The sequence below is a fragment of the Lactobacillus sp. M0390 genome (assembly GCF_016102085.1).
GTDB classification, from domain to species: domain Bacteria; phylum Bacillota; class Bacilli; order Lactobacillales; family Lactobacillaceae; genus Lactobacillus; species Lactobacillus apis.
Window position 1 is genome coordinate 519,045 of sequence record NZ_JACFPH010000001.1, and the last position, 115,343, is coordinate 634,387.

A 115,343-nucleotide genomic window follows, 5' to 3' on the forward strand; every position below is an offset into this window, starting at 1 on the left:
TTACCGACATTTGGTACAGCATACGGATTTTTAGTAGAAACACTTGCAGACTTATTCTTTGGTAGAACTAAGGCTTTGATTTGATCAAAAGCATGTTCATCGTCAGTGTCCATAATTGAAGCTTTAATTGTTTTTTCTTTAACTAAGCGATGGACAAGAGCCCTGGTATCAATATTCGAAATTGCAGGAATATTCTTTTCCTTTAAAAAAGAATCAAGATCTTGAAAATTTTCACTATCAGAAATATTTTTAGCCACATCGTTGACAATAATGCCTTTTACTGTGGGATTAATACTCTCATAGTCAATGGCATTAATTCCGTTACTACCAATCATAGGGGTAGTAAAAACCAGAATCTTACCAGCATTGGTCGGATCTGTTAACGCTTCTTGATATCCAAAGTTGCTCGTTTGAATTGCTAATTCACCAGTTGAAATAATTGAGGCGCCAAAGCCTTCTCCAGCAAATGAACTACCATCTTCAAGAATTAAAAATCGCTTCATTTAATCACTTAGTTTCTCTTAGTTCGGTTAGTTTCTGAGTAAAAATTTTTGGAGGATCAACTTTGAATTCTAGCCACTGATTTGTTTTAGGATGATTAAAGCCTAAGACTGCAGCATGTAAAAATTGACCATGCCCTTTTAAGGTATGATGCGGTCCATACAACGGATCGCCTGCTACTGGGTGCCCAATATACGCTAAATGAACCCTAATTTGGTGTGTCCTTCCAGTTTCAAGTTGACATTGAATCAAACTATAATTTTGAAATTGTTCTAAAACCGTAAAATGAGTAACAGCATTTTTACCAGTTTCAGTTACAGCCATTTTCTTTCGATTAAAATGATCTCTACCAATTGGAGCATCAACTAAGCCTGAATTTTCACCAAAATTACCATGAACAATTGCAAGATATAAACGTTTATTTGTTTTGTGCGCTAATTGTTCTTCTAAACACTCACGTGCCTGAGCATTTTTAGCAATCATTAATAAGCCTGAAGTATCCTTATCAATTCGATGAACTATCCCAGGTCTAAAACCTTCAGGACTAGCTGCTAAATCTTTGGTATGGAACAACAATGCATTGACTAATGTATGATCGGGATGTCCCGCTGAAGGATGAACGACCATGCCTTGCGGCTTATTAACCACTATAACGTCTTCATCTTCATAAACAATGTCCAATGGGATATTTTCCGGATCAATTGATAATGGTTTCAGTGCAGGAACATTGACAACGATATGATCGCCTTGTTGAACTTTATACGAAACTTTTTCGTTAACGCCGTTTACAAGAATATGGTTGTCTTTAACAAGTTCCTTGATTCGTGTGCGTGATAATGTGCTTATTTTTTCAGCAATAAACTTATCTAAACGTTCATTTTCGTTTGCAACTTCTAATTCATATCTTTCAGGCATTAGTTTTTATCACTTTCATCAAAAAAGAGTAGGTAAATAAATACCAGAACAATACCAACAGTAATTGCAGAATCCGCAAGATTAAAAATATTAAAGTGAATGAAATCGACTTGAATCATGTCTATAACATATTTCAAATGAATACGGTCAATCAAGTTGCCAATAATACCACCTAAAACCAAAGCAATACCAAACTTAAATAATTTGCTATGAACATTGGCTTTAAATAGATAGTAAAGGCATACGAAAATCGCAATGGCACTGATAATGTAAAAGAGCCACATTTGACCGGTCAGAATATTCCAAGCTGCTCCACTATTTTGAAGATAATTAAAAGATAGAATGCCAGGAATAATCTGATGGACTTCACCGACTTCATAATTAGTGGCGATAAAATGCTTAAGAACTTGATCGCCGCTAACGACAACCGCAGTAATAATAAGGTATAAAAAACTCATACTTTAAACTTAGAATAACCCGCTAATTTTACCGTTATTGTCAACGTCAATATCAAGTGCTGCTGGATGTTTTGGTAATCCTGGCATATCTAAAACATGTCCAGTAGTAATCACGATAAAACCTGCACCATTCTTCAAACTTGCACCTTTGACATGCAAAGTGAAATCAGTCGGAGCGCCCAACAATTTTTGATTATCAGTAAACGAATATTGTGTTTTAGCAATGATAACGGGTAATTTGTCCTTCCCCATTTTTTCTAATTCGTGAATATCACGTTCAGCTTTTTCGGTGTATTCAACGTTACTTGCGTGGTAGATCTTTTGTGCTACTTTTTCAATCTTAGTTTTCACTGGATCATCATCGTTGTATGTTGATTGCAGGTTGGCTTGGTTTGAGTTTGCTAAGTCAATAACTGCTTGAGCTGCTTCTACACCGCCTTTAGAGCCTTCTTCATGATAGTCAACTACTATTGCATCGATTCCTTGTTCTTTAACAAGGTCTTGCAACAATTCAAGCTCTTTTTCTGTATCCGTAGCGAATCGATTAATCAAAACAATTACAGGTACATTGTAGTTTCGCATGTTGTTCATATGACGTTCTAGATTTTTAAAGCCTTCGCGTAAAGCATCAAGATTTTCTTTGTCTAGATTGTCTGTTGAACCTTCTGCTTGATATTTTAGAGCACGAACAGTTGCGACAACAACGCTAGCGTCTGGCATCTTTTCTAAGTGCTTTGAAACAAAGTCCATAAACTTTTGTCCGCCCAAATCACTACCAAAGCCTGCTTCAGTTAATGTGTAATCACTTAAGTGCAGAGCCAAGTTTGTTGCCATCACGGTATTAGCTCCATGAGCAATGTTGGCAAAAGGACCACCATGAACAAGTGCAGGTGTGTGCTCGATTGTTTGAACTAAGTTAGGCTTAAGAGCATTAGATAGCAGTGCAGCAATTGCGCCTTCGAAATGAAGATCTTTTACGTAAACTGGCTGATCATCTTTAGTGTAACCAACTAGCATTAAACCGATACGTTTCTTCAAGTCGTTGATGTCAGTTGCTAAACACAAAATGGCCATTAATTCATTTGCAACCGTGATTGCAAAACTTGATTTATGTTCAACACCGTTAAATTTTGAACCTTGGCCAATTGTAATATTACGCAAGCTACGATCGTTTACGTCAATTCCACGCTTAAGCAAAATACGATCCGGATCAAGGTTTAGTTCATTTCCTTGATAAATATAGTTGTCAACTAGGGAAGCTAAAGTATCAATTGCAGACGTCAAGGCATGCATATCACCAGTAAAGTGAAGGTTAATGTCTTCCATTGGAATGACTTGAGCTTGGCCACCACCAGTAGCTCCACCCTTTAAACCAAAAACTGGTCCCATTGAGGGTTCACGTAAGGCAATTACAGTTTTCTTGTGTAATTGATTATTGATAGCATCACCTAAGCCGATTGTCATAGTTGACTTACCTTCGCCAGCAGGTGTTGGTGAAATAGATGTCACTAGGACCAATTTACCTAAATGATCATTTGCCATTGTTTTATTGATAGCTTTCCAATTGATTTTGGCTTTATCATTGCCATATGGTTCAATATCGTTTTCATTTAAGCCGATTTTTGCAGCGATTTCTTTGATAGGTAATGCTTGAGCATCTTGAGCAATTTGAATGTCTGATTTCATTGCGCATGCCCCTTTCTATATATAAAAATTTAATTGTTAATGTTTAAAATGCTTTCAGTCTTTTCATATTAGAATTTAGGTCCCACCTTTTTAATAACTTAATACTAATTATAACAAATTTTGCTTAATATTATTCGCTTATTGGTAACGATAGTAAAACTTAATATTCCTGTTAATTAAACTTACTAATTCCTAACAGATAGTATGTTTGCAAAGTAGAAATCTTAATTTCATAGACATTGAAGAACTGCCAAGTGTAGCGTAACTTTGGGGCAACCTGACAGTTGATTTTCTTTTTAAATGGAAGTTTTAAAATCATTTTAGTCCAATATGAAGCTAAGTAAGTATAGATTACTAGTAGTAAAAAGATAATTCCAAAACAAATTGCAGGCCAATTTACTGCTTTTGTGCTTTCATAAGCTAGCGTTAAGGTTGTGAAAAGAACAATTAGCAGCCAGCTATAGTAAATAATGCCGACTCTTCCTAAAATAATAAAATGGTGTTTTTTCATTAATATCTCTCTTAATAATCTATTTGCACCTGTAAATTACTATGATCAGTAGTATCATACAGCGTCTTTAAATACTTGGAAAAACGTGGTCGCTGGGTAACCAAAAGCTTAAATTCTGATGACGAATAAAGTTTGGCCAAGTCACTTTGGCTAATGTGGTTATGCCCTGTAAAGTAGTTATAATTCATTTCAATGAATAAGTGATCCACTTTTTGAAGTAGCGCGGAATTGTTTGTGGTGTCATCCTTTTGACTAGAATTATTCGTTAAATTATGAAGTTGAATTTCCTTTAAATAATGATGAAAATTCATTAAAGTAGGATTTTTTTGTTCTTCAGTAGTTAAATATGGTGTCATATTAAAAATACGCCGTTCATATTGAAGGGAATCTGGTGTGATTTTGACAACACCGTAAGCTTGGTCATAAGAGCAGAAGCTTGAAGTTACAATTTCAGTAGTTGGCGTTGGAAATTGTGGATCAACGATGTTTTGAGCATGAATATGACCAGAAAAAGCCGCTTTAACATCATATTCCTTACATAATTGCCGAATAAACGGAGCATTATTTAAAACAAAGCCTTGATTTACTGCAGGATTATGAGCGTACAGATTATGATGCATAAATAAAACAGGTTTTAAATGATGAACTTTTGCAAAATCTAACTGCTTTCCCAACCAGACTAATTGTTCTTCGTTAATTTGACCAGCTGTAGATGGTGCACCGATTGCCTCATGTTGACCATAGATATTAGAATCTAACATGAAAAACAAATAGTCAGGATTAAACTGGACACAATAAGCTAGAGAATGATGATCTCTTTTTAATGCACATTCATAAGAACTATTAAAAACTTTGCGCCAGTTTACAGGACTAATTTGTTCAGTGTACAGTTGTTGATCTTTTTTAAATTCTCGCGCCCAGCCATCATAAATATCATGGTTTCCGGGTACAACTAGGAGCTTGGTGTCAGTTAAGGAGCTAAATATCTCTTGAAACTTTTGTGCAGAAATTAGTTCACCGTTGAAAGTAACATCACCAGTAACAATAATTGCTGCTGGCTTTTTTTCGTTTGCCATCTTACAAAAAGCACGTAAGGCAATTTCCTGGTAATCTAAGTCCTTACCTTGACTTGTTTTCTGGATGTTTCTAAAAGCTTCCCCACCATCATGCAAAGAATCTGCGATTAAGTGAGTGTCGGTTATAATCCAAAATTCATCATTTAATCTGTCAGTAATCATTTTTTCTTAGCCCAATATTGATAAAAGTCAACACGTAAATTTCCGTTGAATAACTTACGTTTCTTTGTAGCAGTTTTTCCGAAAAATTGTTCAAACTCTGGATCACCCACTAAATAGTATTGGCTAAAGTCATCGTACTTAGAAAGTGCTTCTCCCATTTGAACATAAAGCTCTTCGGCAGTCTTTTTCTCTTTAAGACGCTTACCGTATGGCGGATTAGCAATAATTACACCATTTTCTAAATCAGTTGCAAAATCTTTAACAGCTACTTGCTTGAAATAAATATCCTGTAAAACCCCTGCATTATTAGCGTTCAATTTGGCGATTTCTAAAATTGATTGGTCTATATCACAAGCCCAAATTGGTTGGTCAAGGGTTTTAACCTCTGACCTTGCTTGTTCTAAAAAATCATCATGTAAATCAGGATCAAACCAATCAAAATCATCAAAAGCAAATTTTCGCCAAGTTCCAGGAGCAATGTTTCGGCCAATTAAGGCTGCTTCAATTGCTAAGGTACCAGATCCAGTCATTGGATCAATCAAGGGATGCGTTCCATCATAAGGAGTTAACTTAATTAAAGAAGCTGCAAAATTTTCTTTTAAAGGAGCTCCACCGTGCTCAATACGATAGCCGCGCTTGAATAAACTTGCGCCAGTGGTATCAAGAGAAATTCGAGCAAGATCTTTATAGATATGAATGTCCAAAGGATATTCACTACCTGTTTCAGGTAAAAAGCCACGGCGATGGTACTGATCAGACATTTTATTAACAATCGCTTTTTTTACAATTGATTGGATACCTGGCTCCGAATGTAGTTTAGAACGAACTGAACGACCTTGAACAGGGAACTTTGCATCAACAGGCAGTAATTCTGCCCAGTCAATGTCATAAACTTGATTGTAAATAGTATCAAAATCAGTTGCTTTGAACTCTTTAAGTAAAATTTTAACCCGATCAGCAGTTCTTAGCCATAAGTTAGTTTTAACTATGTCAGATTGGTCACCTTCAAAAAAGACACGACCATTTTCAGTACGTGTTTCATAGCCAAGTGATTGTAATTCTTTTGCTACTACGCTTTCAAAGCCAGCACCCATTGTTGTATATAGTTGATATTTTTTCATTTATTAACTCTTTCGTTTAAAAAAAGCGCTGAGCCCTTTGAAAAGCTCAGCGCTGCCATGCAAATTTCTATAAGCCACGTTCTGTTCCAGTAATTTTGGCATAATTACCTTCAGCAGCCATCTATCTTTGCTAAAAAGCAATCCAACCATTTAGTTCATTTCCTTTTGGTTGAGACGCCCCCACCAAATTTGGGTTGCACACTCGCAGGGTTTACCTCGTTCCACCAAGAGTGTTTCCACTCAAGCTTCGTCACTGTGGCACTTTTCAGAATATTCATGCATATTATTACTAACTTAGCATTTTTTTCGCCGTAATTGTTTAAAATCCTTTAGCTTATTGGGCTAAATACGATCACTACAAGCATCGCAGCTTGTGTGTGCGTGGACTTTCCTCAGCCTGACTTAAAAAGTCAAACCGCGACTGCTCAAAATTTGCACTATTAAAAATTATAACAGAGCTTACTCTTTTTGTAACCCATAAACTCGTTGCTCAAGGTTGTAAACTTTACGTTCTAGGGCTGAAATTCGTTGAATTATTGCCATATTTGTTGAATTCTCTGTTTGTGAATCGTCGCTAAGTGAATTAAACGCATCACTGCTTTGACTTGGGTTATATGTTTTAACCGTATCATCAGAATGAATTGGCGTAATTCGTCTTGTTTTCTGCAAATCAGCGGGAGTCTCCTTTGGCTGATTATTCATTAATTCACCTTGCAGTTTACCAATCTGACCGTACAAGTCTTCAATGATTTGTTCAAATGTGTCGTAATCAGCAATCACTTGATCCAAAAAAGCATCGACTTCATCCGGATCAATTCCCTTAACTTTTGTTCTAAATTGTTTTTTTAAAATATCCTGAGTGGATAGTTTGATATCATTTAAATCTGCCATGAATAAAAGCTCCTTTAATATTCCTCTTTTATTCTAGCAAAAAGCCCTCTTTCTTAAAACTAAAAAGCTAAGCTTAGAAAAAGTTTTATATTTAGTTGATAAAATTGCTTTCATCATGGTCCGATTGATATTCTTCCGCAAAATCTTGCAAATCATAAAAGTCAATTAATTCTAAAGGATAATCGTTTTCTTCCTGAAAGTTTTTAATTGCGGTATAATCGAACTTAGGTTTGCCTGGGGTTTCAGGATCGTAAATCATCATCGCTCCATCAGTATGCAATAACATGAAATTTTGATAGTTTCGCAACTGAACTGGGCTTTGATATGGCTTATTAGAAGTAGCTGCAAAAAAGTCAACTTGACTCTTAAGAGTTAAAAATTTGTTTTGGTTTGCCTCATTCCAACGATTAGCAAATTCTTCATATGGAATAATGATTGAAACATGCAACGGGTATTTTTCTCTTAAGCTAATTGCGACTTCGCAAGCCCACTGCTCGATTCCTAGATTAGCCCCAGTAATTAGCCAGTCAAGCTGATCGTTTTCTAGCAAATCGATTAACCGCTTTTCTATTAGTAATTTAATTAACTTGATTTTAGGGTCCTTATCACCGAAAGTATTTAACTCATAATTTCGGTACCCAGTGATCCAAAGACGTTGCATAGTGAAAGAGATGGCTCCTTATTCAAAAAGTTTACCTTTATTGCTATAATGCTAGCAGGAGTGAGATTGATGGTCAAATATCCGAGTGGCAGCTCTGCCGCTTTTCGTAAATCCAGCGATAAACCTAAAAAAAGAAAAAAGTATGTCCATAAAGATGATATTAGCTTTTCTGATCGCGGGATGACTCTTGAACAAATGATTAATGAATCAAACAAATATTACCTAACAAAAGAAATTGCGGTTGTTCATAAAAAGCCAACCCCAATTCAAATTGTTAAGGTAGATTATCCTAAACGTTCAAGAGCTGTAATAAAAGAAGCTTATTTTCGCCAAGAATCCACAACGGACTATAATGGTGTATATAAGGGTTATTACCTCGACTTTGAGGCTAAAGAAACCAAAAATAAAACGAACTTTCCCTTAAAGAACTTTCACGAACACCAAATTATTCATTTGGAGCAATGTTTAAAGCAGCAAGGGATTTGTTTTACGATTATAGGTTTCACTGCACTTAATAGATACTTTGTTACCCCTGCAAGTGCGATTATTAAAGCTTGGTGGGAAAAGGACAAAAGTTCAGTAACCATAGAAGAAGTTGAAGAATGGTCAATTGAAATTACTAGTGGCTTTCAACCCACTTTACCCTATTTAGAGGCAGTTGATCAATTCATCGCAGATAGGAAATTAAATAATGGCAAACAGAAATTATAATTCAGATAATGGACGCGAATCACGAGAAAGTTACCGTAAAAGTCTGCCAAAACCATTGTGGCGACGAATAATCAGCTGGCTATTTTTGGCTATTTTTCTAGTACTGCTTTCAGGAGTTGGACTTTTTGCATATTATGCCAAGGATGCTCCCAACATAAGTAGAGCTCAACTACAAAGCGGTGGTTCAACTGCTCTTTACAATACTGATGGCAAGTTTCTACTTTCATTGGGTTCTGAGAAAAGAATTTACGCTAAAGATAATTCAGACATGCAGTTGTTAAAGGATGCAATTGTATCTGTTGAGGACAAACGTTTTTATAAAGATAAACTTGGCATTGATCCAATCAGAATTGTTGGCTCAATGTTAACAAATGCCAAAAGCCAAAGTGTTTCAGCGGGTGGTTCAACGATTACGCAACAGTTAGTTAAGCTAACCGTCTTTTCAACTGACCCTTCACAAAGAACGCTTCGCCGTAAAGCGCAAGAAGCATGGCTTGCAATGCGGGTGCAACGAGAATATTCACATGATGAAATTCTCGAGTTTTATATCAATAAGGTATATATGAATTACGGCAATTATGGAATTGGTACTGCAGCAAACTTTTATTATGGTAAGAAAATTGGTGAACTAGACTTGGCTCAAACAGCATTACTTGCTGGAATGCCTAATCGACCAACAGTTTATAATCCATATGTCTACCCTAAATATGCTAAGTATCGTCGAGATCTTGTGCTAAAAGCAATGCTCGATAACAAAAAGATTACCAACGAACAATATCAAACGGCGAAAAATGAAAGCATTACTAAGGGAATAAAGCCACATCGTCAACGTGCGCAATCTGATTTACGTAAAATAGATGACCCTTACATTAAAGAAACTATCCAAGAAGTAAAAGATAAAGGCTTTGACCCTTACCGTGACAACCTAAAGATTACAATTAATATTGATCAAAAAGCCCAAAACAAACTATATGAGTTAGCTAACAGCAATCAGGTGCCTTTCACAAATGACAAAATGCAGATTGGTGCATCTGTTGTAGATCCAAGTAACGGTCATGTGGTAGCTATAATTGGTGGTCGTCACTTACCTTCCACGGTTCAATTAGGACTTGATCGTGCTGTTCAAACAAGTCGATCCACTGGATCTTCAATTAAGCCAGTTCTTGATTATGGTCCTGCAATTGAATATTTAAACTGGTCAACGGCCAAAATGTTAGATGATAGTAAATACTATTACCCTAACACTGATATTCAACTCTATGACTGGGATAACAAGTATGATGGATTAATGACAATGCGTCATGCTCTAGAACAATCGCGAAACGTTCCAGCCGTTAAAACTTTGAAACAAGTTGGCGTTAAGCGAGCTTCCAAGTTTGCTGGTCAAATGGATATCCATGTTCCTAAAAACTCAGGTCTCTCTGTAGCAATTGGAGCCGATGCTTCAAGTTTGCAAATGGCTGGTGCCTATGGTGCTTTTGCAGCAAACGGAATCTATCATAAGCCACAATTTGTTTCAAAGATTGAGACTCCTGATGGCTTGACTAGAAATTATGACTCTGAAGGTATTAGAGTGATGAGCAAGTCCACAGCTTATATGATTACAGATATGCTTAAAGGCGTTATTAAGCGTGGGTCAGGAACTAATGCTCAGATTAAAGATTTATATCAAGCAGGAAAAACCGGATCAGTCAAGTATTCCAATGAGGAACTTGCTCGCTACCCTAGTTACGGTTCTACGCCAAAAGACTCTTGGTTTGTGGGCTATACGCAAAGCTACTCTATCGGGGTATGGACTGGTTACGATAATCTTAAAGATGGTACTATTTCAGGAATTGGCCAACAATCTGCACAACTCTTCTATAAGAACATGATGACTTATATGATGAGAAACAAGCAAAATGTTGATTGGCAAAAACCGAATTCGGTAATTAGAGCCAAAATTGCCAAAAACTCTAATCCGCCAATGGTGTCCTCTACTGGTGAATGGCAACTATTTGTTCGTGGGCATGCTCCTGCTGGAATTGTTGATGACACTAGCGACGATAAAGACGATGATTCAAGTTCAACCAATTATAATGAACAAAAGCGTGCAGTCGTACCAAGAAAGAAATCTTCTGATAATCATTCGGATGATAACAAAAATAATACAGGACATGATCGCGATCAGGGCAATGCAAATAATAATTCTGGTAAGCCTGATAAGGACAAAAACAAAGAAAAGCCAAATCAAAATAATAATTCTGATACAACTGAAAACAATCAAGGTAATGATTCTGACTCACAAAATCAACCTCCTGAAGAGCATGAACATCATTAAGTAATAGAGAAAAAAACGTCAACTCAATCTATGAGCTGACGTTTTTTATTGCATTGGGCAATTTACTAATTAGTAGTAAATCCCTACTCTTTATTCACATGACTTAACAAAGAGCCTTTTTATTTTGTCTTCAAATATGTGTACGGATCATCTTTATCACGTGCGGTCATCGAATAGCGACCAAACAGAATCATTGCATGATGAGTGTGAATCCATTCATCTTTGGGCAAAATCTCTTCTAACCTCTTTTCAATTTCCAAAGGTTTGGCATTTTGTGGAACGATATGGAATCTTTTTGAGATGCGAGATACGTGCGTATCTACTGCAATAGCGGGGACGCCAAAGCCATCAGCTAGAACAACATTAGCGGTTTTCTCTCCTACTCCAGGCAAAGAAACCAAATCTTTTTTGTTTTCAGGAATCTGGCTATGATATTTATCAACCAAAATTTCAGCAGTTTCTTTTAAATGCTTAGCCTTGGAATGAAAAAGACCAATTTTTGATATATGATTTTCAATGTCTTTAATTGAAGCTTTTGCTAATGCATCTGGATCTGGGTAATCTTCAATGAATTTTGGCATTACTCGATTTACCATTTTGTCGGTTGTCTGTGCACTCATTAAAACAGCACACAATAAATGAAATTTATTGTCCCAAACCAACTCACTTTTAGCATCGGGATACATTTGATTAATAGTTCGCAATACTTTACGAGCTTCCTCTGTACTCAATAATTTTTCTTTAGGCATTTCTTTATCGATTCCTTTGTAAAAACTTCTGAACTTCGCTTGTTGTCTTTAAGTTATGTCTTTGCCAATTAAGTAGAACCCGATCAACATACTTAAGGCTATATGCTTGCGATAAAACTGCTTCTCGCAAGGCAAGTTTTATTATTTCTGGATCATAGTGGTCAACGTTTAACCAAGCAGAAATTTCTTCACGTTCAATTGGACTTAAGTAACGACCAAACTCAATCTCAAATTGTCTCATTAATTGGTTCAAAGGACTATTGTCAATTTCGGAAGTAGTGTTTGTAGTTTCTTCCCCAGACTTCGGTGTTGCGACATTTTTTTCTAGCAAATTATCTAATTTTGAATAAAGCCGATCAAGATTATAATAGTTGCCAATGCGTCCTTTTTCATCTGTCACTTGATCTATCGTTAAATCGTTTTTATCTATTAACTGTTGAATGATACTAGCAATTTCTGTCGCTGAAAAATTAGTATTGGCTGCCATCTGTTCATTCGATGGAAACTTGTTTCCTTTTTGTGCAAATAACTCTAATTGGATAATTAAAATCAGTTCAGAATTAGTAATTTTAAGTTGAGGATAATACGCAAGTAATCCGTTTGAGAGTACGGTAAATCCTAAAAAGCGGTAGTCATTATATTGCATGACAATTTCTCCCTTTTAAAAAAGTTGAACTAAAGTAACTTAGTCCAACTTTTTAACTTATTTAATTAATCAAATTTAAGGTTCAACTCTGTTAATCATTCTTGGGAACGGAATTGCTTCACGTACGTGATCTAGCTTACAAATCCAAGCAATTACACGTTCAAAGCCCATTCCAAAGCCAGAGTGTGGCACGCTACCATACTTACGTAAGTCAAGGTACCAGCTGTAATTATCTTCGTTCAAACCGGCTTCCTTAATTTGCTCTCTTAAGGTGTCATAATCGCTTTCACGCTCAGAGCCACCCATAATTTCGCCATATCCTTCTGGGGCTAAAACATCTGCACAAAGATATTCTTTTGGATTTTCAGGGTTCTTCTTCATGTAGAATGGTTTAATTGAAGTAGGATAGTTGACAATAAAGAATGGACGATCAAATTTTCCGGAAATGAAAGCTTCATCTGGAGCACCAAAATCATCGCCCCATTTAAAGTCACGACCGTCTTCTTGAAGCATTTTTACAGCATCATCGTATGATAAACGGGTGTAGTTTCCTTCAGCAGCTGGTTCCAATTTCTTTGGATCACGACCAAGTAAACTTAATTCATATTGGCAATTATCTAGTACTTGCTTAACAACGTATGAAAGAAAACGTTCTTGAATATCAAGTGATTCATCTTGATGCATCCAAGCCATTTCCGGCTCCATCATCCAGAATTCAGTTAGGTGACGACGAGTCTTAGATGCTTCAGCTCTAAAGGTTGGTCCGAAAGTAAAGATTTTACCGAAAGCCTCGGCACCTACTTCACCATATAATTGTCCAGATTGAGAAAGATAAGCATCTCCACCGAAATACTCAGTATGGAATAATTCAGTAGTGCCTTCTGGTGCAGAATGCATAAAAATTGGGGCATCAAATTTTACAAAGCCTTCGTTTTCAAAAAAGTCGACTGTGGCTTTAAAAATCATGTTTCTAATACGCATAATTGCGAATGGCCTTCTACTGCGTAGCCATAAATGGCGATGATCGAGTAAAAAGTCAATTCCGTGTTCCTTGTTGCCAATTGGATAGCCTTCGCTATTAGTAACAACTTTTAAATCAGAAATTTGAATTTCATAACCAAAGTGTGAGCGTTCATCTTGATGAACAGTACCGGTAATGTAGAAGCTAGCTTCTTGGTGTAAAGACTTAGCAGCTTCGAAAACTTCATCAGAAACATCATTTTTTCTGATTACACCTTGAAAGAATGCAGTACCATCACGTAACTGCAAGAAAACAATTTTTCCGCTTGAGCGCTTATCTGTTAGCCAAACATGCATTTGAACTTCTTCATCTACATGTTTAGAACAATCAGCAATTGAAATTAATTTTGTCATAAATTCTTGTTCCACTTTCCTTATCAAATCAATTTAATCATACCAAAGATTTTGCTATTTAGCGACTTAACCTAGCAAATTTCCATTTTTAAATTCATATAATTGGTATTGATAGTGATCAGACGAATCTTTTGCTGTCACTTCCCAAACTGCTCGATTATTGTACCAACCTAGATTAACTTTGGTAATTTTGTTATTAGGATTTTGAGCCTGATAGCTACTTCGAACTTTTGCTTCACCAACACCCTTTTTAGCTGAGAGTAAGTAGCCTTTTTTCGAACCAGGCAGGTAAATAAAATAGTATTGTTGGCGATTTTTACTTGAACCTTTTAACGAATAACTGTTAACTCCCCGATCTAAGTGATAATTTTTTTCAATTTTAGTAATTGGGGACTTAGCTAATGCAATTTGATTTAATTGCTTTGTTTCGTTTCGTTCAGGGTTACTTGCTTTATAAAAAATGAGAACTGAAGCGGCATAGAGGAATATAATTATTCCAATAAGCCATGCTACAAATTTAATCGTTTGTCTTGTGTCGTCTTCTATCATAGTTATCTAACTTATTCCGTAATTCTTTTAAACTAATTTTGTTTGTTTTAACAGGGATAGCATTTAAAAATACTTTACCATAATCTTTTGTCCAAAGGCGTGAATCTAAAATTAAAAATTGACCACGATCGTTTTCACCACGGATTAGCCTTCCCATCCCTTGCTTAAAACGAATGATTGCACGCGGAATTGTATCTGTCTTAAAAATATCAATTCCTTGTTTCTGCAATTGTTGCTGGCGTAATTTTACTTCAGGCAAGTCTGGAGATTCAAAAGGTAATTTTGCTGCAATTACGAGGTCGATATTACAATCATGGAAATCGATTCCTTCCCAAAAACTGTCAGCTCCTAAAATAATTGCCTTTTGAGCAATTGCAAAGCGTTTAGTAATGCGGTTGTTAGAGCCTGAAACTCCTTGAGCCAAAATTTCAAAATCACGCAGAGCTGGAGAATTCGAAATTATACTGTAGACATCTTTGATTTTATTCAAATTGGTCATCAGCACAAGCACGTGATTTTTATGGTTTAAATCATGTTCTAGTATTTCTGCCAGTGATTGATCAAATTGGTTAGTGGCGACATCAGGTAGATCACTAACGGCAAGTACTTGCAAATGACTTTCCAATTTGAAGGTGCTTTTACCAACATATTCTTGGGGATGCATATCTGTTAAGGCAAGTTGTTTAACAAGATAATCAAAGTTGCCTTCACTTGTTAAGGTAGCACTGACAAAAGAAAGATGATCAAAACGATCGTAGATTTGTTTTAGTTCATCTGAAGCGTCAAGCATTAACCAACTTAAATTTGCACTTAGTGGATCAGCTGGATTAGTAAAAGTAACAATAAAGCCTTCTTGACTCATACTGGTATCTGTTTGTAATAAATCAGATAGCTGGTAGCTTTTGGTAATGTAAAAATCAAGGTGATCAATTTGCTCTGTGATTTCACTTAATATAGCGTCTCGATCAGTGCCTGAAGTGTCTGTTTCATTATAAAGCTTAAACAAAATCTCGTTTGTTTGCTGGCGGACTTCTTCAAGTTTCTTTTGCAGTTTGGCTAAAGTAGCTAAAAACTTGCTGTCTTCGCCGAATAAGTCGCTTGCTTGAAAACTCAATAATAAATTACCATTCGGCAACATGTTTTTGCTAATTGCCCGGCTACGTTTTTGATAAAGTTCTTGCTGCAACTGGTTGATGATATTGATTAGTTTAAGGATTGCCGGGTCTAATTTTGCCAGTAAGAAATTAAACTGCACATCATCACCATACTGGTTTAGAACACTATCATCTGCATAAAAGAGCAAATTGCGTAAATGTGTCAAAGTGCCCCAAAAAGATTCAAATTGGAACGAATCATTACGTGAAGTAATAACGTTATCAACAAAGCGATGTGCTTCGTCAATTACTAAGTAAGGATTTTGTCCCCAAATTGAATCATTGTAGTGATTAGCCAAATATGCGTGATTAGTAACAAGAATGTCTGCTTCTTCTTGTCTTTGGCGTGCTAAATTCCAAAAGTCAACGTCCGCAAAACTACTTCCAACACGTGCGTCACCAGGATGTGATATTTTAACAAATAACGGTGCCTTATAATTGGTTAATTGCAGTTCATCTAGGTCACCAGTCTTAGTTTCTGTTAACCAAACCAAAATCCGCATCTGCAAGACTAAAGTCATTTTATTAGGCGTGCCCTGATAAAGGGTTTGATAAAACCCATCAAGATCCAAATAATGACTACTTGATTTAACAACTTCTGCCGCTAAATCAAGTTTAGTTACATTTAGTAGCTGTGGCACTTCCTGACTAATAATTTGATCTTGTAGTACTTTGGTTGGTGTAGCAATTACTAATTTGCGATTAGTGTAGAGCCGGTATGAATATGCAAACAAGTAAGAGAAAGTTTTCCCTGTCCCATTTGGAGCTTCTACCAATAAAGCCCGTTGATCGGGACTTTCAAGAAAAAGATTAATTCGGTTAATCAAGTCAACTTGCGGCTGGCGATAATTAATTTTGTTTTTAAATAAACTATACTTCGCCTTATTATTAGTTGGAAAAACAGCTTCGGCGCCACCGTTTTTAACCGTTGAATGTACTTCCTGTTTTTGCAAAACGACGTTACGCACTTGCATCTGACTTTTATCTAGTGGTCGCTTTTGCTTGCGAGCTTCATCTGCGATTGTCGAGAAAACCCATGACGTATCACGAATTAAACCGTGAGCTAGTGAGCTCAGCGTATTTAAAGTTGCTTGCGGTAGCGATTCAAGCTTTTTGATGATTTTGATTAGTAAAACTGCGGTTCCATATGCGTCAGAATCTGCCTTATGCGGATTAAGATGCTTTATTTGAAGCTGATTGGTCAAATCTGTTAGTTTATAGGACGGTAATGTGGGGAAAGCGATTTTAGCTAATTCAACCGTGTCAATTGCTCGGTTAGTTAGAGCTTCATAACCATGTTGCACAAGTTCATAATTCAAAAAAGGTAAATCAAAATTGACATTGTGTGCTACGAACACAGTGTCCTTCAGAATCTTGATGATTTTTGGTGCGTAATAAGAAAAGTCCTTTTGGTTGGCAACATCACTATCATGAATGTGGGTCAAATTTTGAACCGTTAAAGGAATTTCGCGATGAGGGTTAATCATAAAAGAATAGGTCTTGACGACTTCCATGTTTTTAATAATCGCGCAACCGAATTGAATTATATGGTTATCGTCTTCGCGCTGGGTACCTGTTGTTTCGAGATCAACGACTGCAAAGGTATCCTTAGCAAAAGCAGTCATCAGTTCACCTTCATTTCAATTAATTTATTTCTACTATTTTTTCTGCGTCAAGTAAGATTAGGTACTTATGTTTAACTGGCTTTTCAGCAAATGAGTTAAGTGCTCGCTCGTATAAACGCAGTTGACCAGTATACTTTTGCTTAATATTAGCAATTGCTAAATCTAAATTATGCTGATCAATGTGGTCAGTTTTATAATCAAATAATATTATGCCATCATCTTCAACGAAATAACCATCAATTGTACCATGAATTAATATTTTAGCATTTGGATCACTAAAATCGTTAAACAAGGTACTAGCAGAAAGCAAGCTGGAAAATTCAACCTCTCGCTTAAGTTGAGCAGGATTTTGCCAGAACGGTTTAGCAAAATCACTGTGAACGAACCAATTGATTTGTTGCTGATTAATGCTAGGGACAATTTCTGGATTTAACTTATCTTGTTTAATTAAATCTTTTATTTCAAGTTCAAGTTGTTCCGGCTCACCTTTTTGATTGTAATCGTAGTACTGGAGAAGCAAGTGTGTCGCAGTCCCAATCTCTGCTCCAGTAAATTTAGTTTCAAACAAAAAGTCAGGTTTAGTTTCAATTGGCTGAAGATAACGATTGGTTGAAGCCAATAAGTGTGCATTTTCTAACTCAGTTTCCAATGGATCATTGAATGCTTTCTTTATTTCAGAAACAGATTGATAAGCTGTAGTCGAACTGGCATCTCTGAAAGGATAGTCGTAGTCGTACAGCTTAGGAGCTATTCGTGTTAATAAAGCATAATCTTTGTCAGAGGCCACTTCTTCTGTTTTAGCTATTTCAGAAGAAATTTTTTCATTTTCATAATGGACTAACAAAAATGGTGTCTCTTCATCTAATGAATTCGTGATATCACTAATCTTGATTTCAGGATATTTGTCAAAATTAATTGCTGGGCCAATAAAACTCATTGAGCTAGTAGCGCTTAATTTACTACTTAAAGGCAATTTCTGTTGACCATTAAGCTGATTTTGCCACTTTTGGCGCGTTTTTTCGTAATTTTTGACTTCTGTAATAAGAATCAGTTTTTGGCGTGCACGTGTCATCCCTACATAAAGAATACGTGCCTCTTCTTCTAATAATTGCTGCTTTTGAGCAATATTATCATAAGATTTGAGCAGTGTATCGGCGCGATAATGTTCTTGCCTGATTGTTAGACCCAAATTATTTGCATTGATAATATAATTACCGCTTAAATCGCGCATTTGGTAGCGGTGCTGTAAACCAATATAAAAAACAATTGGGAATTCAAGTCCTTTAGAACCATGGACAGTCATTAGTCTGACAGAGTCCCCCGCTTCTTTAGTAACTAGAGGTTGTGCTAAGTCTTTTTGACTGCGCCTCATTCGCTCAATAAAGTTAATAAACTGATATAGTCCTTTAAAGCCAGCACTTTCATATGAACTGGCACGCTCATAAAGTGCTTCAAGGTTGACACGTCTTTGCTTTCCGTTTGGCAAAGCAGTCATTATTTCAAGTAAATTAGTTCGTTCGTAAATGCTCCAAATTAACTCAGAAATACGATGATTAGCTGCAAAGTGACGTAACTCTTCTAATTGATTTAAAAAAAACTTTGTTTTTTGACTCAGCTCATCATTGACCGCAACATAAGAAGTTAAGGCATCATAAAAACCGGTATTTTTACTATGTACTCTGATTTTGGCTAAATCAGTTTCAGTGAAATTAAATAGTGGCGACCGCAATACTGCAACTAGCGGAATATCCTGATCTGGGTTATCAATGATACGCAAGTAGTTTAGCACAATTGTTAATTCAAGCGTTTGAAAGTAATTTTTCGCATCCGTTACCAGTAACGGAATGTCATTTTTGGCAAACTCCTGCATAATTGCTAAATTGTCGCTACGACTTCTAGTTAAAATCGCAATATCGCTGTACTTAAAGTTCCGCTTTTCCTTTGTCTGAGTATCGTAAACTTGCAAATTCTCGTTTTTAAACTGCTTAATTCGGTTAATCACCATTGCAATTTCAGCTGAATCGATTTCGTCTTCATCTTCGGTATTAGTTGAACCATCTTGGCCATCTTTTTCGCTATATATTAGTTCACTGGCCTGGGGCAGTTTTTCAGGATAGTAATTAGCACCTAAAACTAACTGCCCTTCTTTTTGGTAGTCAATCCCACCAAAGTCAGTAGTCAAAACATGATCAAATACCTGGTTAACGAGTTTAATTACCGGCTTTGTTGAACGGAAATTTGCAGATAATAGAATCCGTTCATCCTGCTTGTTCTCATCTTTAGCTGCCTCTTGATACTTATGGAGGAAAAGCGAAGGCTCAGCTTGACGGAAACCGTAGATTGATTGCTTAACATCCCCCACCATAAATAAATTATTTTGTCCGTCCTTTTTAATCAACTGCAGTATTCGTTCTTGCAAGGAATTAATATCCTGATATTCATCAACCAAGATTTCTTTGAACTTAGTTTGATAAAACGACCGCGCCATTTGCGAATTTGAAGTATCTTGACTCAGTATTTGATAAGCAAATTGCTCCATATCACTGTAGTCAACCAGATTTTCTGCACGCTTCAATTGGTCAAATCGCTCAATTAAGGCCAGCTCTGCTTTAACAATTGCAGTCATAATTTGATGCCCTTTGTTTAGTAAAGCGATTTGTTCTTTTTCATCAGTAGCATAAAAGGAGGTAAAAGACGTAAATACTTGCTCAGAAGCATCTTTTTTAAGTTCAACGCATTCCTCATAAAAATCAAGTAAATCTTCATCCCATTTGCTCGATTTACGAAAACTAGTAAAGAGGCAACTTCTTAGTAGCTCTCTTTGTTTATCATAATTTTCATCTCTTTCAATACTAGCCAGATAATTTTGCAAGCACTTATCAAAGAGTTGGAAGCTGTCTTTAACCTTTGCTAATTCTTTGGTTTCCATGGCAGCTGTTGCCAGCAACTGCTCAAGTTTTTCCTTTAAATCAGAAAAAGTGGTCAAAAGATAAGGCTTAATGTTCTTTTGCCATAGCTTTGAATGAGTGACATCGTCACCAATTTCATATTGAGTTGGTAAACTTTTTAACCAGTCACGGTAATCAGGCTTAGCCATTGCATAATTATATAAGTCTAATAACAAGTCACGTGCAGACTCAGCACTACGGTCGCCGGCAAAATTTTCGTAAAAAGCAATAAAAGCTTGATCATCGTTTTCTAAAAATTCACTTTCAATTTCTTGCAGTGCTCGCTCACGCATTAATGCTGCTTGAGTCTCATCCGTTAAAACACTAAAACTAGGATCAAGGTCAATGATATAGTAAAAACGATGAATAACATCTAGACAGAAAGCATCAATCGTTGAAATATTAGCAGCGTCAATTAAGTTAAGCTGCTCTCGTAAGTCAATTTTAAGTTTTTCATGCTTATTTAGTCTCTGCTCAAGGGCACTTTTAATTTTTGCTTTCATTTCTTGGGCAGCGGCTTTAGTAAAGGTCACGACTAATAACTCATTTACACCCGTTCCAGTGAGAATTTCCTGCATAAGTCTCTCTACTAAAACAGTTGTCTTTCCGCTCCCAGCAGAAGCAGAAACCAGAATATCAAGGTCACGATCGTCTATTGCTTGCTGTTGTTCATTCGTATAATCTGGCATCACTTATTCCTCCTTTCTCAGTTTCTCCTTAATTTTGGTCATTAATTCTGTTTTACTCAAATTATCAATTTGATGGTATTTATTTTCTTTTAGCATTGCATCAAAGAAGAAGATATCCCGATAGTCAGAGTATGTCAAAGCAGTGACTTGCTGTCCATATTTATAGGGATTGAGCTGAACCTTACCAGAGAGAATTTGACTAGATGCATCTTTGATTAATTCTTCATCATATTTTAGAAGAAGTTCAATTTCTTCATCATTAAACGCGTTGCCACGAAAACTCAACGAACCATCTTTCTTACTATTGACCCCAGCATAGATTTCCGAAGTAGTACCACCATTACTTAGTGCAGGATCGGCGTCTAAGATAACGGCCTGATCATAGTTAATAAGACCGTTATACTTGAGCTTCGTTTTTCCATCTAAATTAGCTTGCTTAAGTTGTAAGTTATTGCCGTATAGATCTTTACCATTTAAACGTTCAGTTTGTCTGGTAATGGTTTGGTAAAATGCTCCGAGTAATGACATCGGCTCTTTACCAGTAAAAAACTGCTGATTTCGCATTAGTACATCCATATACGAGACCATTTGCAGTGAAATTCCCTGATAAAACAGTCCTAAATTAAACTTTTTGGCGGAAGACTTATAGTCGATAACTTGGGAAATGTACTCGTTTTGATCACTAACCTTTGCCAAATCGACCCGGTCCATTTTTCCTCGTAAATTGACATAATGCTTCCCATCTAGATTTGGCACTAATAAGTCTAGTCCAGGTACTTTTTCACCAAAGCCAAAGCTAAGTTCAGAGTACTTTGCTCTTAATGGAGTCTTTTTAACCGCGCGATGCCAATTAACAGCCACATTAGTAGTGGTTTGATCGAGACACTTAAAGAGGAACACATTAAATGGATCATTACGAAGTTGTTTATATTTTGCTTCGCTCTTCATTTTTTCACGAGCAACTTCAAGCAATTGATTCAGCTTCAGATCATCAATTTCGGCCAAATCAAGCTTTTCCTTATTCAGCTCTTTCACTAAACGATCAAAAGTTTCATGGAAATAATTTCCGGCTTGGATCACATCAAATTCATTATCAAATCGTTTGCGTAAACGAAGGCCATAATTTAAAAAGTATTCATAAGAATTTTCATAAAAAGTTTCGAGTTGCGAAACTGAAGAGTTTAGGTTTTCTCCGTATAATTGCTGAGCAAGCTCTGCACCGATATCTTGTGGGTGATTGTCAAACTGACTTGCGTCAAGCACCATTTTAGTCTTTTTAGGGATGCGCTCTTTAGTCAGTTCAAATAAGTGCTCAATATTAACTTCTGGATGTGCCTGCTTAAGATAAGTTAAATACCCAAGACTAGCTTGCGGATTGGTTAAAAAAGACAAGAGATCATTTAGCTTTTCTGGAAGATTATGTTGAGCAAATTCAACTCTTTCCTTTTCTTCAGCCTCTTTTTTATTAGCTGCTTCTTGCACGCTGGTATCGACACCTGCGACACGTTTAAGTCGTTCATAATAAATAGAAGGTTGAACCGACTCGTTCTCTGCGTTTACTACAGAGTATGAAACATAGGTCATATCACTACCAAGCGCCAGTAGCAGACCAAATTGATAATTTTGGTCAAGGTTACTGGTTTGTTGCTGGTCTTCAATATAAGAATCTTCTTTAAATGCACCACTGTTAGTTAAAGTTTGTAAATTTTCAGAGCTCAAAAAGCCTGGTACATTTTGAATCTTAGGCAAACCTGTATTGGTGGCGCCCATGATAAAGACCTGCTTGTAGCCACTGAGTTGAACAATTCCCGTTTCAGAAATGTTGACAGCATCTAGTGTAGAAGGAATCTGGGCAAATGTTGCTTCTTTAAAGCCATTGATTAGTACATTGAAGAAACTGTCAAGCTCAAACTCATCAGGATTGATTAATAGATAGTCATGAAGCAGTGTAATTAACAAATCCCAAACTTGTTCAGATTGCCTTGCTTGTTGAAGGTCACCGTCTTCTTGGGCATCTTGGCGCCACTTTTCTAGCACTTCTTGCACGTGATTGTTAACTAAAAAGTTGAAGAAAATGGTAATTGCCTTTCGCGTGTCTGTTTCTTCTGCTAGTTTTTTTAACAAAGAAGTAATCTTTTTAACAAAAAAGTCCTTTAGTTTTTCAATTTTGGCAACTTCATCTGGAATTTTGTCCAATCGAATGACTTCAGCAGCAATATAATCTGTAAAATCGCGTTTCCACAAGTTATGATTAATGCCGTGGGCTAAAACAAAATTTTCGAGCTCATCGACGTCATGAATGTATGAAGTCTCATCCTTATACCAATCCGGAATAATTAAGTGTGTCTTCATAATCGCAAGCATATTTTGTGTTTGGAGTGGCCTAGTTAACAGCTGAGCGATATTTTCAATTAAAACAACTAAGGGATGATACTTCATTTCCTGTTGTAAATCATTAAAAAATGGAATGTCATTTTGCCGTAAAATTGGCGAAAGATAGGTTTCGTATTCGTGCAGATTTGGCGCAAGCACTAAAAAATCGCGGTAGCGGTAATTATTAAGCGCCACCTGCTGGTAAATAGTTCGAGCAACAAAATATGCTTCAGCATACCGATTGTCGGCACGAATTAGCTGGATATTATTTAATTTTCCTACTTCAGGGACGGCACCAGTCCAAAATGAGTTAAGTAGCTCTCGGTTAGTTGGCGCTGCCGAGGGTTTAGTAGTTTCAACCTGATAATTTAGTTCGTTTACTTCGATATATTTAACCAATTGGTTAATCGTTCTTTGAATGACATAGTCATAATCGCCAGCTTCTGCTTTAGCGTCAAGCTCACCAGTTTTTGTTTTAAAAGCCAGAGTTACACTATTTGCATGCTTCATCAATAATTTAACAGTCAAACATTCCTGCAAGGAAAAGTGTGAAAAATCGCTAAAGTAAAAGTCAGTCTTACTTAAATCAATCCCACTGGCCAGAAACTCATTTAACTGTAACTGAATTTCGTTAGAAGTAGAAAACTTATCTTTAATGGTGGCAATGAAAGCTTCATAAAGAATTTTTAAATCAGCCACTTTATTTTTAGTTTCAATGTCTAACTTATCTTGATCGAAATCATCTAAGTCTAAATTACCCTCTCTAACTTGCAAAATAGTGCTATAAAGCTGTTTAACCAAGCCAGGACTAACATTGACATTTTTGAAGAGGTGGAGCTGATCACGTTTTTGTTCAATGATTTTAGCTAAAATCATTGCTGCCGCAGTGTTGTCAAGCTGGGTAGGCATTACCTGCTTTGAATCCTTTAGAAAAAACCAAGCAAGTCGTGAAAAAGATAACACTTGCAAGTTCTTAACTGATTGCTCAGTATTGCCTTGACTAATAGCAAGCCTATTTATTGCTCTGATTTCTGTGGTAAACTTAATGTGATTGGGAACAATGACAAAAGTTTGTTGCTTTGGAAATTTTTGATAATTTTCAACTGCTGCTTGTAAAACTTTTTCCTGCATTGGATCGGTTTGACGACCGACTAGAATTTTGATCATTTGTTCTCTTCTCCTTTGCTACATATTTTAGCATAGGAGCTAAATTTTTTTCACAAACATTAAGGATCTTAAATAAAATGAAATCGAGTTATTTAGCGCACGGAAAAGTGATTTTGATTGGTGAACATTCAGTGGTTTATGGCTATAATGCCCTAGCCTTGCCAATCATGTCTTTACACATTAAAGCAACCGTAGAACCGGGCCCACAAATGTGGATGGATACTGCATCATATCATGGGCCTTTTTTTATGGCGCCAGATGAATACGACGGTTTGAAGTATGTCGTTAAAACAATGCTCACAAAAGCTAATAGTAACGAAAATTTAAGGATAACTTATACAGGAGAAATTCCAATTGAGCGCGGGCTGGGCTCTAGTGCAACAGTTGCCCTTGCAACAACCAAGGCAATGAACGACTACTTTAATTTGAACTTGTCAAATGATGAAATAATTGAGGTTACTAATCATGCTGAAACAATTAACCATGGCAAAGCGTCGGGTTTAGATGCTGCGACCGTAAATTCTGATTACCTTGTCTTTTTTAATAAAAAGTCAGGTCCCAGTATTTTACGCGCCAAGCTAAATGCCACCCTCTTGATTATGGATACAGGGGAATTAGGTAGTACAAAAAAAGCTGTTGCTCAAGTTCAACAGCAAGTCCAGTCATCTCCTGTAGCTAGTGAAAAGATTAAGCAGTTGGGTCAATTGGCCGATGATACAAAACAAGCTTGGGTTAATCAAGACCGCGTTAGTGTTGGCAAAATCTTTAATGAAGCTGAAGAAATACTAGATTCTTTTGGCCTTGCCACGATTAAAATTAAACAGTTACAACAACTTGCTCTTGAAAATGGAGCCTTGGGTTTTAAGCTGTCCGGAAGTGGTTTAGGTGGAATCGTCATTGTACTTTGCGACAACATTGAAGTAGCAAAGTCAATTGCTAAAAAATGTCAAAAGGTTGCTGTTAATAGTTGGATCGAGGAAATTTAATGGAAAAAACTGTTCGTGCACACACAAATATTGCTCTAATAAAATATTGGGGAAAAGAAGACCAGGCTATGCGCTTGCCTGCTATGTCAAGTATTTCAATGACACTAGATGAATTTTATACTGATACCAAAATTTCTGATAGTGAAAAAGACCGTTTCATTTTAAATGGTACTGAGCAAACTGGTAAAAGTGCCCAGCGCGTTTTTTCGTATCTTAGATTTTTACAAGAAAGATTTGGTTTAAGTGGACACTTGCAAGTTGAATCTACCAATCATGTTCCAACTGCAGCTGGTCTTGCCTCTTCTAGTTCAGCGTTTGCTGCTTTAGCAGGTGCATTTAGCTCGTACTATGATTTGCAAATTAACCGTCAAGAACTTTCATGTTTGGCAAGAATGGGATCAGGCTCGGCATGCCGTTCAGTGTTTGGTGGCTTTGCGATATGGCAGAAAGGAAATAGCGATTTGACCTCTTATGCGTATGCAATAAATGAGCAACCTGAAATGGACTTACATTTATTAGCGGTTGAACTTAATCCTAACCCCAAAGAATTATCTTCAACTAACGGAATGCAGTTGGCCAAAACCTCGCCCTTTTTCCAGCCTTGGCTAGAACGCAATCAAGCAGAAATAGATAAAATGATTGAAGCAATTGAACAAAACGACTTTACGGCTTTGGGTCAATTAGCCGAATTAAATGCTAATGAGATGCATGCTGTTAACTTAACGGCTCAACCTGGATTTACCTATTTTGAGCCGGATACGATTAGAGCAATCAAACTTGTTGAGCAGCTGCGAAGAGAAGGAATAGAATGTTACTATACAATCGACGCTGGCCCAAATGTAAAAGTTATGACTCGGTTAAAAAATGTAAAAGAAATTACTAAGCGTTTCATATCAGAATTTGACAATGTTAAGATAGTAAATGCAAGTTTTGGTCCAGGTATCAAATATTTGGATTAATAATGTATTTAAATTGGTTAGGAGATTAAATTCTTTGATAACAGAACAAGCGCCCGGTAAGTTATACATCGCCGGTGAATATGCAGTTTTAGAACAGGATTGTCCCGCAATTTTGGTCGCAGTTAATCAATTTATCCGGGTTTCGATTACTAAATCTAAGTCATCTACTGGTTCGATTCATTCCAAACAATATTCGCAGGATTCAATTCACTGGGTACGACGTGGTGCCCAAATGGTGATTGACAACCGTGATAATCCTTTTGAATATATTTTGTCGGCAATTAACTTAACTGAACGTTTTTGCCTCGAACAACATATCAAATTACGAGTATATGATTTGCACGTCAATTCTGATCTTGACTCAGCTGACGGAAAAAAATATGGTCTAGGTTCTAGTGCGGCAGTCACAGTAGCCACGGTTAAAGCGATTCTACGTTTTTATAACGTGCCTTTTAGTAACGAACTAGTTTATAAACTGTCCGCTATTTCCCACTACTCTGTTCAAGGAAACGGCTCTGCAGGAGATATTGCTGCGAGTGTTTACGGTGGCTGGATTGCCTATCAAACATTTGATAAAAAATGGCTGAAACGCGAATTAACACAAAAGTCACTTTCTGAAGTTGTTGATGAAGCATGGCCAGGGCTAAAAATTCAATTATTGACCCCTCCTGAAGGGATGAACTTATTGATTGGATGGAGTCAAAAACCTGCATCAACTTCACGCCTAGTTGATGAAACTAATGCCAATAAGGCAGCATTAAATGTCGAATATAAACAATTTTTACAACAATCGCGAAAATGCGTATTACGCATGATTGATGGTTTTGAGCAAGGAAAGATTGACCTAATAAAGATGCAAATTCGGGAAAACAGGAAACTTTTACAGCACTTTGCTCAAATAAATCAAATTGCAATTGAGATTCCCCGTTTGTCAAAATTGATCAATATTGCTGAGTCATTTGGTGGTGCGGCAAAAACATCAGGTGCGGGTAACGGAGATTGTGGCATCGTTATAACCGATGAACAAACTAATGTTAATGAGCTTGAACAGCAATGGCGTAAAAACAATGTTTTACCCCTTGACCTTCACGTTCATCAAGTAAAGCTAATGCAGTAAGAAGAAAAATGTCAATTAGATCAAAACGTAAGGAAGAACACCTTTCTTTAGCAAACCAATTTTATGAACCGAATAAGCCAAATAGCTTTGACCAAATGGGACTTTTACGACCTGCTTTGCCAGAAGCAAAAGTTGACTTAAGTTCGATTAAAACAACTATGTTTGGCAAAAACGTCAATGCACCCTTTTTTATTAACGCAATGACCGGTGGTTCTGCAAAATCATTCTCTATTAACCAAGCATTTGGTAAAATTGCTCAGCAAGCTAAAATAGGTCTTGCATTGGGTTCTGCAAGTATCTTAGTTAAAGAAGCTGAACAACTTGACAGCTTTTTGATTGCACGTGAAAAAAATCCTGACGGTGTCATAATTGCAAACGTGAATGCGAAGACTGAGGCTATGGATGCTCAAAAAATTGTTAATGAACTTAATGCTGATGCTTTACAGATTCATTTGAATACAGTTCAGGAAATTGCTATGCCTGAAGGCGATCGCGATTTTTTGTGGCTAGATAACTTAATTGAATTACGTCAAAATGTTACCGTTCCGATAATTATAAAAGAAGTCGGCTGCGGTTTAGACCAAGCGACAATTCATTTACTAAAAAATGAAGGTTTTGAGCTATTTGATGTTGCTGGCAGTGGCGGAACGGATTTTGCTAAGATTGAAAATGCACGAAACCAAAATGACCTTTCTTATCTTGAAACGATTGGATTGCCAACTGTTGTTTCTGCTTTAATGGCGGCTGAAGAAAAGGTTACCTTTATCGTGTCAGGTGGTGTTCGTAATCCATTAGATATTTTTAAAGGTTTATGCTTGGGAGGAAAATACGTCGGCATTTCCAATGTCTTTTTGCAGACATATCAGGATCAAGGCGAAGATGCATTATTACAAACGATTTTGGCGTGGCAAAAAGAATTAGCTAGTTTGTTAGCTATTTACGGTCAAAATGATTTAACAAATTTAAGTAAAATCAAGCATTACTTCGACCTGCCCTTGAAGAATTTAATTGATCAATTGAATTAATTTTACATAATTAAAAATATGCAAAGTAGAATTCTACTTTGCATATTTTTTTGTCTTAATTTAATAGATGCCATATTTCTTTTTGAACGGCGCTTTCATTACTTGATCCGATCACTTGGTCCGCTGCACTTTTGGCAACTGGCAAAGCGGTGGCGGTAACAAAGCTCCGGCCAACATATTTTAGCATCCCAACGTCATTACCACTGTCGCCAAACGCAACCATTTCGCGCGAATTAATATGGAATTTTTTGCTTAAGTATTCTAGGCCAACAGCTTTGTTCATTCCTTTAGTTGACATGTCAATTGAGGTAGATGAACCAGAGACAAAGCCAATTTGCGGATAATCGCGTTGAAGTTTACTTAACAACTTCGGCATTCTGTCTTCTGGAACATCTAATGTTACCTTGAAAATCTGATCGTCTAAATGGTTAAAGTCCTCGACAATACGCAGCTTTTGGTAGTACTTTTTAAGCTCTTCTGCATAGCGCTGACCATCTTTTTCTAAAACATATGCACTTGCAAGACCAGAAACAGTGACCTTTTCATCTGAGTATGTCTGAACAATTTCCAAAATGGTTTGAAAATCTTCATCGGATAAGCTGTCAACATGAAGAACTTGTCTTCCCTTAGCAACCAGTGCCCCATTTTCTGCAATAAAATACATTTGCTGAGCTGTTTTAGGAAAACGAGAATAAATATTCTCATATTGATTTCCACTGGCAATTACAAACTTAATTCCTTGTTCCTGCATTAACGCAAATTCGCGCAAAAATAGTTCTTCATCGTAGGTTTTTTCATCGGTTAACCATGTACCGTCCATATCAGTGGCAATTAATTTAATCATCTTTATAGTTACTTTCTTTTACTTCCGTAATCCCTTTGGATAAAAATTCTTTAACACATTATTAGTTATTTTACCAAAACTGAACACGCAACTTTGGCAACTAACTAGCACAAAACCGTGTAAAGCTGATTCTAGGCGAATAGTTTCACCATGAATATACTTAGCATAATCTTCTTTAGTTAAATTTACTACCTGTTTTTGTTTTCTTTGTCCTAATACCAGCGCTAATTGATGACTCGGTTCAAAGCGCTTTTTCTTTAAAATTCCTAGCTCTAATCCGTTACTAATAATTTTAAAATGCATGTTGTCAGCCTCGATTGCAGGAAGATAAACATGATTTTGACTTACTAAACAAGATGTTGACCAGTTAGCAAGTTCTAAAGGTAAATTAAACGGTTTTAAAACTTCTGCAACTAGTGCACTTTCTGACCTCGTCAATTTTGCTTTGTTTTGATGAATTTTCCGCTTTTTGACTTTAGTACTAGTGCTTTTTTCACGTTCAATTAATTGTAATTTGGCAACATACTGCCCTTCACCTAAATTATCGTTTGGCCAAAAGCGTAATGTCTCCTTTATAGCAGGATCATTATTAGCCCAGTCAGGACGTCCTGGTTCAACAGCAGATGTATTTACTTTGATTGGAAGAATTTTAAAGCCCAATTGCTCTACTAACCAGGATACGATTTCTTCATCCTCTTCTGGTGAAAAGGTACAGGTTGAGTATATTAATTCGCCACCAGGTTTGAGCATTTTTACTGCCTCGGTAAGAATTTCCTTTTGCCTTTTTTGGCAAGTCATGACATAGTCTTGTGACCAATAAGAGACTGCTTCAGGATTTTTTCGAAACATCCCTTCCCCGCTACACGGGGCATCGACAATGATTTTATCGAAAAAATGTGTAAATGACCGAACTAACTTTTCTGGGCTTGCAGAAGTTATTAGTGCATTAATTACACCCCAGCGCTCTAGGTTTTCTCTTAGGGCTTTGACGCGGGTATTAGAAATTTCATTTGCAACAAGTAGTCCTTTACCTTTCAGCTGTTCAGCGATAAATGTGCTTTTCCCTCCAGGAGCAGCACATAAATCGAGTACTATATCTCCGGCGTGGATATCAGCAATCATGGCAGGAAACATTGCTGCAGGGTCCTGAGAATAGACTAAGCCACTGATAGCTTCCGGGTCTTGACCATTAATCTGGCCGTAGTATGCATTTTTTAGTCCTGGAATCGGTTGATTAAGAGAATAAGATACTTCTCGCTGCCCTTTTAAAGTGTTGATTCTAAATGCCTTTTTGGCGGGTTGGTTCATCGCATCAAATAGTTCTTGTGCATGCGTTTGATCAAGTAATTTTTGATATTTAGAAATAAATTCAGTTGGTAAATTAAGCATGTGTGTTTTCCTTTCGCCAACATAAAAAGATGAAGAAGCTATAAACAAGCGCAACTACGCCCCAGCTGCCCAAAAGAAGCATTAAAAGGTGCTCTCGATTTGAATAAAAAGCACGCCAGCAAAGGAAGAAATATGCTCCAAGTGATAATAATAGCTCTACTAATATTATTCTAAAGCCATGATTGGCAAGCCAATTGCGTAATAAACTACCTTTTAAGTGAGTCGCCTTAACGGTTTGCCAATCCAAGTAAGCCAAGATGATGTTAGCAATAGTGGCCACAAAGACTAGCAAAATGATGAATAAAAATTCTTTAATTACGGAAAGCTGACGCTTCTGATGCTTTCTTACAAATACTGGTGTTTTAACTTTAACATGATAATGACGGGCAATTTTTCTAATTACCTTATTAGAGCTGTCAATAATGATGGTATAGTTTTTAAGCTTGAATTTACCTGTAGGCTGCTTGATACCGGTTGTTAAATAATAGCCATTTTGTTTCATCCGGCGATAGTGTTTTAGAGTACCAATCACGGAATAATAAGTATTATTTAAATTAATGTACTCATTATTTTGTGTTTTTAATATTGGAACCTTAGCATTTAAGCCTAAAACTCCAAATGAAACACGTCCCTTAAAGTCATCTGAAGTAAAATATCGTCCAGATTCCGTTGGTAATGTTAAAACATCATGATTAGACCAAACTAATGTCTGATTGTCCTTTCTTTTACTCGTTAAGTGAAGTTGGATTTTATTTTGGGGAAAGGTTTTTTCTAGATACTTTAAAAAGTCGCTAACACTTTGGTTATTTTTGATTTCAAAGCTGCGCGTGTTGTTGCTCAAACCATAAGCCTCAAGTAGTTGGTTAGCTTCTTGGGACTGGACGTTTGAAAGCATTGTACCCGTACCGAGTAATGTTAAAAAAATAATTAATAGTAAGAGGATTTTTTTAGATCTCATGTTTTATCTCAAATATTTGTTCTTCAATAAAATCAAAGCTTGTAAATGAATGATTAATTGCCTGTAATTCTGACGAATGAGTGAAATGGATTTGGTGCCAAAAAGTAGCAGAATTAGTTACACCATTTTTTTCACCAATAAATAGCAAACGACTAGATGGATTGTACTTTTGCCAAGCTTCTATCGCGCTTAAATCACTTTCATCAAAATTAGGTGCCCATGCACAAATAACTAGTTGGACTTCAGGAAACGCTCGAATTGCCTCAGGTGCAGATAAATTCAATACCTTTGTAGCCTGCTGACTTCCAGTTCTTGAAGTTTTTGACCATTCTAATGAGTCTGTTGCGATTGTCTTTAAACCTACTTCAGTTAAAGCTTTAGACCAATATGCATTTCCTGCCATAATTTCTAAAATGGAGCTAATTTTAAACTGCTCCTTAATTAGTTTGGCAGTTTCCAAATTTGGCAATGACCAAACACCGTAATTGATTGATAGGTACTGCCTCATGCTATTAAGAAGCTGATTAGTAACTTTTATATTGCCCTTCTGCTGCCTTGACATACAACTTTCAAGCTTTTCAACTTCATTTGGATAAAAACCAAGTCGTCTAGGAGCAGTCGGTAAGATTTTCTTTTCTTTCATGTAGCGGTCAATTTGATTAACCTCTTTAATTTGGTCATGAATTAGTGGGTTATCAAGCTGAGCATCTAATTGATTAATTTTCTTTAAATAATCTGTCATTTCTAATACCTACAATGATTTTACCATTCATGTGACTAGATTTCAGTTATAATAAAAGGTAACTGAATAAAGGAGAATATTTTATGGCAAAAAATGTAACAAAAAAGCAAGATAACGAAGAAGAAAGTCTTGGAAAATTCATCCTAGACGTTGTCATAATGATGGTGGTAATTCTTGGTGCTTTCTATCTTGTCTTCCACTTCGTTCTTTCAAATGATGAAGTTTCTGGCCCATCAATGCAGCCAACTTTTGAAGATAAAGATCGCTTGATTTCGGTACGGAACTTTACGCCTAAACGTAACGATGTGGTAGTTTTATTAGCTCCTAAGGCCGCAAACGACACTCCTGGAGCAATGTATATTAAGCGTGTTATTGGTTTGCCGGGTGATAAAATCGTTTCTAAAAACGACAAAATGTATATTAATGGCAAGAGACTAGCTGAACCATACCTTAATAACAAGTACAAAAAAGCGGACAATGATGCTGGACATACATACACCACTAATTTTACTTATAAAGTGCCTAAAGGCTATTACTGGGTAATGGGTGATCATCGTGATATCTCAAAAGACTCCCACATTTTTGGACCTGTAAAAAGAGAAAATCTAGTCGGCAAAGTTACCTTCAGATATTGGCCTTTTAATAAAATTCAAGGATTTTAGCAGTACTTTTCTTTGAATTTTTTGGTTTTTTGGCTAAAATAATTGTAAAGGAGATTTTATTATGAATCAGCAAATAGAAGAATTATCCGATGCAATTATTACTTACCAGACAGAACATCATACTACAGATACAGATTTAGCATTTGCTAGTCACCTGTCGGTTGAGAAAATTCATGCAATGAAGGCTGGTGAAGGTGAATTCACTCCTGAAGAAATCAATCAACTGTATGACTTTCTTGCTACCAAGCGTTAAGTTAAAACAAATATAAAAAATGGCCTCAAGTTTTGCTTGAGGTCATTTTTCTTTGTTTGAAGAGAAATACACTATTTCTTTTCCCTTGCTTCGAAAAAGTAGTTGAATATCAAAGTATTAGCTATCAATAAAAAGATATCAAAGACTAACATGATAATAAGTGAAATACCAAAGTCTACATACCTATCATTATACTCCCGATATCCTCCAAAAATACCCAAAACACTACTGAATACAAAGTCGATTGGGAAGGCGATAAGTGACGCTAAGAAGTTATTAGCACTAAAGGCAACCCAACAAGCAACAACTATGACTATGATAAAAATGACTCTGAGAAAAGCTTGACCGCTTGTAGTGGGTAAAAATTCTAAAATTGCACGACTTGAAAAGTTTAAAAAATCAACTACAAAAAAGACAAAAAGAGTAATTAAAATCAATAGTAATATAGAGCCCCAAATTTTGAAAGCTCGTTCATTGAATAATTGCGACATAGCGTTTGAAGGACTGGAGAAACCTGTAATCACGTTCTTTTTGAAACGACTATCCGTCAGTACCGACATCCCGAATAAAAGCAAAAGTCCAATTACGTCTAAGATTCCGAGATAAACAATTGAGACAAATGAACTAAGCGTATTATCAAGGTAAAGATTGGTGCTGCTCATTGGAATTAGCCGCCAGGTTTGACTGCGGTTTACTCTTTGAGCAAATATTGCTATCAAGCAAACAGCAATAAATCCAAAAGCAAGAACAATAAAGAAGAAAGACGTCATCCAGTTGGTTATGAAATTAAAATCATTTACATAAGTATTGCGGATAAAGTGATTATTTTCAAATTTATACAGAGAAAAAAAGGTTATTGCCATTGAAGTTAAAATCTGAAAAAGCATCAAGGTGTTAAGCTTCTTAGTTTTTAATTTGAATAGTTCAGTAAAGCAGCAATTAAAAAGTGACATTATTCTTCTTCCTCCTGATAAAGTCCTTCATAGTATTCTTCAATGCTCTGATTTTTAGCTCTAATATCATCCGCTGATAAATGTTCATATACAGTATGATCTCTAATAATCACAACCTCATCTAGCATGGAAGAAATTTCGTTAACAAAGTGATCAGAAACTAAAATAGTAGATTCCTTAGCCTTCCATAAAATAATTGAGTTAATGATCTTTTTTCGAGCCATCGCATCAATTCCGGAAAAGGGCTCATCTAATAGATATAAATCTACTTTACGCGAAAATGTTAGTGCAATAACTAGTTTTTCACGCATCCCTTTTGACATTTCAGAAAGGCGCATCTCAGAATCAATTTTCATAAAACCGCGTAGCTGTTCGAATTCATTTACATCAAAATCTTGGTAAATAACTTCATAGAATTTGCTAATTTGTTCTACTTTTGTATTTTCAGAAAATCCAGATAAATTATCAGTAAAGGATATGTGCTTTTTCCTTTCAACTTCATTATCTTCTCCTGCTACCATTACAGTGCCATGATAATTTTTAGCCATGCTATCAATAATACGCATCAAAGTAGTTTTTCCTGCACCATTTTCTCCTAATAGTGCAACAATTTTTCCTGGTCCCAATGTTAGATTGACATTATTTAAGATCGTTTTTTGATTTTTTCGATACGTCAAATCTTTGATTTCTAGTAGATTTCCCATTAAGTTCGCTCCTAGTTCTAATACACTTTATTAACAACTAAATCTTTTGCTTTATAAGAGTACGTTTGTCAATCTTCATACCCTGAGATAATTCAATTTGGAGATCAAATCAGCTGTTTATACTGTATTATATTTCTATTACACTATTATGATAGACTAAAAAAATCTGCCATGCAATCCTTTTTAACAAAAAACTACTCACTAATATTCTTAATGAGTAGTTTGATAGTTATTTCTTTTCTTTTGGCTCAATATATTGATTGAATAAAAACAAATTAATGGCAATGAAAAGCAAGTCAAAGCAAATGAATATTGAAATTGGCTCCAATAAATCATTTGACGACGTTGATTGAAAAAAGACTGCAAATGGTGCATCAAAAATAGGCGTTAGAGCTCGGATTCCTTTGACTAATGCCCATATGAGAATGAACACTAGAAAAACGCGGATGAACCCCAACAAAGACTTGTTTTTAATTGATCCTGGTAAAAAACTAATAATTGCTTGGCTGGAGAAGTTTAAAAAACTAAGCATTAAATAAAAGAGTAGACAAAATAAAACAAGTAAGATTAGTGACTGGATAACAACAATAAAATCTTCAACATTGAAAACAAAACTACTTTTTTCATACGATGTCATAACTTCTGAGTGAAATGTGCCATCAAATTGAAAGGCCAACAAAAAACTAATACCTATACCAATGGCTTCTAAACATGCAAAATATGCTAATGTTGCAATTGAAGTAAAGATATTATCCAAATAATACTTTGAATCAGAGATTGGCAATAACCGCAAAGATTGGTTTACGTTAATTGCCTCATTTTCATTACAAGTTATGCAGTATAAAGCTAATGCTGCAATAAAGGAGAAAAAGAGGACAAACATGAAAAACGATGGAAAAAACCCTAAATCTTGCCTTCCAAAATAAACATGTCCACTCGTAGTAAAACTAAGTACAGTAATTGCTATGGCTGCAATTAATTGGACAAGCAGTACGTAGTTAGCCTTCTTAATTTTTCGTGTAAATAAAGTAGCAAAAAGCCGACCGAACATTATTCTTCACCCTCTCCATATATGTTTTCATAAAATTCTTCGATGCTTTGATTACTCTCACGTATTTCTTCAGTTGATTTGTGACAGTAGATTGTTTTATCTTTTACAACAACAACTTCGTCAAGCATAGAAGCAATTTCGTTAACGAAATGATCAGAGATTAGAATAGTTGCTTCATCCGCTTTCCATAGAATAATTGAACTAATAATTTTTTTTCGAGCCATCGCGTCAATTCCAGAGAAAGGTTCGTCAAGTAAATAGAGTTCTGCTTGACGTGAAAAAGTCAAAGCAATAATTAGCTTTTCACGCATACCCTTTGACATTTCAGACAGACGTAAGTTTTCATTTAATCTCATGAACTTTTGTAGCTGCTTAAATTTATTTTTGTCAAAATCATCATAAAGATATTCGTAAAAATTAATTATTTTCGCAACTTTAGTACTTTCCTTAAATCCTGACAAACTGTCAGAGAAAGAAATGACCCTTTTACGGTCCGTAACAGATTGAACTCCATCAATCGCAACCATACCGCGAAAATTCTTATTAATTCCTGCGATTATGCGCATCAATGTTGTTTTACCAGCTCCATTTTCGCCTAAAAGAGCAACAATTTTGCCATGCTTTAAGTTTAAATTGATATCTTTAAGAATTACTTTTAGGTTCTTTCTATATGTTAAATTTTCAATTTCTAAGAGATTGCTCATTAACTATTCCCCTACTTTAAATAAGCTGATAAGATATCATGAATTTGATCATTTGACACACCCAAATCATTCATACTTTGAACAAATTTATTTAGCTCATCATTAATCAATTCCTGTTTTGTCTTTTCAAGCAAGTCTGTATCTTCGGTAACAAAATTACCTTCTCCGCGCTTAGTATACAAAATCCCCTCTACGTTCATTTGTTGCAAAGCTCTTTGTACCGTGTTCACATTAACAGTCAATTGAACTGCTAGTTCACGCACAGAAGGAATTTTCTGTCCTGGCTTTAATTCGCCGGTAACAATTTGACGATATAGATATTGCTTGATTTGCAGATAAATGGGAATATTATCCTTGAATTCCACAAATCCACCATCCTTTTACTGTATCACATTTCTAATACACTGTAATAATACCGCAGTTTATATGTTAGTGCAATCTTTTTTATTTCTTCCTAATAAATACTTCTAAAAAGCAATTTTATGTTCTTATTGATCGTTTATAAGAGTCTTATTATTTTTTCAGTGTTCCACGACTCTGCATTTTTACTTAATTTCAAACAAAAAAGCCGATTAACTCATTAATAGCAACGTTTTAATCGGCATTTTTTGATTATTAGAGTAGATGTGCATAATTAAGCTGGTATTACCCAACAGTAATTATCATTGATATAAAAGCACTTATCTCATTTAAGTTAATTTTAGAGAAAGTGCTTTTCTAACCTTTTTTGTTTCACTATTTATTATTTGTTGCGTTCATTTCGACCATTCTGATCATAACGTCAACTGCTTTGTACATTGATTCTAAAACAGTGTATTCGTAACGACCATGCATGTTTTCTTGACCTGAGAATAGGTTTGGACATGGTAAACCACGATAAGTCAGTTGACTACCGTCTGTACCACCTCTAATTGGATCCTCGTCGATTTCGGTCAATCCTTCTTTACGATATGCATCTCTTGCTAAGTTGACAACATCCATGTGTTTTTCAAGCTCATCTGCCATATTGTAATATTGATCTCTCATTGTTAATTTGATTCGCTCAGTACCAAATTCATCATTCATTTTAGTGACAATGTCTTTAACCAAGTTTTTACGACGCTCAAGACCATCACGTTCAAAGTCACGGATAATGTACTCAAGGTATGCATTATCAACTGTTCCCTGGAAATCAGTTAAATGGAAGAAGCCTTGTCGTCCATCAGTTTTTTCTGGTACTTCGTCTGCTGGGAGTTGATTTTGGAAGTTAATACCTATTTGGATTGCACTGATCATCTGATTTTTAGCAACTGATGGGTGAACATTTACTCCTTGAATGTTAAGTGTAAATGTTGCTGCTGAGAAAGTTCCCCAGTCAAGCTTACCTGGAGCAGCCCCATCAAGTGTATACCCGAAGTCTGCACCAAACTCATCAATGTCAAAGTGAGGCGCACCAGTACCAATTTCTTCATCAGGTGTAAAGGCCAAACGAATTTTTCCATGCTTAACTTCTGGATGATTCATCAAATATTCAGCTAGAGTTACTACTTCACTGACACCACACTTGTCATCTCCACCTAGCAATGTATCACCTGATGTAGTAATAAGCGTTTTACCGGCATATTTTTTGAGATTAGGGAAAACCTCAGGATCCAAGTAAAAATCAGAATCACCTAATTGAATTTTTGATTTACCATCATAGTTTTCATGGACTTGTGGGCGAACATTTTCCGCATTGAAATCTGCCGTATCACAATGTGCTAGAAAACCCATTACTGGAACTTCATAATCAATATTTGAAGGAATTTCAGCGATTACACAGCCGGATTTTTGGTTGTAATGTACATCACTTAAGCCCAAATCCTCTAAATCCTTCATTACAACTTCTTTTTGGAAGTCTTCTTGACGCTTAGTGGATGGAAAACGGTCTGAGTGCTCATCCGAACGCGAGTTAACTTTTACATATTTTAAAAATCTGGGTAATAAATTTGGGTATTCCATAAAAACTCCTTTATTTAAACTAAATCTTGGAATGGGTTAGTTGAAACATGTGACTTAATAACATTAACATTCCAATTATTTTCTTCATTCCATTTAATTAACTTTTCATATATTTTATCCTTAAATAATTTTTCTGTATAGTGCCCAGGATCAATTACTGTTATTCCTGAAGAAATCATATCGTGACCAGTATGATAATAAACGTCTCCGGTTATAAAGGCATCTATCTTTTCAGTAACTGCTTGGTGCCAGTACTTACCCCCATCTCCGCAAATAAGTGAAACAGTTGAAATTTGTTGCTGGTTATCAGCAGTAATCAATCTAACCATTTTGATATTCATTTTCTCTTTTACATAATATGCAAAATCAATTGCAGAGAGCGGTTCAGGCAGCTTGCCTTTTCGTCCAATAGCAATGCCGTCACTATCTAGACAAAAAGGTTGTACATCAGTCAAACCTAATTCTTCTGCCTGCCAATCGCTAGACCCATCTTGAGCTTTATCAGAATTAGTATGAATTGAATAGACAGTAATGCCGTTAGCAATTATTTTGCCATACATTTCATTTTGTGGATCGGCAAAGTTTAAGTTAGGTGCAGGTCTAAACATTAAAGGATGATGGCTGATAATTAGATCAACATGCTCTTTTATTGCTTCGTCAACAACTTGTGGTCGAACATCTAACGTGGTCATAACCTTGGTAACTGATTGCTCTAAAGAACCAATTTGAATGCCAACGGGATCACCAGCACTTGCAATTTTTTCAGGAAAGAAATCGTTTAAAACTTTCACTAGGTCTTTAACTTTAGTCATTTAGTTCTCCTTTGATCATTTCAATCTGTTCTTGAACCTGTTTTATATGAGACATATCTTTATTTTTTGCCTTATTTAAATTAACTAACAAATTTTGTTGGTACTTTAGCTGACCTATCCATTTATTAGTAAAAGTCTGATTTTTAGTCTTAATTAAGATTGGACCAAAATATAATTCTTTTTCAGTTAATGGGATATTTGATTCAGTTTTTTTAGCCTTAATCAGTTCATATGTATGACCGGCTTCAGCCACAATTTGTTCATCGACAATCTGATAGCTGTGCTGCATCAACCATTTACGAACACCATATTCTCCAACATTTGGTTCAAGAATTAAGGTGTCGAAACTCATTTTTTTGTTAACTAAGGCATCATTTAAAATCTGACTCATCAAGTTGCCGCCCATGCCAGCAATCACTATAGTATCAATGTTGTCTTTGGCTGAGATGGTTTCTAGTCCAGCGCCTAGACGAGTTTCTATTTTTCCTTCTAAGCCAGCCTCTTTAATATCCTGTTTTGCATTATCAAGCGGTCCTTTTCCAATATCACTAGCAATTGCAAAATTGACCTTGCCTGATTTGACTAATTCAATTGGTAAGTATGCGTGATCTGTACCAATATCTGCAATTCGCGCATCTTGATCTACCATGGTTGCGAGTTTGTTTAAACGTAAATTCACTTTTCGACCTACTTTCCATGTATAAAATTTTAGCATACACTTACCGCTCTTTGTTCAAAATAGTTAGAAACCGCTGTATTTTTCATTGATAAAAGATTTATAATAAAAATATCGTAATTTTGTAATGAGAGGACTTTTTTGAATGAATAAATCAGAGACTCATAAACTCAAGCCCTTTATTCGAGATCAGTTAAATAGAAAATTAATTCAGCCAGTAATGCCTACTTCGGTTAACGTCGCTGTACCTCCAGAAATTCTACAGCCTGATTTGTTCAGAAATAATATGCAGAGCACTGATAACGGAGCAGATTTAAGGGCAATTTGGACTAATGTTCCTTTGAAAAAATCCGACCTGTCCACATCTAATACTGTAAAAGGAAAGATTATCAGTGACAGCAACAGCCAAACAATTAATATCAATGGCAAAAACTTTCCATTTCATCCTTTTGGGAAGTAGCTTTAAAGAACGCAAATTTAAGTAGTTTTAAAAAGATGGAGGATTCTAAATTTGGATCGAACAGAACCAGTTACTTTAACAAATATGTGTATGATTAAAAAAGGTGAACAAATTTTAGTCATTGATCGAAATGATCCCTCCTGGCCGGGTTTAACTTTTCCGGGTGGACATGTTGAAGCACATGAGTCTTTTTATGATTCTGTTGTTCGTGAGGTTAAAGAAGAAACCAATCTCGACATTAAAAATCCACGTCTTAGTGGTATTAAGCAATTTTTCGATGAAAACGATCATCGTTATTTAGTTTTTTTCTATATTGCTACAGAGTTTACAGGCACTGTAAAAGCTTCTCATGAAGGAAACTTAGTATGGATGACGAAAGAAGAACTGCTAAATCATCAATTGGCCTATAATTTTGATCGTGACTTACTTGTATACTTTAACGACGATATTGATGAGCATATCTTGGATGATAGCCGAGATGAATTATTTTAAGGAGAATTTGAAATGCCTTCTGAACAAGCAATTAAGCGTTGGCACCTAGGACAAATAATAGTTCAAGAAATTTTGATCATTGTGGCGCTTGTGCTATTTTTTAAAATCAAGCCCCTGACCAAAAGTAAAAATGAGGCTGTGGTAGTTCTATCAGTTTTGTTCATACTGGTATCTCTACAACTAACTCTTCTATGCGAAAAACATCCTACGAGAAAAATAGTCCAATTTAATCATTATTTTCAAGCCGTTAATATCCAAATATGCTTTTTAGTACTCCTTGCAATCGGAGCAGATTTTATCAAAGTTTTTAATACTAAGAACCTTATCTGGCTGATAATTCCACTTACTCTGTATGAACTAGTTCTGCTAGTTCCTATGGCAGAACTTTCCTGGGGAAAAATAAGCAGTGTAATTGGGCAAATCATGACTTTATTATTATTCTCAAGTCTGATACTTGCTATACCGGGAATGTTGACTATGAACAGCTCCCCTTCTTTGCTACAAATGCTTAATAAAACTGAAGTTACTGGGGCAATTTGTTTTGTAATCACTTCAGTAGTTGTCATGCATAAATGGGGCTATCAAGCCCCTGGCTTGAGATTGAGTTCAAGAGCTAAATATGCAGTTCTAGCGTTTATATCTTTATTTATTTTTGTTGACTGCGTGTTTAATGCTTTTAATGAAGCAGGTAACTGGAGGCAACTGCTCACGAGCTGGAATTTTCAAATCACTACGAAACATGTAATAAAGCTCGTTTGCAGAGGCATAGAAGCCGGTATAGCTGAAGAATGGTTGATGCGTTTTTGTGTTTTAAGCATTTTACTCAAAACTTTTAAAAATGCTCAACATCAAATCTCATGGGCGGTTGTATTAGATGGTTTAATTTTTGGAGCACTCCATATTGTTAACCTAATAGAGCAGCCACTACTGGCTACAATTTTACAAATGATTGATGCAAGTGTAGCTGGTATTGCTTTTGCAGCAATTTATCTTTATACTGGATTTTTTTTCATAAATATAGGCTACCATGCAGTTTTTGATATCCTAGTTTTCTTGGCTTCTGGTACCACTGTCATGATTAACCCCACTGTTTTTGAATGGCAGTATTTGATCTTAACAACCTTAGTTTATCTGGCTTTTTCAGTTTTCTTATTATCAGGTAAACGCAAAAGTGTTATTGAATACAACATGAAGCAATGGGGATTAGCTGATAGCTGATACTTATGGAGTATATGGCTATAACAAAAAAGACAAGATTTCAAAAACTTGTCTTTTTGTTTAGCTATTTAATCTAAGAAATCACGCAACTGATTTGAACGACTCGGATGACGCAACTTACGTAGTGCTTTTGCTTCAATTTGTCTGATTCTCTCTCTTGTGACGCCAAAAACCTTACCAACTTCTTCAAGTGTTCTTGTCCGACCATCATCAAGACCAAAACGCAAGCGCAGAACATTTTCTTCACGATCTGTTAAAGTATCGAGTACCTCTTCTAGCTGCTCCTTGAGCATCTCATATGAAGCATGTTGTTCAGGACTAGTTGCATCTTTATCTTTAATAAAGTCACCTAAATGGGAATCATCTTCTTCACCAATTGGTGTTTCCAAAGAAACAGGTTCTTGAGCAATTTTTAGTATGTCGCGCACTTTAGAAGTTGGCATATCCATTTCAGCACCAATTTCTTCTGGAGTTGGCTCACGACCTAAGTCTTGCAACAATTGTCTTTGAATTCTAATCAGCTTATTGATTGTTTCAACCATGTGAACTGGAATTCTAATTGTTCGAGCCTGATCAGCAATTGCACGAGTAATGGCTTGACGAATCCACCAAGTAGCATAAGTCGAAAACTTAAAGCCAAGACTGTAATCAAACTTGTCAACGGCTTTCATTAGACCCATGTTTCCTTCTTGAATTAAGTCAAGGAATGACATACCACGACCAACATAGCGTTTTGCAATTGAGACAACTAAACGTAAGTTAGCCTCAGCTAATTCTTGCTTAGCCTCTTCGTCGCCTTTTTCAATTCGTTTTGCAAGAGCAATTTCCTGATCTGCGTTAAGAAGTGGAACACGTCCAATTTCCTTCAAGTACATTCTTACTGGATCGTTCATCCTGACGCTTGAAGGGGCTGACATATCTTTTAGTTCAGCCTTTTCAACATCTTTTTGCTTCTTCAAAGCTAGTTTGGATGGATCACCATTTTCATCAACTATACTGATGCCGTTATCTTCAAACTCTTGAACTAATTGATCGACTGCTTTTCCCTCTAAATCATAGGGCTTAACCAAACGATTAACAAATTCAGTTTCAGTAATTGATTTATCTTTCTTAACCGCTTTAACAACCTCTTGTACTACTTTATCTAAAGATGGTTGTTCTTTTTCGCTAGTGCTTTTCTTTTCTGTCACTATAAAGCCCCCCTCTGCCCTTGAATTCTCTTTAACTGTAAAATTTGTTGCGTAATAGACATTATTTTGTCCGTATCCATAGTTCTCTTTGCATCTTGAAGTTCATTCATCAACTTATTCAGTTGCTTGTCAACTTGACGCATTTCTAAAGCATAGATTTGTTCACAAATCTCACGGTCTGAAAAATCCTGCGGCATATCTGCCATTTCGGCATTAACTATTATACCTTGAAGTTGTTCAGGAATAAAATTTAAAAAACTATTTACTGTCGGTTTTTCATGAGTTTCGCTGAAATTTAACCATAATTCCGCTAATTTTTGATAATCGGAATCAGGAAATAAGAACTTGTTCTGCAAAAGATAATCGCGAGCATGCTCCGAATGAATGAATAAGTACAATAGCCTTGTTTGGACTGGATCATTCTTAATAGCAATATCTTGATGATACTCTGGTGCTGGACCGTCATCTTGTTGAAATTCTGCTTCACTTAGAATTTGTCCGCCTGTATGTTGCTTAGCAGTATTAAATTGACGACGATATTTTAGCAAATTCACTTTTAATGAATCTTTAGAAACATTCTGCTGCTGAGCAATTCTATCCAGATATAAATCTTGTTCAACTGGATTTGAGAGCTGCGCAATTTCTTGCATAGCTTCGTCAAGATACGCAAGCTTCTGCCGATCATTATCTAAGTTATATTTCTTAGCAAGTCGCTTTAAGAAAAAGTCAGTCGGTGTTAATGCGCCTTTGATCTGTTCTTGATATTTTTCAACACCATATTTTTGAACATATTCATCAGGATCAAGTTTTTCTGGTAGAACAACAACACCCAAGTCAAAGCCACCAGCTTTATTAAACAGTTTAACTGCTCGTTCTTCCGCATGCACTCCTGGATCATCACCATCATAATTAATAATGATATTCTTAGTGATTCGTTTTAACATGTAAACTTGCTGGTCGGTTAAGCTTGTACCCATTGACGCAATACCTGACTTTACGCCAGCTTTATATGCTGCAATTACGTCCATATATCCTTCATACAAAACTAAGTGATTTTCAGATCTAGCCGCCTTTTTCGCCTCTGAAAAATGAAATAGGACTTGTGATTTCTCAAAAACTTTTGTCTCAGGACTATTGATATACTTTGCCTCAGTTTTATCCGTTGATAACCGCCTACCTGAAAAGCCTACTGCATAGTCGCCCTCATTTGTAAGAGTAAACATTAATCGATCTCTAAAGCGATCGAACATCTCACCGCTCTTAGACTGAACAAATAAACCGCTTGCTAATAAATCTTCATCGCGATAGTCCTTACCACGTAAATACGTTAAGAGAAGATTATTCTGTTTCGGTGCGTATCCGATACGAAAATGATTTAAAATCTCATCACTCAAGTCTCTTTCACGTGCATATTCAAGACCACGTTTACCAGCATTAGTTGAAATTAAGACCCGATGATAAAAATCAGCAGCTTCCTCATTTATTTTAATTAAAATATTGGAATATTTTGGCTTTTGTTGACCATATTCACCAATTTCAATATGTGCAAAATCAGCAACCTTTTGCACGCTTTCCGGAAAAGTTAAATTTTCTTTTTCCATTAAGAAGGTAAAAACATTGCCGCCTTTACCACAACCAAAGCACTTGAAGAATTGTTTTCCTTCATTGACTGTAAAGGAAGGTGTTTTTTCTTCGTGGAATGGGCAAAGACCAATATAATCTTTTCCCTTTTTTTCTAGTGAAACGTATTGACTGATGACATTAACAATATTGACGTTCTCACGTACCTTGCTAATCGTCTCTTCAGGTATCAATCCAGCCATCTTTTCACCTACTTTGATAAATTATTTAATGACTAACTTACTTAAGTCACCTAAATGTTCAGCAAGTTGTGCCACTGCACCTAATTGATTTAATCGGTTATTCTTAATTGCTTCATCCTTATCCAAAATCATATTGTTTTCAAAGTAGAAATTGATAACTGGTTGCAATTTAACAAAACCATCATAAAGCTGCGTTAAATCAGTTAAGTCTTGCAAATTGTTCACACCAGAGTAAAGTTCTTTTTCACTCTCGTTAACAAACAAGTCTGGATTAACGACATTATTTCCTTTATGCTTAGCCTTTTTCAAAATATTATTGATTCTAATTAGACTTTCAACAACAGGTCTAAACTGTTCATCATCATGATGTAGCTGCAAGACATTGGCCGCTGCCAAAATTTGAATTGGATCCTGTTGACTTGATGCAAGCACTGCATCGATAATGTCATATTTGTAGTTGTTTTTAGTCAGATACTGGTTAATCCGGTCACGGATAAAAGATGCAATTTTTGCTTCTTTTTCATCCGACTTAGGTAATTTAGCTGGTGTTTTTCCATTCAATGCAGAAACAAGTTCAGGCAAAACTTTATTGAAGGCTAATGACCACTTTTGATTAATTAAAATACGTACAATTCCATAGGCGTAACGACGTAAGGCGTAAGGATCATTAGATGAAGTTGGAATCATATCTACAGCAAAGAAAGTGATGATTGTATCAAGTTTGTCAGCAACTGAAAGTAATGAACCTACTACAGTTTGTGGCAACTCACCTTCTGAAGTGGTTGGCATGTAATGTTCTTTGATTGCAACCGCAACATCATCTTTTTCACCGGCAAGTTTTGCATAGTGCATACCCATTACACCTTGTAATTCAGCAAATTCACCAACCATTTGAGTTACAAGATCAAATTTATACAATTCACTAGCACGATCAAAGTCCTTGATAGTTTGTTCATCAAGATTCCATTGTTTTGCGAGGTAGTCACCAATTATACGTACACGTTCCATTTTTTCAGACATAGAACCAATTTTGTCATGGAAAGAAACATTCTTAAGCTTGTCAACAAAATGACTAAGAGGATATTTACGGTCTTCATCGTAGAAAAATTGTGCGTCATCTAATCTAGCAACTAAAACTTTTTCGTTCCCGGAAATAACATTCTCTAAGTAATCCTTATTTCCATTTCGTACAGAAATAAAATGATTAATTAATTGGGTATCTTGATTATAAACTTCAAAGTAACGTTGGTTATCCTTCATTGAAGTAATTAATACTTCTTGAGGCATTTCAAGATACTTTTTATCAAAGGAGCCAGCAAAGACAGTTGGATATTCAACCAAATTGGTTACTTCTTCAAGTAAGTTAGCATCCATCTTGATTTTCCAGTTGTTTTGTTTAACTAGCTCATTCATTTGGTCAACTATCATTTCTTTACGCTTTTTAGCGTCAGCAATGACAAATTGATCTCTTAAAGCATCTTCATAATCATCGGCATTGGCTAAAACAACTGAATCGCCTAAAAAGCGGTGACCTTCAGTCTTTCGACCTGCAGTGATATCAAGAATTTGAACAGGAACGACCTCATTGCCAAGCAAAGAAACCAACCAGTGAATTGGTCGAACAAATTCAAAGTCATTTGAACCGCCCCAACGCATTTTAGTTGGGAAAGTCATTGCCTTAATAATGTCACTCATACCTAAAAGAATGTCAGTAGCTTTCCTACCTTCTTTTTGGACATGGACATATGCATATTCTGTCCCTTTTAGTTCTTCAAAGTAAATATCATCAGTAGTCATATTTTGACCACGAACGAAACCTTGAGCTGCCTTGGTCCAATTTTTATCTTGATCCAAAGCAATTTTCTTAGCAGGTCCCTTTTTTATTTCATCAATATCTTCTTGCTTTTCAGCCAAATCCTCAACCAAAATAGTTAATCGACGTGGTGTAGAAAAAGTTTTGATATCCTTAAACTTTAAGCCATTTTCTTTCAAGAACTTTTGAGTTCTGTCAGCAAGTTGTTTAACGCTTTTTGCAACAACATGTGCTGGCATTTCTTCTGTTCCAATTTCAAATAAATAGTCTTTAGTCATTTTCAAGCCCCGCTTTCTTGTCTTCTGCGCTTTTCAGTAAAGGGAAGCCTCTTTTTTCTCGTTCTTCAACAAAGCATACAGCCACTTCATGGGCCATATTTCTAATTCTAGCTAAATATCCTGCACGTTCTGTAACAGAGACTGCTCCCCGAGCGTCTAGCAAATTAAAGGTATGTGAGCACTTCAAAATATAGTCGTAAGCTGGTTGAACTAGATTTAACTTGATTAGTTCTTTCGCTGTTCTTTCGTATACGTCAAAGAACTTCAACAAGTCATCTTGATTAGATTCTTCAAAAGCATATTTAGAGTTTTCGTATTCTGCTTCTTTAAAGATGTCACGATATAAAACGCCATTTCCCCATTCCAAGTCAAAAACGGAGTTTACATCTTGGATATAGGAAGCAAGTCGTTCAACACCATATGTAATTTCGCTCATAGTTGGTTTAACATCAAGTTCACCAACAGTTTGGAAATAAGTAAATTGACTTACTTCCATTCCGTCAAGCCAGACTTCCCAACCAACACCAGCACAACCCATTGATGGGTTTTCCCAGTTATCTTCAACAAAACGAATATCATGCTCTAAGGGATTGATACCCAAAACCTTAAGACTATCTAAGTAGTATTGCTGAATTTGGTCAGGAGCAGGTTTAATAACTACCTGAAATTGGTGGTGTTGAAATAAACGATTAGGATTGTCACCATAGCGTCCATCAGCGGGACGTCTAGAAGGCTCAACATAACATGCGGCCCATGGTTCAGGTCCAACAGCCCTTAAAAAAGTATATGGACTCATGGTACCAGCACCTTTTTCAACATCGTAAGATGGCATTACCATACATCCCTTAGAAGACCAAAACTCTTCTAATTTAAAAATCATGTCTTGAATTGTTATTTTTTTCTGTGCCATTTTTCTTCCTCCCTGCATCAGGCCATAAAAAAAGCCTATGCAACACTGCATAGGGACGATTTATCGCGGTTCCACCCTAATTCAGGGATATTTCCCTGCTCTTAATTAGTTTGACTAGAGGTGCCGTTTCCCAGATGTCCTTCCACTATCTAACATTCGCTTTACTGGTACTTTTTTTAATCCTCATCTTCGTCAAAATACAATAGTATTTTACCATAATCATATTTTAATCTAAAGGATTAGGTAAATAAATTAAGTTCATCAAGAAACTTTTTTGTCTTTAAGTTTAAATCAATAGTTTCTTGATATATTCGATCAATTGCTCTTCGTGTAGCTTTTTTTGTATCCTGATTAATTTTTATTGTGCCTAAACGTGAAAATGGTATTAAGCCGATCGTTCTTAGAACTGCAGTTTCTTTTGGCTGCAAATGTAATCGGGTAGTATCAGTATAGAAGTGATTGCTACAAATGATTCCACCCTTAACAATTGAATAATCAAAGTCACCAGTCTCTTTACCACAAATTACACAATGACGCAGTTCAGGTTCAACTCCATAAGCTGCTAAAAGTTGCATTTGGATTGTCTGAGTAATCATTTCAGCATCCTCACCATCATTGATCTTTGTAAGAGCTAGACTTGTTAATTCATAGTACTTACCTAAATCCTGATACTCGACAAAAGCATGGTCAACTAAATCCAAAATAAATGAGGCATAGGCATTTTTGGTTAGATTATTAAAGATGCCGTCAAACTGCTTAACATTTTTATAGGTGCGAAGATTGCTTAGTCCTTGTCCAGAAGAAACAATCACATATGTACCGTAAGAAAAGTTAAGCAGACTCGCACCTAATTTAGACTTAGGCTTAAGTGCACCACGAGCAATCATTGTAATAATCCCGCTATTTTTCGTTATTATTTTAGCTAAAAGGTCTGCCTCATGAAATTTTTGACGTTTAAAGATGATTCCTTGTACTTCTTTTAGCTCTTTACTCATTTTTTACGAAAGATCCTTGGAATTATAACCGATTTGCTTCAAAAATCTTGGATCAGAGCGCCAGTTTCGCTGAACTTTTACCCATAGCTTAAGATTAACTTTTTCACCTAGGAGTTCTTCAATTTGTTTGCGCGACTTAATGCCAATCTGTTTTAACATGGCACCACCCTTACCAATGATGATGCCTTTTTGACCACTTTTTTCAACATAAATTGTTGCTTCAATTTGTAGCTTGTTATTTTCATGTTGATTCATTCGCTCAACCCAAACAGCTGCAGCATGCGGAACTTCTTCAGCGGTCAATTTTAAGATCTGCTCCCGAATCAGTTCAGCAACCATGAAGTATTCTGGACGATCTGTAATTTGTTCAGGATCGTAATAATCTGGTCCTTCAGGCAAATATTCACGCAATACTTCGATTAAGTCAGCAATTCCAATGCCTTGAGTAGCAGATATTGGTAAAAACTCTTTGAAAACATCAAGCTTGTGATACTCATCAATTATTGGCAAAAGTTCATTAGGATTAACTTGATCAACCTTGTTGATAAGTAAAAGGATCGGAACATTTACTTTTTTAAGCTGTTCGATAATATACTCATCACCGCGCCCCATTTTTTCTGGTTCCACCATAAACAAGATTAAGTCGACATCTTTTAGGCTTGAAAGACTTGCCTTATCCATATAGTCGTCAAGTTCTAAATGTGGCTTAAAAATTCCTGGTGTATCAACAAAGACAACCTGCATATCGTCTGTAGTATATATACCGGAGATCTTGTTTCTGGTTGTTTGCGGCTTATTAGAAGTAATTGCCACTTTTTGACCAACTAAAAAGTTCATCAAAGTCGATTTGCCAACGTTTGGTCGCCCAACTAGGGCCACAAAACCTGATTTATTTTTTGTTTCTTGAGACATTATTTACCTCTGCCTTCATCCAATTGATCAGGGTATAATGGCAAGCCATAAGTTTCCAAAACTTTGCCCTGAATGCCAAACATTTCTTTTGCTTCCACTGGATCGATGTGGTCAAAACCATTAAGATGTAGGAAACCATGAACAAGTGTATAGCCAAATTCACGATTCCAGCCCGTGCCATATTCTTCACTATGACGCTTGATTACACTAGGACACATAAAAAGATCACCGATGTCTTCGCGAAATTCAGGATCGTCGCTGAAAATAGCCAAATCCAAATTATCGCCCCCATCTTCAATGGCAAATGAAATTACATCTGTTGGGCGATCTTTTCCACGATATTTTTTATTAATTTCTTGGCTACGCTCCTCGTCAACAAAATTAATACTCATTTCTAAATTGGTGTCTTTGCCAATTTCCTTTTTAGCAAGTAACAAAAGCTTAGAAATCCAATCTTCCCAATTTTCATTACTATCTTTTAAAAAGCCAACCTCATCGTTATAGGTAATATCGATTGGTGTAATCAATGTTTTTCTTCTTCCTTTTCGTACGCACTGATAATTTTAGCAACAACTGGATGTCTTACAACGTCATTAGCTGAGAAATGAATAAACTTAATTTGATTAATATTCTTTAAGATATGTTGAGCATCAATTAAGCCACTACGTTGACGACCAGGTAAATCGACTTGCGTCATATCGCCGTTAACAATCATTTTTGAATTAAAGCCAAGTCTAGTTAGAAACATTTTCATTTGTGCATCAGTCGTGTTTTGTGCTTCATCTAAAATTACAAAAGCATCATCGAGTGTACGGCCACGCATATAAGCCAAAGGTGCAACTTCTATTACCCCACGCTCCATTAAATGATCTGTTGTATTCGTTCCTAAAATTGAGTAGAGAGAATCATAGATTGGACGCAAATACGGGTCAACTTTTTCTTTCAAATCACCAGGCAAAAAGCCAAGTGATTCCCCTGCTTCAACGGCAGGTCTAGTAAGAACAATCTTAGATACTTCACCCTTTTTAAAAGCTGCTACTGCGCAAACAACTGCCAAAAAAGTCTTTCCAGTACCAGCTGGACCGATACCAAAAACAACGTCATTCTTTTCAATCGCTTCAACATATTGTTTCTGTCCCATATTTTTGATTCTAATCGGTTTACCTTTAGCATCACGAATTAGAATTTGTTTGTAAAGATCAGGGAAATACTCAATTGTGCCTTTTTCAGCCATTTTCATTGCACTAACAACATCTGGAGCACTAATATTAATATTAGCACTAACAATGTTGTCAAGAGCTTTCAAAACAGCCAGCGTCTTTTTAATACTATCGTCATTGCCTTCAATCACGATTTGATTTCCGGTATCAACAATTGCTGCATCGTATCCTTCGCCCAGTATGCTTAAGTTTCTATCATTAACCCCTACAAGTTTTTGAATATTTTCAGCATTTTTAGGAATAAAAGTAGTTTGAGCCAAATAATTGCTCCTTTTCTTTAGTTAAGGTGATTGCGAACTGCGTCAGAAGCTACTTTACCATCAGCTTTACCCTTAATTTTTGGCATGAGCACTTTCATTACTTTGCCAAATTCAGATTTACTTGTTGCACCTGCTTCTTTAATTGATTCAGTAACAAGGTCCTCAAGTTCTTCTTTTGAAAGTTGTTTTGGCATATAGCTTTCAACAACAGCAAGTTCTTTCTTAGTATCTTCAGCTAAATCTTCACGTTTAGCTTTTGTAAAGTCTTCGATTGATTCTTCACGTTGTTTTTTCTCACGGTTGAGAACTGTTAGTTCTTCATCTGGGGTAAGATCATGACCAACCTTAATCTTTTCGTTCATTAAAGCAGACTTAATCATTCTTACGGTATTCAATTTAATCTTATCGCGAGATTTCATTGCTTCTTTCATGTCAGACATTATTTGTTCAGATAAACTCAAAGTAAACTCCCTCTTTCTAAAAAGTATAGCTAAATTATACCAAATTCTATAAGTAATGATTAGCAAATTAGCAATAAAACTAGTATTTGTGGCACAAAAAAACTTCTATCAGCTTGATAGAAGTTTTTGGTTATTAATAATGCTTACGCTTCCGAGCTGCTTCAGATTTCAGCTTTCTGCGGACACTAGGTTTTTCATAAAACTCACGTTTACGGTATTCTTGCAAAGTACCACTTCTTGAAACGGAACGTTTGAAACGACGAAGAGCATCATCAATAGACTCGTTTTCGTGAACGACTGTCTTGGCCATATGTGATCCCTCCTTCCATTTCTTGACGTTACCGCCATACATTTATATCAATTATATCAAACCATCCTCCACGGTCAATACAAAAGAGCAATATTTTTTGCGATTTCTTATTTTTTTCTACTAAATCTGTAAAAGATTTTTATTAAAATGTATAATTAAAATAAAAAAGGAGCAAATAATGGCTGAAAATACACCAAAAAAAGAAGTTAACATAGTAATTATTTCCGATTCTGCGGGAGATACAGCGTTTAATAATGCAGTTGCTGCTGCAGCCCAATTCCCTGATGCAGAAATCAACTATCGTAGATACCCATTTATTATTAGCAAGGAAAAGCTTGAAGAAACATTTAAAGAAATTGAGCAATATCCAAATCTAATTCTCATCTACAGTTTAGTAAAAGATGAAATGCAGATTCCAGTTATTAGGTTTGTACGTGAACATCATATTGAGAGCATCGATATTCTTTCCCCTGCTGTCGAAGCAATCCAAAAGGTTACTGGACTTCGTCCACAAATGAAAGTTGGTGCGCAACATAAAATGAATCAAAAATACTTTGATCGTATTTCTGCGATGGAATTTGCAGTTATGTACGATGATGGTAAAGATCCGAAAGGATTTTTGGAAGCTGACGTTGTGCTACTGGGCGTTTCAAGAACCTCCAAAACCCCACTTTCCTTGTTCTTAGCAAATAAAAATTTGAAAGTTGCTAATCTTCCTTTAGTTCCTGATACTCATATTCCTAAAGAAATATATCAGGTGGATCCAAAGAAAATTATCGGTCTCACAAATGATTTATCTGTTCTAAACGAAATTAGACGTCAACGAATGATTTCTTATGGCTTAAACCCAGACACCACTTATTCAAATACTGATGCAATTAAGGCTGAGCTTGACTCTGCTCAAAAGCTCTACGATAAATTGGGCTGCTTTGTCATCAATGTTGCCCATCGATCAATAGAAGAAACTGCTGCTTTGATTTTAGACCACTTGGGTATCGAAGACTAATTAATATTGAAGCTATTTTGAATTCTTACGTAAACCCTATTGCTTGCGGACTATTGCTCCTTGAAATACAATTAGTCTAATTATCAATTTAAGTGCTTTTTAAAAAGAAAGTGTGAACATATGACTAACAAACAATCTGACAATCACGGCTTTGATACAGCAATATTTGCTGGTGGTTGTTTTTGGTGTATGGTAAAGCCATTCGACTCCTTACCCGGAATCAAAAAAGTTGTTTCTGGCTACACCGGTGGTCACGTTGCTAATCCAACATATGAAGAAGTTTGCTCTGGAACAACTGGACATACTGAAGCGGTAGAGATTACTTTCGATCCTGAAATTATGCCATATGCTCAATTACTACAATACTATTGGCAAGTAACTGATCCTACTGATGCTTCCGGTCAATTTCAAGATCGTGGTGATAATTATCGTCCGGTAATTTTTTATAATTCTCCTGCGCAAAAAGAGGCAGCTGAAAAATCTAAGGCCGATTTACAAAATAGTAATAAATTTTCTGATCCGATTGTCACAAGTATTGAACCGGCTAGTCCCTTTTACCCAGCTGAAGAATATCACCAAGACTTTTATAAAAAAGATCCACTTAGATACCAACTAGAAGAATCCGGTGGTCGTGATGCCTTTATAAAAGAACATTGGCAAGATTAATTTTAAAATCTTAGAAATTGAGATTATTTCAAGTAATAATAGTGTTAGTATAAAGTGCAACGGTTTTAGATAAAGTTCAGTGAGCTTAAGCTAAAAGCAATTTTGCATTTATCAAGCAATCAGTCTAAAACCTGGTTGCTTTTTTGTTAAAATTAATTGCTGAAACTGATATTATGACCGAATTGATGTTGCTAAATTATAAAGGACTCAAAATTTAATGGACAAACTAGATACTTTCAATAGGCGTTACAGCCTACTTTCCAAAATCTCCGCTTCTTTTTTCTATTCATTAGCAGTTGCAATTGCCTTAAATTTCTTTTGGCAGCCTGGCCATATGTATTCATCGGGAATTACCGGTTTTGCACAGTTGATTAATACGCTGAGTTCACGTTTTTTACCCTTCACTTTATCAACGTCTGTAATGTACTTTGCGTTAAACTTACCATTACTTTTAATTGCATGGCTTAAAATAGGTCATAAATTCACCTTGTTTACAATAATCACAGTCATCTTGGGCTCGATTATGATGCGTGTAATTCATCCAATAGATATGCATGTAGACCCATTAGTTTGTGCACTTTTTGGTGGCATGATCAATGGTATGGGAACCGGATTTGCACTAAAGAACGGGATTTCAACTGGTGGACTAGATATTATTGGCATTGTGATTCGGAAAAAAACCGGTGCAAGCTACGGTAAGGTTAGCATTATGATCAATTTGATTATTATTGCTGCGGCGGGCTTTGCTTTTGGCTGGAATCGCGCCTTATATTCTGCTTTGACAATTTTTATCAACGGACGAGTAATAGATGCAATTTATACCCAACATCAAAAATTGCAAGTTACAATTGTCACTGATCAGCCTCAGGCAATTATTGATGGTATTCAGGAAAAGATGCACCGTGGGATCACAATTTTTCATGATGTTGAAGGAGCCTATAGTCATATTGAGAAAAAAGTTTTGATTACAGTCATTGATCGTTACGATATGTACGACGTTTTACAAATCGTTAAGAAAAGTGATCCCTATGCTTTCATGAGTGTCACTGAAGTAGAAAAAGTATATGGTAGCTTTAAGGAACAAGAAATTGTTTAAACTAAAAACTGCACTTCAATAATTGAAATGCAGTTTTTTATTGCCTTTTTAGTCAAAAAGCCTCTTGTATTCACCGTAACCTTTTTCTTCAAGTTCATCATATGGAATGAAAGTTAAAGCCGATGAATTAATGCAGTACCTCAAACCACCTTGGTCGACTGGCCCATCATTGAATACGTGTCCTAAATGTGAGTCAGCGTCTGGACTCTTTACTTCTGTACGTTCCATGCCTAGCGACTGATCGCGATTGTAAACTAATTTTTTTATTGGCTTTGTAAAACTTGGCCAACCACAGCCAGCATCATATTTATCTTCACTAGAAAACAGAGGTTCTCCGGAAACGACATCAACGTAAATGCCCTTTTGATAGAAATCATCGTACTTGCCCTTAAAAGGATAATCAGTTGCGGCGTGTTGAGTAACTTCAAATTGGTCTTTTGACAGGTTTTTTAGTCTTTCGTTTTTCTTTTCTTGATCCATTTTTTCACCTTCTAAATCAACTATAACAAAGTTTCTTTTAATAACCAGTCATAAAGCTTAATAAATTAATGTTAATTTATACTTTTCCTCGAACGATACTAGGTTATAATTGTATCTGAATAAAAAAATTAAGAAAGGTTCGTTTTTATGCCAACTTTAGCAAAAAGTTTATCCAATACAATTAACAAAAAGATTAATGAAATTCCAAAATCAGAAATTCGTGCCTTCAGCAATAAAATTTCACAGATTCCAGGAATTATTAAACTGACTGTCGGTGAGCCAGATCTTCAAACACCCGAACGCATAAAACGAGCCGCGATTGAAGATATAAAAAGTGATGACTCACACTATGCACCTGAGGCTGGTAAGAAAGAGTATTTAAACGCTGTAAGTAGATATTTGGATGATAGTCTAGGTGTTTATTACAATCCAGCCAATGAAATTTGTGCTACTGTCGGAGTTACAGCAGCACTGAATGTTGCATTGATGTCCGTACTTAACCCTGGCGACAAGGTAATTGTTCCAACACCCGTTTGGGGCGTTTATTTTGGAATTATTAAAATGGCTGGTGGTATTCCGGTTGAAGTTGAAACTTCAGAAGATAATTTCATTTTGACGGCTAACCATTTAAAGCAAGTAATGGAAAATGAGGGCAAAGGTGCTAAGGCAATAGTTATTACTGATCCTTCAAATCCAACTGGTCGAGTATATGATAAAGAAGAACTTGAGCAGTTGGCTAAGGTTATTACAGACTACAATTTGTTTGCACTTAGTGACGAAATATATGCGGAATTAACCTATAACGACAAGAAGCACTATTCACTTTCGCAAATTATTCCAGAACGTACTCTTATACTCTCTGGTTTATCAAAAAGCTTTGCAATGACTGGTTGGAGAATTGGCTATATTGCTGGTCCAGCCGAAATTATGAAGACAGTTGTTAAAGTAAGTTCCTTCTTAATTACTTCTGTAACAGATAACGTACAGATTGCCGCTGCTAAAGCATTAGAAGATGGTGAGCAAGACTATGAAGAAGCACGCGCAATATACGAAAAGCGTCTTCACATCATTCAAACGGGTCTTGAAAAGAATGGTTTTACCATGGCAACACCTGAAGGTGCTTTCTACATTTTTGCTAAAATCCCTGAACATTTTGGCTCAGATGATGTTGCATTTGCAACTGATTTGGCAAATAAGGCAAAAGTTGGTGTTGTTCCTGGAAGCTACTTTGGTGAAGGTGGAGAGGGCTATGTTCGTCTCTCCTACGCCTCTTCTGAAGAACACTTGAGAATGGCAGTTGAAAGAATTACCAACTATGTGGACGACGTTCTAGAGAAAGAATAAACTTATTGTTTGGGTATCTCCTCTTTTTTGAGTTAAAATAAGTAGTGTTATATTATTTATATAAGGGAGATTTATTTAATGAAAATCACAATGAAAAACGAACCATTAACAACTAATGGTCAACCACCTGTTGTTGGTGAAAAGTTACCTGATTTTGAAGTTAAAAAGGCTGATGGATCAATGGTTAAGATGGCTGATTTAATTACTAAGCCAACTTTGATTAGTGTTGTACCAAACATTAACACTAGTGTCTGCAGTATTTCAACCAAGCGCTTTAATGGTGAAGTAGATAAGTATGAAGGCATTGACTTCTATACTGTTTCTACTAACACTCCTGAAGAACAAAAAGACTGGTGTGCTGCTGAAGGTGTTGCTAAAATGGAACTACTATCAGATGAACAGCTTGACTTTGGTAAGAAGATGGGATTATACATTGAGTCAGCTGGTATTGATTCTAGAAGCATTTGGATTGTTGATGGCAATCAAGAAGTTATCTATCAAGAACTAATTCAAGAAATGACTAATGAGCCAAATTACAGCGCAGCTCTAGCTTTCTTAGATAATTTGAAGTAAGAAAAAAGCAACTTGCTATTGATGCGAACCCTAAATTAGGACATTTTATATTAGCTGTTAACTGAGGACTAACTACGATATTCAATCGAAGTTAGTCCTTTTAGCTTGATTGTTGATTAATTTTAATTCTGGTGACCTTGAGGAGCGACTTATTATGATAACATCAATCAAACCACACAGCGATTCATAGAGGAATCCCCTAAGCGTTGGCTAATTGTGCTGTGAAAATGGATATCATGATATTAAACTCAAAAATGTAACGCCTCATAACAAAAGTGAACAATTATTCAATTAAAAAAGTCATCGTTTCTAGTAAGAATAACAGGCTAGCGAGCTTTTTCTTCGTCATCTTCAAAGTAATTAATGATATTTACATATTAGAAGGCGCACCCAGCAGCTTCATGGATTGTAAACAAGCAGGATTTTATGACAAAACTAAAAAGACTAACACAACCTGAATATCAGGTGTTAGTCTTCAATTATAATATTAAGCTTGTCTTAGATTTAGAAATATATCAAATTCTTGCAGCATTTTTTAAGTCATTATAGGAAATAACAATCCTACAATCCAAAATACCCCCTATTTGCTAGAGACATTCTGTCCATTTCCGCTATTCATAAAGGATAAGGCGTCAATTCAAAGTTTTTATTTTGTTACTTTACCATTTTAAATTATCAAAATAAAAACTTTGATTCAATCATAGTTATTTACTTTCATAGCCATTAGGATGGCTTGATTGCCATTTCCATGTGTCTCTACACATTTCATCTAAATTCTTTGTTTGCTGCCACTTTAATAAATGATTGGCTTTTTTAGAATCAGCTCTTAACTCTGGAACATCCCCTGGTCTTCTTCCGATAATTTCATAGTTTATTTTTTTACCAGTACACTTTTCAAACGCATGAACAATATCAAATACGCTATATCCTGACCCACTGCCTATATTGAAAACCTCATAACCATTAGGAGATTCATCTAATTTTCGAAGTGCACACACAAAGGCTTCCGCTAAATCCATTACATGCAAATAGTCTCTAATACAAGTGCCATCTTTGGTAGGATAATCATTTCCAAATACTTTCAATTTTTCAATTTTTCCAATAGCAACTTGAGCAATAAAAGGAGCTAAATTTTTGGGAATTCCACTAGGCTCTTCCCCAATTTCTCCACTTGGATGAGCACCTAAAGGATTGAAAAAGCGTAAACTAATTGAATTTAGTTTTTCCTTTGACAAATCTTTCATAATACTTTCAATTATAGCCTTGGTATTAGCATAAGGGCTTTCAGGCTTTATCGCTTCATCTTCTGTAATAGGAATTTTATTAGGGTCTCCATATACAGTTGCTGATGAAGCAAATACAAAATTATCGATATTAAATTCTTTCATTAAGCTCAATACATTCAATGTACTAATCAAGTTATTATCATAATACATTAACGGATTTTTTACTGACTCACCAACGGCTTTGTATGCAGCAAGATGAATTACTGCATCGAATTTATTTTCAGCAAATACATTTTCTAGCTCTGCTTTATTTAACAAATCAATTCTATAAAACTTTGCAGTTTTTTTCGTTAGTTTTTTAATACTATCTAATACTTCAACACTAGAGTTGCTCAAATTATCTATAACTGTAACTTCATAACCACTTTCCAACAGTCTTAAAACTGTATGGGAGCCTATATATTCTGTTCCACCTGTGACTAAAACTTTATTTATTTTCATAGTTATTTTACCTCTATTTTAAATTCGGATATTTTTGTTATAACACTTGCAATATAGTATTTATAGTTACCAAAAAGTTTAAAAACTTCCGGTCCACTATCGACATAATCAACTATGATATTCTTAGAAAGACCATCTAATTAGAATCTTTGTAGCAGGATGAATAAATATCTTCTTCTGCTGACTCACAACTCAGTATGTCCTGTATTCTCTCTAAATAATTCATATAAAAAATTTTTCATTTTGTTAAATAGTCCGCAATTTATAGTTTATTTTGGTTTAATAATTATATATTGTTGCAAACACAAGATTTCTTGATTTCAGTACAAGTAAAATTAGGTGAAAAAGGCATGCTTATTAAGGAATAAAAAAAGCAAATTAAATTTGTCCTAAATTTTGGGGATCACTGCATTAGCAAGTTGATTTTTTTGTGCTTTAAAAAACAGCTTTTTTAAGTATTGGCCATTTTTTAAATGTTTGATCTGCTAGACTAAACGAATTTCTTTTAAGTAAATATTCTTTAGCCTTCAATACTAATGGCGAAGAGTTTTCCAAGTTAAGCTGATCTAGACTCACTCTGACTGCACCCAATGCATCTTGACCTTCAAACTGGTCAACTTCTGCTGCTAAACTACCATCAGTTTTAGTTACTTCATAAAAAACACAAATATGTTGATTGAAATGCCATTTTTCGTAATCCCATGGATATCTGAATGAAGTTACTCCAATTTGGTGAAAATCTAAAACACTCAATCCCGTTTCTTCCTTCACTTCACGAACAAGGGCATGGTTTAATTCTTCCCCATCTTCAAGACTACCACCGGGTAAGTCATAGCGATTAATATAGGGTCCTCCTAATTTCTTTATTACAACTAAGTCCTTTTTATTACCAATAATGCCGTAACAGCCAAAAGCACGATGATATTTTTCAGTCATTAATTTAATCCCTTTTTTAAGCAATAAAAAAGCATGAAATACATTTTCATGCTTTTCATTGATCTTTATTCTTCCCAAGTTGAATGGGATGCATAGTCTTTCATTGCCTGTTCTTGCAACTTGGCATCAATTTGGGCAGCAGCTTCACGGTACTGATCTTCTACCTTAACACCTAAGTCAGTTAACTGCTGTTCGGCTACAGGTGCCGGTGCATGCATCATTGGTTCAGAGGCATTTGCATTCTTAGGGAAAGCAAGTACATCACGAATATTATCTTTTTCGGCAAGTAGCATTGCAAAACGATCTAATCCAATTGCTAAACCAGCATGTGGAGGAAATCCCATGTCTAGGGCTTCAAGTAAGTAGCCAAATTGTTCATAGGCACGCTTCTTAGTAAAGCCCAGTGCTTTAAACATTTTTTCTTGGATTGAACGCTTATGGATACGGATTGAACCACCGCCAAGTTCATCACCATTCATTACGATATCGTAACTACGCGCATGTGCCTTATGTGGATCCGTATCAAGTAGTTCAATACCCTCATCGTCAGGCATCGTAAATGGATGGTGAGCAGCAATCCATCTACCAATTCCTTCATCATATTCAAATAATGGCCAGTCAACCACCCAGACAAAATCAAATTCATGCTTAGGAATAATATCTGTTTCTTTAGCAAACTCACGACGCAAGTGGTCAAGTGAGTCACAACAAACCTTCCACTTATCAGCTACGAAGACAAGAAGCTCTCCACCTTCAAGGCCAAATTCCTTAATTAGTGCACTCTGATTTTCATCATTCAAGAAGCGTGCAATTGGACCAGAAAATTCGCCATCTTCAAATTTAACCCAAGCTAGACCTTTAGCATGAAAGCGTTTGATGTAATCTTGTTTCTTTTCAATTTGCTTACGCGAATATGCCTGCGCACCATTTTTAACAGCTATTCCCTTAACAAAGCCGCCATCAGCGATTGCACCTGAAAAGACCTTAAAGTCACTATTTTTAAAAATAGGACTTAAATCATGAATTAACATACCAAAGCGAATGTCAGGTTTATCAGTACCATAATTATTCATTGCGTCAGTCCATGAAATACGGTCAATTGGAGTCTTCAAATCAATTCCCATAACATCTTTCATGATCTTTTTGAGCAAGCCCTCAGTATAATCCTGTACTTGTTGCTCATCAGTAAATGAAGTTTCCATATCAATTTGGGTAAATTCAGGTTGACGATCTCCTCGTAAATCTTCGTCACGGAAACATCTTGCTAGTTGATAATACTTATCAAAACCTGCACCCATTAACAGTTGCTTGAATAATTGTGGTGATTGAGGTAGAGCGTAAAAACTTCCAGGATAAATTCGCGAAGGAACTAAATAATCACGTGCCCCTTCAGGAGAAGACTTACCTAATACAGGAGTCTCAATATTAATAAATCCGTTTTGATCGAAATACTCATGGGTAGCTTGTAAGATTTTTGCCCGCAAAATAATTGCTGATTGTAAGTTAGGACGACGCAAATCTAAGTAACGATACTTTAATCTGGTTTGTTCACTTACTTCAATATTATCCTTAATTTCAAACGGTGGGTTCTGTGACTTGTTTAAAACAATGATTTCACTAGCATCAACTTCAACTTCACCAGTTTTCATTTCAGGGTTGACACTGGAGCGCTTAACCACTTTACCCTTAACTTGAATAACATATTCGTTACCAAGTGAGTCTGCTGCTTCCATTAATTCTTTACCAGAATCATGGTTAACAACAACTTGAACAATTCCTTCCCGATCACGTAAATCAATGAAAACGAGGTTACCCAAGTTCCGAACGCGTTGAACCCAGCCATAAAGATTAACTTCTTGGTTTAAATAGTCAGCGGTAATATTGCCACAGTAATTTGTTCTTTTTTCCATTATTTATATTAGTCCTTTAATTTTGCTATATTTTCTTGCATGTTCTCAATATCACTAAACTTTAAATCTAGTGTTTTACCATCTTGTAGGCGTTTAATATTCAAAGTTTCGTTTTCAACTTCCTTTTCGCCAAGGGTAATTACATATTTAGCGTGAACTCGATCAGCTTTTTTAAACTGAGCTTTAAGCTTCTTTTGGTCAACATCGTATTGCACTTTAAAGCCTTGCTTGCGTAGTGCACGTGCAATTTCTACTGTTTTAATTTCAGTACCTTCACCGATATTAGTAATGAAAAAGTCAATTCCCTCATCAGTAAATAGTGCTGGATTTTGTTTTTGAAGTACAAGCATCAGTCTCTCTTCACCTATACCAAAACCAACAGCTGGTGTAGCAGGACCATCAAATTCTTCAACTAGGTGATTATAGCGACCGCCACCCAAAATTGTTGATTTAGATTGCCAAATACTCTTGTCCTCAACCATGAATTCAAAAATCACGCCAGTATAATAATCAAGCCCACGTACTAGATCATTATCAATTACATACTTGATGCCTAACTGATCCAGCATTGCCAGAATTTTGTCAAAGTTTTCCTTTGCCTCATCGTTGAGATAGTCGATGATCTTAGGAGCGTCATCCAAAAATTGTTGATCTTGCTCATCTTTTGAATCTAGAATTCTAAGAGGGTTTTTCTCCAATCTTCTTTTTGAATCATCGGATAATTGATCTCTTAATGGTTCAAAATAGTTAACAAGAGCATCGTGATAATTTTGACGAACTTCTTCATTGCCTAGTGTGTTAAGGTGCAATTCATAATTCTTCACACCTAATTTAGCTAGCAAATCATGAGCTAATACAATTGTTTCAACATCTGCCAATGGATTGTCGGAACCAAAGCTTTCAATACCAATTTGATGAAACTCACGCTGACGTCCTGCTTGTGGTCGTTCATAGCGGAATGTTGACTCAATATAGTAAACATTAAGCGGTTTAACAACCTCGGGTGCATAAAGCTTATCTTCGACGTAAGCTCTAACTACACCGGCAGTTCCCTCTGGCCTTAAGGCAATATGTCTCCCACCTTTATCATTAAAGTCATACATTTCTTTTTCAACTACATCGGAGGTTTCACCACTCGAACGAGAAAAAACTTCGTAGTTTTCAAAACTAGGTGTACGAATTTCACGGTAATTTGCCTGTTTAAAAAAATCACGCAGGATTTGTTCTACTTTTTCCCAAGAACCAGATTGGTCTGGCAGAATATCAACTGTTCCTTTCGGCTTTTGTACTTTCATTTAATCATCCTTCTAATAAAAAAAGCGCCCTTGAATAAAATCAAGGGCGCTCTGAGTTAGCACGGTACCACCTTTTACCTGCTGCGAATAACGCTCGCGAAACGATTTATTATCTGGTAAAGGGGTCACAGTTAGCTTTTATCCGTTTTTTCAGCTCAATCCACGGTCTCTGTCAATAAAAATGCTAATCTTCAGTCTTTGTCATTGATAATTCTTTTTTAAGAATATATTTTTGCTGTAAAAATGTCAACTAGATTTAGGTTGAACTTCTTATAAATCTAAAACAATAGTAAACGGACCATCGTTTTCAAGGCTTACTTTCATATCTGCACCAAATTCTCCGGTTGCAACTTCTAAACCATTATCTTCAAGTTCTTGGTTAAAAGCTTCCCAAAGTTCTTTGGATTTTGGCGGTCGCATAGCTTCAATAAAGCTCGGACGATTTCCTTTTTTGGTATCCGCAAGTAAAGTAAATTGACTAACACTCAAAATTTTACCGTCAATGTCGTTAATGCCTAAATTTGTTTTGCCATTCTCATCTTCAAAAATACGCATTTTAGAGATTTTAGCAGCTGCTTTTTTGACTGTTTCTAGGTTATCTCCTTCTTTTAGGCCAACGAGTAAAAGAAGACCTTTTTCAATTTTACCAACGGATTCTCCGTCAATTTTAACATCTGCATGATTAACTCTTTGAATTACAACTCGCATTAATTATCTGCCCTTCTAGTTTCATAAACATCTGGAATGTCGCGTAATTTGGCTAAAATACGATCTAACTTAGCTGAGTTATTAACCGCAACTGTAGCATAAATATGGGCAATGTTGTCCTCATTCACTTTACCAGAAAGATTATTAATATTTGGAGTCAATGAGTTTAGCATCGTAATCACATCACTAAGTAATTTACTGCGATTATAGCCAAAAACTTCAATATTTGCGTTAAATGATTGTGCGCTACTTTCTTCTACGTTTTCCCATTCAACTTCAATTAGGCGCCCTTGACTATCTTTATTATTTGCAATGTTGCGGCAATCACTTCGGTGGATAGTAACTCCACGCCCTTTAGTAACGTAACCAACTATATCGTCTCCCGGAACAGGATTACAGCATTTGGCTAAATGAAGCATTAGGTCACTGATTCCTTGAATCATCACACCATTTTTATGCTTGATTTTCATTGTCGCAGAACTATTTTTGGCATTTGACTCTGAAACTGCCTTTTGACCGGAATTTAAAATTTCTTCCTCAAGCTCTTTTTGTCGTTTTCGCTCATTTTCATGCCGTATATCAGCAGTCAACCGGTTGACGACACTGATTGCCGAAAGATCACCAAATCCAATAGAAGCGTACATTTCATCGACCGTGTGATAGTTCATGTCTTCCAATAATTTATCGATATGTTCCTTATCCATAAATTCTTTAGGGGCAAAACCTTGCTCACGCAAATTGTCGGATACCATTTGTTCGCCTTGTTCTATGCTATTTTCACGGTCAAGGTTTCTAAAGTAGCGTCTAATCTTATTACGTGCACGAGATGTTTTTACAAGATCAATCCAGTCACGTGAAGGGCTGGCATTGGACTGAGTCATGATGTCAATGACGTCGCCGTTTTTCAATTTGTAATCAAGTGGAACAAGTTTGCCGTTAACCTTAGCGCCAACAGCATGACTACCAACTTGAGTGTGGATTTCATAGGCAAAATCTAGAGTTACAGAACCTTTTGGTAATTCGTATACCTCACCTTTTGGTGTGAAAACATAAACACGATCAGAAAAAATCTCGCTCTTAACGCTTTTCATGAATTCACTGGCATCTTGAGTTTCATCTTTAAGCTCAAGAATTTCACGCACCATGTCAAGCTTTTCATTAGAATCGGTTTGCTCAACTCCGTTAAAGTTGCCACGTTTATATGCCCAGTGTGCGGCAACACCGTATTCAGCAACTTCATGCATTTGCTCAGTTCTAATCTGAATTTCAAGTGGACGCCCACCAGGCCCAATAATTGTGGTATGGAGTGACTGGTAGCCGTTAACCTTAGGTACGGCAATGTAGTCTTTAAAGCGTCCTGGCATTGGCTTCCATTTAGTGTGAACTGCACCCAGAACAGCATAACAATCTTTGACAGTATCCACGATAACGCGCACAGCTAGTAAGTCATAGATTTCATTGAAATCCTTATGCTTATTAACCATTTTTTTATAAATGGAATAAATGTGTTTTGGACGTCCTTGAATGTCATACTTGATTCCTAAGCTATCTAAACTACTTTTCAAGGTATTTATCGTATCATTGATATAGTTTTCGCGTTCACTTCGCTTTAAACTCATCAAATTAACGATACGGTAATATTCCTTAGGATTTAAATAGTGAAAACTCAAGTCTTCAAGTTCCCATTTAATTGTTCCAATACCCAAACGATCAGCAAGTGGCGCATAAATGTCCATCGTTTCTGAAGCAATACGCCGTTGCTTATCAGGTCTTAAATGCTCAAGCGTATGCATATTGTGTAAACGATCGGCTAGTTTAACCATAATTACACGAATATCTTTAGCCATTGCGATTAACATCTTTCGGTGGTTTTCGGCTAAAAACTCTTGGTGAGACTTGTACTCGTATTTATTTAGCTTGGTCACACCGTCAACAATAAAAGCAACGTCTTTTCCGAATTTTTCTTTTAATTCATCATTAGTTACATCTGTATCTTCAACAGTGTCATGTAAAAAACCTGCAGCGATTGTATCTGGATCAAGACCTAAATTAGCTAATGTACCAGCTACCTGAGTTGGATGGACAATATACGGTTGTCCAGAAGCACGTTTCTGATTTGCGTGCGCTTTCTTTGCAAATTGATATGCTTCTTCGATAAAAGCAATCTGCTCATCATCAAGATATTTTTTACAGGCATCAATTACCTGTTCATGCGTCATTTCAACGTATTTTGACATCGAATCCGCCCCTTCTATTTATAGATTTGTCTGTCCATCAAGCCAAAGACTTCAAAAATTAGATAAATTAGCCCAAATAACAGATTGTATTTTGCATACTTTAATAATACTAGTAAACAAAAACAAATTGGTAAAAAAAACAGCCAATATGGCTTCAGGGTAAGTGTTTTAATTAACTTTCCTACTTGATAGCTGACCACGCAATTAAAAACACCAAATAATAAACCTACACGCCAAACTGTTTGAATTCCTAATAAACTACATAAGAGAGGCAAAACAAGCACTAAGCATGTCCACCAAATAATCGGCATCGGTTTATGTTGATTCAATTTTTTAATTAGTGCTATTTGTTCTAATTTATCGATCAATTCTTTTTCCTTACTTAACTTAATTAAATATTATAGTACTTTTTATCTAAATTTAACTTTTATTTTTCGATACGCTCGATTACTAATCCAACCCAACGATCCTGTTGCATTGTTAGAACAATGTGGAAGCCGTTTTTAATAAGTGCGTCTTTGATTTTATCTAATTGTAAATAATCTATCCCGGAAAAAATTACTTGCCCATTTTCATTCAAGTGTTCATCTAATTGCGGGATTAAGTCGAGCAAAATTTCCGCTAAAATATTAGCAACGATAATATCAAATTTTCCATGGACGTCTTTTAATAAACTTGCTTTTCTAACCTCAATATTACCTATGTGATTAAGTGCAATATTAGTCTGTGCTGATGTAACTGCCTCATCTGAAATGTCTGTTGCTTCAACTTTGTTTGCGCCAAGAAGTGAAGCAGCAATTGCTAAAATTCCAGACCCAGTTCCAACATCAATCACACTCTTAGGTTCAATAAGCGCACGTTCTAGCCCCATCATTGCCAGCTGAGTTGTCTTATGTCCGCCAGTACCAAAAGCCAAGCCTGGGTCCAAATTGATTAATTTTTGATCAGGAAATTTTGGTTGATAATTTTCCCATTCTGGAACAATTGCCAAGTGACGCGAAAAATTGATTACATGATAGAATTTTTGCCAAACCGTATTCCAGTCTTTGTCTTCAATATAAGAAGAACTGATTTGATTTAAGCCTATGTCTAAACCATAAGACTTTAACTCCGTTAATTTAGCTTGATAACTTTCAATTAAACTATCGCGATCCGCATCTTCATTAAAATATGAAAAGAACTCTAAATCTTCAGGCAAGTTTTCAATTTCATCAAGTTGTACAATGGTTGAATCTTTCTGTTCACCTGCATTTTCAAAATCAGAGCGTTTACGTGTTTCAGTGCCTAGGCAGTTCAATTCGTCTTGACTAAAGACAGTAAGCGCATCTTCAACTTCATGACTTGTTTCTATTTTTATAACTAATAATTTCATGACAAAACTCCCTTTTTCAACCACCCTCATCAATGCTAATATTTAACTAAGGTGATAATTATGTCTAAGAAGAAAAATAATATTGAAAAAACGTTGGTAGAAAAAATACTTGAACGCAACAATATATCTTATCGTCCAGCAAAATTTGCTACACACGAAGATTCTGGTGGTGTAGCGCAAATGGATACATCTATTTTAAACGAGAATGAACATTTGGTCTATAAGACACTTGTATGTTCAGGCAATAAGACCGGTCCTCTAGTTGGTGTTATTCCTGTTACTGAGCATTTAAGCATGAAAAAGCTAGCTAAAAATTCAGGTAACAAAAAATGCGAATTGCTTCCTTTAAAGGATCTTGTGAAAACTACTGGGTATGTTCACGGTGCCAATACGCCAATTGGAATCCATTTTAATCACCATTTTCCAATTTTTCTTGATTCAAGTATGGAAAAAGAAACAGAAATTGCTGTTTCAAGTGGAAAAATTGGCAGGAGTGTTTTTTTAAATCCAAATGATTTACAAAAAATTACTGACGGAACCTTCTGTGATATACTCGAATAGAAAATAAGAATATTAAAAGTGGTTTTTTAAATTGTTATTTTAAGCTAAATCCTGTTTTTAATGTAGAATGAAGCGCTTTTTTCGAATATAATTTAAAAATAAGATCAAAGATGAGGAATCTAAAAATGACATTATTAACAGATGAACAGCTTGCCAATATTGCACATGACTATTTTTTAAGTCAAATGAATATTGCAGATATATCAGAGAAATATAACTTATCGCGTTATTTGATTACAAAGTCACTCGAAGACGCAAGAAACAAGGGCATTGTAAAAATTAGTATCGCGCAAACACCAAAAAGATCGCAAAAACTGGAAAGTGAATTTCGCAAGCAATTCAATCTAAAGGAAGTTTACATCCTAGAAGATCTGGAAACCAAAAACCAAGATAATGAAGTAATTGTTAGCTATGCTGCAAAGCAAATTCAAAATTATACAAAATCTGCGCATGTAGTTGGTTTAACGTGGGGTGCACTTTTACGCGATGTTATTAACGACTTTTCTGAAGCTAATCGTGAAGATTTAACATTCGTGCAGCTTCTAGGTCAAGCTGTCAATGCAGGCAAAAGGAAAAACCAATTGGTGCAGGAAGCTGCAGACAAATTTAATGCTAAATGTCTGACTTTTCCTGCGCCACTTTATTCTGTTAATACAAGTACAGTAACAGAATTAAAGAAAGAACCATTTTATGTCCACGCTGAAGAAATGTTTGACCAACTTGACATGGTTTGTGCAAGCCTTGGAACTATGCAATCGCTTGAATCTAACGAGTTTTTTATGGACAATTATGCTAAAAGTGTCTTGCAAAATGTTGATAGTCATCAAGTTGCGGGAATTGTTTTCGGTCGTCCCTATGACATTAATGGTAACTTTTACAAACCAATTGAACCACATATTTGCGGCATTAACTTAGATACTTTAATGCAGGTACCTAATCGTTTTATCATCGTAAAAAATCATTTCAAAGAAGATGCACTTCTTGGAGCACTCAGAGGCGACATGATTACGCATCTGATAACCAATAGTGGAATCGCTGAACAAGTTTTACGTAAAAATAAGAGTTTTAGTTAAACACTTTCACCAAAGATTTTACTTATATAATTCTGCAACTCGTCAACGGTGTGACTTCTTGCACGCGCGCATTCCTTGGCTGGTCGATTACACAGAAAACAAGTGCGGCTAGGTAATTTCAAAGTTGACCTGGAAATAATTTCCACTGTTTGACCCGTTTTTACTAAGACGTCGGCATCAAACAGTCTAGTTAGTTTTGACTGCTTCTCAAACTCAATAGCAGTTTGCTTAACTTCAGTTGCATCGTTACTGAGTAAATAAAAATTCTCGCAACCTGTCGGCTTATCCCAACTTTCAACTAACTGAAAAGATAATCGATGCGCTTGCATGATTGTTTCCAAATTAGTTATTCCAGCTGAGAACAACTGCTCTAAGTAGCAGTTGTTTTTTATTGGCCCTGGGATATTGAGTTTAACATCTAAGAGCGTCTTATTAGGAAATTGCCGAAATAACTGTTTTTGCATGTCTACACGCTTATCTTTATCAGCTAAAACAGCTAAAATGTCCTGTTTTTGACCTTCAGTAAAGATTGATTTTACCAACTTGATATTCCCTCCTTTTTAATAATTATAAATAAAAAGTGGGTACAAGTATCGTTGTCCCCACTTTTTACTTTTAATCTTTCACTTGTTTTATTGTGTCAATAATTGTTCCGTCACGATACTGAATCAAAGCAACTGTTCTGTCAGTGTATTCTAATGGTCTTGGAATACCAACTTGTTTTTCAGCCATCTGTTGTAATTCTGTAATATCAACGATGTTAAGATCAGGAACTTTACTGAATGCTTCGATTAGGTCTTTTCTTTTCGGGTTAATGGCAATGCCACGCTCAGTGACCAAAACATCAATTGAATCACCTGGTGTAACAACTGTTTCAACAGATGGAACAACGGTTGCGTTTCGGCCTCTAACTAGAGGTGCTGTAATTATTGTCATTTTTGCATTAGCAGCATCCTGATGACCACCAATCGCTCCTCGTATGACACCGTCTGAACCAGTCATAACATTTACGTTAAAATCGGTATCAATTTGTAGTGCAGACAAAATTGCAACATCTAAATTATTAACTACTGCTCCCTTATTATGCGGATCAGCATACCAAGAAGCATCAATTTCTTGCTGATTCTTATTTTTTGCCATTGAAGCCGCAGCACCCTTATCAAAATCCTGAACGTCCATAATCTTTTTTACTAAGCCCTCATCAAGCAAGTCTGTGGTTGGCTTTGTGATACCGCCTAAAGCAAAAGAAGCTGTGATTCCATCATTAATCATGGATTGTCTTAAGTAGCGTGTAACTGCAAGCGCAGCACCGCCAGATCCAGTTTGGAATGAAAATCCTTCCTTATAATATGGTGAATTGACAATAACTTGATTGACCATCTCAGCAATTTTCAATTCTTTTGGATCCTTGGTAAAACGAGTTGCTCCAGAACCAATTTTATCTGCATCCCCTATTTGATCTACCTTAACCACATAATCTACCTGAGTCTGTTTGATTGAAGCAGGAGTATTAGGGTAATCGATGATATTATCTGTTAAAAGAACGACATTATCAGCATATTGTGCATCAATAAGTGCATAACCTAATGAGCCAAAAACAGCGTCTCCTTCTTGACCATTGGCATTACCAGCGGGATCAGAGTTTGGAACGCCCAAAAAGGCAACATCAACTTTAATTTCGCCTTCTTCAATTGAACGAGCTCGGTTTCCGTGAGATCTGAAAACAACTGGATTTTTAAGACCACCATGGGAGACAAAGTCGCCCAAAGTGCCACGCATCCCTGAAGAAGTAATATTAGTAATTACTCCTTTTTGAATTGCTTCAATGACTTTATCATTCATCACACTAGTTAATGATGATGGTGCCAGCGTCAAATTTTGGTAGCCAAGTTTTATAATTAAGTCCATTACCTTATTAAAAGCAAAGTCGCCATTTCTAAAGTGATGGTGAAACGAAATAGTCATTCCATCTTTAAGAGTCTTCTTTATAACTTCTTCTAATGAATCAACTACTTTGTTTTCACCGGTTGTAACATGAACTTTTGGCGCAATCCTTTTAATTTCTGGGTTTCCAACTTCAACTGATTCAAACGGTTTTAATTTCATATCAGACATCAATTCATCTGGTAGATTACGTTTAACCTTATTTTCCAATGTAATTGCCCTCCTCATCAATTAAATTTGAAGCCTTAGCTGTTTCGATTACTCTATTAGCCTTTTCGACTACTGGTTTATCAACCATTTTTCCATTCATTGAGATAACACCAGAGCCCTTTGCCTTGGCTTCACTAATCGCATTTTGGACGGCCATTGCATTTTCAATCTCTTCTTTTGAAGGATTGAAGACTTCATTAACCATTGGAATTTGGCGAGGATTAACTAAAGACTTACCATCATAGCCTAATTCATAAATGTACCTAGTTTCTCTATAAAAGCCTTCCGTGTCATTCATATTTGAAAAGACAGTATCAAATGCATAGACATCTGCTGCACGGGCGGCTTGTAAGACCATGTTACGCGCAAATTCTAGTTCTCGACCATCTGGATAGCGGTGTGTATGCATATCTGCAGTGTAGTCTTCACCTGAAACAGCTAGTCCCATCATTAATGGAGTTGCTGTAGCAATTTCTGGTGCATTGAGTACCCCTTTAGCACTTTCAATTGCTGCCATTACCCCAATTGAACCTTTTTCTACACCGTATTCCTTTTCTGCATTTTCAATATCTGTAACTAACTTTTGAATCATGTCAGCCGATTCTGTTTTTGGTAATCGAATGACGTCAACCCCAGCTCGTACCATTGCTTTAACATCTTCATCATAAAAAGGTGTGTCTTGCCCATTAATTCTGACTACAATTTCTGCACCGCCAAAATCAACTGTCTTAATTGCGTTAAAGACTAACATTCTAGCAGCGTCTTTTTCTGTTAAAGAAACGGCATCTTCCAAATCAAGCATAATTGAATCAGCACCATAAATACCAGCGTCTTTTACCATTGCCGGATTATTACCTGGCACAAACATCATTGTTCGCCGCAAACGATTTTTAATGTAAGTCATTTATTGCAATACCCCCAATTCTGGTTTATCTGAAGTTTCAGTTGCTCTCTGCGCAGCTGCTAAAGTTCTAGCAGCAATCACACAGTCAAGAGCTCCTTTGTCAACTGCTTTAACCTTGGCATTATCAATACCATATTTCTCAAGGGTATCAGTAATGACTTTTTTAATTTGATTTCCATATGCCTTAATTACTTCTGAATCAAGGTCAATCTGAATGCCATCATCTCCTTTTGAAATCATAATTTGTATATCAGATGATTCCAAAGTTCCGGCAACTCCAGTAGTTTTAATTTCCATTAATATTCATTCCTTTCCTAATCCTAGTTTGTAACGCTTCTTTATTTGCACTAATAAATTGCATTGTGGAATTAGGTACAAAAGATGCAATTTCAGCTAGCTTATCTTCTTTTATTAGTTGCCTAACATATGTGGCTGTAATTACTTGTTCATTAGCTTGAAAACGATTAATGATCTTAACTTCTATTTCAGGATTAAGTACTGAACTTAAGCTTTGATTATAAAAACTAGTCGTTCGCGAGAATGGTTCTGTTCCCAAATATCTTCTTGTAATTGATAGACTAGGGGCAATAAAATTTTTAAAAACGTGTGCATCAATTTGGGTTTGCGTAGTTATTAGTTCATCAGATGATTTTAAAAAATACGCTGGGAACGTCGACTTAGAAACCATATAGTCACCGCCACTAATAACTAACACATTTTTAAAATCGGCTGTCCCCTGCTTAACTAAGTTAAGGCGCTCATCAGTCTTGAAAAGCGAAGCATCCGTTTGGACAACAAATACATATACCAAGTCATTTTCCTTACTAGCAAGTTCCACTAATTGTTGGTGTCCTTTAGTGAATGGATTTGCATTCATCACTATTGCAGCCACTTTTTTGTTTTTTCCTTTATCAGGGTTAGGAATGTTTGACACAAAATCATCTATATTCGGCGTGCCACTTTCTAAAAAAGCAGCCTCGTCAGTTCTTGCTAATTCGTTAAATCCTAAATGAGAAAAACTTGCAGCATACTGTGCTTTAGTGAAAACAAAACTGTGATAGCACTTTATACTATACAAATATTGTTGCAGTGCAGTTACTATTTGACTGAAGCGTGCACCTTGGACCGCATTTTCATTAGTAACGGCAATGTACTTTAAGACGTTACCAGCTATACTACCAGTACCTACAAGCTTGCCATTGTCATCAATTAGACCAACTGTGTGATCAATCACGTTAATTTCACGTGAGCCAAAGTTATTTATGCCTTTAGAAACTAAAAAGTCTTGCCACTTTTTTCTTGTTTCAGGAATATTTAAATATAAATCAACAATTTTATCCGTAATTAGTCACATCCTAACCGCGTCATTAATCTACTTGGGTTAAAAATTCTGCTATTTTGTTATACATAAGTTGAGGTTGTTCAGCTTGAACAATATGCCCACAATTAGGTACAACAGCAGCAGTTATGTTGCTATTTAACTTTTCCATTTCATAAGCAAAATGATAGTCAAAAAATGGTGAGTTTTTACCAGCCAAAACTAACATTGGGGTTGTTAAGTTAGTGATTACATCGCGCCAATCTTGTTCAGCATGATCGATTCGACACAAAAAGTTGTTTTCAGGATAATAAGGATATTTCAGTGCTTCTTTTTTCGCCCTTTGAAACAAAGCATCATCAATATGTGTATAAAATCCTGAGCCAAAATCAATTTTTAAGTAATCGGGATAATTTTCCCAAGACAATTCTTTAAAGCCAAATTGCCATGTTGAATCGTTGATCATTTTAGGTGGCTGATCAAGATCAACTAAAGCTCTAAAGCGCTTTTCTCCAAATAAAGAAATGTAAGCCCAAATTGTAGCTGCTCCCATAGAATTGCCAATCGCAATTACGTCAGTTAATCCTAGTTTCTGAATAAGTTCCTTAAGGTCTTCTGCATGGCGACTAATTCTTTGGCCTTTATATGTGCGTGCAGATTTACCTTGATTTCTTGGTTCAACTATAATAAAGCGAAAATCATTTTTAAAAAGATCAACGGCCTTTTCCCATAAGCGTGCAGACCCTCCAATTCCTGGAATAGCAAGAATTGGAGGCTTATCAGCTTTAGTATCATAATAATGGATCCTAATGCCATCATTAGTAATCAAATCTGCTTGATCAATCATTTACCACATTCCTATGATTTTCATCCATACGGTACCAATGACTCCAAAGATCAGTAGATACACGAGGCCTAAAATAAAGTTGAACTTCCACCATTCGCCCTGCTTAATATAGCCCGTCGTGGCTAGAATAGAAGCCGGACCGTTGGCGTAGTGAGTAGTTGAAGCATTAATGGCTCCAGTGAATGCAAGTAACATTGCTGAAAGAGCAAGCGGTGCTCCAGTTGCCACCGCAACTGAAAGGAATGGTAAGTATAAAGCCGTCATATGGGCAGTTCCACTAGCAAAGAAGTAGTGCGTATAGAACATTAAAATTACCAAAACTGCCAAAACAATTTCCCAACTTATACCGTGGAGCCCCGTCTGAATTGCTTTTGAAAACCAGTCAATAAAACCAAATGAAATAAGTTTACCGGCCATAAAAACCAAAATGGAAAGCCAAATCAAAATATTCCAAGCTCCAGTTTGCTTTAAGGCATCTTGCATCGTTAAAACACCAGTTATTAAAAGTAAACCAACTGCTAGAAAAGCAACAAAAGTAGAATCTAATTGTGGAATTTTAAAAATTCCTGATAACACCCATAAAATAATAGCTAATAAGAAAACGACAGACATGATTTTTTCAGGTTTAGACACAGGGCCCATTTCAGCTAGATGCTCGTCTGCCCAATTCTTAGCATCTGGAGTTTCTTTAATTTCAGGTGGAAATATCTTATAGATAATTAAAGGAATAACAATGGTTGCGATTAAAGCTGGGACAATTGCTGCTGTAAACCAGCTTATCCAAGACATTGTGTAGCCTTTTTGAACAGCCATTTGAGAAGCGACCATGTTAGGTGCAGCCCCCGTAATGAATAGAGCAGTTGAAATCACATTAGCATGAAAAGCGATAAAACTTAAAAATGCACCAATCTTTTTACGAGAGGGATCATTTGGTAGTGAATCATAATCCTTAGAAATTGATTCTGTCACTGGCCAAACAACACCACCTGTTCGAGCACTATTGGATGGAATTAAAGCTCCTAAGACAATTTCCAATCCAGTGATAGCGTAAGCAATCCCAATTGAACGTTTACCAAAGCGTCTAATCATCCAATAGGCAATTCGATTTCCTAAGCCTGTTTTACTAATGCCATAGGCTATGATAAAAGCCATTGCAATCAGCCATGAAGCAGAATTGCTAAATGCACTCAAAATTCCGGCATTCACTGCACCTGTTTTAGGATTCACTTCATTTTGAACGGGAGCTAAACCAACTAAAACAGTCACAATTAAACCAATCAGCGTTGTACCACCAATTGGTAACGGTTTTGTGATACAACCCACAATGGTAGCCACAAAAATAGCAAACATTTCCCATGCTTGTACTGATAATCCACCAGGTCTTACGGGAGTAAGAAGCCACAAAATTGCTCCAATTACTACCGGCAAAATAAACCCTTTATAATTCACTTTTTCAAGAGTTTTCATAATTAGCCTTCTTTATATTTACGGGCGATAAATATCGTCGATAATCTGATAGTTTTTATTTTTCAGTTCATCATCTACCCAATTAATATTACCTGTACCATCATGGAAACTTGTTGCTTTAGCATTATCTTGTTTGTTATAGGCCTGAACCTCAGGCAGTAATTTTGCTGCCTTTTCGTGAGCTACTCTAACAACACCGTCTGCGTCTCCAACAATCAAATCCCCTGGATTTACACTAATTTCGCCACAAGAAACTGGTACATTAATTTCTCCAGGTCCTTCCTTGTATGGGCCATTTGGCGAAGTGCTGACAGCGTATATTGGCAAGTCCCAATTACGTAAACTGTCAATATCTCTCATAGGACCATCTACTACTACTCCAGCAACATGTCTTTGATCACGAAGCCAAGTCATCATAACTTCTCCAATAACAGCTCGAGTGTTATCACCTTCATTATCAATTACAATTACATCGCCTTCATGGCAGTACTTTAAAGCTGCATAAATGGTTAAATTATCGCCTGGCCGATTATGAACTGTAAAGGCTGGACCACACATTTGCCTTGTTGGTTTAGACATTAACTTAATCCGTGTAGCCATTGCACCTTTACGATTCATACAATCAGCAATATTTGAGGTGGGAATATCACGAAAACCCGTAATTACATCTTTGTCAGGCAACTCCCTTTTTAAAAAGATTCTTTTTCCTACTTGCATTTTAATCCTCTTTAATTAGTTCAATTCAATACCATCTAGAACTTCCTGCATTTTATCAGCAGAATTAACCATTTTAGCTAGTTCCTTATCTGATAACTTGGTTTCAATCACATGACTAATTCCAGTACCATCAATCACTGTTGGAGTGCCCAAATATAAGTCATGTTTAATGCCATATTCACCATTTATAGGTGCTGATAGCGGTAAGACGATTGCTTTATTTTCCAAAATTGCACTAACTATTTTTGCTAGCATCATCGCAATGCCATAAAAGGTTGCCCCTTTACTTTTAATAATTTCCCCACCTTTCTGACGTATGTCACTTTCAATATTAGATAAATCTGAAAAATTAAGTTCATTATATTCGCTTAATGGTTTACCATCAACTACTGTTTCATCAAAGTTTTCGAATGAAGTGTCACCATGTTCGCCTAGCACAATGGAGTTAACGCTTTCCACAGATAAATTTAATTTTTTTGCCAGTTCTACTTTTAATCGAGCAGAGTCAAGCGATGTACCTGTACCAATAACTTTGTTCTTAGGAAAACCAGAAAGTTTTTGTGTCAAGGTCGTCAGTATATCAACTGGGTTGGCAGAAACAACAAATATTCCACTAAATCCAGATTCTACGACTGGCTGAATAATACTTTTCAAAATTTTAACGTTCTTATTGACTAAGTCTAATCTAGTCTCACCTGGTTTACGTGGTATACCAGCTGTAATAACTACAACATCAGCATCCTTTGCATCCGCATACTCACCTGCATGAATATTACATGAACCAACAAATGGGGTAATGTCTTCAAGATCCATTGAATCGCCAATTGGTCTCTCCTTTACAACATCCGTAATTACTAATTCGTCAACTTGGGTACTTAGTAAAAGGTCATTTGCAAAAGTTGAACCAACTGCTCCATCACCAACGAGTAAAACTTTTCTTGACATAATTTAAAATCCTTTCAATTCTGGGTATGTAATCCTTTATAAAACATATTATAAATAAAGCCTCCCGTTTTTGCAATATTTTAAAAAAGTAATTTATTTTTTAAATTTATAAAAATGAAAGAGCTTTTTTATTTTTAAATAAAAAAATGCTTAGCACTAGGCTAAGCACTTTTTGGTTTAAATAAACTATTTATTATTTCTTACGTAATCAGTCATTTGCATCCCTGCTTGGCGGCCAAAAATCACTGTTTCAGCAATTGAATTTCCACCAATTCGGTTATTACCATGAAGCCCACCGGAAACTTCACCAGCTGCATATAGGCCCGGAATCACATTACCGTCAGTATCTAAGACCTCAGTCTTCGGAGTGATATGAATTCCGCCCATGGTGTAGTGAATGGCAGGATTAATGTGAATAGCAAAGAAAGGTCCCTTGGTAATTGAGCGATCCATTCCTGTAGTTCTACCAAATTGAGCGTCATTCTTTTGATTAACAGCATCATTCCAAGTATCGACAGTTGTCTGAAGATTATCACCATCAACATCAATTGCTTGCGCAACTTCTTGTAATGTATTTCCATGGCTAACCAGACCAACATGATCATAAAATTCGACTGCAGTAAAGTTTTCTCTGATGCCTTGATCAAATATTAGATATGCTCCTCCTTCATGCAAATCATTTATTGCATTGGAAACAATTTTTCTAGTATTCATTTCGTTAACAAACCTTTTACCAGATTTATTAACCAAAATTGCTCCTTCACCACGTAAGCCTTCACCAATTAAATACACGTGATCAGTATCGGTCTGTGCAGTTGGATGAACTTGAATAAAGTCCATTTGTTCAAGCTGTGCATCAACTTCTTCAGCTAGTTTTAAGCCATCGCCTGTTGCTCCAGGCTGATTAGTAGTTTTAAAATCAACCAAATCAGGACGATACTTTTTGATAAGCTCTTTAGAAGAACCAAAACCACCACTTGCTAGTAAAATTGCCTTAGCATTTACTGTTTTAGTACCCGCAGGTGTTTCAACTTCAACACCAGTAACTCTTTGCTTATCAGCACGGATCAGTTTCGTCACTTTAGTATTGTTAAACACAGGAATATTTTCTTTTTGAATCTGTTCAAGTGCACCTGATACAAGATAATTACCTACAGGAGCCATTGAAGCGGGACGGTGAGCTCTCTTTTTACTCATTCCACCTGTAATTGTCAGATTAGTTAATTCAATTCCATGATCACTTAACCAATCAATTGCTAAAGCAGAGTGATCAACAAAATAACGAAGTAGTTCTGGATCATTCAAGCGTCCACCACCCTTTAGCGTTTCCTCGTAAAAATCTTCTTTGTTATCAATGATACCTTCATTGATTTGAACAAGACTTTCAGAAGCATTCATTCCGGACGAAGCCCGATTAGTGTTACCGCCAAGCTCTGCGTTTTTCTCAAAAACGGCCACTTTTAATCCTAATTCATTTGCTTGAATTGCTGCAGTGAGTCCTGCTCCACCAGCACCAATAATTATAGCATCGTAATCGTTGGCAATTTCAGAACTATCATTGGGTGTAAAAACAAATTTAACCATCAAATTCCTCCTGTAAATTTATTCTTCTGGTTCTGTTCGATCAATATTAGTCATTTGCATGTAATCCATCCATTGATCATATTGCTCTTCTGTTAGCTCGCCACTCTTCAAAGCTGCTTCTTTAAGCGTTGTTCCTTCTTTATCTGCAGCTTGTGCAATCTTAGCCGCAGCATGATAACCAATATGAGGTGACAATGCAGTAACTGTCATCAATGAATTTTCTAGTAATTCATCCATCTTTTCTGAGTTAACTGTTAAACCAGAAATCATCTTATCGGCAAAGCCTTCAATTGTACCTGTCAAAATATCGCATGAATCCAAAAAGGCGGCAATCATGACGGTTTTAAAGACATTCATTTCGAAGTTTCCTTGTGAAGCAGCGAAAGTGATTGTTGTATCATTACCAAAAACTTTAGCAGCAGCCATGGTCACTGCTTCAGCTTGAGTTGGGTTAACTTTACCAGGCATAATTGAAGAACCTGGTTCGTTAGCAGGAATGTTTAATTCATGATAAGCAGCTCTTGGACCCGAAGCTAAGAAGCGAATATCTTGCGCAATTTTAAACATATCTGCTGCTAGAGTCTTTAATGCTCCATGAACAACATCAATACCAGAATGATGAGCTAAGCCCCAGAATTTGTTGGTCTTAACTTTGAACTCATGACCGTAAACTTCGGATAATTTAGCAACAATTTTTTCTGTCATACCTGGAGCAGCATTCAGTCCAGTACCAACAGCCGTACCACCAATTGCTAATTCATATAAAGTAGGTTTTAACTCTTGAATGTATGATAAGTCATGTTTCAGAGCAGAAATATAGCCAGAGACTTCTTGACCAAAGGTAATTGGAGTTGCATCTTGCAAGTGCGTACGTCCTACTTTTACAGTCTTCCAGTATTTATCTTGCTTAATCTTTAATTCGTCAATTAAATGCTGAATAGCTGGCTCTAACTTATCAAGTGCTTCAACAGCAACGATATTCATTGCCGTAGGATAAGTATCATTAGAGGATTGACCACGGTTAACATCATCGTTTGGCAAAATATTTAAGCCAGGGTGTAATTTATTAGCTAAATTGGCAACAACTTCATTAACATTCATATTGCTTTGAGTACCAGAACCCGTTTGCAATACGTGAAGTGGAAAATCTTTACGCAAATCTTCATCATTTAATTGTAAAAGATGGTCAACTGCATCTTCAATTGCTGCACCTTTTTCTTCTGGTTCATCGCCTACTTCTACATTTGACTCAGCAGCAGCCTTTTTCAGGTTTAAAAATGCACGAATAATTGCCAGCGGCATGAGTTCCCCACTTGGAAAGTTATTTCGACTTCTTTCTGTTTGGGGTCCCCATAATGCGTCCTTAGGAATTTTTACAGGACCAATAGTGTCACTTTCAACACGGTACTCTTCTTCGCTCATTTGCTTCTCCTTTTTAACTTATATTTCTATTCTAACTGAAAAATATTTCTTTCGCGACCTCACTATTTATGATACGCGTTATTTAATTTTTGTTCAATATTTTTAAAATTAAAGTGCTATCATTTTAATTATTTAAAAGTTAATAAAAGGCAAAAAGGCACCTTTCTTTAGATGCCTTTTAATAGTTTTATATTCGGATTGTTTCCGCATTGATAGCCACAATCACAGTTGAAAGCGACATTAAGATTGCGCCAACTGCTGGTGGAAGAAGAATTCCAATTGGAGCTAAAACGCCAGCAGCAAGTGGTAAGGCTATAATGTTATAGCCAGCTCCCCACCATAAATTTTCAACTGTCTTTTTCTGTGTGTTTTTAGCTAGCTTTAAAAAATTGATGATATCAATTGGATTGCTATTAACCAAAACGACATCAGCAGAATCAATTGCAACATCTGTTCCTGTACCAATAGCTACACCGATATCAGCTTTTGCTAAGCTAGGGGCATCATTAATTCCATCCCCAACCATCATTACCTTATTGCCATTAGCTTGATACTTTCCGATAATTTTTTGTTTATCTTCTGGCAAAAGCCCTGAGTAAACTTCTGTAATTCCCAGCTTTTCTGCAATACTATCCGCAACATTTTCATTATCACCAGTTAACATTACTGGAATAATGTTTTGGGCTTTAAGTTCTTTAATTAGTGAAATTGCTGTTTTCTTGACTTGATCACCAACTGCAACATACCCGAGCAGATTGGAATCCTGTAAAAGATAGCTTACCGTATAATCAGCAGCAGATATTCTAGGAAAATTATTAACTAAAGAACGAGCGGTTTTTTCATTGACTAATTGATAATATTTGCCATTAATTGTTCCAGTAACACCTTTACCCGAAGCAGTTTTGCTATTTGATAACGGTAAAAGACTGATTTTCTTTTCATCGGCAAATTGCAAGATACTCTTTGCAATTGGATGCGTTGAATCTTGTTCAAGCGAGGCAATTAATCTTAATACACCTTCCTTATTGATTGTTTGGTTTAGTGTATCAAACTGACGAACCTGAAATTTTCCTTCAGTCAGTGTACCCGTCTTATCCATTACAACATATTTAATTTTTTGACTAATACCAATTACATTGCGATTTCGAATCAACAGCCCATTTTTTGCACCAATTGACATGCTTTTTGCATTTACAAGAGGAATAGCTAAACCTAATGCATGTGGGCAGGCAATGACTAGCACTGTAACCATCCGCTCCAGTCCGTTACTTATTCCTTTTAAACTAGTCCAGACAATTAGAGCAATGACACCAATAATTAGTGCTGCATAAAACAACCAACCGGACACGCGATCTGCTAAATTCTGCAAATTAGATTTATTCATTTGCGATGACTGAACTAACTTGTTTACGCTTGCCAAAAAGCCTGAGTTAGCTGAACTGGATACCTTAACTACAATTGTGCCGGAACCATTGATTGAACCACCGATCACTTTATCATTAACTTTGCGTGTTACACTTTGTGATTCACCTGTAACCAAGGATTCATTAATATCGCTGGAACCATTAATGATAATTCCGTCTAATGGTATGCTCTCACCTGGTTTAACTAAAACAATTGCATCCTTTTGTACATCGTTAATTGAAACATCTTTTGACTGACCATTATCTTGAAGATGGACCTTATCTGGTAATAATTTAGCTAGGTCATTTACTGAACTATTTGCACTCATCATGGAAGACATTTCAATCCAATGACCTAATAACATAATTAAAATTAGGGTTGCCAACTCCCAGAAAAAGTCCATTACCTGATTTTGATTATGTAAGATATTGTTTTCAACAAAAGCATAGATACTATAAACATACGCCGTAACAATACCAAGGGAGATTAATGTCATCATTTCAGGTCTTTTTGCTTTTAACTCATAAAAAGCACCTTTTAAAAATGGTTCGCCACCATAAAAGAATAGGATAGTTGCAAAAAGAGCTACTATCCATTCAGAACCGTTAAAAGAAAATTGAAAAGGCAAACTAATTCCCATTGCTGGTGATAAAAACAGTATCGGTAATGCAAGCACTAGAGAAATCCAAAATTTTTGTTTCAGATTTCCCATGTCCATCATCTGATTTCCATGCATCATCATGTTGCCACCACTCATTTGCATTGATGAGTGGTGCATTTTTGTCTTAGACTGAGCACTTTTATTTTTACCTTGCTTGCCCATATTCATATCGTTCAAAATAATTAGCCCCCACTTCTTTTTACATCAATTTAATTAACTCTTTAAGTTAAATCTACTTTTATCAAGCAGTGATGTCAAAGAAGAGGCTCTAAAAGTTGAACTATATAAATGGTTAAGCATCTTGCAATTTAGCTTTGTGATAAAAGTGAACAGCAAAACCAATTGCCAGCCCAAGAACAGTTGGAATAACCCAATCCATACCAATGTCTGAAAATGGTAAGAAACGATATTGAATCGATTTTAGTGCTAATGCCCAGCCCTGTTGACTAATTGCTGGAGGAAAGGATGCAAGCATATCAAAAATAGCTGGAATTAGTGTTAACCCAACTCCCCAATAATAAACAACTGGATCATGATCAAAAAGAGTACCTGAAATTGACAAAATAATTAAAACCATTGCAATTGGATATAAAAACATCAACATTGGTGTGGACCAAGCAATAATCGTATCTAAGCCAAAGTTAGCCGTGATAAAGGAAACAAATGTCATGATAGCAAGCCATGCGTGATAGCTAATCTTTTTGAAACTACGGTGAAAGTCTTGCGCAAATGCTGCAATTAAACCAACAGCAGTAGTCAAACATGTGAGTGTAACTAGAGTTGCAAGAAGTGCATGGCCAACATCCCCTAAATAATAAGTAACGATTTGATTAAACGTTGTTCCACCCTCGGGCGCAATTTTAAAGTGATTTAATGTAGTTGCACCTAACCAAATTAAGCCGATATAGATAACCCCGATCGCACTTGTAGCAATCACACCTGCTCTCGCGGTTACCTTAGCATTACTCTTAGCAGATGTCTTACCTAATTGATTAACGGCAGACACAATCGTATAACCAAAAGCAAGACCAGCTAAAGCATCCATTGTGTTGTATCCTTGCAAGAAGCCATTAAAAAATGGCATTGTTTGATAAGCAGCCGTAGCACTTTGATTTTTAGCAGCACCCATTGGCGAATGAGCTGCAAGTAAAAATACCGAGAATAATAAGATTAGAAACAGTGGGTTTAAGACCTTTCCAATACTGCTTAAAATGGTTGATTGCTTATATGCAATGATAAAAGCTAAAATAAAGAAAATAGCCGAAAAAATTAATAAACTAATTTTCGCATATTTTTGTGGCAGCACTGGTGCTAACCCGACCGAAAAAGAAATGCTCGCAGTACGTGGTGTTGCAAATAATGGTCCTAGCGTCAAATGGATTAAAACCATAAAAATCAATGCAAATTTAGGCCCTAATGGCTTTCCAATATCATAAACACCTTTAGCATGACTAGCACTAATCGCTAAGACAGCCAGTAATGGCAACAAAACCGCTGTCACTAAAAAGCCAAAAGTTGCCATCCCCCAATTTGCTCCAGATAATTGGCCCAAATGGATTGGAAAAATTAAATTTCCAGCTCCAAAAAACAAACCAAACAATAAAGAGGCGACTACTAAGTAATCCTTCCAACTTAATGGCTTTTTATTAATATCGTCTTTAAATTCTTCCATTTTACTCTCCTACCTTTTCATATTTCTGTATGTCTTCAATAGATTTCTACTTTAAAAAATACTTTTCATTTCTCTCACTTTCTAGCATGTACTTTAGCTTTGAACTTTGTAAAAACCAATAAAAAAAGCACCCTGATTTTCATCAAGGGTGCTTTAGCACGATACCACCTATTTTACCAACGAACAAAATGTCGTTAGGTCACTTCACGTACGGCATAACTGCGATACGCTAACACGATAATGGGTGTCACCAATATTAGCTACTAAAAATTCACCATATAGCTCAAAGTTACTTTCAGACTACTCTCACGGTTCATTTTCAGCAAACAGAACTCTCTAATACGCTTTAAATAATCTTACTCTTCTTTTCATTGCTTTTTATATTAATTGTATTTTAATTATTGTCTTATTTTTTGTCAATGATTTTTTTGCGTTAGCTCACGATTTTCGTCCCGTGCATTTGATTAACATCGAGCTCTCTAGCTACTTTAGCTATGTTCTGAGCAGTTATTCCACCACCAGGAAGAATTTCAATTTTATTTTTAGCCCAATTAATAATTTCTTTTAAGTGAGGATAATTATCGGAAATAGTTTGCTCTAAACTGCCCCCGTGCGTCAAAATGCGTTTAACTTTTTTAGAACTTAACCAATCAATAGCATTTTGTTGCTGATTCTCAGCTATCTCGTCAAAAGCCATGTGCATAACAACTTCCAAATCAAGGACATGAGCTAGTTGAATCAATTTACTCATATTTTCTTGATCCAGCTCACCATTAGTATCAATACAGCCAAAAGTAACACCGTCTGCTCCTGCCAGTGAAGCCATTTCAATATCTGAAAGCATAATGGCTATTTCATCTTTTGTATAAACGAAATTACCTGCTCTAGGTCTAATCATTACCACCACTGGGATATTCAAGTTATGCGCATATTCCACGACTTTTTTAGTTACTCCAAATGAGGGTGTCGTACCACCAGCAGCCAAATCATTATTAAGCTCAATTCGGTTGGCCCCTTCGGCAATCACTTTAGGTACATTAGTAAAATTTTCAACGCAAGCTTCTTTTAACATTCTCAATCTTTTTCCTTATAGCCTAATCAATTGTCGACTCTGTTCTTTTTTGGTAATCTGCCAACCACTTTTTTGTCATTGGGAAAATTTTAGTCCTATCTTTTGCCGCCTGTTGAGCAATCATGATTTTTGCCTCGTGCTCATTATCAGAAACACAAAAAGCAAACTCAACATTGGTTGCAACTCCCCATTCTCCTTTAGAGTTTAAGGCAATCAGCGAAATAGCATCACAACTTCCATAACGATTCTTTAAAGTTTTAGCAAAAGAAAACAGTGCCTGATCGCATGCATCTTGAGGTGAATGTCCCTCGGCCATTTTACGAACAATCTCGTAGGACAAGCATCCCTTCATAATATCCTCACCTAGTCCAGTTGCTGCAGCAGCACCAACTTGGCTATCAGCATAAAAACCTGATCCAGATAAAGGTGAGTCTCCAATACGCCCATCTTTTTTCATAAATAAACCAGATGTAGATGTTGCGGCTGCCATCGATCCTTGCTGATCAAGCGTTACCGCACCAACTGTATCATGGCCATCGTAGGCACGGAGTTGCCCCTGTTGATTAACATTTAGACGCTCTTGCCATTCTTTTTTGGCTTTTTCTGTTAGCATATTAGTCATTTCAAAACCATTTTTGGCAGCAAACTTCGTTGCGCCATCACCGACTAAGAAACTATTAGTTTTATTTTCACTTAATTTCCGGGCCACCGAAACGGCATTTTTAACATTTTCTATTGAAGCAACTGATCCTTGTGCAAATGTATCGCCATCCATAAAGCCAGCATCCATTTGCACTATGCCCTCTTCATTCGGCAAACCGCCAAAACCAACAGATTTGTAGTGTTCATTGTTTTCTACAACATTAATTAATTTTTCAACTGCATCACCAGCATTAATTCCTTTATCTAAAAGTGCACTAGCTTCACTTAAGCCATCAAATGACATTCTCCAGGTTGATATTGCTGCCCAGGTCATAATTTTTCCTTCCTTTACCATTTCTTATCGTTAATCTTATACTAGGCCTAAAATTGTGACAAGCACTTACAGAATACAAAACCAAAGTAAAAAGATTCTAAGCATCTTATACCAGAAGTTTAGAATCTTTTTAATTACCACATTCCAATTACTTTAGTCCAAATCAAACCGCCACCAAGCCAAATGACGTTTAATATTACACCAATGATCGCACTCAACTTCCACCAATCTTTATTTGATACATAACCAGTTGAAGAAAGAAGTGCTGCGGGACCAGCTGAATAACTTGAAGTCGATAGGTAAAGTGAGCCATCTAAAGCAAGCATTAATGCAGCCATAACAGGTGGAACACCGGCTCCGATTGCAATCGACAAAAAACCAGCGTATAGTGCAGAAATTTGTGTAGAAACACTTGGGAACAAATAGTGTAGATAAAAGTAGGCTAAAAATAGAATTACTAAAACTACAATCCAGTTCATTCCGTGTAAGGCACTGCCCAATGTTTTTGAGAACCATGGGAAGAAACCAAGGGTCATTAGTTTTTGTGACATTAACATGATAATTGACAACCATGTGAGAATATTCCAAGCAAAGCTTTGGCCTAGAATGTCTTTAACGTTAATTACTCCAGAAATTAGCAAGAGCGCAACTGCAATAAAACTTACCAATGTTGCATCGATTCCAAACTCTGGACCAACTAACCATAATGCAACAGAAAGGATGAAGACTATACCCATTATTTTTTCTGCTGTGGTCATTTTCCCAAGTTCTTTTAACTTAGTGTCTGCCCAATTATGTGCATTAGGGGTTTCTTTAATTTTGGGAGGATAAATTTTGTACAGAATAAACGGAACAACAAGCAATGAAATTAACCCAGGTACAATTGCTGCTAAAAACCATTGCATCCATGAAATCGAAACGTTTTGCGTTTTAGCAATTCCTAAAGCAACCATGTTTCCTGCTAAGCCAGTTAAAAACATTGTCGAGGTTACAATATTTACTTCGTACTCGTTAAATACTAAATAAGAACCCATATCACGCTGTGTACCTTTTTTAGGATCAGATCCCATTTCTTTAGAAAGATTGTCAATAATTGGGTACATAATTCCATTAACCCGAGCGTTGTTACTTGGTATACCTATAGCTAAAACGGTTTCCACCAAGGATAAGGCATATGCCAAGCCTAGTGTTTTCTTACCAAAGGTTTTGACAAAAAAGTAAGCAATTCGTTTACCTAAGCCTGACTTAATAAATCCGGCTGCCATAAACATACACATTGCAACCATCCAGGCAGTAGAATTTCCGAAACCTGCTGTGACTTCTTCCATTTTAAAAATACCAGTTAAGGTAGCAATAACAATTGCAATGATTGTTGTTGCCATCATTGGTAATGGCTTAGTTACACAGGCGACAATTGTTCCAATAAAAATAGCAAAGAGGTGCCATGCTTGTACACTGACAGCAGCAGGCTTTAAGGGTGTAAGAAGCCACAGACCTATCCCTATTACAAGTGGTAAAATCCACTTTTTCCATTCAAACTTATCTAACATATTTTTTCTCCTTAACAATTTTATTTTGCTTTACTAATTGCAGCCTTAACGGCATTCTTTAAGGCTTGAGTAGTAGTTGAAGCTCCAGAAACAGCGTCAACTTCAACTGAGTTTTGTTCTACCATTTCTTGTGGAACACTCTTAATTGCAACTGCGCCTATTCCTTCAGTTTCGTGATTTTCTAGGACTTCAACATTTTTAATTGTTTGGTTTTCATATGTGACGCGAACTAAAACACGACCGCCAATACCTGCCTCTGAAGAACCTATATACTGATTCTCCTTTAGACTAATTTGATCTTCCTTATTTCCATCTAATAAGTCATTAATTCGTGGTGCAGCATTTTCTATGGTTATCTTCTCTGTGTTCTTCGTCATTTTTGCAGCATTTTCTCCAGCTATTTGGCCAAAAATCAAGCACTCAGCAAGGTTGCCACCTCCTTGATAGCGATTGGCACAAATGCCACCTAGTTCACCAGCAGAATAAAGCCGTTTGATAGGTTGACCATCAATCCCAAGAACCTGAGCTTTTTGATTATGCTCTGGACCACCTTGAGTATTCAAAACAGCTGGAGCCAGCTTGATTGCATAAATTTTCCCTGTTAAATCAAAGCGTTCCATACTTTCTGGCGCACGATTAAATTCCAGGTCTATGCCTTCTTTAGCAAATTGATTGAATTTCTCGATGGTTTTTTCCAAGTTATCTGAAGGTACTTCAATCTCGGATGCTAATTTATCGACAGACTCAGCTTGAATTACTTTTTCAAAGAAAGTTTGATACTTTAGCTTGCCAGTTTCTTTTTCTTTCATGAATTTATCATATTGCTTCTGGTCAAAAACAAGCCATGCATTATCAAAAGCATGGGGCAATAAGTACTCGCCATGTTCATATATATGTCCATGACGATATTTGGCATCCTCCCTCATAAAGCGACTGCCATCATTAGCGACTACAAAAATAGAACCAGACTTAACATTTTGCCAACCACTAATTTGACGTCCACGTTCATTCTCGCCTTCGGCAATGACATAGCTAGGAACAATACCAAGAGACTCATAATTACTCATGTGCCACATCTTTGCCCCTACATCAGCGGCCATTTTAATACCATCACCATTATTGTATAGCGTTCCTAATGGGGTTAATTTTTTGACATGTAGGTAATCTTGCTGCATTTGTGTATTGTTTTCGAAACCTCCAGTAGCAAGAATAACTGCCTGTTTAGCATGAATGTAATAGTCTTTATGATTGCGACTAATGATGGCACCAGTAATTTCGTTATCGTTGGGATCTTGGATAAGTTCCTTAGCTCTAGAATTTAGCCAAACGTCAATTTGCTCTGAACGGTCCATAACTTTTTTCCGAATTTCCTGCCATAACCCAGCGTCAAAGTCGCGATTATGAACTAAAGCAAAATCAAATGTTTCCGCACCAGAAAATTCAGGATACTCACAAAGTTTGTTTTTCTTAGCTAAATGATCTCCTAGCTGATAATCTTGTGACCAAATAAAGGGTTTAATTCCTAAATACTTTTCGAAATATTCAGGCATTTTAGTGAAGCCATCAAGGTATACTTGCATTGTTTCTTTATCAACTTTAAAAGGTTTTGCTAACTGGTCGTAGTAGTCGCCAATCTTCTGGCGATCGTGTGCCATTGCCACATGTTGAGCAGAATAACGAGTATTTCCTCCTTCATGTCCATATGGTGCAGCATCAACTAGTAAAACACTCGCTCCTTGATCAGCTGCAAAACGAGCTGCTGTTCCACCAGCACCACCAAAACCTAAGACAATAACATCATAATTTCCGTTCCACTTAATTTCTTCATTACTTTTCATTTTTTATTCTTCTTTATTTTCCTTAGCATTGGCAATAGCTTTGTCTACCGCCTCTTTAAATGCCGCACTTGTTGTACTTGCTCCACTTATTACATCAACATCTGTAGTCTGATTCTGCATCATTTCTTTTGTAAGTAGAGGAATTGCTTTTCCACCCAAAGAAGGTGTCTCATGCTCTTGAAGGGTTTCAATTTGAGCTATTCTGCCCTTTGCCATAGTAACTCGAACCACAATTGGTAAATCATTGATACCGTTAGTACTAATACCAATGCCTTGGTTTTCTTTTATTGCATAATCATTTGTTGAAATATGAGCATCTGATTCTAAATCAGGCTTTTCGGATGCACTTATTGAGACAGTAAAAGTTAGAGATTGTCTCTTAGGCCAAGCTGCATTTTCACCTGCAATTTTGCCTGATATAAGTAAGTCAGCAATACTGTTAGCACCAATATATTTAGTAGCAAAAATGTCACCCAATTCACCGGCTTCATACAAATGCGGAATAACATTATTTTCTAAGTCCAATACTTCACATTTCTCATTGCGGCGTGCACCGCCATGTGTGTGTAAAATGTTATGACGAATAGGAATTGCATAATATGGTCCATCACTAAAAGCACGCATTGTTTGAATATTTCGGTTTAGAAACATGTCGCGCCTTTGTTCACTGACCAAAAAGTTAAAATCTTCGACTGCTTCTTTTAGTTTTGGAGCTTTAATTCTTGCAGCTAACTCTTCAATTGAATTTGCTTTAATAGCATGAGCTATGAGTTCCTTAATCTGATCAGCATTTGCAGATTTATCATTTGCCAATTGATTAAACTGCATTTGGTCCATAACAATATGTGGGTGATTTTGGTTCGGTAACATAATCCAGTTACCGTGGTTATATTTATAGCCATGACGATCTTCTTCGTCCTCGCGGTAATACCTGGTACCATCATCACCAGCTACGAAAATACTACCGTTAAATAGACTTTTCCAATTGATCATGTAGGCGAACTTTTCTCGTGGTAGTCCCTCATTTAGTGAAAATCCATGTGAATCGTAATTAGACATATGCCAAAGTCGTGCCCCAACTTCAACAGCTAAATCAATTCCTTTTCCTCTGTTATATAAAGTGCCAATTGGAGCTAAAGAACCTTGTCCCAAAAAATTCTGAATCATGTCCTGATTGTTTTCAAAGCCACCACACGATAGAACTACACCATTTTTGGCAGCAATATTTCTATTAATTCCTTGACGCTTAATTTGCACACCTAAAATCGTCTTAGTTTCAGGATCTTGAATTAAGTGCTCTGCCGGACTTTCAAACCAAATATCAATCTTGTCTAAGCGATCATATACTTTTTCCCGTAACAGTTTCCAAAATCCGCCATTATACATGCCAGTTGTCATGCTTTGTGAACGCATAGTATCTGCATGCTGATATTCTGGATATTCTCCCTTCGGTCTTCTTCCGGTATATTGTGCTTCAATCCCAAAGTATTTTTTCGAATACTCTTTCATTTGTAAAACATTATTTACAAATGTGTCTAAACCTTTTGGATCATACTTAAATGGGTAATATGTCTCTTTATAATACTCACGAAGATCGTTAAAATTATCACTCCAAGCAAAGGCACCGCCAGCATAGCGTGTATTGCCACCCTCTTGGCCCTCAGGAGCTGAGTCGATCAGTAAAACATGTGCATTATTATCTGCAGCAAACCTAGCCGCACCCGCACCTGCTCCTCCAAAACCGATAACGATTACATCATAAATGGCATCCCACTTAATAGACGACTCATAAATCATGTACTTACCTGCTCTTTCTAATAAATTCTTTACTTGGAAATATATTCTTAATAAAAAACCAAGTCCAATTTATTTTTAAGATGAATTTGAGCAAATAAATCAATTAAAGTAAGCGTCCGATAAGGAATAATTGCAATTTCTTCTTAAGTTTAATATAATCAAAAAAGATGAGATTATAAAAGTTATTGATTAATAGTAGGAGATAAACATGAACGAAAAAGATCTTCTATACTTTTGTAAATTAGTAGAAACGGGTAATTATACAGCTACTGCTGCCCTCTTTGATGTAACCCAACCAACTATCTCAATGGCAATCAAGCGACTGTCTGATAAATTTGATGACCCGCTTATTTTGCAAAAAAATAGAAAGAGTAAAATTACTTTAACTGATGCTGGTGAGCTTCTTTATGAAAAAGCCAAAATTTTATTACAAGATATTTCCAGTATCAATTATGATGTTAAGCATGCTAGCGACAAGAAAATTCGCTTAGCTTTTTCTGGTGAAGCTGGTAATTCTTATATTGCCGACATTATCATGAAATTTTATCAAGCAGGTTTAACTGACTTGATTGATACAAATATTGAACGCTCAGCTGATGCTTTCTCTGATTTGACTAACGGGGATGTTGACGTGGCAATTTATTCCTGGATGGTGCCAATCAATGATCCTGAGTACTTTGTCCATAATTTGAATCGAACTGAGTTAGTTATAATTACCAGTGAATCTGATCCTTGGAAGGATGTCCATCAAATTAGCGCGGCCGATCTGCGTAACCGCAAATTTGTTGCTCGTGATCGTGGTTATTTGACTAGAGAATGTTTGGAAGAAGTTGGCAAATTAGGTAATTTTAATCCTAATGTCATTTACACTGCGCAAACAATGCAAACTATGATTGATTTAGTCAAAAGAGATGTTGGTATTGCTCTTGCGATGGAAAGTAGTCTTAAGGACCAAACAGGTGTACACGTTATCAGACTGAAGCCAGGACAAAAATTATATGCCTATATGCAAATTGCAATGCGTAAGAGCTTCGTACCAAACAAATATCAGAAAAAAGGAATTGACATATTACGGCACTTTAAACCTTAGTTTTTAAAGAGCAAACAAAAAGCACATGACCTAGTTAAGAAGTCATGTGCTTTTTTTAATTGTTAAGCTAACACATTAAATAATGAAGCAGCAAGTGCCCCACCAACTAATGGCGCTACGATTGGTACCCAACTGTAAGCCCAGTCTGATTGACCCTTGTTAGCGATTGGCAATAATTGATGAGCCAATCTAGGACCAAAATCACGCGCTGGGTTTAAAGCAACACCAGTAGGTCCACCAAGTGATAAACAAACTGATGCAATTAAGAAACCAGCCAGTAAAGGATTCAAACCAGCAGCTAAGTCACCATTAGTCAATGCTAACAATCCGTATACTAAAACGAAAGTAGCAATTGCTTCAGTGAAAAAGTTCCATGCATAGCTTCGAATTGCTGGAACTGTAGCAAAGGAACCTAAAATTGCTTCTTGATCATCTGTTTCTTTCCAGTGTGGGTAATAAGTTAACCATACTAAAATAGCTCCAACAAATGCACCTAGTACTTGTACCAAGAAATAAGGTAAAACTGAAGACCAAGGCAACTTATGAGCGATTGCCATTGAAAGGGTAACTGCAGGGTTATAATGTCCTGGACATAACCAGCGAGCACTATAAACGCTGAACGCTACGGCAAATCCCCAGCCAAAGGAAATTACAATCCAACCTGCCCCTTTTGACTTAGACTTGTTTAGATTAGTTCCAGCACAAACACCGTCGCCAAGCAAAACAAGCATTGCAGTTCCTAGAAATTCACCTATTAACTGCATAGACAAACTATTATTCATTTTTCTTCTCCCACTTTTGTTATTTCTATAAATAAAATTTATAGAATGATATACTTCACAAATATATAGTATTGCATTGCCGTTACTTTGTAAACAAAATTTTGTATTGTGAAAGTATGTACTTGGAATTCACATGCATATTCTATACAACTTTAGAATAAAAAAAGGGTACCTATTAGATAGGTACCCTTTTCAGGAGCGAAAAATTAGCCTGAAATAACTTTGCCGCTCTTATGATCTAAAACTGACCATTTAATGTATTGTGAATCTGAAAACGCAACATATTTAACACCTTTAATTTTCTTGGTTTTAAAGACTGTTATTGTTTTACCCTTTGGCACGTAAACACGAGTATTGCGCTTTCCTTTACTGTTATAAACGAAAGCATTCTTCTTTACTTTATACTGAACAGCCTTAAAGAGCACAACATTATTAACCTTGATGTACTTACCCTTTTTATTGTTATAGCCGATTAAGACTTTACCATCTGATGTCGTAACACCAGATACAGCAATAAGTGTGCCCTTCTTTAATTTAGCATTCTTAACACGCTTACCTTTAGCATCGTATACATAAGAATTTCTAGTCAACTTGGCATACTTACCATTTAGGCTCATAGCCTTATTTAAGTCAGCTGAGTTAATTGGCTTTGAAGTTGATGGCTTAGTGGTACTAGTATTACCTGATGGATTAGTAGTACCAGTAGCAGGCGTCTTTGAGGTATCAGTTGTTCCGGTAGCAGGAGTTTTTGAAGTATCAGTAGTTCCAGTTTGACCTGTAGTAGGAGTCTTTGAAGTATCAGTTGTACTTGTTTGACCTGTTGAAGGAGTATTTGTAGTAGTACCCTTTTGATCTGCAGTATTATTTGTGGTAGTTGATGTTGGGTTGGGATTAGTAGTTTCTGCTGCCAAAACTGGAGCAGTTGCGCTTAAACTAACAGCAATTGAAGCTGCACCAACTAAACTAAATAGCGTTTTTTTGTTCATATTTACACCTCATTGATAAAATAATCTTATTAGAAATAATTTTACTACATTAATTGAATTAATTCTTGTATTTAGAATAATTAAAATTTCTATACTATGAATGTATCTCTTATTATTTTGCTTTATACTAGAAAGGTAACTTCATTTACAATTTTTATTAAGGAAGATTTTATATGAAACAGCGAAAATCCAGTCCAATTGAAATTTTGGTCACAATTGACCAAAACTATCTTAAGCCCCTTGAGGTAATGATGTATTCCGTCAGACTTAACAATTTAGACCAAGATTTCCGCGTTTGGCTGATTCACGATAACATCGATGACTCTGCCCTAGCTGGACTTGAAAAATTTTGTGAACAAATTAATGTTAAGCTCGAAACTGTAGCAATGAACCAAAATATTATTTTCCCAGATTCATTACTTAACTTACATGATTATCCTAAAGAAATGTATTTCCGTCTTCTTTCGGGACAAGTTTTACCAGATAATCTACACCGGGTTATTTATCTAGATCCTGACATCTTGGTTATCAACTCAATTAAGCCTCTATGGGATCTAGATCTTCAAAATAAAATGTTCGCTGCTTCTGTCCATGAAGGTCTAACAGATATTATGAGCTCGATTAATAATATCCGACTTGGGACAACAACTGGCTATTTTAATTCCGGCATCATGCTAATGGATTTGGATCAGATGCGACAAAAGGTAAACATTGAAGATATTACAAAGGCAATCGAAGAGCACCATGATTCCTTAATCTTGCCTGATCAAGATATTCTAAACTACCTTTATGGTGAGGACATTTTGAAGATACCTGAAACCCGCTGGAACTATGATGCAAGAGCCTATTCTGTGTATCTCACTCGAAGTACAGGCGAATACAACACCGAATGGGTAATGGAAAACACCAGTATTTTACATTTTTGCGGCAAACCCAAACCATGGCAAAAGGAAAAACACTCAAGATTCAAAGCACTGTATTTAAACTACCAACAAATGACCAATCGTGTTCTTAAACAAATAAACTAACGACAATATTTGCGTTTTTCTATTGAAGGACACAGGAACTGTGCTAAAATATAAAAAGTTGCGAAATATCAAGCGACACAAAGCATTTCGTCATTTATGTATGATTTTTTTCAAAATTGTCGAATTGTTTAAAAAATTTATAGAAAAGAGAAGAAAATATGGCTTCAATCAACAAATCTGAACTTACTAAAGAAGTTTCAGCAAAAACTGGTCTTAAGCAAAAAGACGCAGAAAAAGTGATCGATTCTTTAATCGAATCAATCAAGGATAACCTAGCTAAAGGTGAAAAAGTTCAAATCATCGGCTTTGGTTCATTTGAAGTTCGTGATCGTGCCGAAAGAAAAGGTCGTAACCCACAAACTGGTAAGACTTTGACTATTCCTGCTACTAAAGTTCCTGCATTCAAGCCAGGTAAAGCTTTAAAGGATGCCGTAAAATAATTACTTATTTCTTAAATAAAAAACAACAGGCAAAACTGCCTGTTGTTTTTTGTTTGTTTATTTTTATTTATAGTTAGTTTATCTATTTTGGTGGTTTAAATGTTTAGCTAAGAAATCACCAATAATTTGAACAATAAAAATCAAGATTACGACTAGTAAAGTTGCAACGAATGTAACATCATTGTTAAACCTCTGATAACCGTAAGAAATAGCTGTGTTTCCTAGTCCACCTGAACCGATTGCACCTGCCATTGCCGTTAGACCAATTAAACTAATTATAGTTACAGTTGAGACTCTGGCTAACTCAGAGCGCGCTTCGTTCAGATAAACATTGAAAATAATATCCCAAGTTGTTGCACCTAAACTTTGTGCAGCTTCAATCTTACCCTGATCTACACTTTCTAGAGCAACTTGAACCTGTCTAGCATAAAAAGGAAAAACTCCTAAAGATAATGGCACAAGTGCAGCATTCATTCCAATTTGGGTTCCAGCAATTATTTGAGTTACTGGAGCAATAAAAGCTAGCAAGATAATAAATGGGATTGCGCGAAAGATGGAAACGATCTTATCACAGAGATTGAACCAGAATTTATTTGGTTTAACACCGTTTTCTTTAGTCAAAACAAGGATTACCCCAAAGACGATACCTAGAATTCCCCCAAAAATTGCTGACCAAAATGTCATGAACAAAGTTTGATATATACTGGATGCCCAGCCTGTGTCACCAGTCCAACCTAAATTAATTACATTTGGAAAAACTTTATTAAACCAACTACTCATATAAGTCACCTTTCTCATTTAACCGTGTAACTGCAACCTGTTCTTTCTCTAAAAATTGAACAGTTTGTTGCTGCTTCTCATTGTCTCCTTTAACTAAGACCAGCAATGTTCCTATTGGCTCATCGTCTAACAATTCGACGTTACCATAAAGCATACTTGCTTCAACGCCAATTTCTCGGTAAAGATCAATGATGATAGTTTTGGTAACATTAGCGACACTATAAATAAGTTGGTAAATTGCCTCTTCATCATTTAAATTACTTAAATTGAGTGATTTAAGAGTATTAATTACTTCTAGTGATCCACCAACAAAACTCTTGGTTAGAGTATTTTTCGGATGAAGAACTACGTCTCTTAGGTTACCTTTTTCGATGATTTCGCCTTGTTGCATTACCGCAACTTTGTCACATATTTTCTTGACAGCACTCATTTCATGAGTGATTAAAACAATTGTTAAATTAAGTTCATCTTTTAATTTCTTTAGTAAATCCAAAATTTGTTGGGTATTTTGTGGATCAAGTGCACTAGTTGCCTCATCAGAAATCAGAATATCCGGTTCATTGGCTAATGCGCGAGCAATTGCCACACGCTGTTGTTGTCCACCAGAAAGTTGAGCTGGATAGAATTCAGCTTTTTCTTTTAAGTCAACCAATTCCAGCAATTTCAATGATTTTTCTTCAACCTCATTGTCTTTTAAACCAGAATGCTTCAAGGCAAAAGCGACATTTTCGACAACAGTAATTTCATTTAAAAGGTTAAAATTTTGAAAAATCATTCCAATTTTTCTTCGAGCTAATTGCAAGTCCTTATTAGAAATAACTTGCTTACCATCTTTAATAAAATCAGTGCCATTGACTTTGATATTACCGCCACTTGGTTTTTGTAACAGATTAATTGTTCTAACCAGTGTCGATTTACCAGCACCAGAGAAGCCAACAACTCCGTATATATCGCCTTTTTCTATTGTCAAATTGACATCATGAACAGCGTGCACAACCTCTCTTTTCTTATCAGGAAAATCCACATTAACATGCTGTAATTCAATAATACCCATACAAATCTTCTCCATTCGTTAAAGATGACTAAAACTTGATATCCCAAGCAGTTTTTTGCATGTCACCGTAATATTTCTTATCCAAACGCTTTGTTTCTTCGGTTTGGTAAGCCTTAACAACTGCTAAGTAGTCCTTCTTCTTTTCTTCACCTTTACGAGCACAAATGATGTTAACCCATTTTAATGAGTCTTTATTAACTGGCTCAATGAAAATTGTTTGTTTCTTACCTAAGCCTGCAGGACGAGCGAAGTCATTGTTAACGACCGCTGCGTCAACTGAATCAATTACACGACCACATTGGTCTGCTGCTACTTCTTTAACCTTAAGTTTCTTAGGGTTCTTAACGATATCAGCCACTGTTGGTAATTTCTTATCCTTAGGTAAAGTAATCAAGCCAGCATTCTTTAAAACGAAAAGTGCACGAGATTCGTTACTTGCATCATTTGGAACTGCAATTGTTGCACCATCTGGCAGGTCACTAAGTTTATGATACTTCTTAGAATATAATCTAATTGGATTAATTTCTGTTCGACCAATTGCTACAACGCCACCATGGTTTGACTTGTTCCAAGCATCTAAAAATGCGTAATGTTGGAAAGCGTTCAAATCAATATCACCGTTTTTGACAGCCTTATTAGGTTGGGTATAATCAGTAAAATTCTTAATTTTAACAGTTACGCCGTATTTCTTTTTTGCTGTAGTTGCAACGTGCTTCCAAATATCCTGTTTGGGTTTTGTTTCACTGACAATTCCGACCGTTACAACATGGTTACTACTCTTTTGATTATTTGGTTTAGGACCAAAGCTAAACCAACCTATCACGACAACGATAATTGCGACTATTACCCCAATGATAATATTTCTATTTCTCTTCTTCGACATTAAAAAACCTCCAAAACAAACTAAAAAAGCACCCGTCCTATCTATAAGGACGAGTGCTTCGCGTTACCACCTTTAAATTATTTATCACTCACGTAATAAATCTCTCACTAGCTATCAATCAATAGCTTGCAATGCTAACGGATGCAACTCCGCCGATAGCTAAATATCACTAACGGTCATCATTTCGAGCCCATGTTCACCACTACTAACTGGCTGAGTCTCACCAAAATCCCAGCTCTCTTTATCAGTAATCATAATAGTTACTCTGCTTTTCAAGATGTATTAATTATTTAATTGTTTATTAATTTAGCACCTAGTTTTTGTTCTGTCAACTACAAATTTTAAAAATTACTTAAGATGGTCGATTTTTAAATTATGGAATAAGTCGACATTAACTCTTCCTACAGCAAAGGTAACAATAGCCATACCAATAGCTTGCCACCAAAAGTTATGGTTAATACTCTCTGCTTGTATAATGCTACTGATCAAAACCAACACACAAATTAGCAGAATAATAGCAGCGATAATCATCTTCTTCATTCTAATCCTTCTTCCTTAGATAAGTTAAAAAATCATATGAATATTGACATTTGTTATTAGCTTGATGATGCACTTTTTTACTTAATTTAAAATCATCATAATTAAGATCTGGCATTACAGTATCGGCAGGAAAAGTTGCAGCAATTGCAGTTTTTTCAAGACAATCTACGCGGTCTTTTAAAGCTTCAAAAACTGAAACTCCACCAATTACATACAGTTGCTCTGTTTGATGCGCATTAATCCACTTATTTAAACTGTTAACTGATGAAACAACTACCACTTGCGGATTATGTTCATACTCTTCTTTAAAAACTTGATTTTGTGATAGTACAATATGCCGTCTTTGAGGCAAAATACGTGGCAAACTATTAAAAGTCTTTCGCCCCATTATAATCGAGTGGTTAATCGTTAAGGTTCTAAAGTGCTTTAGATCTTCAGGAAGATTCCACGGTAAATGTCCATCTAGACCAATTTTGTGTTGTTCATCTTCAGCCCAAATAAATGTAATCATTACTTCATCTCCAACTTCATTATAGCGCGCTTTACGCATTTAAGGCTAGTCTTTGCTTACAGCTCTACCAATTTTATTCTCATATTTTTAAATAATCCTTTTCACTAATCATTTCATACAAAAATACTGTAATTTAATTTGCTATAGTGGTTAAATAAAATCAATAAGGAAAAGGAGAAGATAATGAATAGTAAAGCTGACAATTTTTCCGAAGAGAAATTTAACCAAATGAAAGCAACTGAAGCTGACTTAGTTCGGGAACTGCAACAAGTAGTAAAAGACCCTAGTAAGGAAACTGAACTAAGCGATACGATTTTCCAAAACCACCAAAAATGGCTTAAAATAATTATGCCAAATTATACTCCAGAAATACACTTGGGTATTGTTAACGGCTATGAGACAGACGAGCGCTATCAGTCATATTACGATGATAAAGCAGGAAAAGGCGCAACTAAGATCTTAATTAAAATAGTTAAAGCACATTTAGCAAAATAAAAAACAAGGTTTCAAATGATTGAACCTTGTTTTTTAGTTATATCAAAATTAATGGAACCAATGCGTATGCTTGTCAGTAAATGCAAGAACGTCATTACTCAAGTATAGGATGTATGTAAAAAATAGCGTTAAATTTGCGTCTCCTTGAAATGCAGTTACACCCCACAAAATAATTGACATAATCCCTTGAATCGTCCAGAAATAATATTGCTCGCGAAATCTAAAAGTACATAACACAGAGCCAGTAATCCCAATTGCTCCAGCAATTGCATCAATCCACGGACGAGGACTAATAAATATTCTTGTGTCCATCAGATAAAGCATAGCTGTAACAAATAAAAAGAAGATCATGGTAAAACACCATTGTTTAAATTTAAGCCCCTTAATGTGCTTTTCAGCGTTTTTAGACCATGCTGGTAGCAACAATACCGGTAAGTCGAGTAAGAAGATATAGGACGCTTGCAAGACAACATTTGCATAATTTTGTGCGTAAATCGATACGATTATATAGATGATTGAAGAAAGTAAACCTAAAACTCCATTAATCGGTTTGGCATTAGTAATTGCGAGCGTACAAGTAAAACCTATTATTGCAGCAACCATCGTAATTAAACTAATTGGATTAACCGGCGTAGAAATTGTTGTTCCGATAATAACTCCAATTCCTAGCATCAGAAGCATATAAGTCTTGAAGCTCCATCCTCTCATTTGCTCTAAATACCATTTAGGCTTAAAGATGTCGGTATTTGGTTGAAAATTCATTATCCACTATCCCACCATTTTTCTTAATTTGTGCAAAAACACGTTTTCTATCATAGCATTTTTATCATACAAATCAATTAATAGCCCTTGTTGTCAGCTTTTCCTTATCTCTTTTTCATTAGCGCCCCTTTTAGCATTATTGGAGCGATTAGTGTGGTTAAAACTATTACTCCAACTACAGTTGAATAAGCAGCAGGAGCGAGCAAATGATTGGACAAGCCAATTTGTGCTACAACCAGTGCCATTTCCCCACGTGAAATCATCCCTGTTCCAACTTGGTAAGCACTACTACTAGAAAAACCAGCCATTTTAGCTCCTACACTTGCACCCACTAATTTAGAGATAACACTTCCTACAAATAGGACAATAAATAATAAGCCATCCTTAAAAATTCCAGTGATTGACATTTCTAGACCGATACTGGCAAAAAAGATAGGAATAAATAAGCTATAACCGATATCCGTAAAACTTTTTTGCAGTTTTTGTTTATCAGGCAATCTACTGAAAGCTAATCCTACAAAGAAAGCGCCAATGACATTACTCAGGCCCACTTTTTCTGCTCCAAACGCTGCCAGTAAAACAATAATTATCGTAACAAGTGGTTTAGCCGCTGGTAGTAAAAAGCGTTCACTCAGTTTAAGCATGCGTGGAAATAACCAAATACTTGCAGCTAGTAATACGACTAAATAAACTAGCTGTAATAGTAAAGTCAGTCCTAGGCCAAGATTCGCGTTCGCGGAGTCCGTGTGGGTTCCCGTAACGCTACTTACAACACTTAAGAGAATAACTGACAGCAAATCGTCAACCACAGCAGCTCCAAGAATCGTCATCCCCTCTTTAGTTTCTAACTTTTTCATTTCTTGCAAAACAGCGACAGAAATTGAAACTGAAGTGGCGGCAAACGTAATACCTAAAAAGAGACTTTCTGTTTGCGAGAATTTAAAAGCAATCCCCGTTAAATAAGCAATTACAATTGGCACGACCATTCCAAAAATGGCCACAAGGAAGCTAGGTTTCCATAATTTTTTCAAAATCGCTAGATCACTTTCAAGTCCAGCTAAAAACATTAGCAAGACAACTCCAATGTCGGAAAAACTTTTAATTAAACCACTAGGCTGTACCCAGTTAAGCATAGCTGGGCCAATAACAATTCCGGCTAGCAATTCTCCGATTACAGCTGGTAAACCGCAGCGATTAGCAATCTGTCCGCCAATTAAGGCAAATAGCAAAATTAAACATAAAATTCCCATAATCTGCATTATTAATTCCACTTTCTGAAATGAACAAAAAAGACTTTCAAAATTGCTCAGGCAACCCAAACCTGAGGACAATTCTTGAAAGTCTTAGACTCCAACCAAATTTTTATTTGATTCATTTTAATGACCAATTTACTTTATCAGTAAAAATTGGCAACTTTTATTAGTATAACTCACAATTTTTTTAATACAAACTTTGAAAGACGGAAAACTTTTAGCCTAGCTATTTTATTAAAACAATCGCAGCAAAGCTAAAGAAGCTATTCCTACAATAACGATTACTAAAAGTGATTTACTAATAACCGCTGATACCAATGTTGGTACTGAAGCAATTAGGTATTCCATGTTAATTTTTGGAAACTGCCCCGGTTGAGCAGTGAATAAATTGCTAAACCACATTGTAGACATTATAACAATTGGCACAAAGGATAAAAATTCAACCACTACTTTAGGCAAAGTGAATTTTTTTAATAAAATAAATGGAAGTACACGTGATAACCACGTCGCAATTCCACAGCCGACAATAGTTAAAAATAGATAATTAGAAGAAGACATGTTTTATTACCATCCCCAATGTACATCCAATAAGTGTTACAGCAATAATAACTAGACTAGCTGGCAAAATTATGGTTGAAATGTAAGTTAATACCAATGTCAATAAAACCACTATTACTTGTAATGTCTTGTTTAAGGCTTTATCACTGTTTACCTGTAAATATAACAAGCCGATAAACATCGCTACATTTGCAAAATCAAGCCCTAATTTCTTTGGATCCTCGATAAAATTACCTAGCAAGGCACCAATCATTGTGGCAATTACCCAAGTTGAATAAGAAATAATATTTTCGGTATTGAACCAGCTAAAATTCATTTTCCCGTTAGTATAATTAAGCTTATTCATTGCTAGAGCAAAGCTTTCATCAGTTAAAAGCGTGCCAATTAGCATCCCTTTACCCAAGCTATCTTTCTTAAAATATGGTGCAACGGTTGTACTCATTAAAATCATTCTTGAATTAACCATAAAGGTAGCAAAAACGATTGAAGCAATCGGACTACCCGCTGCCAGCATACTAACAGTGGTAAATTGTGCTGAACCGGCATAGATTATGACTGACATTAAAATTACTGTAATGGTCGAAAATCCCGAAGCACGAGCAATCACCCCGAAAGCAGTCGCAATTCCTAAGTAACCAAAAACTGTTGGAAGAGTATCAACTACTGCAGCTCGCTTAGTTAATGAATCGTCCACCTTACGCCTCCTTAGCTATAAATATTAATTTAAAATAAATCGAAGCAAATTTACATTCATCGTTTAATAAGGTCCAATTTAAGTTAGATGCTAAATGCACTGAACTAAAAAACTAGTTGCCCAACTATAGCAACTAGTTTTATTTATGACTTTACTTACTAATCTTTACTTGATTTTGTAAAATCAATTCCACGGTCTTTGAATACTTCTTTAGCAACATTAATCGCATTCAATACTTTTGGAAAACCTACATAAGGAATAGTTTGAATAAAAGTCTCAATTACTTCTTCTGGTGTTAGACCTACATTCAAGGCACCATTAATATGAACATTTAGTTGAGGTTCAGTATCGCCTTGTGAAAGCAAAGATGTGATTGTAATCATTTCTCTTTGCTTAAGGTCTAAGACACCACGATCATATACATCACCAAAGGCAAATTCAATGATGTAACGACCTACATCTTCGGATAAACCAGCTAATGAATCAATAACTGACTTACCACCTTCGCGGTCAACTTTTTCCAAATTTTCTAAACCTTTTTCATAGCGTTCATTATTTTCCATAGCTTTTCTCCTTTTCGTTTTACAAACTTATTTTCAACAGTTAATAGAATAATTGCTGGAGTGCAGTCCATGTCAACCGCTATTTTAAAAATATTTTGTCATGCTAAAATATGATAAAGTACTATACTGAAATAGAGTTATTTCAGGAGGAAATAAGATGAAATATTCAATTGGTCAATTCTCTGAACTTAGTGGCTTTTCAATTGATACGCTACGCTATTATGAAAAACAAAAACTACTTTTCCCAAGTCGAGATGAAAATAATCGTCGCTGTTATTATGAAAAAGATGTGGCTTGGATTAAGTTTATTTCGCGCTTAAAAAAGACAGATATGAGTATTAAAGAGATGCAAAAATATGCAAAACTGCGCTATGAAGGTGATCAAACTATTCCTGACCGGCTTGTTTTACTGTTTAATCAGCTAGACAATTTGCATAAGAAAGAAAAAGAAATTGATGATAGCATTTCCTTTATTGAAGGAAAAATCAAAACATATCTTAAGACCCTTGGGGATTTAAAAGAATAAGAGCATATCTTACCTGTACCACCACGTTTGTCACACCTTGAGCTTATAAAAGTACTAGCATAGCTCAACATGATTGATATTTTCTAATTCGACCCATGTATCTGAAATGACAATATGATCTGCTTGATAGCCTTGAACTAAACCAACTAGATTCGGCAAAAAATCATCTTCACTATCGATGACTTTAAGTTGAACTGATACGGGGTGATGATTAGCGTATGCACTAAGAAGCAACTCACTAATTGCCTCCTGGGACATTGGTTGCTTTTTTTCATAAACTTGAGCGCGTTTTTTATCAATCTTACTAACGGTTGATGTATAGTCGCTTAGCATGAAGCCCTGCCATTTCTTCATTCCGCGATCTTGATATGTTCTAAAAAAATCGTCTAAAACTTGATCAAATTCTTTTTGATCGTGTCTTTTTTTCACTTTGTCCGCCTCCACAACAAACATACGTTCTTATTATACACTGATAATTGAGCAAGGGCGAAGCAAAATTCGTACCTTATATTAGTAAAATGCTAAGCAAATGTACTTTTGGTATTGGCTAGTATTCAAAATAGTAAGTTGAAAAAACATTTAAATAAGGTATAATGATATTCGTTATGGAGAGTTGGCAGAGTGGTAATGCACCGGACTCGAAATCCGGCGAACCAAGTTTTCCTTGGCGCGCAGGTTCAAATCCTGTACTCTCCTTGTATTTATTTAAAAAGACTGTAACAGTTGATGTTACAGTCTTTTTTGTTTGCTCGGTAAAAACATAGCATAAAGGTAAAAATGCAAGAAACAATATTTATTTGTTAGTTACTAAAACACACCCTTAAACTATTAGTCTAAGAGTGTTTTAACTATTGCTCGTGCCAGTCTATTATGCTAAATGCCTTCAACTTTTTAATTCATTTCTTCGTTGCTGAACATACTCTAGTGTCTTGTCTAGATCTTCTTGATTAGCATACTTCAAAATGAAATTTTTAGAGTCAGATTTTCTTCGAAAGTAGTTCATTTTATCTTTGTTTTTATCATTCCACTTTTTGTTCGCACGTATCTGCGCATCACTTAGCGTCATATTAATTCCCCTATTGCAAACACCAATATTCCAAGAAATATAGCAATTATCGCTAATTTATAGTACTTCTTTTCTTTGTTACTCATATTATAAAAATAGATAGCAGAAAGTGGAATATGGATCCACATCTTCATTTATTTTAAAAATACTTTAATAATTTCATGAATTAAGCTGCTAATACGGCCGTTATTGTCATATTTAGCAATTGTTTATTCGGCTATCGTTGAAATCATTTTTTATTTCTTGCTACCCAAGACTCACCACCCTATATAAATATAATACACTGATTAAAAGTTCAAAAAAAGCCACCTAAGAACAATTTTCTAAAGTGACTTTTTGTTTATTTAACTATACTTAGAGCAAGATACTATTTTGCCTACCAAAACTTAAAATCTATCAGGTGACTCACCAGTAGCCATTGCTTCAGCTTTTGTAATAATTTTCCTTAATTCATCAAGCCATGCTTTTTTTCTACGTTCATCGTATGCTTCCGTAAATTCTGGAATTATATCATTCAAATAATTTTCCATTTTTGGATTATCCATTTCTAACTGATCTGTTTCATCAGCAAAATAATCTTGAATCAAGAACGTATACATATAAGTTTCCTTAGTCTTAAATGCTTTTTCTAAAATATTAATTGCCTCTTTTTCACTTTTTTTCATCCACTACTGCCTCCACTACTTCAGAGATTTTTATTTCATTCTCAACTGAACCACCAAGAAAAGTTAACTCAGACTCATCATCATCTTCATTTAAAATATCCTGAACAAAAATTGTCTTCTTTTTTCCGTTTTTCAATGTAAACTGAACTTTCTGCCATATAACCTTTGTCCTAATTCTTGTAGAGTCATTTTTTGTAGATCCATGATACCACTTTCCTTAATTAAACTGGTTCCTTGTAGTTTTGACTATATCCCTTTTATTAGATTTTGGACTCCCTCTTTCCTCATAGGGCTACTTTTACTTCTAATTATAAATTATAGATTTTCATCTTCTGGCAAACCATATTTTTTGTTTGCCGCTTTTATTTGTTCTCTCAATTTTCTATTGTGCTCATTATCAAAAGCTGATTTAGGAAGGCTCTTAGCGAACTCAATTAATTCTTCTGTCTGCTTTCTTTCTTCCTCAGTTTCCGGATGATCTCTTCCTATTACCCTGCCACCACTAGGTAAGTACCAACGCAAGTCTGAATAAGGCTTCTTTTTAACCAATTTTTTCGATCTCCTAACTGGATAATTAGTTTACGATATCTGTATATGTACTGTGACATAAAAACTCTAATATCACACTGTTACCATTCAACATTGCGCATTTCAGGATATAGTTCAGACAACTTTTTGCCATCAATTTCAAAGTCCAGTACTTCCTTAATATTTTTGAACTTTTTTATATAATTACCGCATCCTAGCTCGCGTTTCTCTGAAAAATCATCCGCAGTCTGGTCAGGTTCCAATAGCCAACGTTGATTATTTAAAGTAAATTCTATTTCATATACTGTTTCTATTAATTCTCTAAATTGTGTTAAACTTTTAATCTTGCTCATTATCGGGTTACGTCTCTAATTCATCTATTTTTTTCGTGTTTATTATCCCTGTAACATCATCAGTGCTCTTATAGCAATAACTATAATTGCGCACACTAAAATTGTAATCCAAGCTGTACGTTTGCTCATTATTATTTCCTCCATACTTTCTCTTCTATTTATCTTGGCTCTAGGATAATTCGTTCTACAGTATTTCGATGCTATTTAAGTTTTATATTCAACCGCTGCATAATTATTCGTAATCATGCAGAATTACTCCTTATTCTGGTACTGCACTTACAACATCAGAAATCCAGATATCCTGAGGATTATCGCCTGCAGCCATAAAAATTAGTTCTGGTTGATCATCATCTTCATTCTCGATTTCCTCAGCAAAGATAGTTTTCTTATTACCATCTTTTAAAGTAAAGGTAACATTTCTTGCGCGAAAATTTTCAATTATTTCTGGTAACGACATTTTATGTACATCCATCTTTCAGTCCCTTTTATAATATATTGGTTAACAATCCTTAATTCATTTAAAGAAAGTACAGGAGTTGAACCCATTCATCAAATAAAAACCAGCAAAAGAAATTACTTTTACTGATTTTTTAAACTAAGCTTTTAAATATCCCTGTTTTTACTAAAAATAAATACTGTAAACCTATTCCAATTATTGCAGCAAAACAGCCCAAGAGATTAATTATCAACCGATTAATCGGAGCATTTGTAAGCAAACAAATTTCAATCCAGGGAGCTGTGACTAACAAGTAACCACGTGCTCCTGTCATTAATAAAGAACACCACTTTAAAGCTTTTACTAATTTCGCTTTTGTTAATTCTATAACGTAGGAACTTTTGAAATAACCAAGTACCTAAAAGCACTATGACTGTTGTGAAGCCAAACTGCCAGACTTTATAACTAGTTACGTTGATACTGTAATATGAATAATAATTCAGGCAAATCACATAGCCACATACAAGATCCAAAAAATAAAAGCGATCAGCATAACTCTTTTTAGCAGCTTCACTGATATAGTTGCCTAAATTTTTTGCCGTTTGTCTTCTTGACTCCTTCTGTTTGTCGATAACTTTATTCCTTACTAAATAGTGGTACTGTAGTGCTATTCCGCCAAATCCGGTAATTAAACCGATGATTAACGAAAAAAACATGCTAGCACTCGAATTCATAGAAATATCAAAAAAAGTCAAAGGAGCATTAACAACTACAAAACTTCGAATTCCTGTTGAAAGCAAGCTAGCATTTACCCAAAAAGACGTCATTTTACCAGAAGCTATTTTATGCTTTAAAAAGTTCTGAAAACGAACCAAACTAATAGCTGCTACGAGTGTCGCAAGAATAAATAGCCAGCCAACTTCAAAGATATCAGTAGGTAATAGAATCAAGAAAAGATAGGTAAGTCCATATATAACCAAATCTCCCATGTGGTTAGTAGAATTGTCTGCAAGCGCAAAAGCATGTTCATGATGTGCAATATCACGTAAAGCTTCACCAACAGTTTCATGCTTGTTTGTTTTATTATTCAATTTCTATCTCCTTTTGTTCAGTATTTTATTCTATACAGTTAATTCTAATTTTTCCTTCATTAATGTCAAGTAAACACTATTATCCTTAAAAGTTTCCTATATATTACGTCAAAAGAAAAACCAAGTAGTTTATTATCTACTTGGTTCTATTCATTTACTCTTTGGCAGTAAAATTTGCCCAAGAGTCAAAAGCACTTCTATTGTCTTCTTAATTTGTCTAAACTTGCGATCTAACCAAATTGAACTCTTTCATTATATTTGCAAAATCATTTAGAACTAGCCCTGCAGTTTAACCAAACTGAAAATCACAGCTACTGCAATCATGCTAATGATTATCGTTTTTAAAATTGTCTTTACTCTCAAATCTATTTTCATTTTTATTGTTGTATTCCCTTTTTGCTTTTGAAATCGATAAACTTTATTCATTACTATTAATACTCCAATCCCATTTTTATACTATTATTTGCCTGACTTAAGTTGGTTATATAGCTTCCTAATTTTTCTATGGACTATTGTTAGTTCCTTCTCTAATCGTTTTACTTCTTCTAAGTAGTCTTTTCTTACTTCAACTACATCTTTATTACCCTGAGTATTTTTCTTGTCTCCTGCACTAAGCATTTTTGTAAATGTCAGAAATGTCTTGCCAGCCTCTTTACTAAAATTACTATTGTAAGACTTCAATTCTCCAGATATTTCCTCGGTTGTTGCCATGATTGCAGAATTGTAGTTATCAAGATAATCTTTTGACTCATCAAAGAATTTTTCTGACTGCTCAAAAAAGACTGCAAGAACTTTTTTATCTAACGGCTTATCTGATTTTTGCATTAGTTGATTTAATAGAACTATATAGCGTGTGAATCTTAATGACAATTTTTTAGAGGAATTAAACAAACCGCGCAAAGCTAGCATGTCCTTTTGCCGTTCACTTGATTTTAATTGATATTGCGTATTCACGTAAGAAAAGATAATTGTGATAATACTTCCAATATAAGACCCTAAGAATCCCAGCCAGTCACCTATACTAGTTTTATCACCAACAAATAAAAAGATAACTAGTGGTATAGCAATTGAAAAAAAGATTGCAATGATTACCACTTGGTTTTTCTTAATAAACTTCTTCATTCTATCCCCCACTATCAAATGTTTTCTTATGAAATTATATTACTAAATAGAATACACAACAAAAGTTTTTTGAAACTATCCAATTTAGTTACAAGGTATTTATTTCTTAAGTTTTGTTCAAGGCTGTGTACCTAGTTGGAACTAACACTATTAAGCTGATAAAATACAATCGGTATTTGTCTGAAAGTAGGGTTGTAATTTGGATATTTATATTTGGCTTGCCAGCTTATCCGCTTTAATTCTGCTGTTACTTATTTTCAATGTTAGAAATTCACGGCGCTTTAACCTGTTAGATCATTGGCTACATCACAAATTGGTCAGACAGCGTGACGGAATTAGTTGGCAAATCGTTGCTTTCATTAATGATCCTAAATTATTAGTGGTTTGGGATGTATTTCTTGCTAGCTTTTTAATGAGTAAAAATGAAACTTTATTAGCATTCTGGGCTTTATTTACGCTTGGCTTTACCGACTTTGTCGGCATTGTTTTAAAAAAATGGATGCACCGAAAAAGACCAATCATGCATTCTAGCTTAGAAGACGGTTATAGTTTCCCTAGCGGGCACGTTTTAGGAACGACAATCATGGCTTTAATAGTTTGGCGACTTTTTGCAGATACATTAGGTAGCAAATTATTATTGATTCTTATTTTAATTTGGATGATGGTTGTAATTTCTCGTATTAGTTTAAAAGCCCACTTTCCTTCTGATATTCTAGGGGCAACTTCTCTGGCTGTTTTTTGTTTTAGTATTTGTCAACAATTTCTATTATTAGTAATTTAAGTTTGTAAAAAAATACCGCAGTCATTACAACAATACTGCGGTATTTTTATTATTCTTTTTAAAATTAAAGATATCTAAGTAGCTTACCAACTATAAAGATAATTAAGAACAATTTTTTGAAATATCATAAAAAATAAATAATCTTCCTGACAAAAAGCCCTAGTTTATCATAATTAGGGCTATTACTATGCTGTTATTTTATGTGCAATTACAAAATTGGTAAGCAGCTATTAGGACTTTATAGATCATCAAAGCCAACCATCAGACTTCCTTCTTCAGCATAGAATGCACACAAACCACGCATTGGACGAATGACTATTTCTGCTTGGGGATATAGAGCAAGAATTTTTTCTTTAAGACTATTGGCATCTTTTTCGTTATTGCACTGGTCAATAATGACAGGTCCACCTTTGTATTTCCGTTCATCCATTAACTTCAAAAGCTCTTTAAAAGCTCGTTTCATTCCTCGCACTTTTGAAATTGGTTCTAGCTTACCTTCTTCACTTGCAGTGCCGACAACATCAATATTCAACATTTTTGCCATCTTAGCTACAGCAATGTTGACCCGACCGTTTAAGGCCAAATTGTGTAATGATTGCAAAATAACCAATAAGTGAGTATGGGTTTTATACTCTGAAATTTTTTGATCAATATCTACAAAACGAACTGATTTATCTTCTACTAAGCGTTTAATTTCACGTTGAATAACCGATATTTCTGGACCCGCAGTTCTTGAGTCAACAACAATTACCTTACTACTCGGATTGTCCTTTTCATAAATTTGTTTTGCCTGATAGGCGGATGAGAAACTGCCGCTAAGTCCACTGGTAATAGTTAGCATAACCGCTCTTTTACTTCCTTCAAGGGCTTTTAGCCATTCATCAATACTTGGACAAGAGGTTCTGCCTTCCTCAGTGTTTTCTTCCATACTAGTAAGAAATTCTTCCATGCTAAGGTCCTCATTATCAAGAAAATCCTTACCCGCTATAGTAACGGTCAATGGTACAACGGTTAAATTCTCACTAGCTTTTTCATTGGCACCAGAATCGATTATTAATTTTACTTCTTCCATAATAAACACCTTGTATAGAAAATAAACTGATTTTTTTAAAAAATGTATAGCTAAATAATAATTCAATTGAATTAAAAAAGCGACTAATTATTTTTTAAATTTTTTTAATGCTAGAAATCGTTTACAAATGTTTACATAATCACAAACTTAGGCTAAAATTTGTCATGTAGAGATGGAGCCCTTTGCTCCTCTTAATGTATGTACCTACTTGGTACAGCATGTATTATTTAGGAGGTTTTTAGATGTTAAAATCAGTCATTGAAAATGTTCATGCACTGGAAATCTATGATTCACGTGGTAACCCAACTGTAGAGGCTTTTGTTACCCTTTCAAACGGTGTCGTAGGTAAAGCTGAAGTTCCATCAGGTGCTTCAACTGGTGAAAATGAGGCTGTTGAATTACGTGACGGTGGCGATCGCGTTGGTGGTAAAGGTGTTTCTAAAGCAGTTAACAATGTTAATACTAAGATTGCTGAAGCTTTGAAAGGCTTAGACCCTCACGACCAAGCTAACATTGACCGTGTAATGATCGAATTAGACGGTACACCAAACAAGGCAGAACTTGGTGCTAACGCAATTTTAGGTGTGTCAATGGCTACAGCTGACGCTGCTGCTAAGGACAGCAACCAACCTTTGTACAGATACCTTGGCGGTACTGACCTTGAAATGCCACAAACTTTCCACAACGTTATTAACGGTGGTGAGCACGCTGACAACGGTATTGACGTTCAAGAATTCATGATCACTCCAGTTAAGAAGACTTCTTTCCGTGATGGTTTTGAAAAGATCGTTAACACTTACCATACTTTGAAGAAAGTTCTTGAAGATATGGGTTACGAAACTGGCCTTGGTGATGAAGGTGGTTTCGCTCCTAACATGAAGAACTCTGAAGAAGCTTTACAAGCTTTACACGAAGCTATCATTAAAGCTGGCTACAAGCCTGGCGAAGATATTGCTATTGCTTGTGACTGTGCTGCTTCATACTTCTACAACAAAGAAGATGGCAAGTACCACTTTGAAGGCAAAGTATTCGATGATGATCAATTAGCTGAATACTACGACAAGTTACTTGATGAATTCCCAGAATTAATTTCTATCGAAGACCCTTACGACGAAAACGACGTTGAAGGTATGATCAAGTTCACTCAAAGCCACAAAGACAGAATTCAAATTGTTTTAGATGACTTTATTTGTACTAACCCTAAGCTTTTAACTAAAGCTATCAAGGAAGGTGCTGGTAACGCATCATTGATCAAGTTGAACCAAATCGGTACTGTTACTGAAACTTTGGAAACTATTCGTCTTTCACGTAAGAATGGTTACAACACTATGATTTCTCACCGTTCAGGTGAAACTGGTGACACATTCATCGCTGACTTCGCTGTTGCTATCAACGGTGGACAATTGAAGACTGGTGCCCCAGCTCGTTCAGAACGTGTTGAAAAGTACAACCGTTTACTTGAAATCGAAGAAGAACTTGGTGAAGGCGAGCGTTTAGCTACTTTCCCAGACAGCGTTGACAAAGACTAATTTGTTAACCTGAAAAAAGCCTGCAGCAATGCAGGCTTTTTGTATGCAGATAAAATTCACTTCTCAGTTATGTATAATGTCGGTAAAAAACTGATATGAGCCAACCCTTTAGCTAGAAAAAAAGCCCCTTTTATGCTAATTTAGATAAGTATTTAAAAACTAAGGAAGGATAAATTATGTCTGAAGATATTAAAGGTTTAACTCAAGCCAAAGCAGATGAACTCCTTACTAAAAATGGTTTAAATGAAGTCCCCGAACCTCAATTCAACTTTTTCAAGGAATTTTTATCAAAATTATGGAATTTATCGGCTTGGATTTTGGAAGCAGCATTGTTACTAGAGTGCATTTTAGGCAAATGGATCCAGTCGCTCTTTGTCCTACTCATGCTATTATTTGCGGCTTGGAATGGAGCATCTAAAAAGAAACAGTCAAGGCGCGTTTTAAATAATATCTCGCATAAATTAACTCCAACTGTTTCCGTAATGCGCGATGGTAAATGGCAAAATATTGATTCAAAGTACCTTGTACCTGGTGACTTAGTTAGTATTCAAGCTGGAGACGTTCTTGCAGCTGATGTGAAGCTAATCGACGGACAAATTTCTACAGATGAAAGCTCAATTACAGGTGAAGCAAAAACTGTTAGAAAGCAGGTAAAAGACACTGCTTATGCTGGAACCACGGTTGTAGAAGGTAGCGGCTTGGCAACGGTAACTGCAACTGGTGCTAATTCCCGTTCAGGCAAGACCGTTAATCTAATTAACAACTCTGCTGCTCCAGGACACTTACAACAACTCCTAACCAAAATTATTTATTATTTGTGTATTTTAGATGGCATCTTGACCCTAGTGATAGTCATTGCTTTCTTCTTTAAGGGTGGAAAGATAAGTAATTTTATTGAAATGTTGCCTTTCTTGGCAATGATGTTTATTGCCTCTATTCCGGTTGCAATGCCCTCAACCTTTGCCCTCTCGAACTCATTTGAAGCAACTCGACTAAGTAAGGAAGGTGTCTTGACAGCTGATTTAACTGGTATTCAAGATGCTGCTAACTTAAATCTGATATTACTTGATAAAACCGGAACTATTACTGAAAACAAGACTGCAGTTGCCAATTGGACCAATTTTAGTCAGATGACTGATAGCGAAGTTCTAGAACTAGCTGCTGCTGCAACTGACCAACGTAATAAAAAAATCATTGATTCTGCAATCGATGATTACGTTTCTAGTCTTGGCCTAAAGGTTAAAGCACCTGATGACTTTACACCGTTTACTTCAAGTACTGGTTATTCAATGGCTAATATTGATGGACATAATGTCAAATTAGGTTCTTTTAAGCAGCTGTCACTTATTGATGTATCCGCTACTGATAAAGTTAAGGACATTGATTTTGGTGCAGGCCGTTCCGTTGCCTTACTAATTGATGACAAGTTAGCCGGTGTCTTTATTTTACAAGACAAAGTTCGCTCCGATTCAAAAGCAGCTTTGGCTGAACTTAAAAAACGTGGTGTTATGCCTATTATGTTAACTGGTGACAACCAAAAAACTGCTGAGGCGGTTGCTAAAGAAGTTGGCTTAGAAGGCGAAGTAATTTCAATTCATGATTTTACTGATCAAACTGATACCAGCAAGTTAGCCGGAATTGCAGACGTTTTACCAGAAGATAAGCTAAAAATGGTTAAGTTTTTCCAGCAAAAAGGCTATATTGTCGGAATGACTGGCGATGGGGTGAACGACTCACCTGCCCTTAGACAAGCCGAAGTCGGAATTGCTGTTTCAAATGCGGCCGACGTTGCAAAACGCTCAGGTAAAATGGTTCTTTTAACGGATGGACTAACTTCAATCGTTAAAATTCTCGATGCGGGACATCGCGTATACCAACGAATGACTACTTGGTCTCTTACCAAGCTCGCAAGAACAGCTGAACTGACCATGTTACTAACTTTTGGCTACCTCTTCTTTGGTTACATTCCAATGGCTCTAAACGCAATGGTTATTTATAC

Annotated in this window: 113 protein-coding genes, 1 tRNA gene, 1 other RNA gene and 2 other annotated features (2 of these 117 cut by a window edge); of the genes, 27 read left to right on the forward strand and 88 right to left on the reverse strand. The window is 35.9% G+C overall.

Going from position 1 to position 115,343, the window contains the following annotated elements; all coding sequences use genetic code 11:
- The 10 genes from H3R25_RS02480 to H3R25_RS02525 all read right to left on the reverse strand — a co-directional run.
- Positions 1–503 carry the start of a carbamoyl phosphate synthase small subunit gene (locus H3R25_RS02480; RefSeq protein WP_198194218.1) on the reverse strand. The gene continues 553 nt to the left of window position 1, outside the view, so 503 of the gene's 1,056 nt are visible here — the first part of the coding sequence; the start codon lies at positions 501–503; the stop codon falls past the left edge of the window.
- 4 nt (positions 504–507) lie between these two features.
- A complete protein-coding gene (locus tag H3R25_RS02485) occupies positions 508–1,416 on the reverse strand; it encodes an RluA family pseudouridine synthase (RefSeq protein ID WP_198194219.1) in 909 nt (302 codons plus the stop codon).
- Positions 1,416–1,874, reverse strand: coding sequence for a signal peptidase II (lspA, locus tag H3R25_RS02490; protein ID WP_074425351.1), 459 nt, complete (start codon positions 1,872–1,874; stop codon positions 1,416–1,418). Before lspA ends, H3R25_RS02485 begins: the two co-directional genes overlap by 1 nt.
- 9 nt (positions 1,875–1,883) lie before the next feature.
- Entirely contained in the window at positions 1,884–3,560 is a 1,677-nt protein-coding gene (locus H3R25_RS02495; protein WP_198194220.1) for a formate--tetrahydrofolate ligase, read from the reverse strand.
- Positions 3,561–3,732: 172 nt separating this feature from the next.
- On the reverse strand, positions 3,733–4,071 hold the full coding sequence (locus tag H3R25_RS02500) for a hypothetical protein (protein WP_046306880.1): 339 nt from the start codon (positions 4,069–4,071) through the stop codon (positions 3,733–3,735).
- A gap of 11 nt (positions 4,072–4,082) precedes the next feature.
- Positions 4,083–5,309, reverse strand: coding sequence for a metallophosphoesterase (locus H3R25_RS02505; protein WP_198194221.1), 1,227 nt, complete (start codon positions 5,307–5,309; stop codon positions 4,083–4,085).
- A complete protein-coding gene (locus tag H3R25_RS02510; protein WP_198194222.1) occupies positions 5,306–6,430 on the reverse strand; it encodes a class I SAM-dependent RNA methyltransferase in 1,125 nt (374 codons plus the stop codon). Before H3R25_RS02510 ends, H3R25_RS02505 begins: the two co-directional genes overlap by 4 nt.
- Positions 6,431–6,495: 65 nt before the next feature.
- An RNA gene (gene rnpB / locus H3R25_RS02515) (RNase P RNA component class B) lies at positions 6,496–6,863 on the reverse strand.
- A 26-nt stretch (positions 6,864–6,889) separates the two neighbouring features.
- Positions 6,890–7,321: a DivIVA domain-containing protein gene (locus H3R25_RS02520; protein ID WP_046306883.1), complete on the reverse strand. Its 432-nt coding sequence runs from the start codon at positions 7,319–7,321 to the stop codon at positions 6,890–6,892.
- Between the two features lie 91 nt (positions 7,322–7,412).
- Positions 7,413–7,982, reverse strand: coding sequence for a DUF1273 domain-containing protein (locus tag H3R25_RS02525; protein ID WP_198188624.1), 570 nt, complete (start codon positions 7,980–7,982; stop codon positions 7,413–7,415).
- 69 nt (positions 7,983–8,051) lie between these two features.
- Here H3R25_RS02525 and recU point away from each other — a divergent pair, with 69 nt between their 5' ends.
- Entirely contained in the window at positions 8,052–8,693 is a 642-nt protein-coding gene (recU, locus tag H3R25_RS02530) for a Holliday junction resolvase RecU (protein ID WP_232349866.1), read from the forward strand.
- Positions 8,674–11,013 carry a transglycosylase domain-containing protein gene (locus H3R25_RS02535; RefSeq protein WP_198194223.1) on the forward strand — a complete coding sequence of 780 codons (2,340 nt, stop codon included), beginning with the start codon at positions 8,674–8,676 and terminating at the stop codon, positions 11,011–11,013. Before recU ends, H3R25_RS02535 begins: the two co-directional genes overlap by 20 nt.
- Positions 11,014–11,132: 119 nt before the next feature.
- On the opposite strand, the gene nth is transcribed toward H3R25_RS02535, so the two are convergent.
- The 7 genes from nth to H3R25_RS02570 form a co-directional block, all read right to left on the reverse strand.
- The gene (nth, locus tag H3R25_RS02540) at positions 11,133–11,762 is read right to left on the reverse strand and encodes an endonuclease III (protein WP_187157921.1); all 630 of its coding nucleotides are present in this window, start codon (positions 11,760–11,762) and stop codon (positions 11,133–11,135) included.
- Between the two features lie 4 nt (positions 11,763–11,766).
- Positions 11,767–12,408: a DnaD domain protein gene (locus tag H3R25_RS02545; protein ID WP_109715497.1), complete on the reverse strand. Its 642-nt coding sequence runs from the start codon at positions 12,406–12,408 to the stop codon at positions 11,767–11,769.
- Between the two features lie 75 nt (positions 12,409–12,483).
- Positions 12,484–13,782, reverse strand: coding sequence for an asparagine--tRNA ligase (gene asnS, locus H3R25_RS02550; protein WP_187157922.1), 1,299 nt, complete (start codon positions 13,780–13,782; stop codon positions 12,484–12,486).
- A 66-nt stretch (positions 13,783–13,848) separates the two neighbouring features.
- A complete protein-coding gene (locus H3R25_RS02555) occupies positions 13,849–14,331 on the reverse strand; it encodes a hypothetical protein (protein WP_187157923.1) in 483 nt (160 codons plus the stop codon).
- Positions 14,300–17,110 (reverse strand): helicase C-terminal domain-containing protein, encoded by a 2,811-nt coding sequence (locus tag H3R25_RS02560; RefSeq protein WP_370567419.1) that lies wholly within the window; start codon positions 17,108–17,110, stop codon positions 14,300–14,302. Before H3R25_RS02560 ends, H3R25_RS02555 begins: the two co-directional genes overlap by 32 nt.
- A 19-nt stretch (positions 17,111–17,129) precedes the next feature.
- Positions 17,130–20,747 carry a helicase-exonuclease AddAB subunit AddA gene (gene addA, locus H3R25_RS02565; protein WP_187157924.1) on the reverse strand — a complete coding sequence of 1,206 codons (3,618 nt, stop codon included), beginning with the start codon at positions 20,745–20,747 and terminating at the stop codon, positions 17,130–17,132.
- 3 nt (positions 20,748–20,750) lie between these two features.
- Positions 20,751–24,287 (reverse strand): PD-(D/E)XK nuclease family protein, encoded by a 3,537-nt coding sequence (locus tag H3R25_RS02570; protein ID WP_198194224.1) that lies wholly within the window; start codon positions 24,285–24,287, stop codon positions 20,751–20,753.
- Positions 24,288–24,364: 77 nt separating this feature from the next.
- On the opposite strand from H3R25_RS02570, the gene mvk reads away from it, so the two are divergent.
- The 4 genes from mvk to fni are packed head-to-tail and all read left to right on the forward strand — an operon-like array spanning position 24,365 to position 28,374.
- The gene (gene mvk, locus H3R25_RS02575) at positions 24,365–25,273 is read left to right on the forward strand and encodes a mevalonate kinase (RefSeq protein ID WP_198194225.1); all 909 of its coding nucleotides are present in this window, start codon (positions 24,365–24,367) and stop codon (positions 25,271–25,273) included.
- Entirely contained in the window at positions 25,273–26,232 is a 960-nt protein-coding gene (mvaD, locus tag H3R25_RS02580; protein WP_198194226.1) for a diphosphomevalonate decarboxylase, read from the forward strand. Before mvk ends, mvaD begins: the two co-directional genes overlap by 1 nt.
- 34 nt (positions 26,233–26,266) lie before the next feature.
- The gene (locus H3R25_RS02585) at positions 26,267–27,349 is read left to right on the forward strand and encodes a phosphomevalonate kinase (RefSeq protein WP_198194227.1); all 1,083 of its coding nucleotides are present in this window, start codon (positions 26,267–26,269) and stop codon (positions 27,347–27,349) included.
- A gap of 8 nt (positions 27,350–27,357) precedes the next feature.
- Positions 27,358–28,374 (forward strand): type 2 isopentenyl-diphosphate Delta-isomerase, encoded by a 1,017-nt coding sequence (gene fni, locus H3R25_RS02590; protein WP_198194228.1) that lies wholly within the window; start codon positions 27,358–27,360, stop codon positions 28,372–28,374.
- Between the two features lie 55 nt (positions 28,375–28,429).
- Here the strand turns inward: fni and H3R25_RS02595 are convergent, their stop codons facing one another.
- Genes H3R25_RS02595 through H3R25_RS02610 form a run of 4 tightly spaced genes read right to left on the reverse strand, consistent with a single transcriptional unit; the run spans position 28,430 to position 32,307 of the window.
- Positions 28,430–29,218: an HAD family hydrolase gene (locus H3R25_RS02595; RefSeq protein WP_198188612.1), complete on the reverse strand. Its 789-nt coding sequence runs from the start codon at positions 29,216–29,218 to the stop codon at positions 28,430–28,432.
- Positions 29,219–29,236: 18 nt separating this feature from the next.
- Positions 29,237–30,607, reverse strand: coding sequence for an RsmB/NOP family class I SAM-dependent RNA methyltransferase (locus H3R25_RS02600; protein WP_198194229.1), 1,371 nt, complete (start codon positions 30,605–30,607; stop codon positions 29,237–29,239).
- A complete protein-coding gene (locus H3R25_RS02605; RefSeq protein ID WP_198194230.1) occupies positions 30,600–31,565 on the reverse strand; it encodes a hypothetical protein in 966 nt (321 codons plus the stop codon). The genes H3R25_RS02600 and H3R25_RS02605 overlap by 8 nt, the downstream gene beginning before the upstream one ends.
- A complete protein-coding gene (locus tag H3R25_RS02610; RefSeq protein WP_198194231.1) occupies positions 31,555–32,307 on the reverse strand; it encodes an SAM-dependent methyltransferase in 753 nt (250 codons plus the stop codon). The genes H3R25_RS02605 and H3R25_RS02610 overlap by 11 nt, the downstream gene beginning before the upstream one ends.
- Before the next feature lie 83 nt (positions 32,308–32,390).
- Between H3R25_RS02610 and lepB the strand changes: the two genes are divergently transcribed.
- Both lepB and H3R25_RS02620 read left to right on the forward strand, forming a co-directional pair.
- The gene (gene lepB, locus H3R25_RS02615; protein ID WP_046306911.1) at positions 32,391–32,969 is read left to right on the forward strand and encodes a signal peptidase I; all 579 of its coding nucleotides are present in this window, start codon (positions 32,391–32,393) and stop codon (positions 32,967–32,969) included.
- A gap of 61 nt (positions 32,970–33,030) precedes the next feature.
- Positions 33,031–33,222 carry an LBP_cg2779 family protein gene (locus H3R25_RS02620; RefSeq protein ID WP_109715510.1) on the forward strand — a complete coding sequence of 64 codons (192 nt, stop codon included), beginning with the start codon at positions 33,031–33,033 and terminating at the stop codon, positions 33,220–33,222.
- Positions 33,223–33,293: 71 nt separating this feature from the next.
- Here H3R25_RS02620 and H3R25_RS02625 read toward each other — a convergent pair whose 3' ends face one another.
- From H3R25_RS02625 to H3R25_RS02660, 8 genes are all read right to left on the reverse strand, one after another.
- The gene (locus H3R25_RS02625) at positions 33,294–34,175 is read right to left on the reverse strand and encodes a hypothetical protein (RefSeq protein ID WP_198194232.1); all 882 of its coding nucleotides are present in this window, start codon (positions 34,173–34,175) and stop codon (positions 33,294–33,296) included.
- Complete coding sequence (locus H3R25_RS02630; protein ID WP_187157935.1) at positions 34,175–34,879, reverse strand: ABC transporter ATP-binding protein; 705 nt, start codon at positions 34,877–34,879, stop codon at positions 34,175–34,177. Before H3R25_RS02630 ends, H3R25_RS02625 begins: the two co-directional genes overlap by 1 nt.
- 229 nt (positions 34,880–35,108) lie before the next feature.
- Positions 35,109–35,762, reverse strand: a complete 654-nt coding sequence (locus H3R25_RS02635) for a hypothetical protein (protein ID WP_232354532.1) — start codon at positions 35,760–35,762, stop codon at positions 35,109–35,111.
- A gap of 167 nt (positions 35,763–35,929) precedes the next feature.
- Positions 35,930–36,634: an ATP-binding cassette domain-containing protein gene (locus tag H3R25_RS02640; protein ID WP_198188607.1), complete on the reverse strand. Its 705-nt coding sequence runs from the start codon at positions 36,632–36,634 to the stop codon at positions 35,930–35,932.
- Between the two features lie 11 nt (positions 36,635–36,645).
- Entirely contained in the window at positions 36,646–36,999 is a 354-nt protein-coding gene (locus H3R25_RS02645) for a GntR family transcriptional regulator (RefSeq protein ID WP_046306922.1), read from the reverse strand.
- Positions 37,000–37,369: 370 nt separating this feature from the next.
- Complete coding sequence (pepT, locus tag H3R25_RS02650; RefSeq protein WP_198188606.1) at positions 37,370–38,614, reverse strand: peptidase T; 1,245 nt, start codon at positions 38,612–38,614, stop codon at positions 37,370–37,372.
- 14 nt (positions 38,615–38,628) lie between these two features.
- A complete protein-coding gene (locus H3R25_RS02655) occupies positions 38,629–39,426 on the reverse strand; it encodes a Nif3-like dinuclear metal center hexameric protein (RefSeq protein ID WP_198194234.1) in 798 nt (265 codons plus the stop codon).
- Positions 39,419–40,105, reverse strand: coding sequence for a class I SAM-dependent methyltransferase (locus tag H3R25_RS02660; protein ID WP_198188678.1), 687 nt, complete (start codon positions 40,103–40,105; stop codon positions 39,419–39,421). The genes H3R25_RS02655 and H3R25_RS02660 overlap by 8 nt, the downstream gene beginning before the upstream one ends.
- A gap of 142 nt (positions 40,106–40,247) precedes the next feature.
- On the opposite strand from H3R25_RS02660, the gene H3R25_RS02665 reads away from it, so the two are divergent.
- From H3R25_RS02665 to H3R25_RS02675, 3 genes are read left to right on the forward strand one after another with little or no spacing between them, the layout of a single operon-like run.
- Complete coding sequence (locus H3R25_RS02665; protein WP_198188604.1) at positions 40,248–40,562, forward strand: hypothetical protein; 315 nt, start codon at positions 40,248–40,250, stop codon at positions 40,560–40,562.
- Between the two features lie 51 nt (positions 40,563–40,613).
- Positions 40,614–41,054, forward strand: coding sequence for an 8-oxo-dGTP diphosphatase (locus H3R25_RS02670; RefSeq protein WP_162542501.1), 441 nt, complete (start codon positions 40,614–40,616; stop codon positions 41,052–41,054).
- A gap of 12 nt (positions 41,055–41,066) precedes the next feature.
- Entirely contained in the window at positions 41,067–42,272 is a 1,206-nt protein-coding gene (locus tag H3R25_RS02675) for a CPBP family intramembrane glutamic endopeptidase (RefSeq protein ID WP_198194235.1), read from the forward strand.
- A gap of 68 nt (positions 42,273–42,340) precedes the next feature.
- Here the strand turns inward: H3R25_RS02675 and rpoD are convergent, their stop codons facing one another.
- The 10 genes from rpoD to rpsU all read right to left on the reverse strand — a co-directional run bounded on the left by rpoD (position 42,341) and on the right by rpsU (position 52,444).
- A complete protein-coding gene (gene rpoD, locus H3R25_RS02680; protein WP_074425311.1) occupies positions 42,341–43,462 on the reverse strand; it encodes an RNA polymerase sigma factor RpoD in 1,122 nt (373 codons plus the stop codon).
- The gene (gene dnaG, locus H3R25_RS02685; RefSeq protein WP_198194236.1) at positions 43,462–45,285 is read right to left on the reverse strand and encodes a DNA primase; all 1,824 of its coding nucleotides are present in this window, start codon (positions 45,283–45,285) and stop codon (positions 43,462–43,464) included. The genes rpoD and dnaG overlap by 1 nt, the downstream gene beginning before the upstream one ends.
- Positions 45,286–45,306: 21 nt before the next feature.
- Positions 45,307–47,376 carry a glycine--tRNA ligase subunit beta gene (glyS, locus tag H3R25_RS02690; RefSeq protein WP_198194237.1) on the reverse strand — a complete coding sequence of 690 codons (2,070 nt, stop codon included), beginning with the start codon at positions 47,374–47,376 and terminating at the stop codon, positions 45,307–45,309.
- Complete coding sequence (gene glyQ, locus H3R25_RS02695; protein WP_074425307.1) at positions 47,369–48,286, reverse strand: glycine--tRNA ligase subunit alpha; 918 nt, start codon at positions 48,284–48,286, stop codon at positions 47,369–47,371. The genes glyS and glyQ overlap by 8 nt, the downstream gene beginning before the upstream one ends.
- A gap of 239 nt (positions 48,287–48,525) precedes the next feature.
- Entirely contained in the window at positions 48,526–49,281 is a 756-nt protein-coding gene (gene recO / locus H3R25_RS02700) for a DNA repair protein RecO (RefSeq protein WP_198194238.1), read from the reverse strand.
- A 3-nt stretch (positions 49,282–49,284) separates the two neighbouring features.
- Complete coding sequence (era, locus tag H3R25_RS02705; RefSeq protein WP_074425305.1) at positions 49,285–50,193, reverse strand: GTPase Era; 909 nt, start codon at positions 50,191–50,193, stop codon at positions 49,285–49,287.
- Positions 50,193–50,717, reverse strand: coding sequence for an rRNA maturation RNase YbeY (gene ybeY, locus H3R25_RS02710; RefSeq protein ID WP_198194388.1), 525 nt, complete (start codon positions 50,715–50,717; stop codon positions 50,193–50,195). Before ybeY ends, era begins: the two co-directional genes overlap by 1 nt.
- Complete coding sequence (locus H3R25_RS02715) at positions 50,717–51,673, reverse strand: PhoH family protein (protein WP_198194239.1); 957 nt, start codon at positions 51,671–51,673, stop codon at positions 50,717–50,719. The genes ybeY and H3R25_RS02715 overlap by 1 nt, the downstream gene beginning before the upstream one ends.
- A 17-nt stretch (positions 51,674–51,690) precedes the next feature.
- Entirely contained in the window at positions 51,691–52,134 is a 444-nt protein-coding gene (locus tag H3R25_RS02720) for a GatB/YqeY domain-containing protein (protein ID WP_046306943.1), read from the reverse strand.
- A gap of 133 nt (positions 52,135–52,267) precedes the next feature.
- Positions 52,268–52,444, reverse strand: a complete 177-nt coding sequence (gene rpsU, locus H3R25_RS02725; RefSeq protein ID WP_046306945.1) for a 30S ribosomal protein S21 — start codon at positions 52,442–52,444, stop codon at positions 52,268–52,270.
- A 178-nt stretch (positions 52,445–52,622) separates the two neighbouring features.
- Between rpsU and H3R25_RS02730 the strand changes: the two genes are divergently transcribed.
- The 3 genes from H3R25_RS02730 to H3R25_RS02740 all read left to right on the forward strand — a co-directional run bounded on the left by H3R25_RS02730 (position 52,623) and on the right by H3R25_RS02740 (position 55,212).
- Positions 52,623–53,450: a pyruvate, water dikinase regulatory protein gene (locus H3R25_RS02730; RefSeq protein ID WP_046306951.1), complete on the forward strand. Its 828-nt coding sequence runs from the start codon at positions 52,623–52,625 to the stop codon at positions 53,448–53,450.
- Positions 53,451–53,570: 120 nt separating this feature from the next.
- Entirely contained in the window at positions 53,571–54,116 is a 546-nt protein-coding gene (gene msrA / locus H3R25_RS02735; RefSeq protein ID WP_198194240.1) for a peptide-methionine (S)-S-oxide reductase MsrA, read from the forward strand.
- A 217-nt stretch (positions 54,117–54,333) separates the two neighbouring features.
- Entirely contained in the window at positions 54,334–55,212 is an 879-nt protein-coding gene (locus tag H3R25_RS02740) for a YitT family protein (RefSeq protein ID WP_074425302.1), read from the forward strand.
- Positions 55,213–55,260: 48 nt separating this feature from the next.
- Here H3R25_RS02740 and msrB read toward each other — a convergent pair whose 3' ends face one another.
- A complete protein-coding gene (msrB, locus tag H3R25_RS02745) occupies positions 55,261–55,692 on the reverse strand; it encodes a peptide-methionine (R)-S-oxide reductase MsrB (RefSeq protein WP_187157947.1) in 432 nt (143 codons plus the stop codon).
- Between the two features lie 147 nt (positions 55,693–55,839).
- Here msrB and H3R25_RS02750 point away from each other — a divergent pair, with 147 nt between their 5' ends.
- Together H3R25_RS02750 and tpx are read left to right on the forward strand one after the other, a co-directional pair.
- Positions 55,840–57,036: an aminotransferase class I/II-fold pyridoxal phosphate-dependent enzyme gene (locus tag H3R25_RS02750; RefSeq protein ID WP_198194241.1), complete on the forward strand. Its 1,197-nt coding sequence runs from the start codon at positions 55,840–55,842 to the stop codon at positions 57,034–57,036.
- A gap of 78 nt (positions 57,037–57,114) precedes the next feature.
- Positions 57,115–57,609: a thiol peroxidase gene (gene tpx / locus H3R25_RS02755; protein ID WP_198194242.1), complete on the forward strand. Its 495-nt coding sequence runs from the start codon at positions 57,115–57,117 to the stop codon at positions 57,607–57,609.
- 704 nt (positions 57,610–58,313) lie between these two features.
- Here the strand turns inward: tpx and galE are convergent.
- The 8 genes from galE to prmA all read right to left on the reverse strand — a co-directional run bounded on the left by galE (position 58,314) and on the right by prmA (position 67,794).
- Positions 58,314–59,336 (reverse strand): UDP-glucose 4-epimerase GalE, encoded by a 1,023-nt coding sequence (galE, locus tag H3R25_RS02760; protein WP_198194243.1) that lies wholly within the window; start codon positions 59,334–59,336, stop codon positions 58,314–58,316.
- Between the two features lie 435 nt (positions 59,337–59,771).
- A complete protein-coding gene (locus H3R25_RS02765) occupies positions 59,772–60,272 on the reverse strand; it encodes an NUDIX hydrolase (RefSeq protein ID WP_198194244.1) in 501 nt (166 codons plus the stop codon).
- Between the two features lie 65 nt (positions 60,273–60,337).
- Positions 60,338–62,182 (reverse strand): aspartate--tRNA ligase, encoded by a 1,845-nt coding sequence (gene aspS / locus H3R25_RS02770; protein ID WP_198194245.1) that lies wholly within the window; start codon positions 62,180–62,182, stop codon positions 60,338–60,340.
- 8 nt (positions 62,183–62,190) lie between these two features.
- Entirely contained in the window at positions 62,191–63,477 is a 1,287-nt protein-coding gene (hisS, locus tag H3R25_RS02775; RefSeq protein ID WP_198194246.1) for a histidine--tRNA ligase, read from the reverse strand.
- A 270-nt stretch (positions 63,478–63,747) separates the two neighbouring features.
- Positions 63,748–64,185 carry a D-aminoacyl-tRNA deacylase gene (gene dtd / locus H3R25_RS02780; RefSeq protein WP_198194247.1) on the reverse strand — a complete coding sequence of 146 codons (438 nt, stop codon included), beginning with the start codon at positions 64,183–64,185 and terminating at the stop codon, positions 63,748–63,750.
- Entirely contained in the window at positions 64,185–66,422 is a 2,238-nt protein-coding gene (locus H3R25_RS02785; RefSeq protein WP_198194248.1) for a bifunctional (p)ppGpp synthetase/guanosine-3',5'-bis(diphosphate) 3'-pyrophosphohydrolase, read from the reverse strand. Before H3R25_RS02785 ends, dtd begins: the two co-directional genes overlap by 1 nt.
- Positions 66,423–66,436: 14 nt before the next feature.
- Positions 66,437–66,790, reverse strand: a complete 354-nt coding sequence (locus tag H3R25_RS02790) for a hypothetical protein (RefSeq protein ID WP_228150042.1) — start codon at positions 66,788–66,790, stop codon at positions 66,437–66,439.
- A gap of 59 nt (positions 66,791–66,849) precedes the next feature.
- Positions 66,850–67,794: a 50S ribosomal protein L11 methyltransferase gene (gene prmA / locus H3R25_RS02795; protein ID WP_187157955.1), complete on the reverse strand. Its 945-nt coding sequence runs from the start codon at positions 67,792–67,794 to the stop codon at positions 66,850–66,852.
- A 60-nt stretch (positions 67,795–67,854) separates the two neighbouring features.
- Between prmA and H3R25_RS02800 the strand changes: the two genes are divergently transcribed.
- The gene (locus H3R25_RS02800; RefSeq protein ID WP_187157956.1) at positions 67,855–68,355 is read left to right on the forward strand and encodes an aminoacyl-tRNA deacylase; all 501 of its coding nucleotides are present in this window, start codon (positions 67,855–67,857) and stop codon (positions 68,353–68,355) included.
- A gap of 125 nt (positions 68,356–68,480) precedes the next feature.
- Positions 68,481–69,428: a sugar-binding transcriptional regulator gene (locus tag H3R25_RS02805; RefSeq protein ID WP_187157957.1), complete on the forward strand. Its 948-nt coding sequence runs from the start codon at positions 68,481–68,483 to the stop codon at positions 69,426–69,428.
- Here H3R25_RS02805 and citX read toward each other — a convergent pair.
- The 18 genes from citX to H3R25_RS02895 all read right to left on the reverse strand — a co-directional run bounded on the left by citX (position 69,425) and on the right by H3R25_RS02895 (position 91,756).
- Positions 69,425–69,970, reverse strand: a complete 546-nt coding sequence (citX, locus tag H3R25_RS02810; RefSeq protein ID WP_187157958.1) for a citrate lyase holo-[acyl-carrier protein] synthase — start codon at positions 69,968–69,970, stop codon at positions 69,425–69,427. The two genes, H3R25_RS02805 and citX, sit on opposite strands and share 4 nt — an antisense overlap.
- Before the next feature lie 73 nt (positions 69,971–70,043).
- Positions 70,044–71,582 carry a citrate lyase subunit alpha gene (gene citF / locus H3R25_RS02815; protein ID WP_305067119.1) on the reverse strand — a complete coding sequence of 513 codons (1,539 nt, stop codon included), beginning with the start codon at positions 71,580–71,582 and terminating at the stop codon, positions 70,044–70,046.
- On the reverse strand, positions 71,572–72,486 hold the full coding sequence (locus tag H3R25_RS02820) for an aldolase/citrate lyase family protein (RefSeq protein WP_198194250.1): 915 nt from the start codon (positions 72,484–72,486) through the stop codon (positions 71,572–71,574). The genes citF and H3R25_RS02820 overlap by 11 nt, the downstream gene beginning before the upstream one ends.
- Positions 72,487–72,783, reverse strand: a complete 297-nt coding sequence (citD, locus tag H3R25_RS02825) for a citrate lyase acyl carrier protein (RefSeq protein WP_198194251.1) — start codon at positions 72,781–72,783, stop codon at positions 72,487–72,489.
- On the reverse strand, positions 72,773–73,831 hold the full coding sequence (citC, locus tag H3R25_RS02830; RefSeq protein ID WP_198194389.1) for a [citrate (pro-3S)-lyase] ligase: 1,059 nt from the start codon (positions 73,829–73,831) through the stop codon (positions 72,773–72,775). The genes citD and citC overlap by 11 nt, the downstream gene beginning before the upstream one ends.
- 22 nt (positions 73,832–73,853) lie before the next feature.
- The gene (locus H3R25_RS02835) at positions 73,854–74,651 is read right to left on the reverse strand and encodes an alpha/beta fold hydrolase (protein WP_198194252.1); all 798 of its coding nucleotides are present in this window, start codon (positions 74,649–74,651) and stop codon (positions 73,854–73,856) included.
- Positions 74,652–76,118, reverse strand: coding sequence for a DASS family sodium-coupled anion symporter (locus tag H3R25_RS02840; RefSeq protein ID WP_198194253.1), 1,467 nt, complete (start codon positions 76,116–76,118; stop codon positions 74,652–74,654).
- A gap of 18 nt (positions 76,119–76,136) precedes the next feature.
- On the reverse strand, positions 76,137–76,835 hold the full coding sequence (locus H3R25_RS02845) for an RraA family protein (protein WP_198194254.1): 699 nt from the start codon (positions 76,833–76,835) through the stop codon (positions 76,137–76,139).
- A 15-nt stretch (positions 76,836–76,850) separates the two neighbouring features.
- Complete coding sequence (locus H3R25_RS02850) at positions 76,851–77,780, reverse strand: L-lactate dehydrogenase (protein ID WP_074425274.1); 930 nt, start codon at positions 77,778–77,780, stop codon at positions 76,851–76,853.
- 186 nt (positions 77,781–77,966) lie between these two features.
- Positions 77,967–79,364, reverse strand: coding sequence for a flavocytochrome c (locus H3R25_RS02855; protein ID WP_198194255.1), 1,398 nt, complete (start codon positions 79,362–79,364; stop codon positions 77,967–77,969).
- Between the two features lie 18 nt (positions 79,365–79,382).
- A complete protein-coding gene (locus H3R25_RS02860; RefSeq protein ID WP_074425272.1) occupies positions 79,383–80,786 on the reverse strand; it encodes a class II fumarate hydratase in 1,404 nt (467 codons plus the stop codon).
- Positions 80,787–80,973: 187 nt separating this feature from the next.
- The gene (locus tag H3R25_RS02865; protein ID WP_198194390.1) at positions 80,974–83,019 is read right to left on the reverse strand and encodes a copper-translocating P-type ATPase; all 2,046 of its coding nucleotides are present in this window, start codon (positions 83,017–83,019) and stop codon (positions 80,974–80,976) included.
- Between the two features lie 124 nt (positions 83,020–83,143).
- The gene (gene brnQ, locus H3R25_RS02870; RefSeq protein ID WP_187157967.1) at positions 83,144–84,523 is read right to left on the reverse strand and encodes a branched-chain amino acid transport system II carrier protein; all 1,380 of its coding nucleotides are present in this window, start codon (positions 84,521–84,523) and stop codon (positions 83,144–83,146) included.
- 141 nt (positions 84,524–84,664) lie between these two features.
- Positions 84,665–84,904 (reverse strand) — a binding site (T-box leader).
- A gap of 52 nt (positions 84,905–84,956) precedes the next feature.
- Entirely contained in the window at positions 84,957–85,595 is a 639-nt protein-coding gene (locus H3R25_RS02875) for a copper homeostasis protein CutC (RefSeq protein ID WP_198194256.1), read from the reverse strand.
- Between the two features lie 22 nt (positions 85,596–85,617).
- Positions 85,618–86,571: a N(4)-(beta-N-acetylglucosaminyl)-L-asparaginase gene (locus tag H3R25_RS02880; RefSeq protein WP_198194257.1), complete on the reverse strand. Its 954-nt coding sequence runs from the start codon at positions 86,569–86,571 to the stop codon at positions 85,618–85,620.
- A 134-nt stretch (positions 86,572–86,705) separates the two neighbouring features.
- On the reverse strand, positions 86,706–88,121 hold the full coding sequence (locus H3R25_RS02885; protein ID WP_198194258.1) for a DASS family sodium-coupled anion symporter: 1,416 nt from the start codon (positions 88,119–88,121) through the stop codon (positions 86,706–86,708).
- A 20-nt stretch (positions 88,122–88,141) separates the two neighbouring features.
- Positions 88,142–89,959, reverse strand: a complete 1,818-nt coding sequence (locus H3R25_RS02890) for an FAD-binding protein (protein WP_198194259.1) — start codon at positions 89,957–89,959, stop codon at positions 88,142–88,144.
- 3 nt (positions 89,960–89,962) lie between these two features.
- Positions 89,963–91,756, reverse strand: coding sequence for an FAD-binding protein (locus tag H3R25_RS02895; protein ID WP_198194260.1), 1,794 nt, complete (start codon positions 91,754–91,756; stop codon positions 89,963–89,965).
- 208 nt (positions 91,757–91,964) lie between these two features.
- Here H3R25_RS02895 and H3R25_RS02900 point away from each other — a divergent pair, with 208 nt between their 5' ends.
- The gene (locus H3R25_RS02900) at positions 91,965–92,846 is read left to right on the forward strand and encodes a LysR family transcriptional regulator (protein ID WP_198194261.1); all 882 of its coding nucleotides are present in this window, start codon (positions 91,965–91,967) and stop codon (positions 92,844–92,846) included.
- Positions 92,847–92,908: 62 nt separating this feature from the next.
- On the opposite strand, the gene H3R25_RS02905 is transcribed toward H3R25_RS02900, so the two are convergent.
- Positions 92,909–93,628 (reverse strand): MIP/aquaporin family protein, encoded by a 720-nt coding sequence (locus tag H3R25_RS02905; protein WP_198194262.1) that lies wholly within the window; start codon positions 93,626–93,628, stop codon positions 92,909–92,911.
- Positions 93,629–93,834: 206 nt separating this feature from the next.
- Positions 93,835–94,614, reverse strand: a complete 780-nt coding sequence (locus H3R25_RS02910; protein ID WP_198194263.1) for an SLAP domain-containing protein — start codon at positions 94,612–94,614, stop codon at positions 93,835–93,837.
- Between the two features lie 173 nt (positions 94,615–94,787).
- Here H3R25_RS02910 and H3R25_RS02915 point away from each other — a divergent pair, with 173 nt between their 5' ends.
- Together H3R25_RS02915 and H3R25_RS02920 are read left to right on the forward strand one after the other, a co-directional pair.
- The gene (locus tag H3R25_RS02915) at positions 94,788–95,642 is read left to right on the forward strand and encodes a glycosyltransferase family 8 protein (protein WP_122035277.1); all 855 of its coding nucleotides are present in this window, start codon (positions 94,788–94,790) and stop codon (positions 95,640–95,642) included.
- 158 nt (positions 95,643–95,800) lie between these two features.
- Positions 95,801–96,082 (forward strand): HU family DNA-binding protein, encoded by a 282-nt coding sequence (locus H3R25_RS02920; protein ID WP_046306988.1) that lies wholly within the window; start codon positions 95,801–95,803, stop codon positions 96,080–96,082.
- Positions 96,083–96,160: 78 nt separating this feature from the next.
- On the opposite strand, the gene H3R25_RS02925 is transcribed toward H3R25_RS02920, so the two are convergent.
- From H3R25_RS02925 to H3R25_RS02945, 5 genes are all read right to left on the reverse strand, one after another.
- Positions 96,161–96,862, reverse strand: coding sequence for a methionine ABC transporter permease (locus H3R25_RS02925; RefSeq protein ID WP_074425262.1), 702 nt, complete (start codon positions 96,860–96,862; stop codon positions 96,161–96,163).
- The gene (locus tag H3R25_RS02930) at positions 96,855–97,916 is read right to left on the reverse strand and encodes a methionine ABC transporter ATP-binding protein (RefSeq protein ID WP_074425260.1); all 1,062 of its coding nucleotides are present in this window, start codon (positions 97,914–97,916) and stop codon (positions 96,855–96,857) included. Before H3R25_RS02930 ends, H3R25_RS02925 begins: the two co-directional genes overlap by 8 nt.
- Before the next feature lie 28 nt (positions 97,917–97,944).
- The gene (locus H3R25_RS02935) at positions 97,945–98,799 is read right to left on the reverse strand and encodes a MetQ/NlpA family ABC transporter substrate-binding protein (RefSeq protein WP_198194264.1); all 855 of its coding nucleotides are present in this window, start codon (positions 98,797–98,799) and stop codon (positions 97,945–97,947) included.
- A gap of 42 nt (positions 98,800–98,841) precedes the next feature.
- Positions 98,842–99,084 (reverse strand) — a binding site (T-box leader).
- A gap of 63 nt (positions 99,085–99,147) precedes the next feature.
- Positions 99,148–99,339 carry a hypothetical protein gene (locus H3R25_RS02940; RefSeq protein ID WP_046306992.1) on the reverse strand — a complete coding sequence of 64 codons (192 nt, stop codon included), beginning with the start codon at positions 99,337–99,339 and terminating at the stop codon, positions 99,148–99,150.
- Between the two features lies 1 nt (position 99,340).
- Entirely contained in the window at positions 99,341–99,850 is a 510-nt protein-coding gene (locus H3R25_RS02945; RefSeq protein WP_198194391.1) for a dihydrofolate reductase, read from the reverse strand.
- A 183-nt stretch (positions 99,851–100,033) separates the two neighbouring features.
- Here H3R25_RS02945 and H3R25_RS02950 point away from each other — a divergent pair, with 183 nt between their 5' ends.
- Positions 100,034–100,345: a TipAS antibiotic-recognition domain-containing protein gene (locus H3R25_RS02950; protein WP_052726776.1), complete on the forward strand. Its 312-nt coding sequence runs from the start codon at positions 100,034–100,036 to the stop codon at positions 100,343–100,345.
- Positions 100,346–100,393: 48 nt separating this feature from the next.
- Here the strand turns inward: H3R25_RS02950 and pnuC are convergent, their stop codons facing one another.
- From pnuC to H3R25_RS02975, 5 genes are all read right to left on the reverse strand, one after another.
- Positions 100,394–101,107 carry a nicotinamide riboside transporter PnuC gene (gene pnuC / locus H3R25_RS02955; protein WP_198194265.1) on the reverse strand — a complete coding sequence of 238 codons (714 nt, stop codon included), beginning with the start codon at positions 101,105–101,107 and terminating at the stop codon, positions 100,394–100,396.
- A 104-nt stretch (positions 101,108–101,211) separates the two neighbouring features.
- Positions 101,212–102,378 (reverse strand): cation:proton antiporter, encoded by a 1,167-nt coding sequence (locus H3R25_RS02960; protein WP_370567420.1) that lies wholly within the window; start codon positions 102,376–102,378, stop codon positions 101,212–101,214.
- 216 nt (positions 102,379–102,594) lie between these two features.
- A complete protein-coding gene (locus H3R25_RS02965; protein ID WP_122035293.1) occupies positions 102,595–102,918 on the reverse strand; it encodes an AzlD domain-containing protein in 324 nt (107 codons plus the stop codon).
- On the reverse strand, positions 102,905–103,612 hold the full coding sequence (locus H3R25_RS02970) for an AzlC family ABC transporter permease (protein WP_198188580.1): 708 nt from the start codon (positions 103,610–103,612) through the stop codon (positions 102,905–102,907). Before H3R25_RS02970 ends, H3R25_RS02965 begins: the two co-directional genes overlap by 14 nt.
- A 158-nt stretch (positions 103,613–103,770) precedes the next feature.
- Positions 103,771–104,175, reverse strand: a complete 405-nt coding sequence (locus H3R25_RS02975) for a carboxymuconolactone decarboxylase family protein (RefSeq protein WP_074425255.1) — start codon at positions 104,173–104,175, stop codon at positions 103,771–103,773.
- 157 nt (positions 104,176–104,332) lie between these two features.
- Between H3R25_RS02975 and H3R25_RS02980 the strand changes: the two genes are divergently transcribed.
- Positions 104,333–104,701 (forward strand): MerR family transcriptional regulator, encoded by a 369-nt coding sequence (locus tag H3R25_RS02980; protein WP_074425254.1) that lies wholly within the window; start codon positions 104,333–104,335, stop codon positions 104,699–104,701.
- Between the two features lie 54 nt (positions 104,702–104,755).
- On the opposite strand, the gene H3R25_RS02985 is transcribed toward H3R25_RS02980, so the two are convergent.
- Entirely contained in the window at positions 104,756–105,130 is a 375-nt protein-coding gene (locus H3R25_RS02985; protein WP_109715545.1) for a hypothetical protein, read from the reverse strand.
- A 178-nt stretch (positions 105,131–105,308) separates the two neighbouring features.
- Between H3R25_RS02985 and H3R25_RS02990 the strand changes: the two genes are divergently transcribed.
- Positions 105,309–105,397: transfer RNA gene (locus H3R25_RS02990), tRNA-Ser, on the forward strand.
- A 187-nt stretch (positions 105,398–105,584) separates the two neighbouring features.
- Here the strand turns inward: H3R25_RS02990 and H3R25_RS02995 are convergent.
- From H3R25_RS02995 to H3R25_RS03030, 8 genes are all read right to left on the reverse strand, one after another.
- Entirely contained in the window at positions 105,585–105,767 is a 183-nt protein-coding gene (locus tag H3R25_RS02995; RefSeq protein ID WP_198194266.1) for a hypothetical protein, read from the reverse strand.
- Positions 105,768–106,153: 386 nt separating this feature from the next.
- Positions 106,154–106,432: a hypothetical protein gene (locus H3R25_RS03000; protein WP_198194267.1), complete on the reverse strand. Its 279-nt coding sequence runs from the start codon at positions 106,430–106,432 to the stop codon at positions 106,154–106,156.
- Positions 106,419–106,568, reverse strand: coding sequence for a hypothetical protein (locus H3R25_RS03005; RefSeq protein WP_198194268.1), 150 nt, complete (start codon positions 106,566–106,568; stop codon positions 106,419–106,421). Before H3R25_RS03005 ends, H3R25_RS03000 begins: the two co-directional genes overlap by 14 nt.
- Positions 106,569–106,747: 179 nt before the next feature.
- A complete protein-coding gene (locus tag H3R25_RS03010) occupies positions 106,748–106,981 on the reverse strand; it encodes a hypothetical protein (RefSeq protein WP_198188576.1) in 234 nt (77 codons plus the stop codon).
- Positions 106,982–107,061: 80 nt separating this feature from the next.
- The gene (locus tag H3R25_RS03015) at positions 107,062–107,313 is read right to left on the reverse strand and encodes a hypothetical protein (protein ID WP_198188575.1); all 252 of its coding nucleotides are present in this window, start codon (positions 107,311–107,313) and stop codon (positions 107,062–107,064) included.
- Positions 107,314–107,572: 259 nt separating this feature from the next.
- Positions 107,573–107,785 (reverse strand): hypothetical protein, encoded by a 213-nt coding sequence (locus H3R25_RS03020; protein ID WP_198194269.1) that lies wholly within the window; start codon positions 107,783–107,785, stop codon positions 107,573–107,575.
- A 251-nt stretch (positions 107,786–108,036) separates the two neighbouring features.
- Positions 108,037–108,840: a hypothetical protein gene (locus H3R25_RS03025; RefSeq protein WP_198194270.1), complete on the reverse strand. Its 804-nt coding sequence runs from the start codon at positions 108,838–108,840 to the stop codon at positions 108,037–108,039.
- Positions 108,841–109,299: 459 nt separating this feature from the next.
- The gene (locus tag H3R25_RS03030; RefSeq protein WP_109715550.1) at positions 109,300–109,962 is read right to left on the reverse strand and encodes a hypothetical protein; all 663 of its coding nucleotides are present in this window, start codon (positions 109,960–109,962) and stop codon (positions 109,300–109,302) included.
- Between the two features lie 199 nt (positions 109,963–110,161).
- On the opposite strand from H3R25_RS03030, the gene H3R25_RS03035 reads away from it, so the two are divergent.
- Positions 110,162–110,743 (forward strand): phosphatase PAP2 family protein, encoded by a 582-nt coding sequence (locus H3R25_RS03035; protein WP_046307014.1) that lies wholly within the window; start codon positions 110,162–110,164, stop codon positions 110,741–110,743.
- Between the two features lie 238 nt (positions 110,744–110,981).
- Here the strand turns inward: H3R25_RS03035 and H3R25_RS03040 are convergent, their stop codons facing one another.
- Positions 110,982–111,815, reverse strand: coding sequence for a DegV family protein (locus H3R25_RS03040; RefSeq protein WP_198194271.1), 834 nt, complete (start codon positions 111,813–111,815; stop codon positions 110,982–110,984).
- A gap of 242 nt (positions 111,816–112,057) precedes the next feature.
- Between H3R25_RS03040 and eno the strand changes: the two genes are divergently transcribed.
- On the forward strand, positions 112,058–113,344 hold the full coding sequence (gene eno / locus H3R25_RS03045; protein WP_046307019.1) for a phosphopyruvate hydratase: 1,287 nt from the start codon (positions 112,058–112,060) through the stop codon (positions 113,342–113,344).
- Positions 113,345–113,520: 176 nt separating this feature from the next.
- Positions 113,521–115,343, forward strand: partial view of an HAD-IC family P-type ATPase gene (locus H3R25_RS03050; protein ID WP_198194272.1) — the 5' portion only. The gene runs 451 nt beyond the window's last position; only the first 1,823 of its 2,274 coding nucleotides appear in the window; it begins with the start codon at positions 113,521–113,523; the stop codon falls past the right edge of the window.

Bases quoted from the DNA above. Each gene is read 5' to 3' on its own strand.
- H3R25_RS02485 (WP_198194219.1), bottom strand. From the start codon at position 1,416: ATGCCTGAAAGATATGAATTAGAAGTTGCAAACGAAAATGAACGTTTA.
- lspA (WP_074425351.1), bottom strand. From the start codon at position 1,874: ATGAGTTTTTTATACCTTATTATTACTGCGGTTGTCGTTAGCGGCGAT.
- H3R25_RS02495 (WP_198194220.1), bottom strand. From the start codon at position 3,560: ATGAAATCAGACATTCAAATTGCTCAAGATGCTCAAGCATTACCTATC.
- H3R25_RS02500 (WP_046306880.1), bottom strand. From the start codon at position 4,071: ATGAAAAAACACCATTTTATTATTTTAGGAAGAGTCGGCATTATTTAC.
- H3R25_RS02505 (WP_198194221.1), bottom strand. From the start codon at position 5,309: ATGATTACTGACAGATTAAATGATGAATTTTGGATTATAACCGACACT.
- H3R25_RS02510 (WP_198194222.1), bottom strand. From the start codon at position 6,430: ATGAAAAAATATCAACTATATACAACAATGGGTGCTGGCTTTGAAAGC.
- H3R25_RS02520 (WP_046306883.1), bottom strand. From the start codon at position 7,321: ATGGCAGATTTAAATGATATCAAACTATCCACTCAGGATATTTTAAAA.
- H3R25_RS02525 (WP_198188624.1), bottom strand. From the start codon at position 7,982: ATGCAACGTCTTTGGATCACTGGGTACCGAAATTATGAGTTAAATACT.
- recU (WP_232349866.1), top strand. From the start codon at position 8,052: ATGGTCAAATATCCGAGTGGCAGCTCTGCCGCTTTTCGTAAATCCAGC.
- H3R25_RS02535 (WP_198194223.1), top strand. From the start codon at position 8,674: ATGGCAAACAGAAATTATAATTCAGATAATGGACGCGAATCACGAGAA.
- nth (WP_187157921.1), bottom strand. From the start codon at position 11,762: ATGCCTAAAGAAAAATTATTGAGTACAGAGGAAGCTCGTAAAGTATTG.
- H3R25_RS02545 (WP_109715497.1), bottom strand. From the start codon at position 12,408: ATGCAATATAATGACTACCGCTTTTTAGGATTTACCGTACTCTCAAAC.
- asnS (WP_187157922.1), bottom strand. From the start codon at position 13,782: ATGACAAAATTAATTTCAATTGCTGATTGTTCTAAACATGTAGATGAA.
- H3R25_RS02555 (WP_187157923.1), bottom strand. From the start codon at position 14,331: ATGATAGAAGACGACACAAGACAAACGATTAAATTTGTAGCATGGCTT.
- H3R25_RS02560 (WP_370567419.1), bottom strand. From the start codon at position 17,110: ATGACTGCTTTTGCTAAGGATACCTTTGCAGTCGTTGATCTCGAAACA.
- addA (WP_187157924.1), bottom strand. From the start codon at position 20,747: ATGCCAGATTATACGAATGAACAACAGCAAGCAATAGACGATCGTGAC.
- H3R25_RS02570 (WP_198194224.1), bottom strand. From the start codon at position 24,287: ATGATCAAAATTCTAGTCGGTCGTCAAACCGATCCAATGCAGGAAAAA.
- mvk (WP_198194225.1), top strand. From the start codon at position 24,365: ATGAAATCGAGTTATTTAGCGCACGGAAAAGTGATTTTGATTGGTGAA.
- mvaD (WP_198194226.1), top strand. From the start codon at position 25,273: ATGGAAAAAACTGTTCGTGCACACACAAATATTGCTCTAATAAAATAT.
- fni (WP_198194228.1), top strand. From the start codon at position 27,358: ATGTCAATTAGATCAAAACGTAAGGAAGAACACCTTTCTTTAGCAAAC.
- H3R25_RS02595 (WP_198188612.1), bottom strand. From the start codon at position 29,218: ATGATTAAATTAATTGCCACTGATATGGACGGTACATGGTTAACCGAT.
- H3R25_RS02600 (WP_198194229.1), bottom strand. From the start codon at position 30,607: ATGCTTAATTTACCAACTGAATTTATTTCTAAATATCAAAAATTACTT.
- H3R25_RS02605 (WP_198194230.1), bottom strand. From the start codon at position 31,565: ATGAGATCTAAAAAAATCCTCTTACTATTAATTATTTTTTTAACATTA.
- H3R25_RS02610 (WP_198194231.1), bottom strand. From the start codon at position 32,307: ATGACAGATTATTTAAAGAAAATTAATCAATTAGATGCTCAGCTTGAT.
- lepB (WP_046306911.1), top strand. From the start codon at position 32,391: ATGGCAAAAAATGTAACAAAAAAGCAAGATAACGAAGAAGAAAGTCTT.
- H3R25_RS02620 (WP_109715510.1), top strand. From the start codon at position 33,031: ATGAATCAGCAAATAGAAGAATTATCCGATGCAATTATTACTTACCAG.
- H3R25_RS02625 (WP_198194232.1), bottom strand. From the start codon at position 34,175: ATGTCACTTTTTAATTGCTGCTTTACTGAACTATTCAAATTAAAAACT.
- H3R25_RS02630 (WP_187157935.1), bottom strand. From the start codon at position 34,879: ATGGGAAATCTACTAGAAATCAAAGATTTGACGTATCGAAAAAATCAA.
- H3R25_RS02635 (WP_232354532.1), bottom strand. From the start codon at position 35,762: ATGTTTGTCCTCTTTTTCTCCTTTATTGCAGCATTAGCTTTATACTGC.
- H3R25_RS02640 (WP_198188607.1), bottom strand. From the start codon at position 36,634: ATGAGCAATCTCTTAGAAATTGAAAATTTAACATATAGAAAGAACCTA.
- pepT (WP_198188606.1), bottom strand. From the start codon at position 38,614: ATGGAATACCCAAATTTATTACCCAGATTTTTAAAATATGTAAAAGTT.
- H3R25_RS02655 (WP_198194234.1), bottom strand. From the start codon at position 39,426: ATGACTAAAGTTAAAGACCTAGTGAAAGTTTTAAACGATTTCTTTCCT.
- H3R25_RS02665 (WP_198188604.1), top strand. From the start codon at position 40,248: ATGAATAAATCAGAGACTCATAAACTCAAGCCCTTTATTCGAGATCAG.
- H3R25_RS02675 (WP_198194235.1), top strand. From the start codon at position 41,067: ATGCCTTCTGAACAAGCAATTAAGCGTTGGCACCTAGGACAAATAATA.
- dnaG (WP_198194236.1), bottom strand. From the start codon at position 45,285: ATGGCTGGATTGATACCTGAAGAGACGATTAGCAAGGTACGTGAGAAC.
- glyS (WP_198194237.1), bottom strand. From the start codon at position 47,376: ATGACTAAAGACTATTTATTTGAAATTGGAACAGAAGAAATGCCAGCA.
- glyQ (WP_074425307.1), bottom strand. From the start codon at position 48,286: ATGGCACAGAAAAAAATAACAATTCAAGACATGATTTTTAAATTAGAA.
- recO (WP_198194238.1), bottom strand. From the start codon at position 49,281: ATGAGTAAAGAGCTAAAAGAAGTACAAGGAATCATCTTTAAACGTCAA.
- era (WP_074425305.1), bottom strand. From the start codon at position 50,193: ATGTCTCAAGAAACAAAAAATAAATCAGGTTTTGTGGCCCTAGTTGGG.
- rpsU (WP_046306945.1), bottom strand. From the start codon at position 52,444: ATGGCCAAGACAGTCGTTCACGAAAACGAGTCTATTGATGATGCTCTT.
- H3R25_RS02730 (WP_046306951.1), top strand. From the start codon at position 52,623: ATGGCTGAAAATACACCAAAAAAAGAAGTTAACATAGTAATTATTTCC.
- msrA (WP_198194240.1), top strand. From the start codon at position 53,571: ATGACTAACAAACAATCTGACAATCACGGCTTTGATACAGCAATATTT.
- H3R25_RS02740 (WP_074425302.1), top strand. From the start codon at position 54,334: ATGGACAAACTAGATACTTTCAATAGGCGTTACAGCCTACTTTCCAAA.
- msrB (WP_187157947.1), bottom strand. From the start codon at position 55,692: ATGGATCAAGAAAAGAAAAACGAAAGACTAAAAAACCTGTCAAAAGAC.
- H3R25_RS02750 (WP_198194241.1), top strand. From the start codon at position 55,840: ATGCCAACTTTAGCAAAAAGTTTATCCAATACAATTAACAAAAAGATT.
- tpx (WP_198194242.1), top strand. From the start codon at position 57,115: ATGAAAATCACAATGAAAAACGAACCATTAACAACTAATGGTCAACCA.
- galE (WP_198194243.1), bottom strand. From the start codon at position 59,336: ATGAAAATAAATAAAGTTTTAGTCACAGGTGGAACAGAATATATAGGC.
- H3R25_RS02765 (WP_198194244.1), bottom strand. From the start codon at position 60,272: ATGACTGAAAAATATCATCGTGCTTTTGGCTGTTACGGCATTATTGGT.
- aspS (WP_198194245.1), bottom strand. From the start codon at position 62,182: ATGGAAAAAAGAACAAATTACTGTGGCAATATTACCGCTGACTATTTA.
- hisS (WP_198194246.1), bottom strand. From the start codon at position 63,477: ATGAAAGTACAAAAGCCGAAAGGAACAGTTGATATTCTGCCAGACCAA.
- dtd (WP_198194247.1), bottom strand. From the start codon at position 64,185: ATGCGAGTTGTAATTCAAAGAGTTAATCATGCAGATGTTAAAATTGAC.
- H3R25_RS02785 (WP_198194248.1), bottom strand. From the start codon at position 66,422: ATGTCAAAATACGTTGAAATGACGCATGAACAGGTAATTGATGCCTGT.
- prmA (WP_187157955.1), bottom strand. From the start codon at position 67,794: ATGAAATTATTAGTTATAAAAATAGAAACAAGTCATGAAGTTGAAGAT.
- H3R25_RS02800 (WP_187157956.1), top strand. From the start codon at position 67,855: ATGTCTAAGAAGAAAAATAATATTGAAAAAACGTTGGTAGAAAAAATA.
- H3R25_RS02805 (WP_187157957.1), top strand. From the start codon at position 68,481: ATGACATTATTAACAGATGAACAGCTTGCCAATATTGCACATGACTAT.
- H3R25_RS02820 (WP_198194250.1), bottom strand. From the start codon at position 72,486: ATGACTTACATTAAAAATCGTTTGCGGCGAACAATGATGTTTGTGCCA.
- citD (WP_198194251.1), bottom strand. From the start codon at position 72,783: ATGGAAATTAAAACTACTGGAGTTGCCGGAACTTTGGAATCATCTGAT.
- H3R25_RS02835 (WP_198194252.1), bottom strand. From the start codon at position 74,651: ATGATTGATCAAGCAGATTTGATTACTAATGATGGCATTAGGATCCAT.
- H3R25_RS02840 (WP_198194253.1), bottom strand. From the start codon at position 76,118: ATGAAAACTCTTGAAAAAGTGAATTATAAAGGGTTTATTTTGCCGGTA.
- H3R25_RS02845 (WP_198194254.1), bottom strand. From the start codon at position 76,835: ATGCAAGTAGGAAAAAGAATCTTTTTAAAAAGGGAGTTGCCTGACAAA.
- H3R25_RS02850 (WP_074425274.1), bottom strand. From the start codon at position 77,780: ATGTCAAGAAAAGTTTTACTCGTTGGTGATGGAGCAGTTGGTTCAACT.
- H3R25_RS02855 (WP_198194255.1), bottom strand. From the start codon at position 79,364: ATGGTTAAATTTGTTTTTACACCCAATGATAGTTCTGAAATTGCCAAC.
- H3R25_RS02860 (WP_074425272.1), bottom strand. From the start codon at position 80,786: ATGAGCGAAGAAGAGTACCGTGTTGAAAGTGACACTATTGGTCCTGTA.
- H3R25_RS02865 (WP_198194390.1), bottom strand. From the start codon at position 83,019: ATGAATATGGGCAAGCAAGGTAAAAATAAAAGTGCTCAGTCTAAGACA.
- brnQ (WP_187157967.1), bottom strand. From the start codon at position 84,523: ATGGAAGAATTTAAAGACGATATTAATAAAAAGCCATTAAGTTGGAAG.
- H3R25_RS02875 (WP_198194256.1), bottom strand. From the start codon at position 85,595: ATGTTAAAAGAAGCTTGCGTTGAAAATTTTACTAATGTACCTAAAGTG.
- H3R25_RS02880 (WP_198194257.1), bottom strand. From the start codon at position 86,571: ATGACCTGGGCAGCAATATCAACCTGGAGAATGTCATTTGATGGCTTA.
- H3R25_RS02885 (WP_198194258.1), bottom strand. From the start codon at position 88,121: ATGTTAGATAAGTTTGAATGGAAAAAGTGGATTTTACCACTTGTAATA.
- H3R25_RS02890 (WP_198194259.1), bottom strand. From the start codon at position 89,959: ATGAAAAGTAATGAAGAAATTAAGTGGAACGGAAATTATGATGTTATT.
- H3R25_RS02895 (WP_198194260.1), bottom strand. From the start codon at position 91,756: ATGATTTATGAGTCGTCTATTAAGTGGGATGCCATTTATGATGTAATC.
- H3R25_RS02900 (WP_198194261.1), top strand. From the start codon at position 91,965: ATGAACGAAAAAGATCTTCTATACTTTTGTAAATTAGTAGAAACGGGT.
- H3R25_RS02905 (WP_198194262.1), bottom strand. From the start codon at position 93,628: ATGAATAATAGTTTGTCTATGCAGTTAATAGGTGAATTTCTAGGAACT.
- H3R25_RS02910 (WP_198194263.1), bottom strand. From the start codon at position 94,614: ATGAACAAAAAAACGCTATTTAGTTTAGTTGGTGCAGCTTCAATTGCT.
- H3R25_RS02915 (WP_122035277.1), top strand. From the start codon at position 94,788: ATGAAACAGCGAAAATCCAGTCCAATTGAAATTTTGGTCACAATTGAC.
- H3R25_RS02920 (WP_046306988.1), top strand. From the start codon at position 95,801: ATGGCTTCAATCAACAAATCTGAACTTACTAAAGAAGTTTCAGCAAAA.
- H3R25_RS02925 (WP_074425262.1), bottom strand. From the start codon at position 96,862: ATGAGTAGTTGGTTTAATAAAGTTTTTCCAAATGTAATTAATTTAGGT.
- H3R25_RS02930 (WP_074425260.1), bottom strand. From the start codon at position 97,916: ATGGGTATTATTGAATTACAGCATGTTAATGTGGATTTTCCTGATAAG.
- H3R25_RS02935 (WP_198194264.1), bottom strand. From the start codon at position 98,799: ATGTCGAAGAAGAGAAATAGAAATATTATCATTGGGGTAATAGTCGCA.
- H3R25_RS02940 (WP_046306992.1), bottom strand. From the start codon at position 99,339: ATGAAGAAGATGATTATCGCTGCTATTATTCTGCTAATTTGTGTGTTG.
- H3R25_RS02945 (WP_198194391.1), bottom strand. From the start codon at position 99,850: ATGATTACATTTATTTGGGCTGAAGATGAACAACACAAAATTGGTCTA.
- H3R25_RS02950 (WP_052726776.1), top strand. From the start codon at position 100,034: ATGAATAGTAAAGCTGACAATTTTTCCGAAGAGAAATTTAACCAAATG.
- pnuC (WP_198194265.1), bottom strand. From the start codon at position 101,107: ATGAATTTTCAACCAAATACCGACATCTTTAAGCCTAAATGGTATTTA.
- H3R25_RS02965 (WP_122035293.1), bottom strand. From the start codon at position 102,918: ATGTCTTCTTCTAATTATCTATTTTTAACTATTGTCGGCTGTGGAATT.
- H3R25_RS02975 (WP_074425255.1), bottom strand. From the start codon at position 104,175: ATGGAAAATAATGAACGCTATGAAAAAGGTTTAGAAAATTTGGAAAAA.
- H3R25_RS02980 (WP_074425254.1), top strand. From the start codon at position 104,333: ATGAAATATTCAATTGGTCAATTCTCTGAACTTAGTGGCTTTTCAATT.
- H3R25_RS02995 (WP_198194266.1), bottom strand. From the start codon at position 105,767: ATGACGCTAAGTGATGCGCAGATACGTGCGAACAAAAAGTGGAATGAT.
- H3R25_RS03000 (WP_198194267.1), bottom strand. From the start codon at position 106,432: ATGAAAAAAAGTGAAAAAGAGGCAATTAATATTTTAGAAAAAGCATTT.
- H3R25_RS03015 (WP_198188575.1), bottom strand. From the start codon at position 107,313: ATGAGCAAGATTAAAAGTTTAACACAATTTAGAGAATTAATAGAAACA.
- H3R25_RS03020 (WP_198194269.1), bottom strand. From the start codon at position 107,785: ATGGATGTACATAAAATGTCGTTACCAGAAATAATTGAAAATTTTCGC.
- H3R25_RS03030 (WP_109715550.1), bottom strand. From the start codon at position 109,962: ATGAAGAAGTTTATTAAGAAAAACCAAGTGGTAATCATTGCAATCTTT.
- H3R25_RS03040 (WP_198194271.1), bottom strand. From the start codon at position 111,815: ATGGAAGAAGTAAAATTAATAATCGATTCTGGTGCCAATGAAAAAGCT.
- eno (WP_046307019.1), top strand. From the start codon at position 112,058: ATGTTAAAATCAGTCATTGAAAATGTTCATGCACTGGAAATCTATGAT.